Source organism: Pseudomonas sp. GW821-FHT09E12 (assembly GCF_059416085.1).
In genome coordinates this window covers 226,952-338,272 of sequence record NZ_JBWKOM010000005.1, presented here as the reverse complement: position 1 = coordinate 338,272, position 111,321 = coordinate 226,952, and the positions used below count along the sequence as shown (strand labels likewise).

The 111,321-nt window shown below is 63.5% G+C and carries 105 protein-coding genes, 1 other RNA gene and 4 pseudogenes (2 of these 110 only partly in view); 53 read left to right on the top strand and 57 right to left on the bottom strand.

Annotated elements, in window-relative coordinates; genetic code table 11:
* Positions 1–858, top strand: the 3' portion of a protein-coding gene (locus tag AC07PQ_RS16685) for a CYTH domain-containing protein (protein ID WP_493185910.1). The gene continues 510 nt to the left of window position 1, outside the view; the window shows 858 of its 1,368 coding nt (coding positions 511–1,368); its start codon lies beyond the left edge, outside the window; its stop codon occupies positions 856–858.
* Positions 859–943: 85 nt separating this feature from the next.
* Here the strand turns inward: AC07PQ_RS16685 and AC07PQ_RS16680 are convergent, their stop codons facing one another.
* Complete coding sequence (locus tag AC07PQ_RS16680; RefSeq protein ID WP_007928270.1) at positions 944–1,414, bottom strand: Lrp/AsnC family transcriptional regulator; 471 nt, start codon at positions 1,412–1,414, stop codon at positions 944–946.
* A gap of 124 nt (positions 1,415–1,538) precedes the next feature.
* Between AC07PQ_RS16680 and AC07PQ_RS16675 the strand changes: the two genes are divergently transcribed.
* The 4 genes and pseudogenes from AC07PQ_RS16675 (at position 1,539) to AC07PQ_RS16660 (ending at position 5,444) form a co-directional block, all read left to right on the top strand.
* Positions 1,539–1,859: an ACT-like domain-containing protein gene (locus AC07PQ_RS16675; RefSeq protein ID WP_009046101.1), complete on the top strand. Its 321-nt coding sequence runs from the start codon at positions 1,539–1,541 to the stop codon at positions 1,857–1,859.
* Positions 1,860–1,985: 126 nt separating this feature from the next.
* The gene (gene tfpB, locus AC07PQ_RS16670; RefSeq protein WP_085532928.1) at positions 1,986–3,764 is read left to right on the top strand and encodes a type IV pilus assembly ATPase TfpB; all 1,779 of its coding nucleotides are present in this window, start codon (positions 1,986–1,988) and stop codon (positions 3,762–3,764) included.
* A gap of 72 nt (positions 3,765–3,836) precedes the next feature.
* Positions 3,837–4,589, top strand: a pseudogene (locus AC07PQ_RS16665) (HAMP domain-containing protein); the annotation flags it as partial.
* On the top strand, positions 4,581–5,444 hold the full coding sequence (locus AC07PQ_RS16660; protein WP_493186014.1) for a methyl-accepting chemotaxis protein: 864 nt from the start codon (positions 4,581–4,583) through the stop codon (positions 5,442–5,444). The pseudogene AC07PQ_RS16665 and the gene AC07PQ_RS16660, both read left to right, overlap by 9 nt.
* A gap of 56 nt (positions 5,445–5,500) precedes the next feature.
* On the opposite strand, the gene AC07PQ_RS16655 is transcribed toward AC07PQ_RS16660, so the two are convergent.
* Complete coding sequence (locus tag AC07PQ_RS16655; RefSeq protein ID WP_493185909.1) at positions 5,501–6,481, bottom strand: hypothetical protein; 981 nt, start codon at positions 6,479–6,481, stop codon at positions 5,501–5,503.
* A 187-nt stretch (positions 6,482–6,668) separates the two neighbouring features.
* Here AC07PQ_RS16655 and AC07PQ_RS16650 point away from each other — a divergent pair, with 187 nt between their 5' ends.
* Positions 6,669–6,983, top strand: coding sequence for a DUF2388 domain-containing protein (locus AC07PQ_RS16650; RefSeq protein WP_007928261.1), 315 nt, complete (start codon positions 6,669–6,671; stop codon positions 6,981–6,983).
* Between the two features lie 77 nt (positions 6,984–7,060).
* Here the strand turns inward: AC07PQ_RS16650 and gcvP are convergent, their stop codons facing one another.
* Positions 7,061–9,934 (bottom strand): aminomethyl-transferring glycine dehydrogenase, encoded by a 2,874-nt coding sequence (gcvP, locus tag AC07PQ_RS16645; RefSeq protein ID WP_493185908.1) that lies wholly within the window; start codon positions 9,932–9,934, stop codon positions 7,061–7,063.
* A 174-nt stretch (positions 9,935–10,108) separates the two neighbouring features.
* On the opposite strand from gcvP, the gene AC07PQ_RS16640 reads away from it, so the two are divergent.
* The 3 genes from AC07PQ_RS16640 to AC07PQ_RS16630 all read left to right on the top strand — a co-directional run bounded on the left by AC07PQ_RS16640 (position 10,109) and on the right by AC07PQ_RS16630 (position 13,236).
* On the top strand, positions 10,109–11,251 hold the full coding sequence (locus tag AC07PQ_RS16640) for a DegT/DnrJ/EryC1/StrS family aminotransferase (protein WP_493185907.1): 1,143 nt from the start codon (positions 10,109–10,111) through the stop codon (positions 11,249–11,251).
* Between the two features lie 384 nt (positions 11,252–11,635).
* Positions 11,636–12,319, top strand: a complete 684-nt coding sequence (locus AC07PQ_RS16635; RefSeq protein ID WP_007928255.1) for a hypothetical protein — start codon at positions 11,636–11,638, stop codon at positions 12,317–12,319.
* Between the two features lie 209 nt (positions 12,320–12,528).
* Positions 12,529–13,236, top strand: a complete 708-nt coding sequence (locus tag AC07PQ_RS16630) for a hypothetical protein (protein ID WP_007928247.1) — start codon at positions 12,529–12,531, stop codon at positions 13,234–13,236.
* A gap of 98 nt (positions 13,237–13,334) precedes the next feature.
* On the opposite strand, the gene gcvH is transcribed toward AC07PQ_RS16630, so the two are convergent.
* The 8 genes from gcvH to AC07PQ_RS16590 form a co-directional block, all read right to left on the bottom strand.
* The gene (gene gcvH, locus AC07PQ_RS16625) at positions 13,335–13,718 is read right to left on the bottom strand and encodes a glycine cleavage system protein GcvH (RefSeq protein ID WP_009046109.1); all 384 of its coding nucleotides are present in this window, start codon (positions 13,716–13,718) and stop codon (positions 13,335–13,337) included.
* Between the two features lie 51 nt (positions 13,719–13,769).
* Entirely contained in the window at positions 13,770–14,852 is a 1,083-nt protein-coding gene (gene gcvT, locus AC07PQ_RS16620; protein WP_085532918.1) for a glycine cleavage system aminomethyltransferase GcvT, read from the bottom strand.
* Between the two features lie 156 nt (positions 14,853–15,008).
* The gene (locus AC07PQ_RS16615; RefSeq protein ID WP_007926754.1) at positions 15,009–16,625 is read right to left on the bottom strand and encodes an ABC transporter permease; all 1,617 of its coding nucleotides are present in this window, start codon (positions 16,623–16,625) and stop codon (positions 15,009–15,011) included.
* A 94-nt stretch (positions 16,626–16,719) separates the two neighbouring features.
* Positions 16,720–17,721 carry an extracellular solute-binding protein gene (locus tag AC07PQ_RS16610; RefSeq protein ID WP_493185906.1) on the bottom strand — a complete coding sequence of 334 codons (1,002 nt, stop codon included), beginning with the start codon at positions 17,719–17,721 and terminating at the stop codon, positions 16,720–16,722.
* Between the two features lie 201 nt (positions 17,722–17,922).
* Complete coding sequence (locus AC07PQ_RS16605; RefSeq protein WP_177323795.1) at positions 17,923–19,140, bottom strand: 2-octaprenyl-3-methyl-6-methoxy-1,4-benzoquinol hydroxylase; 1,218 nt, start codon at positions 19,138–19,140, stop codon at positions 17,923–17,925.
* A 121-nt stretch (positions 19,141–19,261) separates the two neighbouring features.
* The gene (gene ubiH, locus AC07PQ_RS16600; RefSeq protein ID WP_007926748.1) at positions 19,262–20,449 is read right to left on the bottom strand and encodes a 2-octaprenyl-6-methoxyphenyl hydroxylase; all 1,188 of its coding nucleotides are present in this window, start codon (positions 20,447–20,449) and stop codon (positions 19,262–19,264) included.
* A complete protein-coding gene (pepP, locus tag AC07PQ_RS16595; protein WP_007926745.1) occupies positions 20,446–21,780 on the bottom strand; it encodes a Xaa-Pro aminopeptidase in 1,335 nt (444 codons plus the stop codon). Before pepP ends, ubiH begins: the two co-directional genes overlap by 4 nt.
* A gap of 27 nt (positions 21,781–21,807) precedes the next feature.
* Positions 21,808–22,365: a YecA/YgfB family protein gene (locus tag AC07PQ_RS16590; protein WP_007926743.1), complete on the bottom strand. Its 558-nt coding sequence runs from the start codon at positions 22,363–22,365 to the stop codon at positions 21,808–21,810.
* Between the two features lie 140 nt (positions 22,366–22,505).
* On the opposite strand from AC07PQ_RS16590, the gene AC07PQ_RS16585 reads away from it, so the two are divergent.
* From AC07PQ_RS16585 to AC07PQ_RS16570, 4 genes are all read left to right on the top strand, one after another.
* Complete coding sequence (locus AC07PQ_RS16585) at positions 22,506–22,715, top strand: TIGR02449 family protein (protein ID WP_007911197.1); 210 nt, start codon at positions 22,506–22,508, stop codon at positions 22,713–22,715.
* Positions 22,712–23,035 (top strand): cell division protein ZapA, encoded by a 324-nt coding sequence (locus tag AC07PQ_RS16580; protein WP_007926742.1) that lies wholly within the window; start codon positions 22,712–22,714, stop codon positions 23,033–23,035. The genes AC07PQ_RS16585 and AC07PQ_RS16580 overlap by 4 nt, the downstream gene beginning before the upstream one ends.
* 24 nt (positions 23,036–23,059) lie before the next feature.
* Positions 23,060–23,238, top strand: a non-coding RNA gene (gene ssrS, locus AC07PQ_RS16575) — 6S RNA.
* A 150-nt stretch (positions 23,239–23,388) separates the two neighbouring features.
* A complete protein-coding gene (locus tag AC07PQ_RS16570) occupies positions 23,389–23,994 on the top strand; it encodes a 5-formyltetrahydrofolate cyclo-ligase (RefSeq protein WP_007926741.1) in 606 nt (201 codons plus the stop codon).
* A gap of 34 nt (positions 23,995–24,028) precedes the next feature.
* Here AC07PQ_RS16570 and AC07PQ_RS16565 read toward each other — a convergent pair whose 3' ends face one another.
* A complete protein-coding gene (locus tag AC07PQ_RS16565; RefSeq protein WP_007926740.1) occupies positions 24,029–24,175 on the bottom strand; it encodes a hypothetical protein in 147 nt (48 codons plus the stop codon).
* 195 nt (positions 24,176–24,370) lie between these two features.
* Here AC07PQ_RS16565 and AC07PQ_RS16560 point away from each other — a divergent pair, with 195 nt between their 5' ends.
* From AC07PQ_RS16560 to AC07PQ_RS16545, 4 genes are all read left to right on the top strand, one after another.
* On the top strand, positions 24,371–24,820 hold the full coding sequence (locus tag AC07PQ_RS16560) for an EVE domain-containing protein (RefSeq protein WP_053263055.1): 450 nt from the start codon (positions 24,371–24,373) through the stop codon (positions 24,818–24,820).
* A gap of 134 nt (positions 24,821–24,954) precedes the next feature.
* Positions 24,955–25,920 carry an HlyD family secretion protein gene (locus AC07PQ_RS16555; RefSeq protein WP_007926738.1) on the top strand — a complete coding sequence of 322 codons (966 nt, stop codon included), beginning with the start codon at positions 24,955–24,957 and terminating at the stop codon, positions 25,918–25,920.
* Positions 25,917–28,637 (top strand): ribosome-associated ATPase/putative transporter RbbA, encoded by a 2,721-nt coding sequence (gene rbbA / locus AC07PQ_RS16550; RefSeq protein ID WP_493185905.1) that lies wholly within the window; start codon positions 25,917–25,919, stop codon positions 28,635–28,637. The genes AC07PQ_RS16555 and rbbA overlap by 4 nt, the downstream gene beginning before the upstream one ends.
* The gene (locus tag AC07PQ_RS16545) at positions 28,637–29,752 is read left to right on the top strand and encodes an ABC transporter permease (RefSeq protein WP_493185904.1); all 1,116 of its coding nucleotides are present in this window, start codon (positions 28,637–28,639) and stop codon (positions 29,750–29,752) included. Before rbbA ends, AC07PQ_RS16545 begins: the two co-directional genes overlap by 1 nt.
* Positions 29,753–29,869: 117 nt before the next feature.
* Here the strand turns inward: AC07PQ_RS16545 and AC07PQ_RS16540 are convergent, their stop codons facing one another.
* Positions 29,870–30,277, bottom strand: a complete 408-nt coding sequence (locus AC07PQ_RS16540) for a flagellar basal body-associated protein FliL (protein ID WP_007926735.1) — start codon at positions 30,275–30,277, stop codon at positions 29,870–29,872.
* A 158-nt stretch (positions 30,278–30,435) separates the two neighbouring features.
* Between AC07PQ_RS16540 and AC07PQ_RS16535 the strand changes: the two genes are divergently transcribed.
* Positions 30,436–31,413, top strand: a complete 978-nt coding sequence (locus tag AC07PQ_RS16535; RefSeq protein ID WP_007926734.1) for an NADPH:quinone oxidoreductase family protein — start codon at positions 30,436–30,438, stop codon at positions 31,411–31,413.
* Between the two features lie 273 nt (positions 31,414–31,686).
* Entirely contained in the window at positions 31,687–33,036 is a 1,350-nt protein-coding gene (glpT, locus tag AC07PQ_RS16530; RefSeq protein ID WP_007926732.1) for a glycerol-3-phosphate transporter, read from the top strand.
* Here glpT and AC07PQ_RS16525 read toward each other — a convergent pair.
* The 6 genes from AC07PQ_RS16525 to AC07PQ_RS16500 all read right to left on the bottom strand — a co-directional run bounded on the left by AC07PQ_RS16525 (position 33,033) and on the right by AC07PQ_RS16500 (position 39,130).
* Positions 33,033–33,680 (bottom strand): gamma-glutamylcyclotransferase, encoded by a 648-nt coding sequence (locus AC07PQ_RS16525; RefSeq protein ID WP_007926730.1) that lies wholly within the window; start codon positions 33,678–33,680, stop codon positions 33,033–33,035. The two genes, glpT and AC07PQ_RS16525, sit on opposite strands and share 4 nt — an antisense overlap.
* Positions 33,681–33,892: 212 nt before the next feature.
* The gene (locus tag AC07PQ_RS16520; RefSeq protein ID WP_007926728.1) at positions 33,893–34,861 is read right to left on the bottom strand and encodes a CDP-6-deoxy-delta-3,4-glucoseen reductase; all 969 of its coding nucleotides are present in this window, start codon (positions 34,859–34,861) and stop codon (positions 33,893–33,895) included.
* A complete protein-coding gene (gene ubiD / locus AC07PQ_RS16515) occupies positions 34,861–36,327 on the bottom strand; it encodes a 4-hydroxy-3-polyprenylbenzoate decarboxylase (protein WP_053263060.1) in 1,467 nt (488 codons plus the stop codon). The genes AC07PQ_RS16520 and ubiD overlap by 1 nt, the downstream gene beginning before the upstream one ends.
* A 140-nt stretch (positions 36,328–36,467) precedes the next feature.
* Positions 36,468–37,727: a transcription termination factor Rho gene (gene rho, locus AC07PQ_RS16510; protein WP_007926725.1), complete on the bottom strand. Its 1,260-nt coding sequence runs from the start codon at positions 37,725–37,727 to the stop codon at positions 36,468–36,470.
* Positions 37,728–37,975: 248 nt separating this feature from the next.
* Positions 37,976–38,305: a thioredoxin TrxA gene (trxA, locus tag AC07PQ_RS16505; protein WP_003206727.1), complete on the bottom strand. Its 330-nt coding sequence runs from the start codon at positions 38,303–38,305 to the stop codon at positions 37,976–37,978.
* Positions 38,306–38,431: 126 nt separating this feature from the next.
* Entirely contained in the window at positions 38,432–39,130 is a 699-nt protein-coding gene (locus tag AC07PQ_RS16500) for a FadR/GntR family transcriptional regulator (protein ID WP_007926724.1), read from the bottom strand.
* 254 nt (positions 39,131–39,384) lie between these two features.
* On the opposite strand from AC07PQ_RS16500, the gene AC07PQ_RS16495 reads away from it, so the two are divergent.
* The 5 genes from AC07PQ_RS16495 to ppx all read left to right on the top strand — a co-directional run bounded on the left by AC07PQ_RS16495 (position 39,385) and on the right by ppx (position 43,965).
* Complete coding sequence (locus tag AC07PQ_RS16495) at positions 39,385–40,170, top strand: transporter substrate-binding domain-containing protein (protein ID WP_087092512.1); 786 nt, start codon at positions 39,385–39,387, stop codon at positions 40,168–40,170.
* 21 nt (positions 40,171–40,191) lie between these two features.
* Positions 40,192–40,860: an amino acid ABC transporter permease gene (locus AC07PQ_RS16490; protein ID WP_053263061.1), complete on the top strand. Its 669-nt coding sequence runs from the start codon at positions 40,192–40,194 to the stop codon at positions 40,858–40,860.
* Entirely contained in the window at positions 40,857–41,507 is a 651-nt protein-coding gene (locus tag AC07PQ_RS16485) for an amino acid ABC transporter permease (protein WP_007926721.1), read from the top strand. Before AC07PQ_RS16490 ends, AC07PQ_RS16485 begins: the two co-directional genes overlap by 4 nt.
* On the top strand, positions 41,494–42,228 hold the full coding sequence (locus AC07PQ_RS16480; RefSeq protein WP_097134689.1) for an amino acid ABC transporter ATP-binding protein: 735 nt from the start codon (positions 41,494–41,496) through the stop codon (positions 42,226–42,228). Before AC07PQ_RS16485 ends, AC07PQ_RS16480 begins: the two co-directional genes overlap by 14 nt.
* A 234-nt stretch (positions 42,229–42,462) precedes the next feature.
* Positions 42,463–43,965, top strand: a complete 1,503-nt coding sequence (gene ppx, locus AC07PQ_RS16475) for an exopolyphosphatase (RefSeq protein WP_007926717.1) — start codon at positions 42,463–42,465, stop codon at positions 43,963–43,965.
* A 101-nt stretch (positions 43,966–44,066) separates the two neighbouring features.
* Here the strand turns inward: ppx and ppk1 are convergent, their stop codons facing one another.
* Positions 44,067–46,286 (bottom strand): polyphosphate kinase 1, encoded by a 2,220-nt coding sequence (gene ppk1 / locus AC07PQ_RS16470; RefSeq protein ID WP_007926716.1) that lies wholly within the window; start codon positions 46,284–46,286, stop codon positions 44,067–44,069.
* Positions 46,287–46,304: 18 nt separating this feature from the next.
* Entirely contained in the window at positions 46,305–47,318 is a 1,014-nt protein-coding gene (gene hemB, locus AC07PQ_RS16465) for a porphobilinogen synthase (protein WP_007926714.1), read from the bottom strand.
* A 207-nt stretch (positions 47,319–47,525) separates the two neighbouring features.
* On the opposite strand from hemB, the gene AC07PQ_RS16460 reads away from it, so the two are divergent.
* Entirely contained in the window at positions 47,526–48,158 is a 633-nt protein-coding gene (locus AC07PQ_RS16460; protein WP_007926712.1) for a DedA family protein, read from the top strand.
* Here the strand turns inward: AC07PQ_RS16460 and AC07PQ_RS16455 are convergent.
* A pseudogene (locus tag AC07PQ_RS16455) lies at positions 48,139–48,607 on the bottom strand (sterol desaturase family protein); the annotation flags it as partial. The gene AC07PQ_RS16460 and the pseudogene AC07PQ_RS16455 sit on opposite strands and share 20 nt — an antisense overlap.
* Before the next feature lie 198 nt (positions 48,608–48,805).
* Between AC07PQ_RS16455 and elbB the strand changes: the two are divergent.
* On the top strand, positions 48,806–49,474 hold the full coding sequence (gene elbB, locus AC07PQ_RS16450) for an isoprenoid biosynthesis glyoxalase ElbB (protein WP_007926709.1): 669 nt from the start codon (positions 48,806–48,808) through the stop codon (positions 49,472–49,474).
* Positions 49,475–49,521: 47 nt separating this feature from the next.
* On the opposite strand, the gene AC07PQ_RS16445 is transcribed toward elbB, so the two are convergent.
* The 5 genes from AC07PQ_RS16445 to AC07PQ_RS16425 all read right to left on the bottom strand — a co-directional run bounded on the left by AC07PQ_RS16445 (position 49,522) and on the right by AC07PQ_RS16425 (position 55,600).
* Complete coding sequence (locus AC07PQ_RS16445; protein WP_053263065.1) at positions 49,522–49,977, bottom strand: YaiI/YqxD family protein; 456 nt, start codon at positions 49,975–49,977, stop codon at positions 49,522–49,524.
* 102 nt (positions 49,978–50,079) lie between these two features.
* Entirely contained in the window at positions 50,080–51,978 is a 1,899-nt protein-coding gene (locus AC07PQ_RS16440; protein WP_007926707.1) for an FTR1 family protein, read from the bottom strand.
* 259 nt (positions 51,979–52,237) lie between these two features.
* Complete coding sequence (locus tag AC07PQ_RS16435) at positions 52,238–52,870, bottom strand: LysE family transporter (RefSeq protein WP_007926706.1); 633 nt, start codon at positions 52,868–52,870, stop codon at positions 52,238–52,240.
* Positions 52,871–53,108: 238 nt separating this feature from the next.
* Positions 53,109–53,690: a mechanosensitive ion channel domain-containing protein gene (locus tag AC07PQ_RS16430; protein ID WP_493185903.1), complete on the bottom strand. Its 582-nt coding sequence runs from the start codon at positions 53,688–53,690 to the stop codon at positions 53,109–53,111.
* Complete coding sequence (locus AC07PQ_RS16425) at positions 53,690–55,600, bottom strand: ATP-binding cassette domain-containing protein (RefSeq protein WP_007926703.1); 1,911 nt, start codon at positions 55,598–55,600, stop codon at positions 53,690–53,692. The genes AC07PQ_RS16430 and AC07PQ_RS16425 overlap by 1 nt, the downstream gene beginning before the upstream one ends.
* A gap of 50 nt (positions 55,601–55,650) precedes the next feature.
* Here AC07PQ_RS16425 and AC07PQ_RS16420 point away from each other — a divergent pair, with 50 nt between their 5' ends.
* Positions 55,651–56,115: a TIGR02444 family protein gene (locus AC07PQ_RS16420; RefSeq protein ID WP_493185902.1), complete on the top strand. Its 465-nt coding sequence runs from the start codon at positions 55,651–55,653 to the stop codon at positions 56,113–56,115.
* Here AC07PQ_RS16420 and AC07PQ_RS16415 read toward each other — a convergent pair.
* Positions 56,112–57,293, bottom strand: a complete 1,182-nt coding sequence (locus tag AC07PQ_RS16415; protein ID WP_493185901.1) for an AlgP family protein — start codon at positions 57,291–57,293, stop codon at positions 56,112–56,114. The two genes, AC07PQ_RS16420 and AC07PQ_RS16415, sit on opposite strands and share 4 nt — an antisense overlap.
* 193 nt (positions 57,294–57,486) lie before the next feature.
* Here AC07PQ_RS16415 and AC07PQ_RS16410 point away from each other — a divergent pair, with 193 nt between their 5' ends.
* A complete protein-coding gene (locus AC07PQ_RS16410; RefSeq protein WP_493185900.1) occupies positions 57,487–58,152 on the top strand; it encodes an FKBP-type peptidyl-prolyl cis-trans isomerase in 666 nt (221 codons plus the stop codon).
* Between the two features lie 62 nt (positions 58,153–58,214).
* On the opposite strand, the gene AC07PQ_RS16405 is transcribed toward AC07PQ_RS16410, so the two are convergent.
* The 8 genes and pseudogenes from AC07PQ_RS16405 to AC07PQ_RS16370 all read right to left on the bottom strand — a co-directional run.
* Positions 58,215–58,673, bottom strand: coding sequence for an Rsd/AlgQ family anti-sigma factor (locus AC07PQ_RS16405; RefSeq protein WP_007926697.1), 459 nt, complete (start codon positions 58,671–58,673; stop codon positions 58,215–58,217).
* 208 nt (positions 58,674–58,881) lie between these two features.
* A complete protein-coding gene (locus tag AC07PQ_RS16400) occupies positions 58,882–59,403 on the bottom strand; it encodes a disulfide bond formation protein B (protein ID WP_007926696.1) in 522 nt (173 codons plus the stop codon).
* Positions 59,404–59,567: 164 nt separating this feature from the next.
* Complete coding sequence (locus AC07PQ_RS16395; RefSeq protein ID WP_493185899.1) at positions 59,568–60,806, bottom strand: heme biosynthesis protein HemY; 1,239 nt, start codon at positions 60,804–60,806, stop codon at positions 59,568–59,570.
* Positions 60,803–61,942, bottom strand: coding sequence for a uroporphyrinogen-III C-methyltransferase (locus AC07PQ_RS16390; RefSeq protein WP_007926694.1), 1,140 nt, complete (start codon positions 61,940–61,942; stop codon positions 60,803–60,805). Before AC07PQ_RS16390 ends, AC07PQ_RS16395 begins: the two co-directional genes overlap by 4 nt.
* A 17-nt stretch (positions 61,943–61,959) precedes the next feature.
* Positions 61,960–62,727, bottom strand: a complete 768-nt coding sequence (locus tag AC07PQ_RS16385) for a uroporphyrinogen-III synthase (protein ID WP_007926693.1) — start codon at positions 62,725–62,727, stop codon at positions 61,960–61,962.
* Positions 62,724–63,665 (bottom strand): hydroxymethylbilane synthase, encoded by a 942-nt coding sequence (hemC, locus tag AC07PQ_RS16380; protein WP_007926692.1) that lies wholly within the window; start codon positions 63,663–63,665, stop codon positions 62,724–62,726. The genes AC07PQ_RS16385 and hemC overlap by 4 nt, the downstream gene beginning before the upstream one ends.
* Before the next feature lie 140 nt (positions 63,666–63,805).
* Positions 63,806–64,552 (bottom strand): LytR/AlgR family response regulator transcription factor, encoded by a 747-nt coding sequence (locus AC07PQ_RS16375; RefSeq protein WP_016703190.1) that lies wholly within the window; start codon positions 64,550–64,552, stop codon positions 63,806–63,808.
* Positions 64,549–64,953 (bottom strand): annotated as a pseudogene (locus tag AC07PQ_RS16370) (sensor histidine kinase); the annotation flags it as partial. The pseudogene AC07PQ_RS16370 and the gene AC07PQ_RS16375, both read right to left, overlap by 4 nt.
* 191 nt (positions 64,954–65,144) lie before the next feature.
* On the opposite strand from AC07PQ_RS16370, the gene argH reads away from it, so the two are divergent.
* Complete coding sequence (gene argH, locus AC07PQ_RS16365; RefSeq protein ID WP_493185898.1) at positions 65,145–66,539, top strand: argininosuccinate lyase; 1,395 nt, start codon at positions 65,145–65,147, stop codon at positions 66,537–66,539.
* 70 nt (positions 66,540–66,609) lie between these two features.
* Here the strand turns inward: argH and AC07PQ_RS16360 are convergent, their stop codons facing one another.
* Complete coding sequence (locus AC07PQ_RS16360) at positions 66,610–67,266, bottom strand: glutathione S-transferase family protein (protein WP_493185897.1); 657 nt, start codon at positions 67,264–67,266, stop codon at positions 66,610–66,612.
* A gap of 125 nt (positions 67,267–67,391) precedes the next feature.
* On the opposite strand from AC07PQ_RS16360, the gene AC07PQ_RS16355 reads away from it, so the two are divergent.
* The 3 genes from AC07PQ_RS16355 to AC07PQ_RS16345 all read left to right on the top strand — a co-directional run bounded on the left by AC07PQ_RS16355 (position 67,392) and on the right by AC07PQ_RS16345 (position 71,146).
* Entirely contained in the window at positions 67,392–67,688 is a 297-nt protein-coding gene (locus AC07PQ_RS16355; RefSeq protein WP_053263077.1) for a hypothetical protein, read from the top strand.
* Between the two features lie 186 nt (positions 67,689–67,874).
* A complete protein-coding gene (locus tag AC07PQ_RS16350) occupies positions 67,875–68,120 on the top strand; it encodes a TIGR02647 family protein (protein WP_007926676.1) in 246 nt (81 codons plus the stop codon).
* A 176-nt stretch (positions 68,121–68,296) separates the two neighbouring features.
* Entirely contained in the window at positions 68,297–71,146 is a 2,850-nt protein-coding gene (locus AC07PQ_RS16345; protein WP_493185896.1) for a class I adenylate cyclase, read from the top strand.
* Positions 71,147–71,163: 17 nt separating this feature from the next.
* Here the strand turns inward: AC07PQ_RS16345 and rnk are convergent, their stop codons facing one another.
* From rnk to cyaY, 3 genes are all read right to left on the bottom strand, one after another.
* Positions 71,164–71,577 (bottom strand): nucleoside diphosphate kinase regulator, encoded by a 414-nt coding sequence (rnk, locus tag AC07PQ_RS16340; protein ID WP_007926672.1) that lies wholly within the window; start codon positions 71,575–71,577, stop codon positions 71,164–71,166.
* A gap of 147 nt (positions 71,578–71,724) precedes the next feature.
* Complete coding sequence (locus AC07PQ_RS16335; protein ID WP_053263079.1) at positions 71,725–71,958, bottom strand: DUF1289 domain-containing protein; 234 nt, start codon at positions 71,956–71,958, stop codon at positions 71,725–71,727.
* A gap of 4 nt (positions 71,959–71,962) precedes the next feature.
* Positions 71,963–72,295 (bottom strand): iron donor protein CyaY, encoded by a 333-nt coding sequence (cyaY, locus tag AC07PQ_RS16330; protein ID WP_493185895.1) that lies wholly within the window; start codon positions 72,293–72,295, stop codon positions 71,963–71,965.
* A gap of 239 nt (positions 72,296–72,534) precedes the next feature.
* Here cyaY and lptM point away from each other — a divergent pair, with 239 nt between their 5' ends.
* The 6 genes from lptM to AC07PQ_RS16300 are packed head-to-tail and all read left to right on the top strand — an operon-like array spanning position 72,535 to position 77,121.
* Positions 72,535–72,687, top strand: coding sequence for an LPS translocon maturation chaperone LptM (lptM, locus tag AC07PQ_RS16325; protein WP_007926668.1), 153 nt, complete (start codon positions 72,535–72,537; stop codon positions 72,685–72,687).
* A gap of 9 nt (positions 72,688–72,696) precedes the next feature.
* Positions 72,697–73,944, top strand: a complete 1,248-nt coding sequence (gene lysA / locus AC07PQ_RS16320; protein ID WP_007926666.1) for a diaminopimelate decarboxylase — start codon at positions 72,697–72,699, stop codon at positions 73,942–73,944.
* Positions 73,945–73,948: 4 nt separating this feature from the next.
* Complete coding sequence (gene dapF, locus AC07PQ_RS16315; protein ID WP_007926659.1) at positions 73,949–74,779, top strand: diaminopimelate epimerase; 831 nt, start codon at positions 73,949–73,951, stop codon at positions 74,777–74,779.
* Positions 74,780–74,792: 13 nt separating this feature from the next.
* A complete protein-coding gene (locus tag AC07PQ_RS16310; RefSeq protein ID WP_009051448.1) occupies positions 74,793–75,518 on the top strand; it encodes a DUF484 family protein in 726 nt (241 codons plus the stop codon).
* Positions 75,519–75,520: 2 nt separating this feature from the next.
* Positions 75,521–76,417: a tyrosine recombinase XerC gene (xerC, locus tag AC07PQ_RS16305; RefSeq protein ID WP_493185894.1), complete on the top strand. Its 897-nt coding sequence runs from the start codon at positions 75,521–75,523 to the stop codon at positions 76,415–76,417.
* Positions 76,417–77,121, top strand: coding sequence for an HAD family hydrolase (locus AC07PQ_RS16300; RefSeq protein WP_007926656.1), 705 nt, complete (start codon positions 76,417–76,419; stop codon positions 77,119–77,121). The genes xerC and AC07PQ_RS16300 overlap by 1 nt, the downstream gene beginning before the upstream one ends.
* A gap of 104 nt (positions 77,122–77,225) precedes the next feature.
* Here AC07PQ_RS16300 and sutA read toward each other — a convergent pair whose 3' ends face one another.
* The 4 genes from sutA to glnK all read right to left on the bottom strand — a co-directional run bounded on the left by sutA (position 77,226) and on the right by glnK (position 79,999).
* Positions 77,226–77,549, bottom strand: coding sequence for a dormancy-specific transcriptional regulator SutA (gene sutA / locus AC07PQ_RS16295; RefSeq protein ID WP_007926654.1), 324 nt, complete (start codon positions 77,547–77,549; stop codon positions 77,226–77,228).
* Positions 77,550–77,651: 102 nt separating this feature from the next.
* Positions 77,652–78,077 (bottom strand): secondary thiamine-phosphate synthase enzyme YjbQ, encoded by a 426-nt coding sequence (locus tag AC07PQ_RS16290; protein ID WP_007926650.1) that lies wholly within the window; start codon positions 78,075–78,077, stop codon positions 77,652–77,654.
* Positions 78,078–78,287: 210 nt separating this feature from the next.
* The gene (locus AC07PQ_RS16285; protein WP_007926649.1) at positions 78,288–79,625 is read right to left on the bottom strand and encodes an ammonium transporter; all 1,338 of its coding nucleotides are present in this window, start codon (positions 79,623–79,625) and stop codon (positions 78,288–78,290) included.
* Positions 79,626–79,660: 35 nt separating this feature from the next.
* Positions 79,661–79,999: a P-II family nitrogen regulator gene (gene glnK, locus AC07PQ_RS16280; RefSeq protein WP_002555808.1), complete on the bottom strand. Its 339-nt coding sequence runs from the start codon at positions 79,997–79,999 to the stop codon at positions 79,661–79,663.
* A 416-nt stretch (positions 80,000–80,415) separates the two neighbouring features.
* Here glnK and AC07PQ_RS16275 point away from each other — a divergent pair, with 416 nt between their 5' ends.
* From AC07PQ_RS16275 to AC07PQ_RS16235, 9 genes and pseudogenes are all read left to right on the top strand, one after another.
* On the top strand, positions 80,416–80,676 hold the full coding sequence (locus tag AC07PQ_RS16275) for an accessory factor UbiK family protein (protein ID WP_007926648.1): 261 nt from the start codon (positions 80,416–80,418) through the stop codon (positions 80,674–80,676).
* Positions 80,677–80,911: 235 nt separating this feature from the next.
* Entirely contained in the window at positions 80,912–81,973 is a 1,062-nt protein-coding gene (locus tag AC07PQ_RS16270; protein ID WP_007926647.1) for a CDP-glycerol glycerophosphotransferase family protein, read from the top strand.
* A 4-nt stretch (positions 81,974–81,977) separates the two neighbouring features.
* Positions 81,978–82,505, top strand: a complete 528-nt coding sequence (locus AC07PQ_RS16265) for an adenylyl-sulfate kinase (RefSeq protein ID WP_493185893.1) — start codon at positions 81,978–81,980, stop codon at positions 82,503–82,505.
* Complete coding sequence (locus tag AC07PQ_RS16260) at positions 82,499–83,071, top strand: hypothetical protein (RefSeq protein WP_493185892.1); 573 nt, start codon at positions 82,499–82,501, stop codon at positions 83,069–83,071. Before AC07PQ_RS16265 ends, AC07PQ_RS16260 begins: the two co-directional genes overlap by 7 nt.
* The gene (locus tag AC07PQ_RS16255) at positions 83,068–83,796 is read left to right on the top strand and encodes a formyltransferase family protein (RefSeq protein WP_007926644.1); all 729 of its coding nucleotides are present in this window, start codon (positions 83,068–83,070) and stop codon (positions 83,794–83,796) included. Before AC07PQ_RS16260 ends, AC07PQ_RS16255 begins: the two co-directional genes overlap by 4 nt.
* The gene (locus AC07PQ_RS16250; RefSeq protein WP_493185891.1) at positions 83,793–86,192 is read left to right on the top strand and encodes a PEP/pyruvate-binding domain-containing protein; all 2,400 of its coding nucleotides are present in this window, start codon (positions 83,793–83,795) and stop codon (positions 86,190–86,192) included. The genes AC07PQ_RS16255 and AC07PQ_RS16250 overlap by 4 nt, the downstream gene beginning before the upstream one ends.
* Positions 86,189–86,821, top strand: a complete 633-nt coding sequence (locus AC07PQ_RS16245) for a gamma-glutamyl-gamma-aminobutyrate hydrolase family protein (RefSeq protein ID WP_007926642.1) — start codon at positions 86,189–86,191, stop codon at positions 86,819–86,821. Before AC07PQ_RS16250 ends, AC07PQ_RS16245 begins: the two co-directional genes overlap by 4 nt.
* A 6-nt stretch (positions 86,822–86,827) precedes the next feature.
* Positions 86,828–87,577 (top strand): phosphocholine cytidylyltransferase family protein, encoded by a 750-nt coding sequence (locus tag AC07PQ_RS16240; protein ID WP_007926641.1) that lies wholly within the window; start codon positions 86,828–86,830, stop codon positions 87,575–87,577.
* A gap of 108 nt (positions 87,578–87,685) precedes the next feature.
* A pseudogene (locus tag AC07PQ_RS16235) lies at positions 87,686–89,180 on the top strand (YifB family Mg chelatase-like AAA ATPase).
* Between the two features lie 6 nt (positions 89,181–89,186).
* On the opposite strand, the gene AC07PQ_RS16230 reads toward AC07PQ_RS16235, so the two are convergent.
* Positions 89,187–90,401, bottom strand: a complete 1,215-nt coding sequence (locus AC07PQ_RS16230; protein ID WP_007926638.1) for an aldose 1-epimerase family protein — start codon at positions 90,399–90,401, stop codon at positions 89,187–89,189.
* Positions 90,402–90,503: 102 nt separating this feature from the next.
* Complete coding sequence (locus AC07PQ_RS16225) at positions 90,504–91,079, bottom strand: TetR/AcrR family transcriptional regulator (protein ID WP_007926636.1); 576 nt, start codon at positions 91,077–91,079, stop codon at positions 90,504–90,506.
* Between the two features lie 114 nt (positions 91,080–91,193).
* On the opposite strand from AC07PQ_RS16225, the gene AC07PQ_RS16220 reads away from it, so the two are divergent.
* Complete coding sequence (locus tag AC07PQ_RS16220; protein WP_007926634.1) at positions 91,194–92,120, top strand: ABC transporter six-transmembrane domain-containing protein; 927 nt, start codon at positions 91,194–91,196, stop codon at positions 92,118–92,120.
* Between the two features lie 4 nt (positions 92,121–92,124).
* On the opposite strand, the gene AC07PQ_RS16215 is transcribed toward AC07PQ_RS16220, so the two are convergent.
* The 3 genes from AC07PQ_RS16215 to AC07PQ_RS16205 form a co-directional block, all read right to left on the bottom strand.
* The gene (locus AC07PQ_RS16215) at positions 92,125–93,096 is read right to left on the bottom strand and encodes a Ca2+-dependent phosphoinositide-specific phospholipase C (protein ID WP_007926632.1); all 972 of its coding nucleotides are present in this window, start codon (positions 93,094–93,096) and stop codon (positions 92,125–92,127) included.
* A 113-nt stretch (positions 93,097–93,209) separates the two neighbouring features.
* A complete protein-coding gene (locus AC07PQ_RS16210) occupies positions 93,210–95,186 on the bottom strand; it encodes a methyl-accepting chemotaxis protein (protein WP_007926629.1) in 1,977 nt (658 codons plus the stop codon).
* A gap of 189 nt (positions 95,187–95,375) precedes the next feature.
* Positions 95,376–96,296 carry a LysR substrate-binding domain-containing protein gene (locus AC07PQ_RS16205; RefSeq protein ID WP_007926627.1) on the bottom strand — a complete coding sequence of 307 codons (921 nt, stop codon included), beginning with the start codon at positions 96,294–96,296 and terminating at the stop codon, positions 95,376–95,378.
* 156 nt (positions 96,297–96,452) lie between these two features.
* Between AC07PQ_RS16205 and AC07PQ_RS16200 the strand changes: the two genes are divergently transcribed.
* Positions 96,453–97,862 carry a NorM family multidrug efflux MATE transporter gene (locus tag AC07PQ_RS16200; protein WP_007926626.1) on the top strand — a complete coding sequence of 470 codons (1,410 nt, stop codon included), beginning with the start codon at positions 96,453–96,455 and terminating at the stop codon, positions 97,860–97,862.
* Between the two features lie 34 nt (positions 97,863–97,896).
* On the opposite strand, the gene AC07PQ_RS16195 is transcribed toward AC07PQ_RS16200, so the two are convergent.
* Entirely contained in the window at positions 97,897–99,570 is a 1,674-nt protein-coding gene (locus tag AC07PQ_RS16195) for a putative bifunctional diguanylate cyclase/phosphodiesterase (protein WP_007932415.1), read from the bottom strand.
* 266 nt (positions 99,571–99,836) lie between these two features.
* On the opposite strand from AC07PQ_RS16195, the gene rep reads away from it, so the two are divergent.
* Both rep and AC07PQ_RS16185 read left to right on the top strand, forming a co-directional pair.
* The gene (gene rep, locus AC07PQ_RS16190) at positions 99,837–101,846 is read left to right on the top strand and encodes a DNA helicase Rep (RefSeq protein WP_007932416.1); all 2,010 of its coding nucleotides are present in this window, start codon (positions 99,837–99,839) and stop codon (positions 101,844–101,846) included.
* 87 nt (positions 101,847–101,933) lie between these two features.
* Positions 101,934–102,503, top strand: a complete 570-nt coding sequence (locus tag AC07PQ_RS16185) for a xanthine phosphoribosyltransferase (protein ID WP_007932417.1) — start codon at positions 101,934–101,936, stop codon at positions 102,501–102,503.
* Between the two features lie 112 nt (positions 102,504–102,615).
* Here AC07PQ_RS16185 and AC07PQ_RS16180 read toward each other — a convergent pair whose 3' ends face one another.
* The 6 genes from AC07PQ_RS16180 to dadA form a co-directional block, all read right to left on the bottom strand.
* The gene (locus tag AC07PQ_RS16180; RefSeq protein WP_493185890.1) at positions 102,616–104,541 is read right to left on the bottom strand and encodes an acetyl-CoA hydrolase/transferase C-terminal domain-containing protein; all 1,926 of its coding nucleotides are present in this window, start codon (positions 104,539–104,541) and stop codon (positions 102,616–102,618) included.
* Between the two features lie 135 nt (positions 104,542–104,676).
* Positions 104,677–105,090 (bottom strand): c-type cytochrome, encoded by a 414-nt coding sequence (locus tag AC07PQ_RS16175; protein ID WP_009046174.1) that lies wholly within the window; start codon positions 105,088–105,090, stop codon positions 104,677–104,679.
* A gap of 183 nt (positions 105,091–105,273) precedes the next feature.
* Positions 105,274–105,822, bottom strand: a complete 549-nt coding sequence (locus AC07PQ_RS16170) for a cupin domain-containing protein (RefSeq protein WP_007932420.1) — start codon at positions 105,820–105,822, stop codon at positions 105,274–105,276.
* A gap of 128 nt (positions 105,823–105,950) precedes the next feature.
* The gene (gene alr / locus AC07PQ_RS16165) at positions 105,951–107,027 is read right to left on the bottom strand and encodes an alanine racemase (protein WP_493185889.1); all 1,077 of its coding nucleotides are present in this window, start codon (positions 107,025–107,027) and stop codon (positions 105,951–105,953) included.
* Positions 107,028–107,122: 95 nt separating this feature from the next.
* Positions 107,123–107,476, bottom strand: coding sequence for a RidA family protein (locus tag AC07PQ_RS16160; protein WP_493185888.1), 354 nt, complete (start codon positions 107,474–107,476; stop codon positions 107,123–107,125).
* Positions 107,448–108,749: a D-amino acid dehydrogenase gene (gene dadA / locus AC07PQ_RS16155; protein WP_274304999.1), complete on the bottom strand. Its 1,302-nt coding sequence runs from the start codon at positions 108,747–108,749 to the stop codon at positions 107,448–107,450. Before dadA ends, AC07PQ_RS16160 begins: the two co-directional genes overlap by 29 nt.
* A 156-nt stretch (positions 108,750–108,905) precedes the next feature.
* Here dadA and AC07PQ_RS16150 point away from each other — a divergent pair, with 156 nt between their 5' ends.
* Complete coding sequence (locus AC07PQ_RS16150) at positions 108,906–109,394, top strand: Lrp/AsnC ligand binding domain-containing protein (protein WP_007932443.1); 489 nt, start codon at positions 108,906–108,908, stop codon at positions 109,392–109,394.
* A 124-nt stretch (positions 109,395–109,518) separates the two neighbouring features.
* Here the strand turns inward: AC07PQ_RS16150 and AC07PQ_RS16145 are convergent, their stop codons facing one another.
* Positions 109,519–109,872, bottom strand: a complete 354-nt coding sequence (locus tag AC07PQ_RS16145) for a YkgJ family cysteine cluster protein (protein ID WP_007932445.1) — start codon at positions 109,870–109,872, stop codon at positions 109,519–109,521.
* A 148-nt stretch (positions 109,873–110,020) separates the two neighbouring features.
* Between AC07PQ_RS16145 and AC07PQ_RS16140 the strand changes: the two genes are divergently transcribed.
* A protein-coding gene (locus tag AC07PQ_RS16140; RefSeq protein ID WP_493185887.1) for an NAD(P)/FAD-dependent oxidoreductase crosses the window boundary here: on the top strand, positions 110,021–111,321 show its 5' portion. The gene runs 13 nt beyond the window's last position; 1,301 of the gene's 1,314 nt are visible here — the first part of the coding sequence; the start codon lies at positions 110,021–110,023; the stop codon falls past the right edge of the window.

Sequence of the window (111,321 nt, the reverse complement as noted above, 5' to 3'; positions counted from 1 at the left end):
GGCGAACCGGCCGCCCTGCTGGAGCTGGCCGCCGAACTGGCCGCCACCCTGCCACTGATGCCCTGCGATATCAGCAAGGCCGAGCGCGGCTACCGCCTGTTCGACGCCAACAGCTACTCCCTGAGCCTGCCGGCCCCGGAGCTGAGCGCGCAAACGCCGCTGGACGACGCCTTCGCCGCGCTGACCTGGCACCTACTGGGCAGCAGCCAGCGCCTGGCCGAGCAATATCGCTTCAACGGTCACTGGCGTCTGCTGCAGGACTGGGTCGAGAACCTGGCGGAACTGCGCGCTCTGGTCAGCAGCCTGGGCCAGGCCGCGCCGCGCCAGGCGACCGCCGAGTTGCGCGCGTCGCTGGACGGCCTGCTGGAAGACTGGCGTCCGCTGGTACAAGCCGGCCTGGACGACAAAGACGTGCGCAAGGCCGCGCCCGAACAGTTCATCGAAGAGCTGCAGGACGTGCGCTGGGGCCTGTTCTCGCTGAACACCTCGCGCTGGTTGCTGGCCCGCAGCTGGACCGCCGAGCGCAATACCCGTGGCAACCGTCAGGGTGCGGCGCAACTGGGCAGTTGGTTGCCGCGCCTGCTGGCCGACGAAGCCAGTGCCCTGCAACTGCCACGTTACCAGCAACAGCCGGAAGACCTGGCCGAGCAACTGCCGCGCATCGAACGCATCCAGTCCTGGTTGCATCACGCGCGCAACGTGCTGGAAATCCCCGAGCTGGATCGCCTGTACGGCGAGTTGAACAAGCTGGCGCAACTGGCCAACGAGCCGATCACCGACGAAACCCTGGATGCCCGCAAGCAACAGGCGATCACGGTGTTCCAGAACCGCGCGTGGAAGACCTTGCTGCGCATGTAACGGCCTGATTGCGAGCAAGCTCGCTCCTACAGGTTGGCGGTAACCCCTTGTAGGAGCGAGCTTGCTCGCGATAGCGCCAACTGCATCAACGCAGGACGGGCAGGCTGGTCGTGGACTTGATCTCCGACAGCGCCACGATCGAATTCACTTCCTGGATCCCCGGCACCATCGACAGTTTCTCGAAGAAGAAACGCTCATACGCCTCGATGTCCGCCGTGACGATGCGCAACAGGAAATCCACCGCCCCCATCAGCACATAACACTCCAACACCTCCGGAAAACCGCGGATCGCCTCGGTGAATTCGGTGAAGTTGGAACGGCCGTGGGCGTTGAGTTTGACCTCGGCGAAGATCTGCGTGTTGAGGCCGATCTTCTTGCGGTCGAGCAAGGTCACCTGGCCACGGATCACCCCCTCCTCCTTGAGCCGCTGGATCCGCCGCCAGCACGGTGACTGCGACAGCCCCACCTGCTCGGCGATCTGCGCGCTGGACAGCGAAGCATCCTCTTGCAGCAGCGCCAGAATGCGGCGGTCGTAAGCGTCCAGCTCGCTATGCATAGAAAACCCTCAATAATCTTTAAGGACGAATCATCCAATTCGATAATCCGGAAAATACGTTCATCTTAGATAAGAAATACCCGCAACCGAATGTAAAAATTTCTCCATTGATCTGGAGAACCCCATGCCCTCTCTCGAAGCCGTCAGTTCCCGCGCCGATGTGTGGAATGTCGCCAACACCCATTGCCGGGTGCATTACCAACTGGTCACCGACGCCGAAGCCGATGTGCTGTGCCGGGTGCTCAATCATTTCGCCTTGCAGTCCCTGCTGCCGCAGCAGGTCCAGGTGCAACAGCAGGACGGCTCGCTGCTGATGGAAGTGCTGCTCGACGGCCTGAGCTGGCACCGCGCCCAGGTCATCGCGGAAAAACTGCGCAACCTGATCAGCGTGTGTTCGGTACAGCTGCAACTGGCCGAGCGCGAGCCGCTGCAGGCCGCCGGCTGAGGGCGCCAGGCAAAACCCTGCAACGCTTGGGCGACTGGCGGTCGCCATCCCGGGACTATTCTTGGCATTGCGTGGTCAGAGGCGCATCTAACCCGCCTGCTGCCGGATTGTTCACAAGGAGCCTGCATGTCCGTTCCTCTCGTTACCCAGGACCACTGGCTGGATCTCAACGATCTGCTGCGCGACCTGGTCGCCCAGGGTTTCATCAGCCAGGACTCGGCCGAACACGCCCTGACCACCCGTCGTAATGCCGCCAACAGCCAGCTGCATCCGCTGGAGTTTCTCGCCAGCCAGCATCTGGACGACCTCAGCCGGCCCGGCAGGCGCCTGGACCTGGAAAGCCTGACCCTGTGGCTGGCGCAACAGGCCGGCCAGCCGTACCTGCGCATCGACCCGCTGAAAATCGACGTTGCCGCCGTGACGCCGCTGATGTCCTACGCCTTCGCCCAGCGCCACAAGATCCTCGCGGTGTCGATCGACGCCGAAGCCATCACGGTGGCCAGCGCCCAGCCTTACGTCAGCGCCTGGGAAGCCGACCTGACCCACGTGTTGAAACTGCCGATCAAGCGGGTGGTGGCCAACCCGGTGGAAATCCAGCGCCTGACCGTGGAGTTCTTCCGCCTGGCCAAGTCGGTCACCGGTGCCAGCGCCGACCAGAAAAGCCATGCCCCAGGCAACTTCGAACAACTGCTCAACCTCGGCGCCAGCGATCAGGAGCCCGACGCCAACGACGCGCACATCGTCAACATCGTCGACTGGCTATTCCAGTACGCGTTCCAGCAACGGGCCAGCGATATCCACATCGAGCCGCGCCGCGAACAAGGCACCGTGCGCTTTCGCATCGACGGGGTGCTGCACAACGTCTATCAGTTCCCGCCCCAGGTCACCATGGCCGTGGTCAGCCGCCTGAAAAGCCTGGGCCGGATGAACGTCGCGGAAAAACGCAAACCCCAGGATGGCCGGGTCAAGACCAAGACCCCGGAAGGCGGCGAAGTGGAATTGCGCCTGTCGACCCTGCCCACCGCCTTCGGCGAAAAGATGGTCATGCGCATCTTCGACCCCGAGGTGCTGCTCAAGGACTTCGACCAGTTGGGGTTCTCCAGCGACGACCTGCGGCGCTGGCAGGAAATGACCCGCCAGCCCAACGGCATCATCCTGGTCACCGGCCCCACCGGTTCGGGCAAGACCACCACCCTGTACACCACCCTGAAGAAACTGGCGACGCCGGAGGTCAACCTCTGCACCATCGAGGACCCGATCGAGATGGTCGAGCCGGCGTTCAACCAGATGCAGGTCCAGCACAACATCGAGCTGACCTTCGCCAGCGGCGTGCGCGCGCTGATGCGCCAGGACCCGGACATCATCATGATCGGCGAGATCCGCGACCTGGAAACCGCGGAGATGGCGATCCAGGCCGCGCTCACCGGCCACCTGGTGCTGTCGACCCTGCACACCAACGACGCGCCCGGCGCCATCAGCCGCCTGCTGGAACTGGGCGTCGCGCCTTACCTGATCAAGGCCACTCTGCTGGGAGTCATGGCCCAGCGCCTGGTGCGAACCCTGTGCCCGCACTGCAAGACCCCGCTGACCCTGGACGAAGGCGACTGGCAAAGCCTGACCCGGCCCTGGCAGGCACCGCTGCCCAGCCATGCCCACGGCGCCACCGGCTGCCTGGAATGCCGCGATACCGGCTACCGGGGCCGCGCCGGGGTATATGAAATCATGCAGTTGAGCGACAGCCTCAAAGCCCTGATCAGCGCCGACGCCGACCTGCTCGCCATACGCCGCCAGGCCTTCTTGGAAGGCATGCGCAGCCTGCGCCTGTCCGGGGCGCAGAAAGTCGCGGCCGGGCTGACCACCCTCGAGGAAATATTGCGGGTCACCCCACAAAGCGAGCAGCGATAAGGCCCCTCGCCAGCGATTTCCCGTGCCTCTGGACTACGCTTAGCCACAAGTCCAAGCGAGCAGGGAACGGGCATGAACATCCGTCAGAAAATGATCGTCTCCGGAGCAGTCAGTGTGCTGGCCATCGCACTCGTCTCCAGCATCGGCTGGTGGGGCCAGGTGCGACTGGCGCAAGCGCTGGCGGACAGCCAGCTCAATGCCAGCGCGCTGCGCAATCACCTGGAAGCCGACATGATGCACGACGCGCTGCGGGCCGATGTGCTGGCCGCCTTCGCCAGCCAGCCCGGCGCGGCCAGCGAGGGCGAGCAGATCAGAAGCGACCTGCGCGAACATGGCGAATGGTTCCGCAAGGCCCTCGCGGAAAATGCCGAGCTGCCCCTGGCGCCGGACATTCGCCAGGCCATCGGCGAGCTGCAGCCGGTGCTGGAAAACTACATTGGCGCCGCGCAACAGATTGCCGAACAGGCGCTGCGCGACCCTGTCGCCGCCCGCGCGGCAATGCCGGCGTTCGCCAAGAGCTTCAGCGAGGTGGAAAGCCGCAACGAGGCCCTGAGCAGCAAGATCGAAACCAGTACCGCGCAGGCTCGCGAAGCCAGCGAAAAAGCCGTGCGCCATGCCGGCTGGTGGCTGGTTGGCGGCAGCCTGCTGGCCGTATTGGCGCTCTGCCTGCTGACTCGCCGGTTATTGCACTCGGTACTGCGTCCCCTGGAAAAATCGGTCGCCACGGCCCGGGCCATCGCCCAGGGCAACCTCAGCCTGCCGATCAGCGTCGACAGCGACGACGAGGCCGGGCAGTTGCAAAAAGCCCTGGGCGAGATGCAGAACAACCTGCGGGACATGATCACCACCATTCGCCGCGAAAGCGAAGGCCTGCAAGGCACCTCCCACACCCTGAGCCAGACCTCCCAGGGCATTGCCAGCGGGGCCAGCGAGCAAGCCCAGGGCGCGAACAGCATGGCCGCGGCCATGGAGCAGATGATCAGCAATATCGCCCAGGTAGCCGAGCATGCGCGTAACGCTCAGGACATCTCGGCACAGTCGGAATCCCTCGCCGGCAGCGGCGGCCAGGTCATCCTTGGGGTGGTCGATGGCATGGCCCACATTGCCGAGGCGGTCAATCAGTCGTCGCAAAGCATCACCGCCCTTGGCCAATCCTCGGAGGAAATCCACTCGATCATCCAGGTGATCAACAGCATCGCCGAGCAGACCAACCTGCTGGCCCTGAACGCCGCGATCGAGGCAGCCCGCGCCGGCGAGGCCGGGCGCGGGTTCGCCGTGGTCGCCGACGAAGTGCGCAGCCTGGCCGGGCGCACGGCGCAATCGACCCGGGAAATCACCGGCATGATCGAGCGCATCCGCGAAACCACCAGCCAGGCGGTGCGCAGCATGCAAACCGGGGTCAGTCGGGTGAACGACGGGGTGAGCATGGCCCAGCAGGCCGGCACCTCGATCAACGAAATCCGCGAAGGCGCGCAACGCTCGGCGCTAATGGTCGAGGAGATTTCCCACACCATCGGCGAGCAGTCCAAGGCCAGCAGCGAAGTGGCGCAACAAGTGGAGATGATCAATCAGGTTGCGCAACGCAACAGCCAGGCCATGCATGAACTGGCGACGACGGTCGAACACATGGAGCGCTCCGTCGCCACCCTGCAGACCTCGGTGACGCGTTTTCAGTTGTAAGAAGGGCCCGGGCCACCCGTGAAAAGATACCGCCGATGACAGCCCGCAGCGGCCCGCTACCAGTCGGCGACACCCAATCCGGCATTGGGCTTGATCCACAGCACCGCTCCGTTATCACGGCGTTGCTGTATCGAACGCCCGGCGTCGAGCGTTTCCCCCGTACGCAGGTTCTGCGCGCAGTCCGACTTGCTCGGGCTGAACATCAGGGTCCCCGGCGTGTCCTGGCGAACCCTCATGCCGCGGGGGTAGTGCCAATCGCCCAGGGTCAGGTCTTGCGCCAGTTGCCCACGCCAACGTCCAGGTTGCCGCTGCTCGTCGAGGTCCAGGCTCAGGTCCGACAGCGCTATCCCCTGGATAACCACCGCCGGTGAAGCCAGACCGATGGTGTCGATGCTGAACCTGCCGTCGTACTGCCTGACCTCGCTGGAGTCCGGCCACTTCACCCCGGCCACATCGGCTCCGGTCACCAGGGTGCAGTCAGAGAAGCGCCAGCGGCTGGGCTGCAAGCGGTCCGCGTCGGCAATGTCCAGCGTTACCCAGGTGCCACCGGCGCAGGGCCAGCCCGCAACGACCTGGTCACGGCTCAGCAGCATCTTTGAGAGAGGGCCGCTGCCGTACATCTGCAACTCTGTAACCTCTACGCCGTTGATCCTGTGTGGTGCAGCGAACTCGGCGTAAACAAGGCTGCGCAGTCCATAGGGTTGCGGCCGGCCTTGCGCATCCAGAGGTTCAAGCGTTCCCAGATTCAGCTTGGCACCTGCGGGCAATTGCAGGCCATCAAGCTGTACGTCCTGCTCAAGTTGCGGGTGGTGCGCCTCATTCAGTTGATTGTCCCGGTGGATTTTCCACAGTACGCAAACCACGATAATTACGCATACCCCTGCAAGCACACCGAAGTGCAGGGGCTGACGACGCATCCGGTGTCGGCAGGCCGGAATAAGCAAGGCAATCAACAGCAAGGGAAGTCCGATAAAGGACAGCAACACCAGGTTCAGCAGGGTTCCATACATCATCGCGCCAAAAATCAAGGCAAGCATCCGTGCAGTCGAGAAAGTCGCCCATGGTGACAAATGCGACTGCTGCGTTCCAGTGCGCCGACTCAACGCCGAAGTACCGCTCAGCCCCCGTCCACACAGGCGAAAGCTTGTTGGAGCAGCAGGGAACTCAATCGGGCCAACGCCTATCAAAGGGCTCAGTTTTCCCCCCTAGTTGGAGTCACCCACCATGCGTCTCAAAACAGCTGTCGCCACCCTGGCCCTGCTTTCCCTGCCTGTAGGTTCGGCAATGGCCGACAGCTTCTGGCGTAACATCCTTTCCACCGGCGCCACCACCGCGTCCACCTACCTGACTTCCAAGGATCACAAGCTGATCGGCGCCGCCCAGGACGACGCCAGCAGCTTCGTCGCCAGCGAAGGCAACATCCGCGGTCCGTACCTGGAAGCCGCGATGCAGAAAGTCCGTGCCGACAACCCGGGCCTGCAGGCCACCGACATGGAGCTGGCCAACGCGATCCTGGCGAAAAACGCCGTCGCCCAGTGACCGCCAGCCTGTAGCCAGGCTGACGCAACGAAAAATGCCGCTCACGAGAGCGGCATTTTTTTGCCCGCCGTTCGAGCTCAGCGATAGGCATCCACCGGTACGCAGGCGCAGAACAGGTTGCGGTCGCCGTAGACATTGTCGACCCGGTTCACCGTCGGCCAGTACTTGTGCGCCCTGGCGTGGGGGCTGGGGATCACTGCCTGCTCGATGCTGTAGGGCCGCTCCCAGACCCCGGCGATGTCCGCCAGGGTATGGGGCGAGCGCTTGAGCGGGTTGTCTTCGGCCGGCCAGTTGCCTTCCTGGACCTGGGCGATTTCGGCGCGAATGCTCAGCATGGCCTCGATAAAACGGTCCAGCTCGGCCTTGGACTCGCTTTCGGTGGGTTCCACCATCAGCGTGCCCGGCACCGGGAACGACATGGTCGGCGCATGAAAACCGTAGTCCATCAGGCGCTTGGCCACGTCCTCTTCGCTGATGCCGGTCTGCGCCTTGAGCGGCCGCAGGTCGAGAATGCATTCGTGGGCGACCCGGCCGTTGCGCCCGCTGTAGAGCACCGCAAAGGCCCCGCTCAGGTGTTCCGCCAGGTAGTTCGCCGAGAGGATCGCCACCTCGCTGGCATCCGCCAGTTGCGGGCCCATCAGGGCGATGTACATCCAACTGATCGGCAGGATGCTGGCGCTGCCCCAGGGCGCCGCGCTGACCGCGCCGTTCTGCGGCAGCGGCCCGTCGATGGCCACCACCGGGTGGTTGGCCACGAACGGCGCCAGGTGCGCCCGCACGCCGATCGGCCCCATGCCCGGGCCACCGCCGCCGTGGGGAATGCAGAAGGTCTTGTGCAGGTTCATGTGGGAAACGTCGGCGCCGATATCGGCCGGCCGCGTCAGCCCGACCTGGGCATTGAGGTTGGCGCCGTCCATGTACACCTGGCCGCCGTGACTGTGGATCACCTCACAGATCTCACTGATGCCCTCTTCGTACACCCCGTGGGTCGAAGGATAAGTGGCCATCAGGCACGCCAGGTGTCCGCCCGCAATCTGCGCCTTGTCCTTGAGGTCTTGCAGGTCGACGTTGCCGGCGGCGTCGCAATCGACGATCACCACCTGCATGCCGGCCATCTGCGCCGAGGCCGGGTTGGTGCCGTGGGCCGAGGCGGGAATCAGACAGATATTGCGCTCTCCCTGCTGGCGGCTCTCGTGGTATTTGCGGATCGCCAGCAACCCGGCGTACTCGCCCTGGGCCCCGGAGTTGGGCTGCATGCAGATCGCATCGAAGCCGGTAATGGCGCATAACCAGCGCTCCAGCTCCTCGATCATCAGCGAATAGCCGAGGGCCTGTTCCGGCGGGACAAAGGGATGCAGGTTGGCGAAGCCGGGCCAGGTGATGGGGATCATCTCGCTGCTGGCATTGAGCTTCATGGTGCAGGAGCCCAGCGGGATCATCGACTGGTTCAGCGCCAGGTCCTTGTTCTCCAGCTGCTTGAGATAGCGCAGCATCTCGGTTTCGCTGTGATGGCTGTTGAACACCGGATGGCTCAGGTAAGACGTGCTGCGCAGCAGGTCCTGGGGGATGCCCGGGACCAGGGTTTCAGCATCCAGTTGCGCGACGTCCAGCCCGTGGTCGGCGCCGAGGAACACATCGAACAGCCGGGCGACGGTGCGCTCGTTGCAGGTTTCATCCAGGCTCAGGCCCAGGTGCCCGCGTCCGAGGATCCGCAGATTGATCTGCACGGCCTTGGCGCTCTCGATGATGGCCGTCTGGCTACCGCCGACCTCCAGCGTCAGGGTGTCGAAGAACTGCCGGTTCAGCCGCTCGATGCCCTTGCGCTCAAGGCCGGCGGCGAGGATGCAGGTCAGGCGATGGACGCGCTGGGCGATGCGCCGCAAGCCTTCCGGGCCGTGATAGACCGCGTAGAAACTGGCGATATTGGCCAGCAGCACCTGGGCGGTGCAGATGTTCGAGTTGGCCTTCTCGCGGCGGATATGCTGCTCGCGGGTCTGCAGGGCCATGCGCAGCGCCACGTTGCCCCGGGCATCCTTGGACACGCCGATGATCCGTCCCGGAATCGCCCGCTTGTATTCCTCGCGGCTGGCGAAGAACGCTGCGTGGGGCCCGCCGTAGCCCATGGGCACGCCAAAGCGCTGGGACGAACCGAACACCACGTCGGCCCCCAGCTCGCCCGGCGGCGTCAGCAGCAACAGGCTCAACAGATCGGCCGCCACGCAGGCCAGCGCCTGCTGCGCGTGCAGGTGATCGATCAGCGGCCGCAGGTCGCGAATCTCGCCGTGGGTGTCCGGGTATTGCAACAAGGCGCCGAACACCTGGTGCCGCTTGAGGTTGTCCAGGCTGTCGACCACCAGTTCGAAGCCGAACCCTTCGGCACGGGTCTGCACCACCGAGAGGGTCTGCGGATGGCAGTTCTGGTCGACGAAGAACAGATTGCTTTTCGACTTGGCCACGCGCTTGGCCAGGGCCATGGCTTCGGCGGCGGCCGTGGCTTCGTCCAGCAGCGAGGCGTTGGCCAGTTCCAGGCCGGTGAGGTCGATGGTCAGTTGCTGGAAATTGAGCAGGGCTTCGAGCCGGCCCTGGGCGATTTCCGGTTGGTAGGGCGTGTAGGCGGTGTACCAACCGGGATTTTCCAGCACGTTGCGCAGGATCACCGTGGGGGTCAGGGTGCCGTAATAACCCATGCCGATCAGGCTGGTCCATACCTGGTTCTGCTCGGCGTAACCACGCAGTTTGGCCAGGGCGGCCTGCTCGTCCAGCGCTGGCGGCAGGTCCAGCGGACGGTTGAAACGGATGCCCGGCGGCACGGTCTGCTCGATCAGCTCGACCCGGCTGCCCAGGCCCAGGCTGTCGAGCATCGCTTGCTGCTCGGCGGCGTCGGGCCCGAGGTGACGCCGCAGAAAGGCATTGGGATCGCGTAACTGGCTCAAGGACGGCAACTGGGACATGACGGGCTCTCTCTCAGGCGGCGCTCGGCGTCGATGGAACACGGTCAAAGCAGCATAGCAGCCGATCCCGGACGCCGACGGTGTGGCACCCCGGGCGAACCGGTAGCATGATGCTCGACTCCGGCGCGGCCCGCCGCCCTGCCTCGACCACTGTTTATCGGGTATCCCATCGTCATGAGCCAGCTGCCTTTCCTGCCGTTTTCCAAACCCACCATCGATGAAGCCACCATCGCCAGCGTCGGCGAAGTGCTGCGTTCGGGCTGGATCACCAGCGGGCCCAAGGTCCAGGCCTTCGAGGCGCAACTCTCGCAGTACTGCGGCGGGCGCCCGGTGCGCACCTTCAATTCCGGCACCTGCACCATGGAGATCGCCCTGCGTATCGCCGGCATCGGCCCTGGCGATGAAGTCATCACCACGCCGATCTCCTGGGTGGCCACGGCCAACGTGATTCTCGAAGTCGGCGCCACCCCGGTGTTCGCCGACATCGACCCGATCACCCGCAACATCGACCTGGCCCAGGTGGAAGCGGCCATCACGCCACGGACCAAAGCCATCATCCCGGTGTTTCTCGCCGGCCTGCCGGTCGATATGGCGCGCCTCTACGCCCTGGCGCGCAAGCACGGCCTGCGGGTCGTGGAAGACGCCGCCCAGGCGCTGGGCTCAAGCTGGAATGGCGAGCGCATCGGCGCTGGCGGCGACCTGGTCTCTTTCAGTTTCCAGGCCAACAAGAACGTCACCTGCAGCGAAGGCGGCGCCCTGGTGCTGAACACCGCCGAAGAGGCTCGCCTGGCGGAGAAGTACCGACTGCAGGGCGTGACCCGCCACGGCTTCGACGGCCTGGACGTGGACGTGCTGGGCGGCAAATTCAATATGACCGACGTCGCGGCCGCCATCGGCCTGGGCCAGTTCGCCCACCTCGAAACCCTCACCGCTCATCGCCGCGAACTGGCCCGGCATTACTTCGAATGCCTGGGCAGCGACTTCGAAGCTCGCTACGGCGCCCAGTTGCCCCCGGCGGACTTCAGCAACAGCAACTGGCACCTGTTCCAGCTGGTACTGCCGGAGCGGCATGACGGCAAACCAGCGCGGGCGACCTTTATGGAGCAGATGCAGGAGCGCGGGATCGGCATCGGCTATCACTACCCGCCGATTCACCTGCTGAGCCTGTACCGCGAGCGCGATTTCAAGGAGGGGATGTTCCCGGTGGCGGAACGGGTGGGACGGCTGATCGTCTCGTTGCCGATGTTCACGGCCATGAGCAAGGGCGATGTCGAACGCTCGGTAGCGGCGGTGAAGGCGGTCTTGCAAGAGGCATAAACAGATACCGGCCCCTGAACGGCCAGCCCTTGCACTATTCAAGACGCTCAATGCCCTGCATTGGGCGTTTTTATTTCAGCGATAAAGATAGTTGCCAATCGCTATATATCAGCGCCACCGGCCCGCTTCCTTGTGCCAAAAACCAGACTCCCGACAGAACTTTGTCTAACTGCGCACATAAACACATGATAAGCCAGCACGATTCAAAACATTGAATTTCCGCAATACAGACAGCACCAAAGGCAATAGCCAATAGTTCTATAGTTCAATTTTTTGCATGCTATGTTTACTGATGACTGCGCAGTTGAGACAAAAGGCCACTACGTAGTTGCAAAGACCGTTACAAAATCCATGTTTCAATCTATTCGAAATGGAGTTCAAGAAATGAGTAGCCAACAAATAATTCTATACATCGAAGAACAGCAGTTGATTGCACAAAAAAACAACAACTACAGCCTTTATCTGGCCAAGAAAGTAAACAATGACTTCACTGTCATCTGGCAATCAAAAGGACCTATTGCCACCGTCAACAACCCTAGTTACCAATATAGAAACACTTTCGATGTCACCACCCCGTCGTTCATGGTCAACTACACCAATGACCCGGTCAGCAGTGGCGATGTCACCTTCACCTCCGGCGGCAAGAACCTGCCGATCAGTACCGGCCAGATCACCACCCTCGATGCCAATGGTGTGTTCACCCCGGCCAAGAATGGCGGCGTACCCTCGGACGTGCTGATCAACAACCTGCTGCAAGGCAATCCACATCAAATCCTGCTGGACTCCAACGGCAATAACATCTGGGTGAATCGCCAGAGCGGCATGAACATCGGTACTGCGACGCTGACACCAAAAAGCCAATACCAAGTCTGGTTCGGCAACATTCAGGAAACCGGTTCGTTGATCGCCACCAACCTGTCCAACCCCTATGTGGTGACCCTGCAGGATGGCGGCAGCATCACCATTACCTACACCGACAGTGGAACCTGGGTGACCGGCGAACCGGCCAAACGCCTGAGCGCTGCTGAAATCAAGGCACTTCACGCCAGGGCCGGGATCGCGGCATAGTCCGCGGGACGGGCTCGAGCATCGGTTGCGCGAAGGACGCAGAGCACCACGCGATACCCTTGGCAGTCTTTCGCTCGCAACGCCGCTCAAACAAGAAAACCCTGTATATCGCCGATCTACAGGGTTTTTTTGTTGATGGCGTCGAACCCGGCCAGCAGGACTCGAGACTCTGCACCGAAATCATCCACGGGATGAACGTGAGATTAGCCATGAGCAAACAGACCATCATCGTCTATATCGAAGAAGATCAACTTGTTGCCCAAAAGGTAAACAACTACAGTCTCTATCTGGCGAAGAAAGTAAACAGTACTTTCACCGTCATCTGGTTTGCAAAGCCCCCCTTCGCCGCACCCAACCAGCCGTCCTATCAATATAAGAACGTCTTCAATATCACCAATGACTCTTACATGGTCAACTTTACAAACACGCCCGTGCAAGAGGGAGATGTAAATTTTACTTCAGGCGGAAAGAACCTGCCCATCAACACCGGCCAGATAACCACCCTGACTAAGTACGGTGTATTCAGCCCTGCAAAGAACGGTGGCACGCCAGGAGATGTTTCAATAAATAACGAACTTTCGGCCAACCCCAGCGAAATATTATTGGACTCTACCGGACTCAATCTCTGGGTGAACTGTTCAGGCGGCATGAATATAGGTGTCGCTACCATGACACCCAAGAACGAGTTTCAATTATGGTTCGGCCCAGGCCAGACAGCGGGCTCGTTAATCCCCAGCACTCTGTCCAATCCTTACACCATCAGCGTGAACGACGGAGAAACCAAAACCGTCACCTACAACAACCAGGGCGCCTGGGTCAGCGGCGAACCGGCACGGAGCCTGACAACAGAAGAAATAGCCGAACTTCATGTCAGGGTAAGCAAAGCCGTGCTGCTGGCCAGATCGCTCCGTCGCTAGGCCAGTGACTTGAGTTGTCGCATTGTCTTAAACGAAAAACGCCGCATATCCGATAAGGGAACACGGCGCTCTTGTAACAGCTTGGCTTGCGGCAGCGGTTATTCGCCGATAGCGGCCTTATAACCGGCTGCGTCGAGCAGCTTCTCAAGATCGGCGGCGTTGGCCGGCTTGAGCTTGAAGATCCAGGCGCCGTACGGGTCGCTGTTGAGCAGTTCCGGGCTGCCGCTCAGGTCTTCGTTGACCGCGATCACTTCGCCGGCCACTGGCGCGTAGATGTCGGAAGCGGCCTTCACCGATTCCACCACACCGGCCTGGTCGCCAGCGCCGAAGACGTTGCCGACTTCGGTCAGCTCGACGAACACCACGTCGCCCAGGGCTTCCTGAGCGTGGTCGCTGATGCCCACGGTCACGGTGCCATCGGCTTCCAGACGGGCCCATTCGTGACTTTCGGCAAAACGCAGGTCAGCAGGGATATCGCTCATGTTCTGTGTCCTCAAGAAGAAATGTCAGCGGTAGATCCCGCCGGAAATAAGTTAGATCAAGGTTTTGCCATGACGCACGAAGGTCGGTTTTACCACCCGGACCGGGTACCACTTGCCACGGATTTCCACTTCTGCCCGGTCGGCGGTAGCCATGGGCACCCGCGCCAGGGCGATCGATTTGCTAAGCGTAGGAGAGAAACTACCACTGGTGATCTCTCCTTCGCCAACATCGGCGATGCGAACCACCTGATGGGCACGCAGCACGCCGCGTTCTTCCAGCACCAGGCCGACCAGTTTGTGCTTCACCCCACCCGCGCGCTCGGCCTCCAGCGCGGTGCGCCCGATGAACTTACGCGACGCCGGCTCCCAGGCGATGCTCCAGGCCATGTTGGCCACCAGCGGTGAAACCTCCTGGTGAATATCCTGACCGTACAGGTTCATGCCGGCCTCCAGGCGCAAGGTATCGCGGGCGCCGAGTCCGATCGGCGAGATCCCCGCGCCCACCAGATCGTTGAAGAACGCCGGGGCCTGGTCGGCCGGCAGGACGATTTCCAGGCCATCCTCACCGGTGTAACCGGTGCGCGCGATGAACCAGTCGCCATCGGCCTGGCCTTCGAAGGGCTTGAGTTGCTGGATCAGCGTGCCGCGCGACTGGGTCACCAGCTCGGCGATCTTGTGGCGGGCGTGGGGCCCCTGGATCGCCAGCATCGCCAGCTCGGAGCGTTCGTGCAGTTGCACCTGGAAAGCCCCCAGTTGCGCCTGCATCCAGGCCATGTCCTGGTCACGGGTGGCGGCGTTGACCACCAGCCGGTAACCGGCTTCGGTGCGGTAGACGATCATGTCGTCGACGATACCGCCGTGCTCATTGAGCATGGCGCTGTACAAGGCCCTGCCGGGGCTTTGCAGGCGTTCGACATCGTTGGCCAGCAGGTGCTGGAGCCAGGCCTTGGCCTGGGGGCCATCGACATCGATCACGGTCATGTGGGATACATCGAAAACCCCGCAATCGCGTCGCACCTGATGGTGCTCCTCGACCTGCGAGCCGTAATGCAGAGGCATATCCCAACCGCCAAAATCGACCATCTTCGCGCCGAGGGCGAGATGAAGGTCATACAGAGGCGTGCGCTGTCCCATGGGTTTCTCCTTCCGGGCGTGGCGAAGGTGCGGGCGGTCGCTGTATGAGCTGGAAGCCTTGAAATAGATGGCTCTCAGACAATTCAAAAGACCCGATCAGAAAGATCGACCACACCGAATGCCGCGCATTGTAGCCGCAAGGTGTGACACTGGCACCTAACCGATTCGATGAGCGGAGCGTCGGATCAGTCCGATCACCGGCAGCAATCCCACCAGGACTAGGGTCAGGGCCGGCAACGCGGCACGCGCCCACTCGCCCTCGCTGGTCATCTCGAAGATCCGCACCGCCAGCGTGTCCCAGCCGAACGGGCGCATCAGCAAGGTGGCGGGCATTTCCTTGAGCACATCGACGAACACCAGCAACGCCGCGCTCAGGGTGCCGGGCAGCAACAGCGGCAGATACACTTTGAAAAACAGTCGCGGTCCGCTGACCCCCAGGCTGCGCGCTGCTTCCGGTAACGAGGGGCGGATCCGCGCCAGGCTGCTTTCCAGCGGCCCGTAGGCCACCGCGATAAACCGTACCAGATAGGCCAGCAGCAACGCCGCCAGGCTGCCCAGCAGCAACGGCTTGCCCGCCCCACCCAGCCAGCCCGACAGCGGGATCACCAGTTCGCGGTCCAGATAACTGAAGGCCAGCATGATCGACACGGCCAGCACCGAGCCCGGCAAGGCATACCCCAGGTTGGCCAGGCTGACGCCGGAGCGGATCGCCCGGGTCGGCGCCAGCCGTCGGGCGAACGCCAGCAGCAGGGCCACGCTGACCGTGATCAGGGCCGCCATGGCGCCCAGGTACAGGGTGTGCAGGATCAGCCCGGCATAACGCTCGTCGAGGTCGAAACGGCCACGCTGCCAGAACCACACCACCAGCTGCAGCACTGGGATGACAAAGGCGCAGGCAAACACCAACGCGCACCAACTGGTGGCCGCCAGAGCCTTGATGCCATGCAGGTGGTACAGCGCCTTGCCCCGCGGCCGCTCGTTGCCGGAGCGACTGGCGCCACGGGCGCGACGCTCGCCGTACAGCACCAGCATCACCGCCAGCAGCAACAGGCTGGCCAGTTGCGCGGCGCTGGACAGGCTGAAGAAGCCATACCAGGTCTTGTAGATGGCGGTGGTGAAGGTGTCGAAGTTGAACACCGCCACCGCGCCGAAATCGGCCAGGGTTTCCATCAGCGCCAGGGCCACGCCGGCACCGATGGCCGGCCGCGCCATGGGCAGGGCCACGCGCCAGAACGCCTGCCAGGGCGTCTGCCCAAGCACCCGCGCGGCTTCCATCAGGCCTTTGCCCTGGGCCAGGAACGCGGTGCGCGCCAGCAGATACACATAGGGATAGAACACCAGCACCAGGACCAGGATCACCCCGCCGGTGGAACGCACCCGCGGCAGGCGCAGGCCCGTGCCGAACCATTCGCGCAGCAGGGTCTGCACCGGGCCGGAAAAGTCCAGCAGGCCGACGAAGACAAAGGCCAGCACGTAGGCCGGAATCGCAAAGGGCAGCATCAGCGCCCAGTCCAGCCAGCGCCTTCCGGGAAACTCGCAGAGGCTGGTCAGCCAGGCCAGACTCACGCCCAGCAGCGTCACGCCGACACCGACGCCCAGCACCAGGGTCAGGGTGTTGCCCAGCAGGCGCGGCATCTGGGTCTCCCACAGGTGCGACCAGATCTGCTGGTCGATCACCTGCCACGACAGCAGCAGCACGCTCAGCGGCAGCAGCACCAGGGCGGCGACGGCAAAAACCAGCGGGTACCAGCGACGTTGGGCGGGATGGGCCACGAAAGACTCTCGAACGAGATGGATCAATAAAAGGCAATTACGAACCGGTTAAACAAAACGCCCCGCAAAGGCGGGGCGCAGTATAACCAGCGGATCAGTTCCAGCCAGCACGGTCCATCAGGCGAATGGCCTCGGCCTGGCGCTTGCCGGCGACTTCCACCGGCAGGGTGTCAGCCACGAACTTGCCCCAGGCGGCCACTTCGGCGGACGGCGGCACGCTCGGGTTGGCCGGGAACTCCTGGTTCACGTCGGCGAAGATCTTCTGCGCTTCCTCGGTGGTCATCCATTCCACCAGGGCCTTGGCGGCTTCCGGGTGCGGTGCGTGCCTGGTCAGGCCGATGCCCGACAGGTTGACGTGCACGCCGCGGTCACCCTGGTTCGGCCAGAACAGTTTGACCGGCAGATCCGGCTTCTGCTTGTGCAGGCGGCCGTAGTAGTAGGTGTTGACGATGCCCACGTCGCACTGGCCGGCGCTGATCGCCTCGAGCACCGCGACGTCGTCGGAGAACACGTCGGTGGACAGGTTGTTGACCCAGCCCTTGACGATTTCTTCGGTTTTCGCCGCGCCGTGGGTTTCGATCAGGGTCGCGGTCAGCGACTGGTTGTAGACCTTCTTCGCCGTACGCAGGCACAGGCGGCCTTCCCACTGCTTGTCAGCCAGGGCTTCATAGGTGGTCAGTTCGGACGGTTTCACCCGCGCGGTGGAGTAGGCGATGGTCCGCGCCCGCAGGCTCAGGCCGGTCCAGGCGTGCGAGGCGGCGCGGTATTGCAGGGGGATGTTGGTGTCGATCACCTTGGAGGTGAACGGCTGCAGGATGCCCATCTGCTCGGCTTGCCACAGGTTGCCGGCATCGACGGTGAGCAGCAGGTCGGCGGTGGCGTTCTCGCCCTCGGCCTTGATCCGCTGCATCAGCGGCGCTTCCTTGTCGGTGATGAACTTCACCTGGACCCCGGTTTTCTGGGTGTAGAGATCGAAGACCGGCTTGATCAGCTCGTCGATACGCGAGGAGTAGACCACCACTTCGTCGGCTGCCTGGACAGTGCCGCCAATGAGGGTGAGGGCCAGGGCGGTCAGTAGACGCTTCGGTGCCAACATGGGAGCGGTCTCTCGAAATCAAAGGGGAGTAAATGATAAGGACTACTATTTAGCTTCTCAAACTGAACCGGAGGGCGAGGCGTTACGAGATGTTGCTGATGCATCGCCAACGTCGGTTCAGAGCAGACGCGCGCCCACACATGTCCGCGCGGCCCCCTGCGGGAGCCGCCGGTTGAGCGGTTCGACTACTCGCGATAACGGTCAGGCCTTGGCCAGTTCCGGCAGATCCCCGCTGAGGCCCAACGCCTGGCGCACGAACAGCGCCTTGGCCTCGGGCATCTGATCGACCATTTTCAGCCCGGTATTGCGTAACCAGCGCAGCGGCAGCGGATCGGCCTGGAACAGCCGTTCGAAGCCTTCCATCGCCGCCATCAACGCCAGGTTGTGCGGCATGCGCCGCCGCTCGTAACGGCTGAGCACCTTGGTGTCGGCCAGGCGTTCGCCACGGCTGGCCGCCTGCAGCAGCACCTCGGCCAGCACCGCGGCATCGAGGAAGCCCAGGTTGACCCCCTGCCCGGCCAGTGGATGGATGGTATGGGCCGCGTCGCCGATCAGGGCCAGGCCTTGCGCCACGTAACGCTTGGCATGACGCTGGCGCAAAGGCACGCAGAGCCGCGGATCGGCGCTCAACACCGCGCCCAGGCGGCCTTCGAAGGCGCGCTCCAGCTCTCGGCAGAAGTCGCTGTCGTCCAGCGCCATCAGGCGTTCGGCCTCACTGGGCGTGGTCGACCAGACGATCGAACACCAATCGTGCAGCCCGTCGCGCTCCAGCGGCAGGAACGCCAGCGGGCCGTTGTCGGTGAAACGCTGCCAGGCGGTCCTCTGGTGCGGCTCGGCGCAACGCACGCTGGTGACGATGGCGTGATGCAGGTAATCCCATTCACGGGTAGCGCAGCCGGTCAGGCGCCGCACCGCCGAATTGGCGCCATCGGCGGCAATTACCAGCGGGGCGCGCAGACTGCGGCCATCGGCCAGGGTCAGCAACCAGTCGTCGCCGGAACGGCGCATCTGCTCCAGGCGGGCGTTGGCCAGCAGGCCGATGTCGCAGTTGTGCAGGCGCTCCAGCAGCGCGTCCTGGACCACGCGGTTTTCCACAATGTGGCCCAGCGCCTCGGCATGCACGCTGGCGGCCGAGAAGTGAATCTGCCCGGTGCCGCTGCCATCCCAGACCTGCATCTCGGCATACGGGCTGCTGCGCCGCCGGGTCACCCCTTCCCAGACACCCAGGCGCTCGAGAATCCGCTGGCTGGCCGCCGACAATGCGCTTACCCGCGGCTCGAACGGTGCTTCGTCGTCGAAGGGCTTGACCTTCAGCGGGCTGCCATCGAGCAGCAGCACTTCCAGGCCACTGTCCTGCAACGCCAGCGCCAGGGCGCTCCCGACCATTCCGGCCCCGACAATCAGCAGATCTGCACGCATTTCCATGCTTTAAGCCTGTCTCGCTTGCGGCTTGAGCCGCACGTAAAGGGTTTTGTCGAACCGCGCTACCTGGCTGCCGACACTGTGCTGGATTTCCATGCCCGGTCGCGGGCTCAGCCACTCACGCATCGGGACGGGTACCCAGGCCCATGGCTTGCCGCGCGAACCAGCGTTTGGCCGGTGGCAGCAGGTCCAGGCCCAGCAGCCCGATATTGCGCCCCAGAGACACCAGCGGCAGCTTGCTGCCGAACAGCCGGGTGACCTGGTCGGAGAAGCCCACGGTCAGGTCCTGGTCAAGGCGCTGCCGCTCGCGGTAGGCCTGCAAGATACTGAAATCGCCCGGCGGCGTCGGGCTGACCAGCAAGGCATCGGCCAGCGCCTGGGCGTCGCGCAACGACAGGTTGAAACCCTGCCCGGCAATCGGGTGCAGGCTATGGGCAGCGTTGCCCAGCACCACCAGGTGAGGACGCACCTGTTCCTCGGCCTCCACCAGCGCCAGCGGGTAAAGATGCCGCGCGCCGACCTGTTTCAGGGTGCCCAGGCGATAACCGAATACCCCCTGCAGTTCGCTGAGGAAGCTGCGCTCGTCCAGCGCGGCCAGGCGCTGCGCGTCCATGCCCAGGCGGGTCCAGACCAGTGCGCAGCGGTTGTCCGGCAGCGGCAGCAGGGCCATCGGGCCATCGTCGGTGAAGCGCTCGAAGGCCATGCCGTTATGGGCTTCGCTCGGGGTGATATTGGCGATCAGCGCGCTCTGGTTGTAGGGGCGCTTTTTCACCCCGATCCCCAGTTGCTCGCGCAGCCCCGAGCGACCGCCGTCGGCCAGCACCGCCAGTTCGCAATCCAGGCTGGTTTCATCGTTGAGAGTCAGGCGGTAGCCATCTTCCAGCGGCTCCATGCGCGTGACTTCGGCCGGGCAGCGCCAGCTCACCACGTCCTTGTCCAGCCCCTGCCACAGGCATTGGCCGAGCCAGGCGTTTTCCACCACATAACCCAGGGCGGGAACACCCTCCTCCATGGCCGACAGCCGCGCGGTGGAAAACCGCCCACGGTCGGAGACATGGATCTGTTTGATCGGCTCGGCGCGGCGGGAGATTTCCTGCCACACACCCAGCCGTTGATAGATCTGCCGCGCGCCGAACGACAGCGCCGAAGAACGCGCGTCGTAGCTGGGCTGATAGGTATCGCCCGGAGCGAACGGCTCGATCAGCACGATCTTCCAGCCGCGCTCCTTGGCGCCGGCCTGCAAGGCCAGGGCCAGGCTGGCACCGACCAGGCCACCACCGATGATCGCCAGATTGACCCGGTTCATGCTGCGCAGCTCCGGGCGGCGGCCATCAGGGCCTCGATTTCGGCCACGGTCTTGGGCACGCCACCGGTGAGAATTTCACAGCCTTGCTTGGTTACCACCACGTCATCCTCGATGCGCACGCCAATGCCGCGCCATTTCTTCGCCACGTTCTGATTGTCCGGCGCAATGTAGATGCCCGGCTCGACCGTCAGGGCCATGCCGACTTCCAGCACCCGCCATTCGCCGCCGACCTTGTACTCGCCGACGTCATGCACATCCATGCCCAGCCAGTGGCCGGCGCGGTGCATGTAAAACGCCTTGTAGGCTTCGCTGGCGATCAACTCGTCCACCTCGCCTTCGAGCAGACCCAGCTTGACCAGCCCGGAGGTGATCACCCTGACGGTCGCTTCATGGGCCTGGTTCCAGTGCTTGTTCGGCGCGATCTCGGCAAAAGCGGCTTCCTGGGAGGCCAGCACCAGCTCGTAGATCGCCTTCTGCTCGGCGGAAAACTTGCCATTCACCGGCCAGGTGCGAGTGATATCGCTGGCATAACAATCGATCTCGCAACCGGCGTCGATCAGCACCAGGTCGCCGTCCTTGAGCAACGCGTCGTTCTGCTGGTAATGCAGGATGCAGCTGTTGCGCCCAGCGGCGACGATCGAGCCGTAGGCCGGCATCTTCGCCCCGCCCCGGCGGAACTCGTAGTCCAGCTCGGCTTCCAGGCTGAACTCGTACAGGCCGGCGCGGCTGGCCTGCATGGCCCGGATATGGGCCTGGGCGGAAATCCGCGCGGCCTCGCGCATCACCTTCACTTCCGCCGCCGATTTATACAGGCGCATGTCGTGCAGCAGATGATCCAGGGCAACGAATTCGTTCGGCGGCTGGGCGCCCAGGTGCGCCTTGGAGCGGATCACGTTGATCCATTCCATCAGGTGGCGATCGAACTCGGGGTTGCTGCCCATGGCCGAATACACCCGGTCGCGGCCTTCGATAAGGCCCGGCAGGATGTCGTCGATGTCGGTAATGGGGAAGGCATCGTCGGCGCCGTAATCGCGGATCGCGCCCTCCTGGCCAGCCCGCAGGCCATCCCAGAGTTCGCGCTCGGCATTACGCTCACGGCAGAACAGGATGTACTCGCCATGTTCGCGACCGGGCATCAGCACGATCACCGCCTGGGGTTCTGGGAAACCGCTTAGGTACTGGAAATCGCTGTCCTGGCGGTAGACATGCTCGACGTCGCGGTTGCGGATCGCCACCGCGGCAGCCGGCAGGATCGCGATGCTGTTGGGTTCCATCTGCGCCATGAGCGCCTTGCGGCGGCGGGTGTATTCCGATTTCGGGATATGGATCATGGGCAGACGGATTTCCCTATCGAGCGATCAGTGCAGAGAAGGCTTGGCGGCCGGTTCAACCGTCTTGTTGGTCTCGGTGAACAGCAGCAGCGGGGCGACCCGCAGGTATTCCATCACTTCCATGTAGTCGCTTTCGCCGTCGTCGGACTCTTCCAGCGCGTCCTGCACCTGGGCGATCGCCGCCAGGTCCTGCAGCACTTCCGTGGCCTCGGTGCTCAGGGCACTGCTGTCGCGGGAGTTCAGGCCGAAGCCGGTGAGGAAACCCTGGCACCACTGACCCAGGGCCGCGGCGCGCTCGGCCAGCGGGGCGTCGTCGGTGGGCAGCAGCAGGACGACAGTCATGTCATCGCTGGTCAGCTCGCCCTTGACCATTTCCTGCAGGCCGATCAAGGCGTTGCGAACATTGTCCTGCGGCTCGCCTTCGAGCAGCTCGGCGGCGTCGATCAGCCAGCCGTCGACTTCGAAGCCGGCACCGGCGCAACTGCGACCCAGCAACAGGCCATGCAATTCGGCGGGCGAGACAGGGTGACCGCTGCTGCTGAGCAGGGTGGCGAAGGCGTTGTACGGGGAATTCTGAATGGGCATGGGCAGCTAGGCGCCAAGCGGCGCAATGTCTAGAATGGAGGCCTTGTATCCTAGCATCGGCAGACGCGCCAAGACCATCGAGGCCGTCAACTCGTTTGCCCAGGCAGTTGCCACTCATCAGACAAATCCAGTGGGATCCAATGGAAGACACCGATCTGCAAGCGCTGATGGCTAGACTCGAACTGCTAATTGGCCGGGTCGAGCAACTAAAGAGTCAAAACGCACTCTTATTAGCTCAGGAAAAGACTTGGCGCGAGGAACGCGCGCACCTCATTGAAAAAAACGAAATCGCCCGGCGTAAGGTCGAATCGATGATTTCGCGCCTCAAGGCCCTGGAGCAAGACTCATGAGTTCAAGCAATAGCGTTACCGTGCAGATCCTCGACAAAGAGTACTCGATCATCTGCCCCCAGGAAGAGCGTAGCAATCTGGTGAGCGCCGCCCGGTACCTGGATGGCAAAATGCGCGAGATCCGCAGCAGCGGCAAAGTCATTGGCGCCGATCGTATCGCGGTGATGGCCGCCCTCAATATCACCCACGATCTGCTGCACAAGCAGGACCGCCCTGACGTGCAAGCCAGCGGTTCGACCCGCGAACAGGTGCGCGACCTGCTCGAGCGCGTGGATCTGGTGCTCGCCACCGACACCGATACAACCAAGGCTGATTCCTGAGGGTGGTTGCGGTATAATCCCCACCACTCCCTGGGGTGCTTGCCAGTTGGCGATGTCCCTGAGCCGATTCGCACTACCCTGGAAGTTGCACGTTGGGCCGGTGTGCATGTCCGCTAGACGGAAAGCCTTAACGCCTACTGCATCTTCCGCCTTGAACTTTCGGGTTCAAGGGCTAAGTCGACAGCGGTTCATCCGGGGAGCCTGAATTCCATGCCAATGCCAGCTATGCAAATAGCTGGCATTGTTTTTTTGGGGCTCCGCTTTTTCAGTTCCATTTTTTTCGGCTCCGTTTTTTTCGATCAGGGGTTATTTGGTACGCTGTCCTGCCGTACTCCTCCCGGACCCGAGCGACCATGACCGAACCGGCGCCGCTTTCCCGCCCGCAACTTCGACGCATCCTGCGCAAAGCCCGCCGCGCCCTCACCGCCAGCGAACAACGCCAGGCCTCTCGTGGGCTGTATCGGCAACTGGCACAGCATCCGCTGTTCCGCCGCGCCAGGCACATCTCCCTTTACCTGCCCATGGACGGTGAAATCGACCCGCGCCCGCTGCTGCTGGCCGCGCAACGCCGGGGCAAGGCGACTTACCTGCCGGTGCTCAGCGCCTGGCCACGGACCAAGATGGTGTTTCAGCGGGTTCGCCCCGGCGAAAAACTGCGCCCCAACCGCTTCCGCATTCCCGAGCCACAGGTGAGCCTGGCCCGGCAACGCAAGGTCTGGGCCCTGGATCTGGTGCTGTTGCCGCTGGTCGGCTTCGATGAGGCGGGCGGACGCCTGGGAATGGGCGGTGGTTTCTATGATCGCAGCCTGGCCTATCTGGCCCGGCGCAAAAGCTGGCGCAAGCCGACGCTACTGGGGCTGGCCCACGAATGTCAGAAAGTCGCGAAACTGGATCAGGCGAGCTGGGATGTACCGCTGCAAGGAACGGTGACTGACAAGAAATGGTATTTCGCGAAATAGGCGCCACCAGGAGAGAGCGGCGCCTTGGAAGGAATCAACGCTTGTAAGGCTGCTGCTGTTGCGCGAGCTCGACCGGTGCGTCGGTCTTGTTGGCCCACAGGCTCTGCGCATAACCGGTTGTCACTACGCCCAAACCGAACAAAATAACCAAAATCCATAGTAAATCCGGTTTGCGTTGCATCGATTGCCCCCCTCAGGCAAATCCCACACGATGACAGCGACGGTTTCCATAAAAGGCCGTGCAGCAGCGTCAAGCTTAAAATCCCGGCATTCTGCGATAACGTGAACCGACACGCAAATGCTGGCGTCAACCGACTGTCGGTTTGTCATAAAATTGCCCGACAACTTGCCCACGTCCCTCTGGAGAGCACAGAAAATGGCCTATTGGCTGATGAAATCCGAACCGGAAGAACTCTCGATCGAGGGCCTGGCGCTCAAGAAACAGGCGCGCTGGGACGGCGTACGCAACTACCAGGCACGAAACTTCCTGCGCAACATGGCGGTGGGTGACCAATTCTTCTTTTATCACTCCAGCTGTCCCGAACCGGGCATCGCCGGGATCGGCCAAATCATCGAGGCCGCCTACCCCGACCCGACCGCCCTGGAACCGGAAAACCCGCATTTCGATCCCAAGGCCAGCGCCGAGAAAAATGCCTGGAGCGCCGTCGACGTCGCCCATGTCGAAACCTTCCCCAAGGTGCTGCGCCTGGATTATCTGAAGCAGCAAACCGCCCTCGCCGAACTGCCCCTGGTGCAGAAAGGCAGCCGGCTGTCCGTGATGCCAGTGACCGCCGAACAGTGGGCGGCGGTGCTCGCGCTGCGCTGAACAGGCCGCAAGCGATACTCAGGCAGGCATCCCGCGCACAACGTACTAGGCTTGCCCGTTCATTTGACGGACATCAAGTCGCCCAACGGCTTGAGCCGCCAGACTAGGACGCTACTGCCGCAGGGATGTCCCCAATGCCGACGAATCACCGTTCCTCCCGCCTTTTTGCCTTCGCCTTGCTGGCATTACTGCTGATCGCGGGCGGCTTTGGTTACTGGAAGTCCACCCTGGACCGCCTGCCCGAAGGCCTGAGCATGGGCAACGGCCGGCTTGAAGCCACAGAGGTGCAGATCGCCAGCAAGACGCCCGGACGCCTGGCCGAAGTGCTCGTCGACGAAGGCGACAGAGTGTCCAAGGACCAGCTGCTGGCCCGCATGGACACCCGCACCCTGGAAGCCCAGCGCGCCCAGGCCGAGGCCGACGTGGTGCGCACCCGGGAAAACCTCGCGGCGGCCGAAGCCAATGTGCAGCTGCGCCAGAGCGAACTGCTGCTGGCCAACCAGGAACTCAAGCGTTCCCGGGAACTGTTCAACCGTGGTTACGCCAGCCAGCAGATCATCGACCAGCAGCAGGCGCGCCTGAACACCGGCAACGCCGCCGTCCAGGCAGCCCAGGCCCAGGTCGCCGCGGTGCGCGCCGCCATTGGCTCGGCCAAGGCCATGGTCGCCCAGCTGACCAGCGAGATCGACGACAGCAGCCTGCGCGCACCCATCGACGGCATCATCCAATTGCGCCTGGCCGAACCGGGCGAGGTGCTGGGCGCCGGCGGCCGGGTGTTGCTGCTGATCGACCCGAGCGACCAGTACATGAACCTCTACCTGTCCGCCTCGGTGACCGGCCGCCTGGCTGTCGGCAGCGAGGCGCGGATCCTGCTCGACGCCCTGCCCGATCAGCCGCTGCCGGCGAAGATCAGCTTCGTCGCGGCCAAGTCCCAGTTCACCCCCAAGGAAGTGGAAACCCGCGATGAGCGCCAAAAGCTGGTGTTCCGCGTCAAGCTGCGGCTGACCCAACCCAGCGCCGTACCGCAGGCCAAGCCGGGCATGCCCGGCGCCGGTTACGTGCGCACCGCGACCGTGGACTGGCCGGCCAACCTGCAATGAACGAACTGGCGCTGCAGGCCACGGGCATCAATCACCGTTATGGCTCGCAGCAGGCCCTGGTCGACCTCGCCTTCAGCCTGCCCGGCGGCACCCGCTGCGGATTGATCGGCCCGGATGGCGCAGGCAAGTCGAGCCTGCTGGGCTTGATCGCCGGGGTGAAGAAGCTGCAGCAGGGTCAACTGCAGGTGCTCGGCGGCTCCATCGAACAACGCCGCCATCGCAACAGCCTGTACGCGCGGATCGCCTTCATGCCCCAGGGCCTGGGCGGCAACCTGTATCCCGAGCTGTCGATCGAGGAAAACATTCGCTTCTTCGCCACCCTGTTCGGCCTGTCGAAAATCGAATGCGAACAGCGCATGCACAACCTGCTGCTGGCCACCGACCTGCTGCGTTTCGCCGAACGGCCCGCGGGCAAGCTGTCCGGCGGGATGAAGCAGAAGCTCGGGCTGTGCTGCGCATTGATCCATGAGCCGGACCTGCTGATCCTCGACGAACCCACCACGGGCGTCGATCCGCTGTCCCGCCGGCGCTTCTGGGAACTGGTGGACGAGGTTCGCCGCCAGCGCCCGCAACTGACACTGCTGGTGGCCACCGCCTATATGGAGGAAGCCGAGCAGTTCGAGCACTGCCTGATGCTCGACCGCGGCCGGCTGATTGCCCAGGGCTTGAGCCGGGAACTGGCCATCGCCACGCCCAGCGGCAAGCTCGACGATGCCTTCACCCACTTTCAAGGCGACAGCGGGCACGACAACCAGCCGCTGGTGATCCCGCCAAGAACCACGGGCAACCAGCAAATTGCTATCGAAGCCCATGAGCTGACCCTGCGTTTCGGCGACTTCACGGCCGTGAACAAGGTCAGCTTCGCCATTGGCCGGGGCGAGATTTTCGGCTTTCTCGGCTCCAACGGCTGCGGCAAGACCACCACCATGAAGGTCCTGACCGGGCTGATGCCGGCCACCGAAGGCAGCGCCAGGCTGCTGGGCAATCCGGTGGACGCCAGGGACCTGGCCACCCGCAAGCGCGTGGGATTCATGTCCCAGAGCTTTTCGCTGTACGGCGAACTCAGCGTGCGCCAGAACCTGGTGCTGCACGCCCGGCTGTTCGACCTGCCCAAGGCCGAGAGCGGCCCGCGGATCGAAGAGCTGATCCGCCGCTTCACTCTCCAGGAGATCGCCGATCAACCCTCCGGCGCCCTGCCCCTGGGCTTGCGTCAACGCCTGTCCCTGGCGGTGGCGGTGCTGCACCGCCCGGAAGTGCTGATTCTCGATGAGCCGACCTCGGGCGTGGACCCGGCGGCCCGCGACGACTTCTGGCGGCTGTTGATCGAGCTGTCGCGGGAACAGGGGGTAACGATCTTCCTGTCCACCCACTTCATGAACGAAGCCCAGCGCTGCGACCGCATCTCGCTGATGCACGCCGGCAAGGTATTGGCCTGCGATACACCGGCCGCCCTGCAGCAACAGTTCGCCGGCGAAACCCTGGAGGCCGCTTTTGTCCGCTGCCTGGAGGACGCCCAGGGCGCGCCGGAACCTGCTCCCCCGGCGACCGCCCAGCCCGAAGTCAGCAGCGCCATTCACAGCGACAGTCGGCGCTTGCGCCTGTCGCGCCTGATCGCCGTGGCCACCCGCGAAGGCAAGGAGCTGTTGCGCGACCGGGTGCGCCTGGGGTTCGCCCTGCTCGGGGCGCTGTTCATGATGGTGATCTTTGGCTACGGCATTTCCCTGGACGTGGAAAACCTCGCCTTCGCCGTCTACGACCAGGACCAGACCCCGCAAAGCCGCGCTTACCTGGAAGCCTTCCGCAGCTCCCGCTACTTCAAGGAGCAGCAGCCGATCCGCGACGCCGCCGAACTGCATCGGCGCCTGCAACGCTCGGAGATCAAGCTGGCCCTGGAGATTCCCCCGGGTTTCGGTCGCGACCTGTACGCCGGGCGCCAGCCCGCGGTGGCCGCCTGGCTCGACGGCGGCATGCCGTTTCGCGCCGAGACCAGCCGCAACTATGTCGAGGCGGTGCATCAGGCCAATATCGAATCGCTCGCCGAACACAGCAGCCCGGCTCTGGGGCGAGCACCCGCGGCCCGCCTGGAAACCCGCTTTCGCTACAACCAGGACGTGGTCAGCGTGAATGCCATCGGCCCTGGCGTGATGGCGCTGATCCTGGCATTCATCCCGGCGATGCTCACGGCGCTGGGCATCGTGCGCGAGAAGGAGCTGGGCTCGATCACCAACTTCTACGCCACGCCACTCAAGCGCCTGGAGTTTCTCCTGGGCAAACAGGCGCCTTACCTGGGCCTGAGCCTGATCAACCTGGCGCTGCTGGTGGCGATGAATCGCTGGCTGTTCGGCGTGCCCTTCAAGGGCAGCGGCCTGACCCTGGCCTTCGGCGGCCTGCTGTATGTGCTCGCCACCACCAGCCTGGGCCTGCTGATTTCCGCATTCACCCGTACCCAGATCGCGGCGATCCTCGGCACCATGATCATCACCAGCCTGCCGACCATCCAGTTCTCCGGGCTGATCGTGCCGCGCTCGTCGCTGGACGGCGCCGCGGCGCTGATGGGGCAGCTGTTCCCCGCTGGTTACTTTCTCGACATTGCCGTCGGCACCTTCACCAAGGCCCTGGACCTGCGCCAGCTGTGGCCGCAGTGCCTGGCGCTGTTCGGGTTCTTCCTCGGGTTCACCGGGCTGAGCCTGGCGATGCTGAAAAAACAGGAGGCCTGATGCACCGGTTCAGCCACATCCTGCGCCTGGGCCTCAAGGAGCTCACCAGCCTGCGACACGACAGCGTGTTGCTGCTGTTTCTGCTGTACGCCTTCACCGTGGCCATCTACATGCCGGCGGCCGGTTCGGTGATCGGCGTGCACAACGCCAGCGTGGCGCTGGTGGACGAAGACCACAGCCAGCTCTCGCGCCAGTTGGCCGAGGCCTTGCAACCACCGGAATTCCAGAGCCCGGTGCAGTTGCCCTACAACCAGTTGGACCAGGTCCTGGACAGCGGCCAGTTCACCTTCGTCATCAACGTGCCGGCCAACTTCCAGAGCGATCTGCTGGCCGGGCGCCAACCCAGCGTGCAAGTGAATGTCGACGCCACGGCCATGAGCCAGGCCTTCATGGGCGCCGGTTATATCGGGCGGATTTTCCAGCGCGAACTACTCAACTACAGCCAGGCCGACCCGGCGAGCCGGATGCCTGCACTGTTGACCAGTCGCGCGCTGTTCAACACCAATCTGCAGGGCGGCTGGTTTCTCGCGGTGATCCAGATCGTCAACAACATCACCATCCTGGCCATTGTCCTGACCGGAACGGCGCTGCTGCGCGAGCGCGAGCACGGCACCCTCGACCATCTGCTGGTACTGCCGCTGACCGCCCTGGAAATCATGCTGGCGAAGATCTGGAGCAACATGCTGGTGGTGGTGCTCTGCACCTGGGTGTCGCTGGAGGTGATCGTCAAGGGTGTGCTGGACGTGCCGCTGGCCGGCTCGCTGGCGCTGTTCCTCGCGGTGACCGCGCTTTACCTGTTCGCCAGCACCGCGCTGGGGATCTTTCTCGCCACGCTGGCGCGCTCGACCCCGCAATTCGGCTTGCTGGCGATTCCGGTGATCATCCCGATGTTGCTGCTATCGGGCGGCAGTACCCCGCTGGACAGCATGCCCCAGTGGCTGCAATGGGTGATGCAGGGCTCGCCGTCGACCCACTTCGTCAGCCTCAGCGCCGCGATTCTGTTTCGCGACGCCGGCATTGAAGTGGTCTGGCCAGACCTGCTAGCCCTGACAGTGATCGGCCTGCTGTTCTTCGGCATCGCCTTGGCGCGGTTCCGCAAGAGCCTGGCGTCCTGAGGTGATCTCGATGACTTCTTGTAGGAGCGAAGCGCTCGCGATCAGCCGCCAGGCTGGAACTGGGCGGGGCTCGCCCTATTGCTATCGCGGGCAAGCCTCGCTCCTACAGATCCAGCATTACTGGATGATCAGGTTGTTGAACAGCAGGTCTTCCACCACCGGCTTGCCGGTTTCGTCGTTCATCACCTGCTGGGTCTGCTTCAGGGCTTCCTGACGCAGTTTTTCCTTGGCTTCGACGTTGTTCATGGTTTCCGTGGTCTGCTGGGCGAACAGCGCCACCAGCTGGTTGCGGATCAACGGCTCGTTGGCCTTCACCGCCTGGGCGGCGGCATCGCCGGTCACCCGCAGGGCGACGTCGGCCTTGTAGACCTTGAGCTTCGGGCCGCCATCCAGACCGTAGTTGCCCACGAACGGCGGGTTCAGGCTGATGTAACTGACTTTCGGTGCTTCGCCCTCTTTGGCTTCCTCGGCCATGGCTGCCATCGGCAGAGACAGGGCCAGCATCAACATGATCCACGCTTTCACAATTCGCTCCTTATCCGGTAGGCGGTCTAGCATAAAGGCCCCTGCGCCCGTGCCCAAGCACAAAGCTTATGGCTGGCTATCAGGCCGGGGCATGCTCGTTGACCGCGTTATTCACCCACCTACACTTATCGGCCATCACTCCCAAAGGAATAGCCCTGATGAAAGCCGTGCTGTGCAAAGCCTTCGGCCCCGCCGAAACGCTGGTGCTGGAAGACGTCGCGAGTCCTGTGCCGAAGAAGAACGAAATTCTGCTGCAGGTGCACGCGGCCGGGGTGAACTTCCCGGACACGCTGATCATCGAGGGTAAATACCAGTTCAAGCCGCCCTTCCCGTTCTCGCCCGGTGGCGAGGCCGCGGGGGTGGTCGGCGCCGTCGGTGAGAAGGTCGGCCACCTCAAGGTCGGCGACCGGGTCATGGCGCTGACCGGCTGGGGCAGCTTCGCCGAGGAAGTCGCGGTACCAGGCTACAACGTGCTGCCGATTCCAGCGTCGATGGACTTCAACACCGCCGCCGCCTTCAGCATGACCTACGGCACCTCGATGCATGCCCTCAAGCAACGCGGCAACCTGCAGCCGGGTGAAACCCTGCTGGTGCTCGGCGCTTCCGGCGGTGTCGGCCTGGCGGCGGTGGAAATCGGCAAGGCCATGGGCGCCCGGGTCATCGCCGCCGCCAGCAGCGCCGAGAAACTCGCGGTGGCCAAGGCCGCCGGCGCCGACGAATTGATCAACTACAGCGAAACCAGCCTGAAGGACGAAATCAAGCGCCTGACCGACGGCCAGGGCGCCGATGTGATCTACGACCCGGTCGGCGGCGACCTGTTCGACCAGGCCATCCGCGCCATCGCCTGGAACGGCCGGCTGCTGGTGGTGGGTTTCGCCAGCGGGCGCATTCCCGAGCTGCCGGTCAACCTGGCGCTGCTCAAGGGCGCCGCGGTGATCGGCGTGTTCTGGGGTTCGTTCGCCCAGCGCCAGCCCCAGGACAACGCGGCGAACTTCCAGCAGCTGTTCGGCTGGTTCGCCGAAGGCAAGTTGAAACCGCTGGTCTCGCAGGTCTACCCGCTGAGCAACGCCGCCAGCGCCATCAACGATCTTGGCCAGCGCAAGGCGGTGGGCAAGGTGGTGGTCCAGGTTCGCTGAACCTCCCCTTTTCTTTATGTAGGAGCGAGCTTGCTCGCGATAGCGGTGTGACAGTCGACTTCATTACTGACTGTCGGATCGCCATCGCGAGCAAGCTCGCTCCTACACAGAAGCATCAGGTACGTCCTCCACTTATCTTTAAGCGACATGTTCGTAAAAGAACATGCAAATGCTCCTGCGTTGCGTGCTCCCAGATAAGATGCAGTGCTATTTTCGGTAACGAAACTGTAACATTCGCATCCGCAGTCAAAACAAGAAATTTGGAGCTCTTGAATGTTTGCTTTCTTTCGACCTGCCGCACATCAGGCGCCCCTGCCTGACGAAAAAATAGACAGTACCTACCGCCGCCTGCGCTGGCAGATCTTCGCCGGGATCTTCATCGGCTACGCCGGCTACTACCTGCTGCGCAAGAACTTCTCCCTGGCCATGCCGTACCTGATCGAAGAGGGTTACACCCGCGGTCAACTGGGCCTGGCCATGTCGGCGATCGCCATCGCCTACGGCCTGTCCAAGTTCCTCATGGGCCTGGTGTCCGACCGCTCCAACCCGCGCTACTTCCTGCCCTTCGGCCTGCTGGTGTCGGCCGGGGTGATGTTCATTTTCGGTTTCGCACCCTGGGCCACGTCCAGCGTGACCATGATGTTCATCCTGCTGTTCATCAACGGCTGGGCCCAGGGCATGGGCTGGCCGCCAAGCGGACGGACCATGGTGCACTGGTGGTCGCAGAAGGAACGCGGCGGCGTGGTTTCGGTATGGAACGTGGCGCACAACGTTGGCGGCGGCCTGATCGGCCCGCTGTTCCTGCTCGGCATGGGCTGGTTCAACGACTGGCACGCGGCGTTCTACGTCCCGGCCGCTGTGGCCCTGATGGTGGCGCTGTTCGCCTTCGTCACCATGCGTGACACCCCGCAATCGGTCGGCCTGCCGCCGATCGAGAAGTACAAGAACGACTACCCGGAAGGCTACGACGCCAGCCACGAAGAAGAATTCAGCGCCAAGGAAATCTTCGTCAAATACGTGCTGCGCAACAAAATGCTCTGGTACATCGCCATGGCCAACGTCTTCGTCTACCTGCTGCGCTACGGTGTACTGGACTGGGCGCCGACCTACCTCAAGGAAGCCAAGCACTTCACCGTGGATAAAACCTCGTGGGCGTACTTCTTCTACGAGTGGGCGGGGATCCCGGGCACGCTGCTGTGCGGCTGGATGTCGGACAAGATCTTCCGTGGCAACCGTGGCCTGACCGGCATGGTGTTCATGGCCCTGGTGACCGTGGCGACCCTGGTGTACTGGCTGAACCCGGCCGGCAACCCGACCATCGACATGATCGCGCTGTTCTCCATCGGCTTCCTGATCTATGGCCCGGTGATGCTGATCGGCCTGCAGGCCCTGGAACTGGCGCCGAAGAAAGCCGCCGGCACCGCCGCGGGCTTCACCGGTCTGTTCGGCTATTTGGGTGGTTCGGTCGCGGCCAGCGCGGCGATGGGCTACACCGTGGACCACTTCGGCTGGGACGGCGGTTTTGTCCTGCTGGTAGGCGCCTGCCTGCTGTCGATGGCCTTCCTGGCTCCGACCTTGTGGCACAAACAGGTCGCCAGCCAGAGTCGCGAAGCCATTGCCTAATGGGTGGCTGACTTACAGCGCTTGAGCCGCGCCTCCAGATTACGGTCTGGCATGGCGTGGCTACGCAGGGCGTGCACGGTCTGCTCGACATAATCGCGAGTAGTGCCGTAGCGCCCGCAGGCGTTTTCAAATACCTGGCTCAGCACATGGTCCGGCAGGTTGCCGGCATAGCTGGGCAGGTGTCGCTCCAGAACGAACCCCAGGGCCTGAACCCGGCTACCGTCTTCAAGACGGCAGTTGAGCCAGTGCGGGCGATAGGACGGGTATGGCATCTCGCGCTGCCACAGCGCATACAGCGAGGTTTCCAGCTGCTCTTGCGGCAGGCGGTAGGCGAAGCCGCTGCAGGAACCGCCACGATCCAGGCCAAAGACCAGCCCCGGCTTCTCCGGCGTGCCACGGTGCTCGTGGGACCACAGATACAGACCGCGATGGTAACCATGCACCCGCCCGCGCATGCGCTCGACCGCCGAACATTCGGGGCGCCAGATCAGCGAACCGTAGGCAAACAGCCAGACCGGCCCGCCCTTGTGGCGCGCCATGGTGGACTGCATCGAGCTGAGAAGCTGTTCGTGGGTGAGCTGCGGCCCCAGGTCGAGCCGCGGAGGGTAAGCCAGATTCAAAAAACTGGATTCAATGGCTGTCATGGCGAATAGCGTTCGGCTCCCCGCGTATAAAGAATTACTTAATAGAACGCACGGCTGTAACTCCAAGACACATATGTTTCAAGGCAAGTTAAGTGCCATCGAAGAGTTTTAACTTTCAATAATGCGTGACATATAACCTACCGGCATTTATCTAATTAAATAAATACCGATGGGCTATATAGGAAGTTATAACGAGGGACAGCCCCGAGAACTCAGGACCGAGGAGCGTAGGCAAATACATCGGCGCGCATCTGGTGCGCATCCATGCCCGCTTCGACCAGCGCGTCGAGGGTCGCGTAGATCATCGCTGGCGAGCCGCTGGCGTAGACATGCACCGCCGACAGGTCGGCAATGTCCTCGCTCACCGCCTCGTGCAGCATGCCGCAGCGCCCTTCCCAGCCACAGAGGTCGCTGACCACCTTGTGCAGGAACAGGTTGGGCAACTTCTTCCATTCGTCCCAGTGCTCGATCTGGTAGAAGTCGTCCGGCCGGCGCACGCCCCAGTACAGGTGCACCGGGTATTTGAAGCCCTTGGCCCGGCAATGCTCGATCAGGCTGTGCATTTGCGCCATGCCGGTACCGGCGGCGATCAGCACCAGCGGCCCGTCCGGCAGCTCGGCCAGGTGGGTATCGCCAAACGGCAGCTCGACGCGCACGTTGCCGTTGCGCTGCAACTGTTCGATCAGGCTTTGTGCACTGCTTTCGCGCACCAGTACGTGCAGCTCCAGCTCGCGCCCGGCGTGCGGCGCCGAGGCCAGGGAGAATGCCGACTTCTCGCCATTCTCCCGCTCGAGCATCAGGTACTGGCCAGCGTGATAACGCGGTGGCTTGCCGGCGGGCGCCCGCAGGCGGACCCGCCAGACATCGCCGCCGACTTCCAGACACTCGGTGACCTGACACGACAGACTGCGCACCGGCAGTTCTCCCAGCGCAAGGACGCCATCCCACAGCACGATGCAGTCTTCCAGCGGCTCTGCAATGCAAGTGTAGAACTCGCCATGATCGCGCACATCGCCGGCCTGCAGGACACGGCCCTCCACCAGCAGGGCGCAGCACACATGACAGTTGCCATTGCGGCAGCTTTGCGGGCATTCATAGCCCAGGCGCCGCGCCGCATCGAGAATCCGCTCGCCGGGCAGCGTCTCAAGCACCGCTCCGGAGGGCTGCAAGGTTACACGCATCAATCTATTCCTAACTGATTCCAGATGGCATCGATCCGGCGGGTCACTGCCTCATCCTTGACGATCACCCGGCCCCACTCGCGGGTGGTTTCACCGGGCCATTTATGCGTGGCATCGAGCCCCATCTTCGAGCCCAGGCCAGAGACTGGCGAGGCGAAGTCCAGGTAGTCGATCGGCGTGTTATCGATCATCACCGTATCGCGCTTGGGGTCCATGCGCGTGGTAATGGCCCAGATCACGTCGTTCCAGTCGCGCGCGTTGATATCGTCGTCAGTGACGATAACGAACTTGGTGTACATGAACTGTCGCAAAAACGACCAGACACCGAGCATTACCCGCTTGGCGTGGCCGGGGTACTGCTTCTTCATGGTCACCACCGCCATGCGGTACGAGCAGCCTTCGGGCGGCAGGTAGAAGTCGGTGATTTCCGGGAATTGTTTCTGCAGGATAGGCACGAATACTTCGTTCAGCGCCACGCCGAGAATCGCCGGCTCATCCGGCGGACGACCGGTGTAGGTGCTGTGGTAGATCGGCTTGATCCGGTGGGTGATGCGCTCGACGGTGAACACCGGGAAGCTGTCGACTTCGTTGTAGTAGCCAGTGTGATCGCCATACGGGCCTTCGTCGGCCATCTCGCCCGGATGGATCACCCCTTCCAGGATGATTTCCGCGGTGGCTGGCACTTGCAGATCGTTGCCGCGGCATTTCACCAGTTCGGTGCGGTTGCCCCGCAGCAGGCCGGCGAAGGCGTATTCGGAGAGGCTGTCCGGCACCGGCGTCACGGCGCCGAGGATGGTCGCAGGATCGGCGCCCAGGGCCACGGACACCGGGAACGGCTGGCCCGGGTGCTTCTCGCACCATTCGCGGTAATCCAGCGCGCCGCCACGGTGGCTCAACCAGCGCATGATCACCTTGTTGCGGCCGATCACCTGCTGGCGATAGATACCGAGATTCTGCCGGTCCTTGTTCGGCCCCTTGGTGACGGTCAGGCCCCAGGTGATCAGCGGGCCGACATCGCCCGGCCAGCAGGTCTGCACCGGCAGCATCGCCAGGTCGACGTCATCGCCTTCGATGACCACTTCCTGGCAGATGGCATCCTTGACGACTTTGGGCGCCATGGAAATGATCTTGCGAAAGATCGGCAGCTTGGACCAGGCATCCTTGAGCCCCTTGGGCGGCTCGGGCTCCTTGAGGAACGCCAGCAGCTTGCCGATTTCCCGCAGTTCGCTGACCGCCTCGGCGCCCATGCCCAGCGCCACGCGCTCCGGGGTGCCGAACAGGTTGCCCAGCACCGGAATGTCGTAGCCGGTGGGGTTTTCAAACAGCAGGGCCGGACCTTTGGCACGCAAGGTGCGATCGCAGACCTCGGTCATTTCCAGCACTGGGGACACCGGAACCTGGATGCGCTTGAGTTCGCCGCGCTGTTCCAGACCGCTGATAAAGTCGCGCAAGTCGCGATACTGCATGCGTGAGCCTCGTTTTGGCCGTGGCGTTCGGGGCTGGCAGTTTAGCGCCGAACCCGACTGTTCAGAACAGTGAACTGCCGTCCATCAATAATCAGATAGCAAAAAGCCGGGTTTCCCCGGCTTTTGCGGTCCCGCTCGACTTACTTGCGTTTCATCGACAGGAAGAACTCATCGTTGGTCTTGGTCTGTTTCAGCTTGTCGACCAGGAACTCGATGGCGGCGACTTCATCCATCGGATGCAGCAGCTTGCGCAGGATCCACATGCGCTGCAGCTCGTCGTCGGCGGTCAGCAACTCTTCGCGGCGGGTGCCGGAACGGTTGATGTTGATGGCCGGGAATACGCGCTTCTCGGCGATCTTGCGGTCCAGGGGCAGCTCCATGTTGCCGGTACCCTTGAACTCTTCGTAGATCACTTCGTCCATCTTCGAGCCAGTCTCGACCAGCGCGGTGGCGATGATGGTCAGCGAGCCGCCTTCTTCGATGTTCCGCGCGGCACCGAAGAAACGCTTCGGTTTTTCCAGGGCGTGGGCATCGACACCACCGGTCAGCACCTTGCCGGAGCTCGGGATCACGGTGTTGTAGGCACGGGCCAGACGGGTGATGGAGTCGAGCAGGATCACCACGTCCTTCTTGTGTTCGACCAGGCGCTTGGCCTTCTCGATCACCATCTCGGCAACCTGCACGTGGCGGGTTGGCGGTTCGTCGAAGGTGGAGGCGACCACTTCGCCGCGCACGGTGCGCTGCATCTCGGTCACTTCTTCCGGACGTTCGTCGATCAGCAGCACGATCAGATGAACTTCAGGGTTGTTACGGGTGATGTTCGACGCGATGTTCTGCAGCATGATGGTCTTGCCCGCTTTCGGCGGAGCAACGATCAGACCGCGCTGGCCTTTACCGATCGGGGCGCACAGGTCGATGACACGACCGGTCAGGTCTTCGGTGGAACCGTTGCCGGCTTCCATCTTCATGCGCACGGTCGGGAACAGCGGCGTCAGGTTTTCGAACAGGATCTTGTTCTTCGCGTTCTCGGGACGATCGTAGTTGATCGTGTCGACCTTCAGCAGTGCGAAGTAACGCTCGCCTTCCTTTGGAGGGCGGATCTTGCCAACGATGGTGTCACCGGTGCGCAAGTTGAAACGACGGATCTGGCTCGGGGAGACGTAGATATCGTCTGGGCCGGCCAGATAGGAGGCGTCGGAGGAGCGAAGAAAGCCGAAGCCGTCCTGGAGGATCTCCAGCACGCCATCACCGGAGATTTCCTCGCCGCTTTTAGCGTGCTTTTTCAGCAGGGAGAAAATCACGTCCTGCTTGCGCGAACGGGCCATATTTTCTATGCCCATCTGTTCGGCCAATTCGAGCAGTTCGGTAATCGGCTTTTGCTTGAGTTCAGTCAGATTCATATAGGAATGACGTAATCATTTATGGAGGGGGGGAAATTAAGCTTTTGGCTTAATGATGCCGCGCCGCGGAGAAGGCGACAGGATCGCGTACTTATTCGAAAAGGAGAGCGTCGGCGACGGCTTGCAGGGGGCAGAGGAGAAACCAGTGCGGGGCCGAATGTAACACCTGAGTTTCTGAGCGTCTAGCCCTGAATAATGAAAAAGCCCCGCTATTTACGGGGCTTTTTTGATGCGATTTACAACGACGCTTAGATGTTGGCGTCGAGGAAAGCAGCCAGTTGCGACTTGGACAGCGCGCCGACCTTGGTGGCTTCGACGTTGCCGTTCTTGAACAGCATCAGCGTCGGGATACCACGCACGCCATGCTTGGCCGGGGTTTCCTGGTTTTCGTCGATGTTCAGCTTGGCAACGGTCAGCTTGCCTTTGTAGGTTTCAGCGATTTCGTCCAGGACCGGAGCGATCATTTTGCATGGGCCGCACCACTCAGCCCAGTAGTCGACCAGTACAGCGCCTTCGGCCTTGAGTACGTCAGCCTCGAAGCTAGCGTCGCTAACGTGTTTGATAAGATCGCTGCTCATGGAAGTCTCCAGGTTGTAAGCAAAAAAACGTGGCCCATCATAGCCGCCCTTCCCGCGTTCAGGAAGCCGGAGTTGATTGACTCTCGCTATGGTGCCCGATGAATTTGGGTATAGCTCAACTGGAAACTATGCAGGGGTGACGAAGGCGATTCCGGTGCGCAGGGCCGCGCCGCGCACATGCTCCTGCATGGCCTTCTGCGCCGCCCCAGAGGCATGCCGGGCCAGCCCGCGGAGGATCTTGCGATGCTCCTGCCAGGTTTCCATGGCCCGCTCGGGCCGGATGAACGGTAGTTTCTGGCTCTCCAGAAAGATCTCGGCGCTGGTACTGAGAATGCTCACCATTGCCTGATTGCCGCTGGCTTGCAGGATCTTCTGGTGAAACTCGAAATCCAGCCGCGCCGCCGCCTCGAAATCCGCCGCCCGCAGCTCGTTGCGCATGGCCTCGACATTATCCTGCAACGCATCCAGCTCATCGGCGGTCAGCGTCACGGCCGCCAGCCCCGCGGCGAAGCCTTCCAGGGCGTAGCGCAATTGGAAGATATCCGTCGGCGACGCCTGGGCCGCGAACGGCCAGCTCAGCCCCGCGCCATTGACCGGCAATTGCGCGGCCTGCACGAACACGCCTTTGCCAGGCTGCACGCTGATCACGCCCAAGGCGCTCAAGGACGACAGCGCCTCGCGCAATGAAGCCCGGCTGACCCCCAGTTGCACGGCCAGATCGCGCTGCGACGGCAGCGCATCGCCCGGGCCGAAGCCGCGCTCGTTGATCAATTGGCGGATGGCTTGCAGCGCCACCTCGGGTACGGCGCGGGAGATCGAGTTCATAGAATGCAGGCTGGCCAGTCCAGGAAAAGGCTAGTTGTAAAGCTATTCGCCGAGCCCGGCAAGTCGTGCCCCAAGGGGGTTCGGGCGTATCTCCGGGCGCTCGATAAGGGGGCAGAAACGCCATCAACTGTTCAGACCAGTAAGACCGAAGGACGCCAGCAAAACCCGGCGCTCCAGGGCTTTTTCCGGCGTTTGGCACGGGCTGTGCTGTGTCGCTGCGCAGAAATCACTTCCCGTGAATCCGGAGATTTGCCATGACCAAGCGTTTCAGCGCCCTGCTCTCTGCCCTGTTTGCCAGCCTGCTGCTGAGTCAGACGCCCGCCCACGCCAGCGGCCTGGACGATGTCGTCGCCCGTGGCACCCTCAAGGTGGCCGTGCCCCAGGATTTCCCACCCTTCGGCTCGGTCGGTCCGGACATGAAACCCCGCGGCCTGGATATCGACACCGCGAAACTGCTGGCCGACCAGCTCAAGGTCAAGCTCGAACTGACCCCGGTCAACAGCACCAACCGCATTCCGTTCCTGACCACCGGCAAGGTCGACCTGGTGATCTCCAGCCTCGGCAAGAACCCGGAGCGCGAGAAGGTCATCGACTTCTCCCAGGCCTACGCGCCCTTCTACCTGGCGGTATTCGGCCCACCCGAAGCGCCAGTCGCCACCCTCGACGACCTCAAGGGCAAGACCATCAGCGTCACCCGTGGCGCCATCGAAGACATCGAACTGACCGCCGTGGCCCCGCAAGGCGTGACCATCAAGCGCTTCGAGGACAACAACTCGACCATCGCCGCCTACCTGGCCGGCCAGGTCGACCTGATCGCCAGCGGCAACGTGGTGATGGTCGCCATCAGCGAACGCAACCCGAAACGCATCCCGGCGATGAAGGTCAAGCTCAAGGATTCCCCTGTCTATGTCGGCGTGAACAAGAACCAGCCGGAGCTGCTGGACAAGGTCAACCAGATCCTCACCACCGCCAAGGCCGACGGCAGCCTGGAAAAGAACGCCCAGCTGTGGCTCAAGCAGCCATTGCCGGCTGGCCTCTGATCGCAGTCGCGGAGGTTATCCATGGCTTATCAGTTCGACTTTCTACCGGTGCTGGAAAACACCAGCCTGCTGCTGCGCGGCGCCCTGTTCACCCTTGAGCTGACCGCCATCGGCGCATTGCTCGGGGTCGGCCTGGGCATAGTCGGCGCGGTGGTGCGGGCCTGGAAGATCCAGCCCTTCTCGGCCCTCTTCGGCGTCTACGTCGAGCTGATCCGCAACACCCCGTTCCTGGTGCAGCTGTTCTTCATCTTCTTCGGCTTGCCATCCCTGGGGCTGCAGATCTCCGAGTGGCAGGCGGCGGTGCTGGCGATGGTGATCAACCTGGGGGCCTACTCCACGGAAATCATCCGCGCCGGCATCCAGGCCATCCCCCGCGGCCAGCTGGAGGCCGCGGCGGCCCTGGCCATGACGCGCCTGGAGGCCTTCCGCCATGTGGTGTTGCTGCCGGCGCTGGGCAAGGTGTGGCCGGCCCTGAGCAGCCAGATCATCATCGTCATGCTCGGTTCGGCGGTGTGTTCGCAGATCGCCACCGAGGAGCTGAGCTTCGCCGCCAACTTCATTCAGTCGCGCAACTTCCGCGCCTTTGAAACCTACGCCCTGACCACGCTGATCTACCTGTGCATGGCCCTGCTGATCCGGCAGCTGCTGAACTGGGTCGGGCGCCGCTATATCGCGAGGAGCAGCCAATGAGTGATTTCAGCTTCTGGGACATCGTGCGTAACCTGCTGACCGGCCTGCAATGGACCCTGCTGCTGTCGCTGGTGGCCTTTGTCGGCGGCGGGCTGATCGGTTTGCTGATCATGACCCTGCGCATTTCCAAGAAGGCTTTCCCCAGCGGTTTCGCCCGCCTGTACATCGAGCTGTTCCAGGGCACGCCGCTGTTGATGCAGCTGTTCCTGGTGTTCTTCGGCATCGCCCTGCTGGGGGTGGATATCTCGCCCTGGCTGGCGGCGGCCATCGCCCTGACGCTGTTCACCAGCGCCTACCTGGCGGAGATCTGGCGCGGCTGCGTCGACTCGATCCCCAACGGCCAGTGGGAAGCCTCCTCCAGCCTGGCGCTCAACCCTTATGAACAGCTGCGCCATGTGATCCTGCCGCAGGCGCTGCGGATTGCCGTGGCGCCTACCGTGGGCTTCTCGGTGCAGGTGGTCAAAGGCACCGCGGTGACCTCGATCATCGGCTTCACCGAGCTGACCAAGACCGGCGGCATGCTCGCCAATGCCACCTTCGAGCCCTTCATGGTCTACGGCCTGGTGGCGCTCGGTTACTTCCTGCTGTGCTACCCCCTGTCCCTCAGTGCGCGCTACCTGGAAAGGAGACTGCATGCCTCTGCTTAGAATTTCCGCCCTGCATAAATATTACGGCGACCATCATGTGCTCAAGGGCATCGACCTCAGTATCGAGGAAGGCCAGGTGGTGGCGATCATCGGCCGCAGCGGCTCGGGCAAGAGCACCTTGCTGCGCACCCTCAACGGCCTGGAGTCGATCAACGACGGGGTCATCGAAGTCGACGGCGAATACCTCGACGCCGCCCGCGCCGACCTGCGCAGCCTGCGGCAGAAGGTCGGCATGGTGTTCCAGCAGTTCAACCTGTTCCCGCACCTGACCGTCGGCGAGAACGTCATGCTCGCCCCGCAGGTGGTACAGAAGGTGCCCAAGGCCAGGGCCGCCGAGCTGGCGCGCAAGATGCTGAAGCGGGTCGGCCTGGAGGAGAAGTTCGACGCCTTCCCCGACCGCCTGTCCGGCGGCCAGCAACAGCGGGTGGCGATCGCCCGGGCGCTGGCCATGTCGCCCAAGGTGCTGCTGTGCGACGAGATCACCTCGGCCCTGGACCCGGAGCTGGTCAACGAAGTCCTGAGCGTGGTGCGCCAGCTGGCCAAGGACGGCATGACCCTGATCATGGTGACCCACGAGATGCGTTTCGCCCGGGAAGTGGGCGACAAGCTGGTGTTCATGCATCAGGGCAAGGTGCATGAAGTGGGCGACCCGAAAGTGCTGTTCGCCAACCCGCAGACGCCGGAACTGGCGAATTTCATCGGGACCAATGAAAGCGCTTGATGCTACCCGTAGCCGCTGCCGCAGGCTGCGATGGTCCGGGCCACGCTGGTCGCAGGGCCTTCCTGGCCCCTCAAGAACAGTGCCTGCTGCGCAGTCGGTCGCAGCCTGCGGCAGCGGCTACAGGAGCTGTGGCGCAAGGATTCATGCGTTGAGTCAACGCATTGGACACTGCGCGTTGGCGCGAGCGATTGATCGTGGCAGGATGGCAAGGTTATCGACCGAGACCCCCAAACCATGCCGCAATCCCAAGCCAAGAATCTGTCCCTGATCGCCGCCATCGACCTGGGCTCCAACAGCTTTCACATGGTCGTGGCCAAGGCTCACCATAATGAAATCCGCATTCTCGAGCGGCTCGGTGAAAAGGTTCAGCTGGCCGCCGGGATCGACGAAGACCGTCAGCTCAACGAAGAATCCATGCAACGCGGGCTCGATTGCCTGAAGCGCTTCGCCCAACTGATCAACGGCATGCCCCTGGGCGCGGTGCGCATCGTCGGCACCAACGCCCTGCGCGAAGCCCGCAACCGCGGCGAATTCATCCGCCGCGCCGAGGAAATCCTCGGCCACCCGGTGGAAGTCATCTCCGGTCGTGAAGAGGCCCGCCTCATCTACCTGGGCGTGTCCCATACCCTCGCCGATACCCCGGGCAAGCGCCTGGTCGCCGACATCGGCGGCGGCAGTACCGAATTCATCATCGGCCAGCGCTTCGAGCCGCTGCTGCGCGAAAGCCTGCAGATGGGCTGCGTCAGCTTCACCCAGCGCTACTTCCGCGACGGCAAGATCACCCCGGCGCGCTACGCCCAGGCCTACACCGCGGCGCGCCTGGAAATCATGAGCATCGAACACGCCCTGCATCGCCTGACCTGGGATGAAGCCATCGGCTCCTCGGGCACCATCCGCGCCATTGGCCTGGCGCTCAAGGCCGGCGGCCACGGCAGTGGCGAAGTCAACGCCGAAGGCCTGGCCTGGCTCAAGCGTCGGCTGTTCAAGCTGGGCGATGCCGAGAAAATCGACTTCGAAGGCATCAAGCCGGATCGCCGGGCGATCTTCCCCGCCGGCCTGGCGATTCTCGAAGCCATCTTCGACGCCCTCGAACTGCAGCGCATGGACCATTGCGAAGGCGCCCTGCGTGAAGGCGTGCTCTACGACCTGCTGGGCCGTCATCACCACGAAGACGTGCGCGAGCGCACCCTGGGTTCGTTGATGGAGCGTTATCACGTCGACCTGGAACAGGCCGCTCGGGTCGAGCGCAAGGCGCTCCACGCCTTCGACCAGGTGGCCGAGGACTGGGACCTGGAGGACGGCGTCTGGCGCGAACTGCTGGGCTGGGCCGCCAAGGTCCATGAAGTGGGCCTGGATATCGCCCACTACCATTACCACAAGCACGGCGCCTACCTGATCGAGCACTCCGACCTCGCCGGCTTCTCCCGCGAAGACCAGCAAATGCTCGCGCTACTGGTACGCGGTCACCGCCGCAACATTCCCAAGGACAAGTTCGCCGAATTCGGCGAGGAAGGCAGCAAGCTGATCCGCCTGTGCGTGCTGCTGCGTTTCGCCATCCTGTTCCACCACATCCGCGGCACCCAGGAAATGCCCCAGGTGAAGCTGCACGCCGCCGGCGACAGCCTGGAGGTGATGTTCCCGGCAAACTGGCTCGACGAGAACCAGCTGACCCAGGCCGACTTCGCCCTGGAAGCGGAATGGCTGACCCGGGTCGGGATCACCCTCAACGTGCACTGAAACGCCCCGCACAAAAAAGCCGGCTTGCCGGCGATGGGCTCCTTCCAAAGGGCACCATCGCCGGCAAGCCGGCTTTTTCATGGGCTGAATAAGCCCCGGGCTCAGCGCACCGCCAGCACCGGGTTGCTCAGGCGCTCCAGCAGGGTGGCCTGGGCGCTGCGCGGGTTCTGGTTGCCGGTCGGGGTGTTGCGGATGTAGCGACCGTCCGACTGCAGGCTCCAGCTGTGGGTGTTATCGGTGAGATAACTTTCCAGCTCCTTCTTGACCCGCAGGATCAGCTTCTTGCCCTCGACCGGGAAGCAAGTCTCGACGCGCTTGTCGAGGTTGCGCTCCATCCAGTCGGCGCTGGACAGGAACATCTGCTCCTCGCCGCCATTGAGGAAGTAGAACACCCGGGTGTGCTCCAGGAAGCGGCCGATGATCGAGCGCACATGGATGTTGTGCGACACGCCGGCGATCCCCGGACGCAGGCAGCACATGCCCCGCACCACCAGGTCGATGCGCACGCCCGACTGGCTGGCCTTGTACAGCGCGCGGATGATCTTCGGATCGGTCAGCGAGTTGAACTTGGCGATGATATGCGCCGGCTTGCCGTCCAGGGCGAACTGGGTCTCCCGGGCAATCATGTCGAGCATGCCCTTCTTCAGGGTGAAGGGCGCGTGCAGCAGCTTCTTCATGCGCAGGGTCTTGCCCATGCCGATCAACTGGCTGAAGAGCTTACCGACGTCTTCGCACAAAGCGTCGTCGGAGGTCAGCAGGCTGTAGTCGGTGTACAGGCGGGCGTTGCCAGCGTGGTAGTTGCCGGTGCCCAGGTGGGCGTAGCGCACGATCTCGCCGGCTTCGCGCCGCAGTATCAACATCATCTTGGCGTGGGTCTTGAAGCCGACCACGCCGTAGATCACCACCGCGCCGGCCGCTTGCAGGCGGCTGGCCAGTTGCAGGTTGGACTCTTCGTCGAAGCGCGCGCGCAGCTCGATCACCGCGGTGACTTCCTTGCCGTTACGCGCCGCATCCACCAGCGCATCGACGATTTCCGAGTTGGCGCCGGAGCGGTACAGGGTCTGGCGCACCGCCAGCACGTGCGGATCCTTGGCCGCCTGACGCAGCAGGTCGACCACCGGGGTGAAGGACTCGAACGGATGCAGCAGCAGGATGTCCTGCTTGCTGATGACGCTGAAGATGTTCTCGCTGTTCTGCAACAGCTTGGGAATCTGCGGGGTGAACGGCGTGTATTGCAGCTCCGGGTGGCTGTCCAGGCCGGTGATGCTGAACAGGCGCGTCAGGTTCACCGGACCGTTGACCTGGTACAGCTCGGTCTCGCTCAGGTTGAACTGCTTGAGCAGGTAGTCGGACAGGTGTTTCGGGCAGGTGTCGGCCACTTCCAGACGCACCGCATCGCCGTAACGACGGGAGAACAGCTCGCCGCGCAGGGCGCGGGCCAGGTCTTCGACGTCCTCGGTGTCCACCGCCAGGTCGGCGTTGCGGGTCAGGCGGAACTGATAGCAGCCCTTTACCTTCATGCCCTGGAACAGGTCATCGGCGTGGGCGTGGATCATCGACGAGAGGAACACATAGTTGTCGCCAGGGCCGCCGACTTCTTCCGGCACCTTGATGATCCGCGGCAGCAGGCGCGGCGCCGGGATGATCGCCAGGCCGGAATCGCGACCGAAGGCGTCGACCCCTTCGAGTTCGACGATGAAGTTCAGACTCTTGTTCACCAGCAGCGGGAACGGGTGGGTCGGGTCGAGACCGATCGGGGTGATGATCGGCGCGATCTCGTCGCGAAAGTAACGACGGACCCAGGTCTTGAGCTTGGTGGTCCAGTAACGGCGACGGATGAAGCGGACCTGATGTTTCTCCAGCTCCGGCAACAGGATGTCGTTGAGGATCGCGTACTGGCGGTCGACATGACCGTGCACCAGGTCGCTGATGCGCGCCAGGGCCTGGTGCGGCTGCAGGCCATCGGCACCGGCCTGTTCACGGGCGAAGGTGATCTGCTTCTTCAGGCCGGCGACGCGGATCTCGAAGAACTCGTCCAGGTTACTGGAGAAGATCAGCAGGAACTTCAGGCGCTCCAGCAGCGGATAGGACTCATCCAGCGCCTGTTCCAGCACGCGGATGTTGAACTGCAGTTGCGACAGCTCGCGATGGATATACAGGCTGCTGTCATCCAGGCTCGGGATGACCAGGGTCGGCATCGCCACATGCGGTGCGTCCGCTTGCACCGGCGGGGCTTCCAGCTCCGGTGGTGTTTCAACGACCTGCTCGACCACGGGTTGAGCTTCTTTTACGGCAACTTCAGTGAGTCCTTCGGTATTCATCGCGTGTTCCTGGGAGGGCTATTTTTGCTCTCGTAACAATTGAGCAGCACGAACGGCAAAGTAAGTCAGGATGCCATCGGCACCCGCGCGTTTAAAGGCGGTCAAGGATTCGAGAATAACCCCTTCGCTCAACCAGCCATTCTGGATCGCCGCCATGTGCATGGCGTATTCGCCGCTGACCTGATAGACAAAGGTCGGCACCTTGAATTCATCCTTGACCCGCAAAAGGATGTCCAGGTACGGCATGCCCGGCTTGACCATGACCATGTCCGCGCCTTCGGCGAGGTCGGCGGCCACTTCATGCAGGGCTTCGTGGCTGTTGGCCGGGTCCATCTGGTAGGAGGCCTTGTTGGCCTTGCCCAGGTTCAGCGCCGAGCCGACCGCATCGCGGAACGGACCGTAATAGGCGCTGGCGTACTTGGCCGAATAGGCCATGATCCGCACGTTGACGTGGCCAGCCAGCTCCAGGGCTTCGCGGATCGCCTGGATGCGGCCGTCCATCATGTCCGAAGGCGCGACCACCTGGGCGCCGGCTTCGGCATGGGACAGGGCTTGCTTGACCAGTGCATCGACGGTGATGTCGTTCTGCACATAGCCTTCTTCGTCGAGGATACCGTCCTGACCGTGGGTGGTGAACGGGTCGAGCGCCACGTCGGTGATCACCCCCAGTTCAGGGAAACGCTCACGCAGCGCGCGGGTGGCGCGCTGGGCAATGCCTTCCGGGTTCCAGGCTTCGGCGGCGTCCAGCGACTTGAGATCCGCCGGGGTCACCGGGAACAACGCCAGCGCGGGAATCCCCAGCTCGACCCACTTCGCCGCTTCCTCCAGCAACAGGTCAATGGTCAGGCGTTCGACGCCCGGCATCGAGGCCACCGCTTCCCGACGATTCTCACCGTCGAGCACAAATACCGGCAGGATCAGGTCATCGGTGGTCAGGACGTTTTCACGCACCAGGCGACGAGAAAAATCATCACGGCGATTGCGACGCAGGCGAGTGGCGGGAAACAAACGGTTGGCTGGGGTAAAGCTCACGACAGACTCCTGAGCCCGCACAAGCGGGCGAGCGTGACAGTTATAAGCGCCCATTATGACGAACGGATGACAGTTGTGCTTAACCCTGTGACCGGTAGTCGCAGCTATTGTCCAGCCAGCATTTGTTCACGTCGAGACACATTTGGATACTTTCCTCCATGGGCCCGAAGGGTTAGGCTGCGCGTTCATTTCGCCAGCATCCAGACAATGCTCCAACAATTTCTTCAGGAATTCGGCTACTTCGCCCTCTTTCTCGGCACATTCTTCGAAGGCGAGACCATCCTGGTCCTGGCCGGCTTCCTCGCGTTTCGCGGATACATGGACATCAACCTGGTGGTGGTCGTGGCGTTCTTCGGCAGCTATGCCGGCGACCAGCTGTGGTACTTCCTGGGACGCAAGCACGGGCGCAAGCTGCTGGCGCGCAAACCGCGCTGGCAATTGATGGGCGATCGGGCGCTGGAGCATATCCGCAAGCATCCGGACATCTGGGTGCTGAGTTTCCGCTTCGTCTACGGCCTGCGCACCGTGATGCCGGTGGCCATCGGCCTGTCGGGATATCCGCCGGGACGTTATCTGTTGCTCAACGGCATTGGCGCGGCGATCTGGGCCGCTGCCCTGGCCGCCGCGGCCTATCACTTCGGCGCCGTGCTCGAAGGCATGCTGGGCAGCATCAAGAAGTACGAACTGTGGGTGCTCGGCGCCTTGCTGGTCCTGGGTTTTGCCCTGTGGCTGCGCCGCCGCTTCAAGAATGCGCGACTGGCCAAGGCGATCTACGAAGCCGAACAGGTCAAGCAGAACGAGCAGAGCGATTGCTGCAAGTCTAAGACGCCAGTCGAGTAAGACGACCCCGGCAGCAGTAAAGCGCAATGCCACTGAGCAGGCTGTAACTGATCAGGCCGACCAGAGGCGCCAGCCACACCAGCGGCAGGTTCGACGCCAGCCGCAGCAGCTCCCTCTTCAGCGCCCACGGGCGATTCTCCAGCGCCACCCCCAATACGAACAGACCAAAGGCCATGGCGCTCCAGCCCAGCATCAGGGTCGCGACAGGCAGGCTGTCGCCCAGGTTCATCAGGTAGCTGCCAAGAGCCGCATACACCGCGCATCATCAGCAACCGGGCATAGAACTGCAAATTGGCCCACACCGGGTTCCAGCTGGCCAGGGGCGCGGTGACGCCGAAGACCACCGGCTCGTTGTCGTCCTCCTCCTGAAAGGTGCCGAACAGCCGGTCCCAAATAATGAACACGCCGTCGTAGTTGCGATCCATGTAGAGAGCGTCCGCGACCCGATAGTTGTTCCCCCTGTCAGCGGTCGGCCAGCAGCTCGAGGACTATCAGCACGAAGAAGAACGGCACCACATACAGAATGAAATTCATCACACGGCCTGATCGCAATCCTGATCGAAGATTAGGTCGGGCGGCGGGATAACCCTATGGCAACGGGCGACAAATTAGTGGACATTTAACGCCATGAATCTGGAGAAAAAACCATGAGCAAAAAAGTTGCAGTGATCCTTTCCGGCTGTGGCGTCTATGACGGTGCCGAGATCCATGAAAGCGTCATCACCCTGCTGCGCCTGGACCAGCGTGGCGCCCAGGTGCAGTGCTTCGCCCCGAACATCGCCCAGCTGCATGTGATCAACCACCTGACCGGCGAAGAGATGCCCGAATCGCGCAATGTCCTGGTGGAATCGGCGCGCATCGCCCGCGGCCAGGTCAAAGACATCCGCGAGGCCAACGCTGAAGACTTCGACGCACTGATCGTGCCTGGCGGTTTTGGCGCGGCGAAAAACCTTTCCAACTTCGCCGTGGAAGGGGCCGGCTGCACGGTCCAGCCGGATGTCCTGGCGCTGACCGAAGCCTTCGCCGAAGCCGGCAAGCCAGTGGGCCTGATCTGCATCTCGCCAGCGTTGGCGGCGAAGATCTACGGCCCGGGCGTCACCTGCACCATCGGCAACGACGCCGACACCGCGGCCGCCGTCAGCAAGATGGGTGCGACCCATGCAGAGTGCACCGTCGGCGACATCATCGAGGACAAGGCGCGCAAGCTGGTCAGCACCCCGGCCTACATGCTCGCGCAGTCCATCAGCGAAGCCGCGGCCGGAATCAATAAGCTGGTGGATCGGGTGCTGGAACTGACCCACGAAAACGACGAGTAACCCAAAAGCCGTGGCGAGCGGCAAACGCCCTCGCCTCGCGGGAATTGTCAGGCCTGACGCGCCAGCCGCGTCAGGATCCGGTCCAGGGCATTGGCAAAGGCCTGCTTCTCACGATCCCCATAAGCGCCTTGCCCGCCACCGACCTGCCCCTGCTCGCGCAGATCGGTAAACAGGTTACGCACCGCCAGCCGTTCGCCCATGTTCTGCGCATCGAACTCCTTGCCCCGCGGGTCGAGGGCGGCGACGCCCTTCTTCACCAGCCGGTCGGCCAGGGGCACATCGCTGCAGATCACCAGTTCGCCCGGCACCGCGTGTTCCACCAGATAATCGTCAGCCGCATCCGGGCCGCTGGGCACCACGATCAGCTTGACGCAGGCAAAGGCCGGCTTGATCTGCGGCTGCCCCGCCACCAACACCAGCTCGAACTGGCGCTTGAGGGCAAACCTCACCACCTGATCCTTCGCCGCCTTGGGGCAGGCGTCGGCATCGATCCAGACACGCATTGGGTTATTCCTCTGAAAGCATCGCGGGCAAGCCGCGCGCCTACAGATCTCGATGAACTGTGGGCGCGCGGCTTGCCCGCGATAATGAGCGAAACGGATGCCTCAGGAAACCTGGGTCCGCCGTTTCTCGGCGATGCGGCTGCGACTGTAGAGCACGATGATCGCCACGATCGCCACTGCCTGGGCCGTCAGCGAGTAGGCATCGGCGTGAATGCCCAGCCAGTCGAAGTCGAAGAACGCCACCGGCCGCGTACCGAAGATTCCAGCCTCCTGCAGCGCCTTGACGCCATGCCCGGCAAACACCACCGACAAGGCGCACAGCAACGCCGCGTTGATGCCGAAGAACAGGGCCAGCGGCAGCTTGGCCGAACCGCGCAGGATCACCCAGGCCAGGCCGACCAGCAGCACCAGCGCCGTGGCGCCGCCGGCCAGCACTGCGTTATGGCCCGCCGGGCCGGCCTGCAGCCACAGGGTTTCGTAGAACAGGATCACTTCGAACAGCTCGCGATAGACCGAGAAGAACGCCAGCACCGCAAAACCAAAACGGCCGCCACCGCCCACCAGGCTGCTCTTGATGTAGTCCTGCCAGGCCGCTGCGTGCCGGCGGTCGTGCATCCACACGCCGAGCCACAGCACCATGACACTGGCGAACAAGGCCGTGGCGCCTTCCAGCAACTCGCGCTGGGAGCCGCTGACATCGATCACATACGCCGCCAGCGCCCAGGTCGCCAGGCCGGCCAGCAACGCCAGCCCCCAACCGACGTTGACGCTGCGCACCGCCGATTGCTGGCCGGTATTGCGCAGGAAGGCCAGGATCGCCGCCAGCACCAGGATCGCTTCCAGGCCTTCGCGCAGCAGGATCAGCAGGCCGGAAATGTAGCTCAGGGACCAGCTCAGGCCATCGCTGCCCAGCAGGCCCGCCGACTCTTTCAGCTTGGCCTTGGCGGCATCCAGGCGCTGCCCGGCCTGCTCTGCCGGCAAGCCGTCCTGCAGCGCCTGACGGTAGGCCATCAGGGCTTTCTCGGTGTCCTTGCGCACATTGGCATCGACGTTGTCGAGGGAGCTTTCCACCAGCTCGAAGCCTTCCAGGTACGCCGCCACCGACAGGTCGTAGGCCTGTTCGCGGTCACCGGCGCGGTAGGCGGCCAGGCTCTTGTCCAGGGTCGAGGCGGTGTAGTCGAGCAGTTGCGCCGGGCCGCGCTTGACCTGTGGCGGCTGGGCGCGCTGGGCACGGAAGGTGGCCGCGGCCTGCGGCCCTTCGGCGGCCTGCACTTCGCTTGGGGTCTGGCGGGCCAGGTCGGCGAGGTTGTAGCTCTTGTCACCCTTCGCCGCGGCCGGGTCGGCAGTGAAGCCGGCGATATAGGTCGCCAAGTCCCAGCGCTGGCGGTCATCCAGCTGATCGGCGAAAGACGGCATGTCGGTGCCTTCGACGCCCAGGCCGAGGGTGTTGTAGATCGCGTAGAGGCTCAAGTGATCCGTGCGCGCCGCATCCCGCAGGTTGGCCGGTGGCGGCGTCAGGCCGACCCCAGCCGGGCCATCGCCGGCACCGGTGTCGCCGTGACACACCGAGCAATGCTGGGCATACAAAGGCGCGCCACGGCTCGGATCCGGGGTGATGATCGGCGCCTGGCTGACCTCATAGGCCACCGCCAGCTTGGCGCCCAGCTGCCGTGCCTGACGGGCGACGAGGGCGCCGTCCGCCTTGGCCTTGACCGCGTCGTTCAGGCTGGCGATGCCCTGCTCCAGCTCGGCCTTCTCCGGCTTGGCCGGCAAATCGGCGACCAGCCCCTGCAACACGCCGAGAAACTCGACCTGTTCACGGTACTCGGAGTCGTCAATGACCTTGCCCGCCTCGACCGTCGGAGGGTAGTCCGCGCCAATGTAGTCGAGCAGGTGCAGCGCCTTGGGCGCGCCTTCTACAGTGTCCGCCAGCAGGTTGGCGCTGCACAGGGCCAATACCGGCAGCACGAGCCACGCCAGGAAACGGGAGGGGGCAGTCATGAACGAATCTCAAATGGAAATACGAAGTAACACATTGTTCACTTCCAATGAGTTTCACTCAAGCTCTGTCATACAGACACCCAGGCGCCGTGGTTCCTGATGCCGGGCCAAAGCCTTGAATCACCTGGGGTCCGGGGCTTCCTGAACAAAGATGAAATAAATCCGGGCGCGGCCGGGACGGGTTCATGCTCGCGGTTTCCCTGAGGCGCACGCACAAAAAAGGCGCCCTCGATGGGCGCCTTTTTATGTGACCAGCCTCTTAGACCGGCGCTTTGCGAATGGTCGCCAGCAACCCGGCGGCGCCGAGGAACAGGCCGGCGAAGGTGCGGTTCATGCGCCGTTGCTGGGTCGGCGTGCGCAGCAGGCGCAGGACCTTGGAGGCCAGGCCGGTGTAGCCGGCCATGACGATCAGGTCGACGGCAATCATGGTCGCGCCGAGGATCAGGTACTGCTTCACCAGCGGTGCGTGGGGATCGATGAACTGCGGCAGGACCGCCAGCATGAACACCAGAGCCTTGGGGTTGCTGATGTTGACCAGGAACCCGCGGAACACCAGCGCCAGGGGTTTGCCGATCGGCCGGATCGCGGCGTCGTCGCTCAGGTCGCTGGGCAGCGCGCGCCACTGTTTGACCGCGAGGTAAACCAGGTAAGCCACGCCGAACCATTTGATCGCGTAAAAGGCGGTCGAGGATGCCGCGAGAATCGCCCCCACGCCGGCGGCGACAATCGCAATCTGCATGGCCAGGCCCAGTTGCAGGCCCAGGGCGTTCCAGTAACCGCGCCAGAAACCGTATTGCAGACCGCAGGACATCGACGCAATCGCGCCGGCCCCCGGGGAAAGGCTGATCACCCAGCAGGCGGCAAAAAACGCCAGCCATGTCTCAAGAACCATCGCACACCTCGGCTCGAATTCGTCGTAGACGCCTAAGCTAATGCGCCGGCGGGCGGATGACCATAGATTTTTGTCGGACAGGCATCGCCGGCCAACTGTAGCCACTGCCGAAGGCTGCGATAGGCCGGGGTCGCGCTCGACACGCAGGAGCTTCCTGCGATCTCAAGAGCACGTCTGCATCGCAGCCGATCGCAGCCTTGCGATGCTCGGCAGCGGCTACAGAGACGGCGCAGCAGGACTATTTCTCGCCGGAGCTTATCGACAGCGCATCGCTACCGCGCCAGCGGCGCACCGAACGCTGGAAGAACAGACTGTTGGGCACTTGCACCATGACGCCGCCGGTGCCGGCTTCCTCGGCCTCGATCAACGAGGTGTACAGCAGGTTGATTGCCACCACCCGGCCCTTGATGCCAGGTTTGTCGAGGGTATCCACCAGTTCGACCACATCGCCGATGCGGAACGGGCCCACGGTGAAGATCAGGATGGCGCAGAGCAGGTTGGACAGCACACTCCACATGGCGAAGAAGGCCACCGCAGCCACGGCGACAAAACCGGACAGGGCAGTCCAGAGCACCGTCGCCGACACCCCGAGCCGCTCCAGGACGAAGATCAGCGCGCTGCCCATGATCAGCCAGCGCAAGCCGCCGCGCAGCGGCATCAGCAACTGCGGCGGGAACGGGTAACGTTCACCCAGGCGGGTCAGGCAGCGCGCGACAAACCGCTGGGTGACGTAGCCAGCCAGCAGGATCAGCAGGATTTGCACGGTGACCCACAGCGGCTCGACCCACGTGATAGGCACAGGCAGCTTGAACGCTTCCATCAGGACAAGGCTTCCAGTTCCGCCTGCATGCTTTCCAGCAGTTCCAGGGCTTCCATCCAGGCCTCTTCCAGTTCGCCTTCGCGCACCTTCAGCTTGGCCTGCTCGGCCAGCAGATCACGCAACTCATCCTTGCGCGCGGCTTCGTAGATACCACTGTCGCCGAGGCTGGCTTCGATTTTCGCCAGCCGCTCGTGGACCTTGCCCAGCTCGGTTTCCAGCTTGTCGGCTTCGCGCTTGTGCGGGGCCAGCTGCTGGCGCAGGGCCGCGGCAGCCTGGCGCTGGGCCTTCTTGTCGGTTTTGTCCGGGTTGACCGTGGTCGTGCTGACCGGCGCGTTGCGCTGGCGGTAGTCCACCAGCCAGCGCGCGTAGTCGTCCAGGTCGCCGTCGAACTCTTCGACCTTGCCGTCGGCCACCAGGTAGAAGTTGTCGGTGGTGCTTTTCAGCAGGTGACGGTCGTGGGAGACCACCAGCACCGCGCCGCTGAACTCTTGCAGGGCCATGGTCAGGGCCAGGCGCATCTCCAGGTCCAGGTGGTTGGTCGGTTCGTCGAGCAGCAGCAGGTTCGGGCGGTCCCAGGCAATCAGAGCCAGGGCCAGGCGCGCCTTTTCGCCACCGGAGAAATTCAGCACCGGCTCGTCGATACGCGCGCCGCGGAAGTCGAAACCACCGAGGAAGTCGCGCAGGGTCTGCTCGCGCTCGGTCGGCGCCAGGCGCTGCAAATGCAGCAACGGGCTGGCCTTGGCATCGAGCGAGTCCAGCTGGTGCTGGGCGAAATAACCGACCACGGTGTTCTCGCCGCGGGTCAGGCGACCGCCCAGCGGCGACAGCTCGCCGGAGAGGTTCTTGATCAGGGTCGACTTGCCCGCACCGTTGGGGCCGAGCAGACCGATGCGCGCACCCGGGGTCAGTTGCAGCTTGACCTTCTCCAGCACGGTCTTCTCGCCGTAACCCAGACGGGCATCGGACAGGTCGAGCAGCGGGCTGGAGATCTTTTCCGACTCGCGGAAAACGAAGTCGAACGGCGAGTCGACGTGGGCGGCGGACAACTCTTCCATCCGCTCCAGGGCCTTGATCCGGCTCTGGGCCTGGCGGGCCTTGGTGGCCTGGGCCTTGAAGCGCGCAATGTACTTTTCCATATGCGCGCGTTGCGCCTGCTGCTTCTCGTAGGCTTGCTGCTGTTGCGCCAGGCGTTCGGCACGGGCGCGCTCGAAGGCGCTGTAGCCACCGCGATAGAGGGTGATCTTGCGCTGATCGACGTGAGCCACATGGTCGACCACGGCATCGAGGAAATCGCGGTCATGGGAAATCAGCAGCAAGGTGCCGGGGTAGCCCTTGAGCCAGTCCTCCAGCCAGAGGATCGCATCGAGGTCCAAGTGGTTGGTCGGTTCGTCGAGCAACAGCAGATCCGACGGGCACATCAGCGCCTGAGCCAGGTTCAGGCGCATCCGCCAGCCACCGGAGAAGTCGCCGACCTGGCGGTCCATCTGCTCGTTGCTGAAACCCAGGCCGGCCAGCAGCTTGCGCGCCCGGGCGTCGGCGGTATAACCGTCGGCGCTGTCCAGCTCGGCATGCAGGCGCGCCAGGGCCGCACCATCATGGGCCGCTTCGGCGGCGGCCAGCTCACGCTGCACCTGGCGCAGGCGCAGGTCGCCATCGAGCACGTAGTCGACCGCCAGCCGCTCGAGGGTATCGACCTCCTGGCGCATATGGGCGATGCGCCAGTCGGCGGGCAGGAAGCAGTCGCCCGAATCCGGGTGCAACTCGCCACGCAGCAAGGCGAACAGGCTGGATTTTCCGGCGCCGTTGGCACCGATCAGGCCGGCTTTCTGGCCGGCGTGCAGGGTCAGCTCGGCGTCTTCTAGCAGACGTTGCGGACCACGCTGTAAAGTCAGGTTCTGAAGTCGAATCATAATGGCGGCGGAGTCTACCAGCTTCGTTCGCAACTGGCGCGAGTAGCACTATGTCCTCTGACCTGTGGAGCTTCACCCTCAAGACCTACGCCCGCCCGGGCGTCGAAGAAGCCTGCCTGAACCTTCAGGCGGCCGGGGCCAATGTCTGCCTTCTACTCTGCGCGGCCTGGCTCGGCGCACGCGGGGTGGCCTGCACTTCGCAGCGCCTGCAACAGCTGCGAACCCTGGGCCAGCCCTGGCACGACCAAGTCGTCAGGCCGCTACGCCAACTGCGCACGCAATGGCGCCCGGCCGCGAGCGCGGATCCGGAACTGACGGTCTTGCGCGAACAGGTCAAGGCATTGGAACTGGAGGCCGAGCGGCAACTGCTGCTGCGCCTGGAGGCGCTGGCGGGAGAATGGTCGAAGGGTGAAACGCAGGATCTGACGGACTGGCTGGAAGGACTGGCGGCCGAAGCCGCCAACCTCAACCGCGACGCGCTGCAGGCGCTGCGCGTCGCGGTGACCGGCGCTTAGGAAGCGCTGGTTGGCGTAGTGCTGGCGGGAGCGGCAGTCGGAGCTGGCGCAGCAGTCGCCGCTGGAGCTGGCGAAGAGACCGGTGCCGCCGGCTTAGTTGCCGGAGTTGCCGGGGTGGCTGGTTTGGCGGCCGCTGGAGCGGTGGCCGGTTTGGCAGCAGCAGGCTTGGCGGCGACTGGCTTCTTCGCGGCAGGTTTTGCAGCCGGCTTGGCAGCAGGTTTCACCGCAGGCTTGGCGGCTGGTTTTGCTGCAGCCGGTTTAGCGGCTGCTGGCTTGGCGGCAGTGGAAGCCGCTGGTTTGGCTGCTGCAGGTTTAGCTGCCGGTTTGGCCGCGGGTTTCGCTGCTGCCTTCACCGGAGCTTTGGCCGCAGCCGGTTTGGCGGCCGGCTTCGCAGCAGTTTTTGCCGCTACCGGTTTAGCCGCTGGCTTGGCAGCAGCAGGCTTGGCCGCTGCGGTTTTAGCCGCTGGCTTGGCGGCGGGTTTGGCCGCTTGTTTTGCTGCTGGCTTGGCAGCGGGTTTCGCTGCAGCCGGTTTGGCAGCCGCCGTTTTCGCAACGGGTTTGGCAGCAGGTTTTGCAGGTGCTTTTGCAGCAGCCGGTTTAGCCGCTGGCTTGGCAGCTGCAGGTTTGGCTGCGGCGGTTTTTGCCACTGGCTTGGCGGCAGGTTTGGCAGCCGGTTTGCTGGCAGCTTTTGCCGGTGCTTTAGCGGCAGGTTTGGCCGGGGCTTTTGCCGCCGGCTTGGCTGCGGCTTTCTGTGCTGGAGCGGCGACCGGTTTGGTGGAGCGAGTGCTCAGCACCTTGGCTGCGGCTTCTTTCACACGACCGACGCCCTGGGCCAGTTTCAGGCTTTCCTGAGCGTCGCGCTTGAGTTGCAGAATGTAGGCGCGGGTTTCGGATTGACGTGCCTTGAGTGCATCGAGCAGGTCTTCAAGTTCTTTCACTGCGTCCTTGGCTTTGGCTTGTGCCTTGGCCTTGCCGGCCGCCGCGGCGTCCTGCAATTTGGTGCGCGATTTGTGCAGTTTTTCCTGTGCCTTACCGCGTTGCTTTTCCAGTTTGGCGAGCAGTTTTTCAGCATCAGCCAAGGCTTGGGAACAAGCGTTTTCCAAATGTTCGAGCAGGCTGCTCGAAAGCTGTTGGAGCAAATGCAACGGAGTATTTACAGGCTTCTTATTGGCCGACATGGTTTACCTCCTGGCTGACGTGAGTTGCGGCTCATACTAGACCTCTGCTGCTACCGCCGCTAGGGCATGTTGACAGTATCGAATGCCATGCGTTGCAGAGGATCGAAAATGTTCTTCGCACACAAGAAAGTTACTCACCAGCCGCCACATCCACGCTGGCATAATCCCCCTCGTCTCAGGCCGGAGAACGCCCATGTCGCGTTACCTTTTTTTATCCTTGTGTGTGTTGTTGCCACTGGCTCAGGCCGCCGAAGATTCGCAGAAAAACGATGCTCACGATCTCGCCTACAGCCTGGGCGCCAGCCTCGGTGAACGCCTGCGCCAGGAGGTGCCGGACCTGCAGATCCAGGCATTGGTGGAGGGCTTGAAACAGGCCTACCAAGGCAAGCCCCTGGCACTCAAGGACGAGCGTATCGAACAGATCCTCACCCAGCATGAAGCACAGGTCGGCGAGCAAGCGGACAAGCCGCGAATCGAAGTGGCGCTGGAAAACGAACAGCGTTTTCTCTCGGCCGAAAAGGCCAAGCCGGGCGTACGCGAACTGGAGAACGGCATCCTGCTGACCGAGCTGGCACCCGGCGACGGAGTACGGCCGGGAGCCAATGGTTCGGTACAGGTTCGCTACACCGGACGCCTGCCTGATGGCACGGTGTTCGATCAGAATCAGCAGCCGCAGTGGTTTCGCCTGGACAGTGTGATTGCCGGATGGCGCAGCGCCTTACAGCAGATGCCGACGGGGGCGAAGTGGCGCCTGGTGATTCCTTCGGCCCAGGCTTACGGCGCCGATGGCGCGGGCGACCTGATCGCGCCTTACACGCCACTGGTGTTTGAAATCGAGCTGCTGGGGGCTACCGGTTAGGGGGAGCAGAAACGAAAAACGGTGCGCAATGCGCACCGTTTCGGTAAAGCTTTCGCTGCAAGTCAGGCCTGAACGGCGGCCTCTTCCTTGTGAGCGTTGTGCAGCACTTCGATCAGGCAATCTTCCAGCTCGAAGCGTTCATGCAGCAGACCACCCAGCTCCTTGAATTTCTCCGCCACGCATTTTCCTTCGTCGCACAGATCGTTGAACGCCAGCAGCTTTTCAGTGATGACATCAATCCGTGGATAAATGGTTTCGGCCAGTTCGAGCCCGCGCTGATCATTGAAGGCCTTGGCCTCGCCAGTCAACTGCTCGTAGATTTCAAAGTGGCCGGCGGAGACGTAGTCCACCAGGATTGCGCAGAACTCCTGCAGCGGCTGTCGATTTTCAGCCAGCGTCTCAGGCTCCGCGCCGAGAGCATCATAGGCCCGAACCAGTTCGTGACGCTCCTGCAACCAGCGATCGATCAGCAGATGCACTCCACCCCAGCGTTCCTGAGCATTCTGACAACTTTCGAGCATGGCGATCTCTCTTCCCTTATGGGTCATGCCGCTCTGAATCCGCCACTGGACTGAACATCAGCATTCGGCCAGGCAGAACAGCATCGAGCAACGTAATTGCGGTGACACGTGCGGGCCAGATTATGCCCGCTCGACAGCCGCTTCAAGGTACGCAGGAGATAAAGTTCATACAAGTGTTTAATCTTGCGCCCCATCGCAAATCGACGACTCAGGTCGCGGCCGCCCTGCGCCGGCCCCATGGTAGAAGCCGCGCCAGACGATAGGCGCTCAAAATCATCACAGCGATGAAAAACAGCAGGCTCCACTCCGCGGCACTCATGTCCAGCAACGTCCAGGTGACCTCCGCGCACTGCGCGGTCCCGGTGAAAACCAGCTGCAAGGCACGCCCCCAGGACAGGTTGCCGAGCATGAACGGCATGTCCGGCAAGCACGCCAGCAACTGATCCGAAGGAATGTTCTGCAATAACACATGGCGCCCTGCCGTAACGACACCCGCCAGGCTGCAGAGCAGTTCCAGCAGCCAATACAGGGCACTCGCCGGGTATTGTGGCCCCTGCAGGGCCGCGACCAGGCTGATCGAGGTCAACAGCAACGCGAAGAAACGTTGCGCCACCCACAACAGGCAAGGCTCGAGCCCAACCCCGAACTCCAGGTGAAACGAAGCCCACAGGGCCAAGGCACCGGTAAAAAACACAAGGGAGAACAGCAAGCGTGAGCCGGCCAGCGACATGGTGTATCCACAACGGAAGAAACAGGCTGCCACGGTAGAGAAAGCGCTCGGCCCTTTCAAGGCGCGCCATGACAAGATCGAGCGCGGCAAACCGGCACAGAGGCCAGATCGGGAGGGAGTCGCGGGACGGGCCGCCCCTCCGTGGACGGCCCAGCCTTGCGGGTTTATACCCTGGCGGGCACCGGCAGCGGCGATGCCAGGAGGCGCTCGTCCAACAGCCCCAGACCTTCCTGGAACAGCTGGTTGCTGCGCTCGGTATCGCCCAGCTGTGCCAGCAACCGGGCCAGCTCGGCACAGGCTTCAGGGTTGCGCTGCAGGCGCAGGCTGCTTTCCAGGTAGTCCCGCGCCTTGCCCCAGAGACTGGTTTGCAGGCACAGGCGGCCCAGGGTCAGCAGCAGGCTCGGGTCGTTCGGGTGGTCTTTGAGGCACTGCTCGGCGAACTGCAGTTGCCGCGCCGGGTCACTGCCCCGCAGCAAGCCGTAAAGCCGCGCCAGATGGCTGTCGTACTTGCGTTTGAGAGCGACGCGCAGCACTTCTTCGGCCTCGGCCCCGGCGCCCAATTGCCGCAGTTGCTCGGCGTAGGCCAGCACCAGCTGCGGTTCCTGACGCTGAGCCGCGGTCAGTTGCTGCCAAGCGCGGTTGAGCGATTGCAGGCCGACCGTACCGTCCTCTTCGCGATGTGCCGCGAGGGTCAGGTTCTCGCCCCAGGCCCGACGTTCCAGCTCGGCCAGTTTGTTGGCGGGCAGGACCTTGTCCTTGCGCAGCTCGGGCAGCAGGCGGATCACCGCCGACCAATCGCCCCGCTGCTGGTGCAGACGCTGCAACTGCCGCAGCACCTGGACACTGTGCGGATGACGCTCGTGCATGGCTTGCAGGGTACTCAGGGCGCCTTCGGTATCACCGCGATCGGTCTGCAGTTGGGCATGACTCAAGGCCACCGCCAACTCAGCCTGGGGCTGGCGCTCGAGGGCACGCTCCAGCAGGCTGTCGCACTGCTCGTAGTTTCCCAGCTCGTTCGCCGCCCGCGCCGCGCCGAGGTAGTACAAAAGAGGCTGGCGCTCGGCTTCTGCGGCACGATGCAAGTGCTTCTGGGCGCTGGCCCAGCGGCCCTCGGCAAGATCCATCTGGCCTTGTTCGATGGCAATCTGCACGCGACGGCTGCGGTTGCGCCGCGACCAGGGATTGACCACGCCGCTGGAGGCCATCACCAGTTCGATCAGTGCCTTGATACCCCAGATCACCAGCCAGATCACCGCGACCAGCGCCAGGGTCGCCCACAGGCTCGACTCATAACGGAAGCTGTCGTAGGCAATCAGGATGTACCCGGAATGCTCGGCAATCGCCAACCCCAGCAATCCCGAGGCGGCGATCACCAGGAACAGAATCACGTACAGGCGCTTCATGGGCTGGTCTCCTGCGGGGCATTCGCAGCAGGTTTGGCCAGTGGTTTCACCGACTCTTCAGCGCTCAGGTTGCGTCGCTCCAGGTAGGCCTGAACGGCGCTCAGGGTCTTGGCCAGGTCCGGCGTCTGCACGGTGACCGGCTGTTTGCTCAGTTCGGACACGCGCTCGAGCATGAGTTTGCTCTGCGGGTTGTCCTGATTGAAGTTGCCCTTCAACACGTCGCGAGCTTCCGCCAGGGCCTGGGTGTACACCGGCGCCTGGCCGTTCAGGGCCGCCCATTGCGCCTGCTCCAGGGCCAGGCTCAAGGCCAGGCGCACCTGCGTCAGGCTTTGCCCGGCGAGCAGCGGCCGCACATTCTTGTCCGCGTTGAAGTCGATACGAATGTAACGCGAGATCTGATCCCACCATTGCGCCCAGCGGCTGGCGCCGTCACCGTCGGCGGTCAGGCCCAGCAACGAATCGCCACGGTCGCGGTACTCGGGGGCCAGCTCGGTGAGTTCGGTCACCTGGTCGCGCAGTGCGCCCAGTTGCAGGAACAGCCCGGTGCGATCCGGTTGTTCGGTACTGCGCAGGGCCGCAAGACTCTTGGCCAGCTGTTCGCGCGCGGCGAAAGAACCGGGATCGTTCTGCTCGCGCAGGATCTCGTCGGCCCCCTGCACCAGGGCCTGGGCGCTGCTGATGTCCTGCAAGGCCGAAAGACGCAGGCTGGCCAGACGCAACAGATGTTCCGCCTCGGCCAGACGCCAGTCCTTGCGGCTGGCTCCCAGCACGCTCTCGAGCTTCTGATTGAGTCGCTGCTGGTCACCCTGCAACTGCGCGACCAGACGGCGGCGCTCTTCCAGCTCATCGGCCGCCGGCAACTGCTCCAGGCGAGCCGTCAGGCGCTGCTCGTTGAGCTTCAGGCTCTGCGCCTCATCACCGAGGGCCTGCAACTGCCCCAACTGCTGTTGATTGTTGGCCTGCAGGCTGCGCACCTGCCAGACACCCCAGCCGCCGGCAGCGACGCCGGCCGCCCCCAGCAGCAGGGCGAGGATCGCCAACCCGTTGCCACGGCGCTGCGGAGCAGGGGTTGCGGGTTCAGCCGGTGCATCGATTACCGGCTGGACATCATCTTTAGGCAAGGCTGTTTCGCTCACGTATCCATCCTTTGCGTTTAGAGAACGGGCACGGGTTGCTCCCGTAACGCCGTTAGCAAGGCCGCGGCGCTGGCGCCACGACAATCCACAACTTTCTTGGCCCCGGCGGCACGCGCCATCTCGGCGACCCGGGGGCTCGGTACAAACAACGGCAGCCGCGCCACCTGTGGCCAGGCCTCGCCGGCCAACTGCTGCAAGTGCTCGAAACCCTGCCCACTGCTGACCACCAGCCCATTCAAGCGTTCAGCTCGGATGCGTTGCATCAGGACCCCGTCGGCATAGCGCGGTAGGTCGCGGCGGTACAACTCTAGATAATCGACACTAGCACCTTGGCCGCGCAAACGCTCAGCCAGCAGCTCGCGGCCACCCTCCCCGCGCACGATCAGCACCCGCGGGCCGGGCCGGGCAATAGCCTCGCGCAACTGGGGAAGTTCAAGCAAGGCTTCGCTGTCATCGCCTTGCTCGGGGAAAAAAACATCCAGGCCGTGATCGGCCAGAACCTGCGCCGTGCCGGCGCCCACACTGAACCAGCGCTGGCTCGGCGGCTGCGGCCAGAACTGCTCGAGCAGTTGCACGGCCATTCGCGCGGCCGGCTTGCTGACCACGATCACCGCACAGTACAAGTGCAGATCAAGCACTTTGGCGCGCTGGGTATCGCCAACAGGCAGGGCTTGGATTTCCAGCAATGGCAGGCTGCTGCTGAACACCCCCGCTTCGCCCAGAACCTCAGCCAGCAGCGCCGACTCGTCCGTGGGCCGGGTCAGCAGCACACGCCAGTCGCTCACTCTTCGCCAGCCTCGCCATAGACCGCGCGCAGAATATCGTCGGCGCCCTGGGCCAGCAGATCCTCCGCGACCTGCACGCCGAGCGCCGCCGCCGCGCTACGTGGAGCACGGGCCTCGGCGCTGAGCAGCACACCGCCGCTCGGCTCGCCGACCAGGCCACGCAGCCACAGCTGATCGCCTTCGAGCACCGCATAGCAGGCGATCGGTACCTGGCAGCCGCCATTCAGATGCTTGTTGAGGGCCCGCTCGGCGGTGACTCGATCCGCGGTATCGACATGATGCAGTGGCGCCAGCAGCTTATGGATCTCGCTGTCGGCTGTGCGGCATTCGATGCCCACCGCACCCTGGCCGCCAGCCGGAAGGCTGTCGTCGACGCTGATCGAAGAGCTGATGCGATCTTCGAAGCCAAGACGGATCAAGCCCGCAGCGGCCAGGATGATGGCGTCGTACTCACCGGCGTCGAGCTTGGCCAGGCGAGTATTGACGTTGCCGCGCAGGAAGCGGATCTGCAGGTCCGGACGACGAGCCAGCAACTGCGCCTGGCGACGCAGGCTGGAGGTGCCCACCACGCTGCCCACGGGCAGGTCGTCAAGACTGGAATAGGTATTGGAGACAAAGGCATCGCGCGGGTCTTCACGCTCGCAGATGCAGAACAGGCCCAGGCCTTCAGGGAAGTCCATGGGCACGTCTTTCATCGAATGCACGGCGATATCCGCTTCGTTTTCCAGCAGCGCGGTTTCCAGCTCCTTGACGAACAGTCCCTTGCCGCCGATTTTCGACAACGGCGAGTCGAGCAGCTTGTCGCCGCGACTGACCATGGGCACCAGCGTCACGATCAACCCCGGGTGAGCGGCTTCCAGACGAGCTTTGACGTATTCGGCTTGCCACAAGGCCAAGGCACTTTTGCGGGTAGCGATGCGGATTTCGCGAGAGGACATGGATCAATCCGTACTGATGAAAATACGGCAGATGATAACAGCTCAGCCAAATCAGCTTTGACTTGTATCAGGAACTACAGCCCCTCCCTGGCTGCAGGAACATTGCGGGCGGGGCGCATGACCCGCCCGGCCGCCCGGATCTAGAGCTGCTGCATCATCTTGCGCACGCCGGCCACATGCCGTCGGCTGACGATCAACGCATCACCATTGAGACCTTTGAGGAACAGCTGGAAATGCCCCAGCGGCGTACGCTGCAGGCGTTCGATGCGTTCACGGGCCACCAGGGCGTTGCGATGGATGCGCACGAAGCGCTCGCCAAACTCGTCTTCCAGCGCCTTCAGGGGTTCGTCCAGCAGGACTTCGCCGCTTTCATGGCGCAAGGTCACATATTTGTGGTCGGCAATGAAATAGACGACCTGATCCAGCGGGATCAGCTCGATGCCTTTGCGGGTCCGCGCACTGATATGGCTGCGAGGGCCGCTGCCGCTTTCCGCGGCAGGCCGGGTCAGGGCCGCCAGCTGGACCCGGTTGGGGCGGTCGGCCTTTTTCAGCGCCTCGAGCAGATGCTCGGAACGCACCGGTTTGAGCAGGTGACCTACCTCGCTGACATCAAAAGCCTCGAGGGCGAATTCATCAGGGGCGGCACAAAACACCACGGCTGGCGGCGCTTCGCGCTCACACAAACGGGCGGCAACCTGCAGGCCATCGAGACCCGGCATGCGGATGTCGAGAAGCACGATATCCGGCTTCAGGCTGTCGATCAGGGCCAATGCCTCTTCGCCATTGGTGGCGCTGGGCTCCAGGACACTGTATCCCTCAAGCTCACTGACCATGCGGCTCAGTCGCTCGCGGGCTAGGGGTTCGTCATCAACGATCAGGACATTCATATTGCGCTGGATTCCTGCGTGAGTCTCGCACAAGGATAGCGTAGACAGGTGAAGTGACGTCCGTCACGGCGATCCACGCTAAGACTAGTGCGAGGGCCAAAAAGTGCCCCACGACGGGCACCATTATTTACCCGGGCCTGCTCGATACCGTTCAAGGCCCGCCACTGCACGACATGGTCATGGGGACTGCTGATACAGGACACAAACACCCCCTCTCTTATAGTCGGCTTCCACCCCGACCGCCTCCCTCGCGAATCGCGAGGTGGCGGCGGGACCGGAGCGCATGCGACAACGGTTGCGTGATCAGCGACCAGACTCGATGAAACATCCGGGATTGCGCTGTTCCTTCAGTCCAACTGTAGACGGTTGCCAAGACGATATTGCTCTATCGATAAATATCGTTACATCACTCCTCGCACCCCGCCGTCGCTCGCCTAGTCTCTGCGCGCCCGAGGTCGGCGACAAGCGCCCGCGGCCCCCATGGCAGAAATAAAAACCTGCCGACCGGTGCCAGCTACGGGATTGGCAACCCTGTTATTATCCGCGGCAACTTTTCACCTCATTTCCCTTCCAGCCGATCACGAGCGAATTCATGAGCACTGACAAGACCAATCAGTCCTGGGGCGGCCGCTTCAGTGAGCCCGTCGACGCCTTCGTCGCCCGCTTCACCGCCTCCGTCACTTTCGACCAGCGCCTCTATCGTCACGACATCATGGGCTCGATCGCCCACGCCACCATGCTGGCCAAGGTCGGCGTACTGACCGATGCCGAACGCGACAGCATCATCGACGGCCTGAAAACCATCCAGGGCGAAATCGAGGCCGGCACCTTCGACTGGCGCGTCGATCTGGAAGACGTGCACATGAACATCGAAGCACGCCTGACCGACCGCATCGGCGTCACCGGCAAGAAGCTGCACACCGGCCGCAGCCGCAACGACCAGGTGGCCACCGATATCCGTCTGTGGCTGCGCGACGAAATCGATCTGATCCTGGCGGAAATCACCCGCTTGCAAAAAGGCCTGCTGGAACAGGCCGAGCGCGAAGCCGGCACCATCATGCCGGGCTTCACTCACCTGCAAACCGCGCAGCCTGTGACCTTCGGTCATCACATGCTGGCCTGGTTCGAGATGCTCAGCCGTGACTACGAGCGCCTGGTCGATTGCCGCAAGCGCACCAACCGCATGCCGCTGGGCAGCGCCGCGCTGGCTGGCACCACCTACCCGATCGACCGCGAGATGACCTGCCAGTTGCTGGGATTCGACGCCGTCGGCGGCAACTCGCTGGACAATGTGTCTGATCGCGATTTCGCCATTGAGTTCTGCGCCGCCGCCAGCGTGGCCATGATGCACCTGTCGCGCTTCTCCGAAGAGCTGGTGCTGTGGACCAGCGCGCAGTTCCAGTTCATCGATCTGCCCGACCGTTTCTGCACCGGCAGCTCGATCATGCCGCAAAAGAAAAACCCGGACGTTCCGGAGCTGGTTCGTGGCAAGAGCGGCCGCGTGTTCGGCGCCCTGATGGGCCTGTTGACCCTGATGAAGGGCCAGCCCCTGGCCTACAACAAGGACAACCAGGAAGACAAGGAACCGCTGTTCGACGCCGCCGACACCCTGCGCGACTCGCTGCGGGCCTTCGCCGACATGATCCCGGCAATCAAGCCCAAGCACGCGATGATGCGCGAAGCGGCACTGCGCGGTTTCTCCACCGCCACCGACCTGGCGGACTACCTGGTGCGCCGTGGCCTGCCATTCCGCGATTGCCACGAGATCGTCGGCCACGCCGTGAAGTATGGCGTGGAGACCGGAAAGGACCTGGCGGAAATGAGCCTGGAGGAACTGCGCAAGTTCAGCGACCAGATCGACCAGGACGTATTTGCCGTGCTGACCCTGGAAGGCTCGGTCAACGCCCGTGACCACATCGGCGGCACGGCCCCGGCTCAAGTCAAGGCGGCGGTGGTTCGCGGCCAGGCGTTGCTGAGCAGCCGCTAAAAGCTAGCGCGGGCAAGCCACGCTCCTGCTAAGAGCGTGGCTTGCCCGCAGTCAGCGACCTGAAACCTTCCTACTTCTTGCTGGCGATCATCGCCAGGAACTGCGGCATCGCCGCGTCCTTGTCCGCCGCGACCCGCTGCACATTGGGCATCTGCTCCAGGCGTGCCATCAAGGCCTTGGCTGCCGGTATCTCGGCCAGATAATCCACACCGAACAGCTTCTGCCCTACCACGCAGGCCAGGCTCACGCTGTACAGGAAATACAGGTCCGCCACGCTCAGGCTGCTGCCCGCCACATAAGGGGCGAACTTGCCGTGCCTGGCCAGCGAGGCGAACCCCTGCACCAGCTCGTTGCGGGACTTCTCCTTGATAGCCTCGGGGACCGTCATCCCGAAGAACGCCTCGCCATAACAGGCCCGCGCCGGCAACTCGATGTAAAGCTCGATCTCCTTGGCCAGCGCCAGCACCTGGGCACGCGCGAACGGGTCACTGGGCAGCAGCGCCGGCCCAGGCTGGCTTTCAAGGTATTCGAGGATCACGCTGGTTTCATTGATAAAGCCCTGCTCCACCCCCAGCACCGGCACCTTGCCGCGCGGGCTGATGGCCAACGCCTCAGGGCTTTGCCCGGCGTAGAACGGCACTTCTTCGAAAGGCAGATCTTTTTCCAGCAATGCCAGTTTCACCATGTTGTAGTAATTGCTGACGGCGAATCCATAAAGCTTGAGCATCACATAGCCTCCAGGCCGGGTACGGGGTTGGCAGCCACTCTTATAGATCCTCGACAGCCGACTGGCCAGCAGCATCAGGCTCCTGAATACGGGTAAACTGGCGACCTTTCCTTGAGGAGCCTGCCATGAGCGAGCCAACCCCCGGTATCAGCAACGACGACAGCGACGAAGAAGCGTTCGCCGAAAACACCCTGATCGAAGCGATCGAAAACCAGATCGAAAGCGACAACCCGCCCGCGGCCAAGGCCACCTTCAATAAGCTGACCCTGGTCGGCTATGAGCGTGACGAAATCCTCAACCTCATGGCTCACGTCCTGGCAGTGGAAATCGACGCGATCCTCGAAGAAGACCGCGCGTTCGACACCCAATGGTACGAAGCCGCGCTGCGCGCCCTGCCCGAGCTGCCGCCCGAGAAGAAATAAGCCCGCCACGCCTCGCGTCCGCCCCTGGCCGGCGCGATGGCGAGCCTTGACTACACTGGTACGCGCCCTGCGGCCAAATACCGCCGCCCAGGGGCGTAAAAGTCCGCAGCGGACACTGGACAGGCTGCCCAACTGCGGTCACCTTAAGGACGCTGTCGTCTAATTCCTAGAAAGTCTGGAGTCCTTATGTCGTATACCCCTGAGTTGGTTGCCGAACTGGAAATCCTTGCACTCTTCAACCTGGACAGTTCCCAGGAAGGCCTGAAAATCCATCAGACCGCTGCCCCCCAAGCTATCGCCGCCGCACGACGCCTGTTCGAAAAAGAGCTCATTACCCAGCCCGATGGTGGTTACCTGACCAGCCTGGGCCGCGATGCCGCCGAGCATGCCCAAGGCCTGCTGACCATTCTGACGGTCAAAGAAGCCGCCTGAACGCTTTCCCCTACGGCCCTCGGAATCCCCGCCTGTCGGATTCCGCGGGCAAGCTCCAGTTGCCCGCTGGAAATCTGACGTCAAAAATAAAATTCAGCTTAAAGCTCGCCCTCGACTGGCTGTAAACTCCTCCACCTATAAGACCTCCCACGTTCAAGCTTCGCGAGCCTGTTTGAATGACCCGCACCCATGAAATCCGCCCAGATCTGGACGAGGGAATCGATCGCAAGGTTCTCAGCCAGCTGCGTGCGCGCTTTCTGAAGCTCAACGAAGGGCGTCTGGATCGGGCCATGGAGGGGTTATCGCCGCGCCAGCAACTGGTGCTCAACCTGTTGCCGCTGTTCTTTCACGTCAACCACCCGTTATTGCCGGGTTATGTGTCGGGCGGCACACCCGCCGGGCTGTCGAACTACGAACCCGACACCTCAACGCTCAACGAAGCCCAGCGCCTGACCCGCTCGTTTTCCTACAAGGTCCGGCCCGGCAATGCACCGCGACCTATCCATGGCCTGTTCCTGATGGGCAGCCTGGGCACCCTGGCCCAGGCTGACCAGAGCGATATGGATGTGTGGGTCTGCCATGCGCCCGATCTCGGCGAGAACGAACTCGCCGAACTGCGCAAGAAATGCCTGCTACTGGAAACCTGGGCCGCCGGCCAGGGTGCCGAGGCGCACTTCTTCCTGATCGACCCGAGCCGCTTTGTCCGTGGCGATCGCAACACCCAGCTGAGCTCGGACGATTGCGGCACCACTCAGCACTATCTGCTGCTGGACGAGTTCTATCGCACGGCCATCTGGCTGGCCGGGCGTACGCCGCTATGGTGGCTGGTGCCGGTGTACGAAGAAGCCCGCTACCAGCAGTACACCCATACGCTGCTGTCCAAGCGTTTCATCCCTGCCGACGAAAACCTCGACCTTGGCCATCTGGCCCATATTCCGCCGGGCGAATTCATCGGCGCCGGGCTCTGGCAGTTGTTCAAGGGCATCGAGTCGCCGTACAAGTCGGTGCTCAAGCTGCTGCTGACCGAGGTCTACGCCAGCGAACACCCGCGGGTGGAATGCCTGAGCCTGCGCTTCAAGCAGGCGGTGTTCGCCAATCGCCTGGACCTCGACGAGCTGGATCCGTACATCGTGGTCTACCGGCGCATCGAGGAATACCTCAAGGCCCGCGGCGAACCGGAGCGCCTGGAGCTGGTACGGCGCAGCCTGTACCTGAAGGTCAACCGCAAGCTCACCGGCAACAACGGCGCGCGCAACCCAAGCTGGCAGCGCTCGCTGCTCGAACGGCTGGCCCACGAATGGGGCTGGGATCAACGCCAGCTGGCAATGCTCGACAGCCGCAGCCAGTGGAAAGTCCGCCAGGTCAGCGCCGAACGCCGGGCCCTGGTCAATGAGTTGAACTACAGCTACCGCTTCCTGACCCAGTTCGCCCGTACCGAGCAGACCCTCGGCCTGGTCAACAAGCGCGACCTGAATATCCTCGGCCGCCGCCTGTACGCGGCCTTTGAACGCAAGGCCGGCAAGATCGAATTCATCAACCCCGGCATCGCCCCGGACCTGGCCGAAGACACCCTGACCCTGGTGCAGTCGCCCAACAAGAAAGAACCGGGGCAAACTCACTGGGGCCTGTACAACGGCAGCCTGAATGCCCTGGAGTGGGAACACTTCGCGCCGATCAAGCGCAGCCGCGAACTGCTGGAGCTACTGACCTGGTGCCATCGCAACGGCGTGATCGACAGCAGCACGCGCCTGGCGCTGCACCCGGGCAGCAGCGACTTGAGCGAGTTCGAGCTGTTCAATCTGCTGGGCAGCCTGCAACAGACCATCGCCCTGCCCCTGGGCACCGTCAGCGAAGAACGCCTGCTGCACAGCAGCATGCCCAGCGAAGTGCTGATCCTGGTAAATGTCGGCCGCGACCCGCTCAAGCATCACCGCGACCTGAACATCCTGATGACCACCGAGCGCACCGACTCTTTGAGCTACGCCGGGGTGCGGGAGAACCTGGTGCTGACCCTCGATCAGGTGACGCTCAACAGCTGGAACGAGGTATTAGTCGGCCGTTACGACGGCGCCCATGCCCTGCTCGACTGCCTGCGCGACTACCTCAACAACCTGCCGCGCGGCCCTGAGCAACCGAAGCTGCGAGTGCGCTGCTTCTGCCACAACCGCGCGCAGTTCATCGCCCAACGGGTCGAAGAGCTGTTCGACACGGCGCAGAACCTGTTGCTCAGCCAGCTCAACCACCGCTACCTGATCCAGGTCCAGCAGCATTACCACGTGCTGGAGTTGGTGCCGGGCCAGGTCAATCATGTGGCGCTGGCAAGCCTGCCGGCGCTGATCGACTACCTCGGCGAAGAACAGTCGAGCTACAGCCCGCTGCACCTGGACCCGATGGCCCTGGAAGAACACGACCTGGCGCTGATCCTGCCGATGGGCCAGCCCGACAGCATCCAGGTGTTCTACCGTGTCGTCGAGGCTCAGGCCGAGCTGTACGTGCTGGATGAATTCGATGCGCTCTGGCAGCAACGCCTGCCCTACCACGACGAACAGAGTCTGCTGGTCCCCCTGCAACGCTTCCTGCAGTCGATCCTCTACCGGCGCGATGCCCAACTGCCGATGGAAGCCTCCCAGGCTCTGGTGCCGCTGGATATTTTGTATTACCAGATATTGCCCTCAGGCAGCACAAGAGCCCGTCGAATCGAGCCACGCCCGGCACCCCAGACACCAGCGAACAAAGCCTTTTATGACGTGCAGGGCATCATCGGCAAAGCCGCACCGGGGCAGGTGCAGGTCACTCTGTATTGCAATCAACGGGAGTTTTCCGAGCTGGAGCATGGCGACCAGCTGTTCGCCGCGGTCGCCCAGGAGATTGTCGGCCAGCGTCGCGAAACCGAGCGCTATCGCTGCTATATCACCGACCTGGACCTGTCCGGCCTGCTCGGTGACCACCACGGCTCAAGCAATCTCTACCTACGCTACAAAGCCGACCTGGAGCGCGCCTTGAACGACGCGCTCGAGCAGGTCTAGCCGGTCAGCGGTGCCCTTCAGAGGTGAAAGTCGCCAGCCGCTTCGGGTTGGTATTCCACTTCCAGCAGGGTCAGCTTCAGGGTCTTGCCGCCGGGCGCCGGCCAGTCGATGTACTGCCCGACCTGCAAACCGAGCAAGGCGCTGCCCACTGGCGCCAGGATAGAGATCCGGCCCTCGTCGGCGTTGGCGTCCTGCGGATACACCAGGGTCAGGTGATAGTCCTTGCCGCTGCCCTCTTCGCGGCAATGCACACGCGAATTCATGGTCACGACACCAGGCGGGACTTCATCGTGGCCCACCAGGGTTTCGGCGCGATCCAGCTCGGTCTGCAACGCAATGACGCCAGGCAGCGTGTCGTCCAGGCTGTCGATCAGGCGCTCCAGACGCTGCACGTCGAGGCGGGTGAGAATGATGGAAGGTGCGGTGCTCATGATCCAGGCAGACTCCTTTTTTCGGCACAAAAAAGCAAAACCCCGTCCAGATAAGACGGGGTTTTCACTGGCCTCGATGTGGCGAGGCGTAACCGGACACTACCACAGCAGCACAAATAAACAAGCCGCCGGGCTTTTGTGCCCGGGCTAGCCCATACCGGGCGCCGCAGCCCGCTTGCGCTCCAGCGCCTGGCGACAGATGACTCGCCGTCGCTCATCGTCCGCCGAGCGCCATTCGCGAATGTCTTCCACATGCCGGAAACAGCCCTTGCAGACTTTTTCCTCATCCAGCCGGCACAGGCTGATGCAGGGCGAGGCCACGGCCGGGCTGACATTGCTGTACAGCGGCTTGGGCGGGCGCGCCGGGGCGGTTGGCGTCACGGTCTCAGAGCCCTTCGAACTCGAGCTTGATGTCGGCCTGCTCGAGGACGATGCGCTCGAGCATTTCGCCCAGCTGCTCTTCGCTCTTGTCGCACATCCAGCGCTCGCTTTCTTCGTCGTAGTCGAAGTGGAAACCACCGGAGCTCGCGGCCAGCCACAGCTGGCGCAGCGGTTCCTGGCGGCTGAAGATCACCCGGCTGCCGTTTTCGAACGTGACGGTGAGCACACCGGCGGAGTTCTCCAGATCGATATCCAGGTCACTCTCATCGAAAATGTCCTCCAGCGTCTGCTGGGTGGCATCGACCAGGTCGTGGAAACGGGCTTCAGTCAAACTCATTGCGGGAACCTCGAAAAGTGTCTACTCACGCTCAAGCGCCGCAAGATACGGGCGCATCCGGGCGAATGCAAAGGATACCGATCAAGGGCGCGGGCGGCAGAGAAAATATCCCCGCAACCGCCGCGCCCAACGCCCGTGCCCGGGGCAAAGGCCCGCCGGACGGGTGTTCCAGCGCATAGGCAAGCCGTCGGGTGGCCGGTATACTCGGGCGCAATTAACGCTTTCTCAAGGATTTCGCCATGAAGCGCCTGATCTCTTCCCTTGCTGCGCTCGTCGCGGTTGCCTGCCTTGTCACTGCCTGCGGTCAAAAAGGCCCGCTGTATCTTCCCGATGACAGCAAATCCCCTGAAGACCAAGGTCACTCGCAGTCGCACAAGCACGACACCAACTAAGGGAACCCCATGGACGCTTTTAACTACCGCGACGGGCAGCTGTTCGCGGAAGGTGTAGCGTTGTCCGCCATTGCCGAGCGCTTTGGCACGCCGACCTACGTCTATTCCCGAGCGCATATCGAAGCGCAGTACCGCGCGTACGCCGATGCCCTCGCCGGCATGCCGCACCTGGTCTGCTTCGCGGTAAAGGCCAACTCCAACCTGGGTGTACTGAATGTCCTGGCACGTCTGGGCGCCGGTTTCGACATCGTCTCCCGAGGCGAGCTGGAACGCGTCCTGGCCGCTGGCGGCGCGGCCGACAAGATTGTCTTCTCCGGTGTCGGCAAGACCCGTGACGACATGCGTCGCGCCCTGGAAGTCGGTGTGCACTGCTTCAACGTCGAGTCCAGCGACGAGCTGGAACGCCTGCAACAGGTCGCCGCCGAACTCAAGGTTCGCGCGCCGGTTTCGCTGCGGGTCAACCCGGATGTCGATGCTGGCACCCACCCGTACATTTCCACCGGCCTGAAGGAAAACAAGTTCGGTATCGCCATCGCCGATGCCGAAGACGTGTACATCCGCGCGGCACAGCTGCCGAACCTGGAAGTGGTCGGCGTCGATTGCCATATCGGCTCGCAACTGACCACCCTGGCCCCCTTCATCGATGCCCTCGACCGTCTGCTGGACCTGGTCGACCGCCTGGGCGAGTGCGGCATCTACCTGCGCCACATCGACCTCGGTGGCGGCCTGGGCGTGCGTTATCGCGATGAAGAGCCACCGCTGGCCGCCGACTACGTCAAGGCCGTGCGCGAACGCCTCGACGGCCGCGACCTGGAACTGGTCTTCGAACCCGGCCGTTTCATCGTCGCCAACGCCGGGGTACTGCTGACCCGGGTCGAGTACCTCAAGCACACCGAACACAAGGACTTCGCCATCGTCGACGCGGCAATGAACGACCTGATCCGCCCGGCCCTGTACCAGGCCTGGATGGACGTCAGCGCCGTACGCCCGCGCGATGGCCAGGCACGTACCTACGACATCGTCGGCCCGATCTGCGAAACCGGCGACTTCCTGGCCAAGGAACGTCAGCTGGCGCTGGAAGAGGGCGACCTGCTCGCCGTGCATTCGGCCGGTGCCTACGGTTTCGTCATGAGCTCCAACTACAACACCCGCGGTCGCGCTGCTGAAGTGCTGGTCGATGGTGAACAGGCTGTTGAAGTGCGTCGCCGCGAGACGGTAGCCGAGTTGTTTGCTGGCGAAAGCCTGCTGCCGGAGTAAAACCATGCTGCTGCGTTTTACCAAGATGCACGGCCTGGGCAATGACTTCATGGTCCTCGACCTGGTCAGCCAGCACGCGCACATCCTGCCCAAACATGCCAAGCAATGGGGCGATCGCAACACCGGAGTCGGTTTCGACCAGTTGCTGATCGTCGAGGCGCCGAGTAATCCGGATGTGGATTTCCGCTACCGGATCTTCAATTCCGACGGCTCCGAAGTGGAGCAATGCGGCAACGGTGCGCGCTGTTTCGCCCGTTTCGTGCTGGACAAGCGCCTGACCACCAAGCGCCAGATCCGTGTCGAGACCAAAAGCGGCATCATCGAACTGGATGTGCGCAACGACGGTCAGATCAGCGTCGACATGGGCGCGCCGCGCCTGGTGCCCGAGCAGATTCCGTTCGTGGCACCGGCCCAGGCCCTGAGTTACCAGGTCGAAGTCGATGGCCAGACCGTCGAATTGGCCGCGGTGTCCATGGGCAACCCCCATGCGGTGCTGCGGGTCAACGACATCAACAGCGCGCCGGTGCATGAGCTGGGGCCGAAGATCGAACATCACCCGCGCTTCCCGGCCCGGGTCAATGTCGGCTTCATCCAGGTCATCGACCGTCAGCGCGCGCAGCTGCGGGTCTGGGAACGTGGCGCCGGGGAAACCCAGGCCTGCGGTACCGGCGCCTGCGCCGCCGCAGTGGCCGCGATCAGCCAGGGGTGGATGGATTCGCCGCTATTGATCGACCTGCCGGGCGGGCGCCTGTCCATCGAATGGGCAGGCCCTGGCCAACCGGTGAAGATGACCGGCCCGGCAGTGCGCGTATACGAAGGACAGGTGCGTCTTTGAATGAGCGAAAACCATGACTGATCAGCCTCAGGTTCCAGCCGAACAGCCCGACGAATCTCCTGCCGAAAACCTCGAGGCGGCGGCGATCGCCGCGTACCTGGAAGCTCATCCGGACTTCTTCGTCGAGCATGAAGAACTGCTCCCGGCGTTGCGCATTCCCCATCAGCGCGGTGACACCATCTCGCTGGTGGAGCGGCAGATGAAGATCCTGCGCGAGCGCAACATCGAGATGCGCCACCGGCTTTCACAGTTGATGGACGTGGCCCGGGACAACGACCGGCTCTTCGAGAAGACCCGGCGCCTGATTCTCGCGCTGATGGATGCCAACAGCCTGGAAGACGTGGTGATGAGCGTCGAAGACAGCCTGCGCCAGGACTTCCAGGTGCCTTTCGTGAGCCTGATCCTGTTCAGTGACAGTGCCATGCCCGTGGGCCGCTGGGTCACCGCGGCCGATGCCCAGACCGCCATCGGCGGCTTGCTGACCGAAGGCAAGAGCGTCAGCGGCAGCCTGCGCGAGCATGAGCTGGACTTCCTGTTCGGCGAAGAGCAGCGCCAGCAGATCGGCTCGAGCGCCGTGGTCGCCATCGCCCATCAGGGCATTCACGGCGTGCTGGCCATCGCCAGCCGCGACCCGCAGCACTACAAAAGCTCGGTGGGGACGCTGTTCCTCAGCTATATCGCCGAAGTCATGGGCCGCGTGCTGCCGCGCTTCACTCACTCGCTACGCTCGGTTCGCTGACCATGGAACGACAACTGGACGCCTACTGCGAGCACCTGCGCAGTGAGCGCCAAGTGTCGCCCCATACGCTGCAAGCCTACCGCCGCGACCTGGAAAAAGTGCTGGCCTTCTGCGCCAAGCAGCAGGTTTGCGGCTGGTCCGACCTGGACATCCAGGGCCTGCGCAGCATGATTGCGCGCCTGCACCAGCAGGGCCAATCCTCTCGCAGCCTGGCGCGCCTGCTCTCCGCCGTACGCGGCCTGTACCACTACCTGAACCGCGAAGGCCTGTGCAATCACGACCCGGCCAACGGCCTGGCGCCACCCAAGGGCGAGCGCCGCCTGCCCAAGACCCTGGACACCGATCGCGCGCTGCAATTGCTCGATGGCGCGGTGGAGGATGATTTCCTCGCGCACCGCGACCAGGCGATTCTCGAGCTGTTCTATTCCTCCGGCCTGCGCCTGTCGGAGCTGACCAGCCTCGACCTCGAACAATTGGACCTGGCCGATGGCCTGGTGCAGGTCCACGGCAAAGGCAGCAAGACCCGGGTCCTGCCGATTGGCAAGAAGGCCCGCGAGGCACTGCAGCTGTGGCTACCGCTGCGGGCGCTGAGCAATCCGCCGGACGACGCGGTGTTCGTCAGCCAGCAGGGCCGGCGCCTGGGCCCCCGGGCGATCCAGCTGCGGGTCAAGGCCGCTGGCGAGCGCGAGCTGGGACAGAACCTGCATCCGCATATGCTGCGACACTCCTTCGCCAGCCACATGCTGGAATCCTCCCAGGACCTGCGCGCGGTACAGGAACTGCTGGGGCACTCGGATATCAAGACCACCCAGATCTATACCCATCTGGACTTCCAGCACCTGGCAGCGGTCTACGACAGCGCCCACCCACGGGCCAAACGCAACAAAGGCGGTGAGTAATGACGATCAAGCTGATCACCTTCGACCTCGACGACACGCTGTGGGATACCGCGCCCGTGATCGTCAGCGCCGAAGCCGTGCTGCGCCAGTGGCTGACCGACCACGCTCCGCAACTGGGCGGCGTACCGGTGGAGCATCTCTGGACCATCCGTGAGCGGGTGCTGAACCACGAGCCCGGGCTCAAGTACCGCATCAGCGCGCTGCGCCGACGGGTGCTGTTTCATGCACTGGAGGAAGCCGGCTACGACCAGGGCCAGGCCAATGCCCTGGCCGACCAGAGTTTTGAAGTGTTCCTGCATGCGCGGCACCAGCTGGATATCTTTCCCGAGGTGCAGCCGACCCTGGAAGCGCTGGCCAACCACTTCGCGCTGGGCGTGGTCACCAATGGCAACGCCGACGTGCGCCGCCTGGGGCTGGCGGATTACTTCAAGTTCGCCCTGTGCGCCGAAGACATCGGCATCGCCAAGCCCGATTCACGGTTGTTTCACGAAGCCCTGCAACGGGGCGAGGCGACACCGGACACCGCCGTGCACATCGGCGACCACCCGGGCGACGACATCGCCGGGGCCCAGCAAGCCGGCTTGCGGGCCATCTGGTTCAACCCGGCCGGCAAGGCCTGGGAGGCGGATCGGTTGCCGGATGCGGAAATCCGCAGCCTGACCGAGCTGCCGAAACTGCTGGCGCGCTGGCACAATGGCGCCTGATCGGACGCTGTCGCAATCACTGCAACACCGCACTCTCGCCAACAAGCGCCCATGAAAAAGCCCGCAGCGACGGCGGGCTTTTTCAGCAAGCAAGTGGCAGGCGCTCAGATAGGCCGGCTACCGTACTTGTTATCAGGCTTCTTGGGCGGATCGGCAACCACATTGGCCTCGACTTCCTGCACTTTACCGCCACGGGCCAGGAACTCCTCCATGGCGCGCGCCAGTGCATCACGCTCTTTGTTCTTGGCTTCGACACTCGGCAGCTCGTCTACCGAGACGGCAGCCTTGGCCTTGCCTTTGGCGGTCGGGGCAGGAACATCACTGCCATCGTCTTCCGCCACATCGTCGGCGGCCGCTTCAAGACCTTCTTCGGTTTCGTCTTCGTCGCCTACTTCGAGGTCGTCGTTTTCCAGATCATCGTCGCTCATGTTCTACCTCATGACTTGCGAAAAGCAGATTAGTTATAGCCCAGCTGAGCCGACTGTCGAAGGCCGCTGGAAAAAAATCAACATCCACTGATAACCAGCGGCTTATGCCTTATCACCGTGCAAGGTGGCAAGGACTTTGCGGGCACCGCCATGATCGCGATGCTCGCCCAGATAAACGCCTTGCCAGCTGCCTAACGCCAAGCGACCCGCCGATACCGGCAAGCTCAATTGACAGCCTAGCAAACTGGCCTTGAAGTGCGCCGGCAGATCATCGGGCCCTTCGTCGTCATGTTCATACCCGGCCATGCCTTGAGGCACCAGGGAGTTGAAGAAACGCTCGAAGTCACGACGAACCGCAGGGTCGGCATTCTCGTTGATGGTCAACGAGGCCGAGGTATGCTGCAGCCACAAATGCAACAGACCGACCCGACATGCCTTCAGTTCAGGCAGGCCGGCGAGCAACTCGTCCGTTACCAGATGAAAGCCCCGGGGCCTTGCCCGCAGGGTAATCAGAGTCTGTTGCCACATACAGTTCTCCGCACATTCGGCGCGCATTCTAGCGCGCTCTGGGAAAAAACAAAGTGCCGAATATTCCTCCAATGCTGTAAGTCATTGACCCGAAAAAAAAGCAGTCATCAAACTGGCTGACAAGCTCTGGAAAAAACCTTTCAGCCATCTCTCAATGACAAAACGCAGACAAAAAAATGCCCGGCAAGCCGGGCATTTTTTCTGGCGGGATTACAGGTTGTAACCGCGCTCGTTGTGTTGCGCCAGGTCGAGGCCGACCGACTCTTCTTCCTCGGTGACACGCAGCCCGATGACCACATCCAGCACCTTGAGGATGATGAAGGTCACGATCGCGGTGTAGATCACCGTGAAGCCCACGCCTTTGCACTGGATCCACACTTGCGCGGCGATGTCGGTCACGGTGCCGAAGCCGCCCAGCGATGGCGCGGCGAACACGCCGGTGAGGATCGCGCCGAGGATACCGCCGATACCGTGCACGCCGAAGGCGTCCAGGGAGTCGTCGTAGCCCAGCTTGCGTTTCAGGGTGGTGGCGCAGAAGAAGCACACCACGCCCGCTGCCAGGCCGATCACCAGGGCGCCCATCGGGCCTACGGTGCCAGCGGCAGGCGTGATCGCCACCAGGCCGGCAACCACACCCGAGGCGATGCCCAGGGCGCTTGGCTTACCGTGGGTCAGCCATTCGGCGAACATCCAGCCCAGCGCCGCAGCGGCGGTGGCAATCTGGGTTACCAGCATCGCCATGCCGGCGGTGCCGTTGGCGGCGGCGGCGGAACCGGCGTTGAAGCCGAACCAGCCGATCCACAGCATGGCCGCGCCCATCAGGGTGTAACCCAGGTTGTGCGGCGCCATCGGGGTGGTCGGGAAGCCTTTACGCTTGCCCAGCACCAGGCAGGCCACCAGGCCGGCGATACCGGCGTTGATATGCACCACGGTGCCGCCGGCGAAGTCCAGCACGCCCCAGTCCCACATCAGGCCGCCGTTGCCGGACCAGACCATGTGTGCGATCGGCGCGTAGACCAGGGTGAACCAGATGGCCATGAAGATCAGCATGGCGGAGAACTTCATCCGCTCGGCGAAAGCACCGACGATCAGCGCCGGGGTGATGATGGCGAAGGTCATCTGGAAGGTGATGAACACCGCCTCGGGGAACAGCGCCGCCGGGCCGGTCAGGCTCGCCGGGGTGACGCCGGCCAGGAAGGCCTTGCCCAGGCCGCCGACGAAGGAGTTGAAGTTGACGACGCCCTGCTCCATGCCGGTGGTGTCGAACGCAATGCTGTAGCCATAAATGACCCACAGGATGCTGATCAGACCGGTAATGGCGAAGCACTGCATCATCACGGAAAGAATGTTTTTCGAACGCACCATGCCGCCGTAGAACAGCGCCAGGCCGGGAATGGTCATGAACAGCACCAGGGCGGTCGAGGTCAGCATCCAGGCGGTGTCGCCGGAGTTGAGGACTGGGGCTGCCACTTCGTCCGCCGCCATGGCCAGGCCAGGCATTACGAGGGACAACAGGGCTCCTAGCCCTGCGATTTTACGCAGAGTCATATTGTTTTCTCCTGGGGCGTTGGGTTTGGGGCGGCTTAGATGGCGTCGGTATCGGTTTCGCCGGTACGGATGCGAATAGCCTGTTCCAGATTGACCACGAAGATCTTGCCGTCACCGATCTTGCCGGTGTTGGCGGCCTTGGTTATCGCCTCGATGACCCGATCAAGATCCTTGTCATCGATGGCGACGTCGATCTTCACCTTGGGCAGGAAGTCGACTACGTACTCCGCGCCGCGATACAGCTCGGTGTGCCCCTTCTGCCGGCCGAAGCCTTTGACCTCAGTAACGGTAATGCCCTGCACGCCGATCTCGGACAGCGACTCGCGCACGTCGTCCAACTTGAACGGCTTGATGATGGCAGTGACTAGCTTCATGAAACTTTCTCCCGAATTGGTGGACTTGCCCCAGGAAAACAAACCCGACTCAAGTCTAAGCGCAGTGCCTGGCTTTGTAACGCATCGTCGGCCTTCCTCGACCAGACCGACGCCAGCTAACCGCTCCTGACGAAACACTTCCCCGCTCCGCCTGCCGCACTGCATTCGTCACAGCGACTGCATCAGTGCATGGGTCATCGGGGACTAAGCAGAAACCTTGCCATCTCGCGAAAACCCACTGATTTCAGTCCCTTGGCCGCCACGACAGAAACCACTTCGCCATCATCGCCACGGATACGCACAACAACAGTGCGCCACTGCCCGGCGCGATGCGCGAAAAGCGTGCATCCCCGCCTGCCGATTGACTATAGACAGTGCGTGATACACTGCCCGCCATTGTTTTCAGGACACTTCCCATGCTCGCGCCCAAAGACCTCCTCGATGCCCTGAGCGGCCATGCCGCCCGCCTGTTCAGCGGCGATACCCCACTGCCCCGCGCCGAAATCGAAAGCCAGTTCAAGGCCCTGCTGCAAAGCGGCTTCAGCAAACTGGACCTGGTCAGCCGGGAAGAATTCGACAGCCAGATGGTCGTCCTGGCCCGCACCCGGGCCCGCCTGGAAAGCCTGGAGGCGAAGGTCGCCGAGCTGGAAGCCAAGCTCAACCCGAGCGAGCAATAACCACCTCGACCGCGCCCCTGCGCATAGGCTCGACCATGCAGTGCCTGCCGCCGGTCGAGCCGGACCCCGCCAGCAAAGATTTTCCGCCCTGCCCGTTCATTTCCCGCCTGCTTCGCCGATAACATGTCCAGCGTTTGCGATCCTGGCCACCCTCGGGGCGAGCCATGCCCCACGACACCGCCAAGCAACGCCAACGCTTGCCTCGACTTATTTTTGTTGTGCACCAGGTAGCCCTATGACCGCGCCAAAACCCTTCAGCCGCTTGGCCTTCTTCGTTCATACCGCCGAGATGCTCAATCACTATCAGGCGGTCTGGAGCCTGTTGGGGGCCGATGCTTTCGATGTGGTCCTGCACGGCACCCATGAAGAGCGCGCGCAAAGCCGCGAACTGATTGGCGGCCTGGGCTACAGCTGTCACGGCAGCCTGGATGTGATCAAAGCCAATCACCGCTATGACGTGGTGGTCTCCAACCACAGCATGTACGACCACGGCTCGCAGCCGATGATCAAGGCGCTGGGCCATCGGCAGGTGCGCTTCATGTACGCCCTGGGCAAGTACAAACACAACTTCTCCAGCTGGAACCGGCATTACGACCTGATCCTGTGCTTCGGCCCCTGGCAGGCCGAGCGCCTGCGCGAATGCTGCGACGCCGTGACCTTCCAGATGGGCTACCCGCGCTACGACGCCTACTTTCGCGAAACCTCGCTGCAAGGCCAGCATCCGGCGGACCTGGGCCTGGACCCGACGAAAAAGACCGTGCTGTGGCTGCCGACCTGGATGGAGCTGTCGTCGATCAGCCGCTTCGCCGACGCCATGGCCGGGTTGTGCGATCGCTACAACGTCATCGTGAAGACCCACCCGCTGTCGGTCGAGGCCGATCCCGAAGCGCTGAAACTGCTCGAGCAATACCCGTTTACCGCGGTGATTACCCGCGTCTACGACAACCTCAGCCTGTTCCGTTGCGCCGACTATGTGGTTTCGGACTACGGCGGAACCGCGTTCGGCGCCCTGTACCTGGACAAGAACCTGCTGCTGTTGAATGTACCGGACGCCGAGCAGGACGCACTGACCGGCGAGGAATCGCCCGATGTGCTGCTGCGCAACGACATCGTCAACCTCGACCCCGAGGCGCGCTGGCAACTGCCCGACCTGCTGGGGGACGAGAACCTCTGGCAACGGCAGGCAGCGGTCCGTCAGCGCCTGCGTCGCCATTACTTCGCCCCCAGCTATGGTTTCTCGGCGGAGCTGGCGGTACTGGCGCTGCGCAACATCGAAAACATACTCAAGCAGGGGTGAAAGCATGGTGATCTGGCTGGTCGGCATGTCGGGCGCGGGCAAAACCACGATTGGCCGGGCCCTGTATGCCAGCCTGAAAACGCAACGGCCGCAGACCGTGTTCGTCGACGGCGACGAGATTCGCGCGCTGTTCCGCCATGACCAGCAGGCGGACGCCTATAGCGTCGCCGGACGCCGGGTCAACGCCGAGCGGATCCAGGCCCTGTGCGGCTGGCTCGATAGCCAGGGCATCGATGTGGTCTGCTGCATCCTGTCGATGTTCCAGGACATCAGCGACGACAACCGCCAGCGTTTCTCCAGCTACCGTGAAGTGTTCGTCGATGTGCCGCTGAGCACCCTGATCAGCCGTGACAACAAGGGGCTTTACCAGTCCGCCCTGAGGGGCGAACAGAGCAACGTGGTGGGCGTGGATATCGAGTATCCGCCGCCGCAACGCCCGGACCTGGTGCTGCATAACCGTCACGAGCCCGACGACATCCCGGGCTATGTGGAACGCATTCGCCAGCTTTGTGGGTATCCACCATCATGCTGAACTACGCCTACAGCGACGGGGACCTGCTGGAAACCCCGCAGACCTACCGCTACAGCAGCTTCCAGGGTGAAGCCTTCGTCGACGCCTGGCGCACCTCGCGCCTGAGCGCATGCGCCCACCTGCCGGCACCGGCCTTGCCTGCGCTGCATCCGCAAGGCCTGGCGCACGCCGGGGACAGCACGGCGCTGCTGAGCCACCTGTGCCTGGAAATGCGCGCGGGCGCTGGCGTCTCCGGCCCGCTGGCGAGCTACTGGCTGCCGCGCCTGTTGAAGAAATTCGAAGTGAGCAAACGCCTGTATGCCGGCTATGAAGCCGTGGCTCCGCACCGTCCGCTGCCCCATGGCAGCTATGGGTCCACACAGCCTTACCTGTTGCTGGCCGAGTGCATGCTGCACGGCTGGCAGGCGAGCGGCGCGGCCTACTACCTCAGCGGCCTGCTCAAGCTGACGGATACCCTGGTGTCGCAGCAGGGCCGCCTCGCCCCGGACCAGGGCGCCTACCTGGCCTGGCTGCTGACCCAGGAACAACAGCTGCTGGCCACAGTCGCCCGGGAGGCCGGCCTATGAGTCGCGCCCGCCTGCTGATCCTCTGCGCCCGCACCGCGCGCTCGGTCGCCTACTTGCAAGGCTTGGCGGCGGCCGGGATCGAACCTGAAGCGGTAATTGTCTACGGCCAGGGCGGCGGCCCGTTGCAAACCACCCGCGAGTTACAGGTGCAGTCACTGGCGGGGCTGTTCTGCCCGGACCTGAGCCAGGACCTCGACACCTGCCTGGCGGCCCTGAACTGGCCCCACGAGGTGTCCCCGGCCCAGGCTCTCGACGATCCGCAACTGCTCACGCTCATCACCCGCCAGGCGCCGGACCTGGTCGTCTACTCCGGCTACGGCGGGCAACTGGTGCCGGCGGCCCTGCTGAGTCGCTACCCGGTGCTGCATATCCACTCCGGCTGGCTGCCGGACTATCGCGGCAGTACCACCCTGTACTACCAGATCATCGAGCAGCGTGAATGCGCCGCCAGCGCCCTGCTGCTCGACGAGCAGATCGACACCGGCCCGGTGCTGGCGCGCAAGGCCTATCCCCTACCCCCGCCAGGCATGGATGTCGACTACCTGTATGACAATGCGATCCGCGCCGACCTGCTGGTGGAAGTCCTCGGCCACTGGCGACGCGAAGGCGAGCGAGCCCTGCGGCCCCTGCCGGCCGAAGCCGAAAAGCCGCCTTACTTCATCATTCACCCGTTGCTCAAACACCTGGCCCTGCTGGCGGCGGACAAACACGAGGACGCGCCATGAACCGGGCCGCCGAAAACATCGTTCGTTTCGGGACCAAGTCCGAAACCCTGGAGCGCCTGCAGCCGCGGGTCACCCGCTCGCGGATCCTACCGCTGTATTTCTTCACCGCGCGGCAGTGGCTTGATGCCCCCGCGGACGTGCTGCTGAACATCGCCAGGATGGAGCATGGCGGTTGCGTGATCGTGCGCAGCAGCGCGCAGAACGAAGACAGCGTCAACAGCTCGATGGCCGGCCTGTTCACCAGTTGCCTGAACGTCAGCGCCACGGATCCACGGGCCCTAAACGCGGCCATCGAACAGGTGATCGCGTCCTTTGCCGAACACCGTTGCGAGGACAACCAGATCCTGATCCAGCCGATGCTGACCTCGATCCAGATGAGCGGCGTGGTGATGACCCACGACCTGGAGCATGGCGCCCCTTATTACGTGGTGAACTACGACGACGAGAGCGGCCTGACCGATACCATCACCGGCGGCCAGGGTATCCAGAAAACCGTGCTGGTCTACCGCGACACCGAGAGCGCCCAGCTGCGCTCCCCACGCCTGCAGGCGGTGATCGATGCCTGCCGGGAGCTGGAAACGCTCTGCGGTAACGTGCCGCTGGACATCGAGTTCGCCGTCGACCGCCACCAGCAGGTGTATGTGTTGCAGGTGCGGCGCATCACCCTGTGTAACACTTGGCACCCGGTCACTGAGCGACGGGTGGCGCGCCAGCTGGAGCACATCCAGCGCTTCCTGGGCAAACGCCTGGCGCCCCAGGCCGGTCTGTATGGCGACAGCACCCTGCTGGGGGTGATGCCCGACTGGAACCCCGCGGAAATCATCGGCACCACCCCGCGCCCGCTGGCGGCCTCACTGTATCGGCGCCTGGTGACGGATTCGACCTGGCGCGAAGCCCGCGCCCTGATGGGTTACCACCACCCGCGACACCAGGCCCTGATGGTGATGCTCGGCCATCACCCGTATATCGACGTGCGCTGCAGCTTCAACTCATTCCTACCGGCGGGCCTGGAACCGGGGTTGTGCACTCGCCTGGTCAACGCCTGGCTGCAGCGCCTGCAGTCCCACCCGCAATGGCACGACAAGGTCGAGTTCGAAGTCGTCCAGACTTGCCTGGACTTCACCTTCGACGCCGACTTCGCCGAGCGTTATGGCGACAGCCTCAGCGCCGTCGAACAACGGGCCTATCGCACGGCCCTCGACCAACTGACGCTGCGGGCACTGAGCGGTGAGGGAGCCGGCGCGCTGCCGCCCTTGCTCGATCGGGTACGCGCCCACGAGCGCCAGCAGCAAAGCCGGCGCCTCGACGTCCTGCCAGCCGACCTCGACAGCATCCACCGCCTGCTGCTGGACTGTCGCGAGAAAGGCACGCTGCCGTTCGCCATGCTCGCCCGGCACGCGTTCATCGCCGAAGCCCTGTTGCGCTCGGCCTGCCGCCGGGGCGCCCTGAGCAACGAGCGCCTGCTGGCCTGGAAGCAGTCGATCCACACCGTCACCACCGAATTGACGCGCGAATACGCCCAGGTCTGCGCCAACGCCCGTACCCTGCCGGCGTTCGTCGCCAAGTTCGGCCATCTGCGCCCCGGCACCTACGACATCACCTCACTGCGCTACGACGAGCGCCACGACCTGTTCGCTGCCGCGACCGTCGAACTGGGTCACGGCGAGAGCCCGCAGACGGCATTCCAGCTGCAACCCGAAGAACGCCAGGCCCTGCAACGGCTGATCGACGAGCAGGGCTGGCCGCTGTCGACCGAACACCTGCTGGACTACGCCAGCCAGGCCATCCAGGCCCGGGAATACGCCAAGCTGGTGTTCACCCGGGACCTGTCCGATGCCCTGCAATTGCTGGTGAGCTGGGGCGCCGACGTCGGCCTGGCCAGGGAAGACCTGTCCTTTCTCGATATCCACCCGCTGCTCGACAGTCTCACTGCGCCACTGATGGACGACACCGACCGGGTCCTGCTGGAGTCGGCCAGCCAGGCGCGGCGCAGCTATGAACAGGGCATCTCGCTGAAGCTCGGGCACCTGATCAGCGCGGTCGACGATGTGTTCGTCGCGCCGCTGCATCGCAGCCTGCCCAACTTCATCACCCGGCAGAATGTCGAAGCCATCGGCATGGAACTGCGCCAGGACACCCCGGCCTCGGCGCCGCTCAAGGGCAAGATCGTCTGCATCGAAAATGCCGACCCCGGCTACGACTGGGTCTTCACCCGTGGTATCGCCGGGCTGGTCACCCAGTACGGCGGGGCCAACTCGCACATGGCCATCCGCTGCGCCGAGTTCGGTATTCCGGCGGCCATCGGCTGCGGCGAACAGCTGTTCAAGCGGATCCTGCGCAGCCCGCGCATCGCCCTCAATTGTCGCGACAAGACCCTGAACCCGGTGCAGCCATGAAACGTCTCGGCATCACCCTGAGAACCTGCAACCCGCAGGCCTACCACGAACCGCGCGATGGCCTGGCCAGGGACTGGTACCGCTTTTTCGCCGAGCTCGGCTGCGGCCACCAATGGCTGCTGCTGCCCAACCTGGGCGAAGACACCGTGGCCTATGCCCGGGCCCAGGGCGTGCAAGGCGTGATCTTCAGCGGCGGCGACGATCTCGGCAGCGACCCGTTGCGCGATCAGAGCGAACAGGCGCTGCTGGCCCACTGCGTGGCCGAGCGACTGCCGGTGCTGGGGGTCTGCCGCGGGTTGCAACTGATCCACAGCTTTTTCGGCGGCCGGCTGGCCGATGCCGATCACGACGTGCACGTCGCGCAACGCCACCTCATCAACGTGCTGGCCGCCGCCGAGCTGCCCTGGCTACAGGGCCAGGCCGCTTCGCGCTCGGTCAATTCCTTCCACGGCAAACAGTTGCTCGACCCATTGCCCGCCGCCCTGCGCCCCTGGGCCGTGGACGCTGCCGGGACTTGCGAGGCCCTGGTGCATACCCACCTCAAGGTGGCCGGCATCATGTGGCATCCCGAGCGCGAAGCAGCGCTGGACGACGCTGATCGACAACTGTGCCAATGGCTCTTTGAGTGACCTGACATGAAAGCCGTAATTCTCGCCGCCGGCCGCGGCTCCCGCCTGAAACACCTGACCGCCGCGCAACCCAAGCCCCTGGCCCGCCTGGCTGGCAAGCCGCTGCTCGAATGGCAGCTGCAAGCCCTGGAAAACGCAGGGATCGACGAGGTGCATCTGGTCAGCGGCTATTGCAGCGAAGCCCTTGAAGGCTACGGCCAGAGCCAGCTGTACAACCCGCATTGGGCCAGCAGCAACATGGTGCGCAGCCTGATACGCGCCGACGCCCTGCTATCCAGCGAACCGACCCTGGTGTGCTACGGCGACATCGTCTATCGCCCGGACATCGTCCGTGACCTGATGGCCTCCCAGGCGCCCCTGAGCATCACCTACGACCTCGACTGGTGGGACTTGTGGTCGACGCGCTTCGACGACCCCCTCAGCGATGCCGAAAGCTTCCGCCAACAGGCCGGCCAACTGCTGGATATCGGTGAAAGGGTCACCAGCCACGAGGAAATCGAAGGCCAGTACATGGGCCTGCTGAAATTCACCCCCGCGGGCTGGAGCCAGGTCCAGGCGCTGCTGGCCGGCATGAGCGAACAGCAGATCGACAAACTGGACATGACCAGCCTGCTGCGCGCCCTGCTCCAGGCCGGCACCGCCATCGCCACCGTGGCCATTCGCGGCGGTTGGGTGGAAGTCGACAATCAGTCGGACATCGCCCTGTACGAACAGCGCATCGCCCAACCGGGCTGGTCCCACGACTGGCGCGGCTGAGCCGCCCTCCGCAACATCCTGAGCCGATTTTCCGGCGCGATGATGCTCCGGCCGGGGCTAGGCTTGCACAACCGCAGGAAGCGGTTTCCCAGCCTCAAGGAACGAGTCATGTCTCTGGCCATTGTCCACAGTCGTGCCCAGACCGGCGTGCAAGCGCCGGCTGTGTCGGTCGAAGTCCATCTGGCCAACGGCCTGCCGGCCCTGACCCTGGTGGGCCTGCCCGAAGCGGCGGTCAAGGAAAGCAAGGACCGGGTGCGCAGCGCCATTCTCAATGCCGGCTTCGATTTTCCGGCCCGGCGCATCACCCTCAACCTCGCCCCGGCCGACCTGCCCAAGGACGGCGGGCGCTTCGATTTGGCCATTGCCCTGGGCATTCTCGCCGCCAGCGTGCAGGTGCCGACCCTGGCCCTGGAGGAAGTCGAATGCCTGGGCGAGCTGGCGCTTTCCGGCGCGGTTCGACCGGTGCGCGGCGTGCTGCCGGCAGCCCTGGCCGCGCGCCAGGCTGGACGTACGCTGATGGTGCCGCGCGCGAATGCCGAGGAAGCCTGCCTGGCGTCGGGACTGAAGGTGATCGCGGTCGAGCACTTGCTGCAAGCCGTTGCGCATTTCAACGGCCATACACCGATCGAACCCTATGTTTCGGATGGCCTGCTCTACCAGAACCGGCCCTACCCCGACCTGAATGAAGTACAGGGCCAGCTGGCCGCCAAACGCGCGCTGCTGGTAGCCGCCGCCGGCGCGCACAACCTGCTGTTCAGTGGTCCGCCGGGCACCGGCAAGACCTTGCTGGCCAGCCGCCTGCCCGGCCTGTTGCCGCCGCTGGAGGAGCAGGAAGCCCTGGAAGTGGCCGCCATCCAGTCGGTCACCAGCCACACTCCGCTGAGCCATTGGCCGCAGCGGCCGTTTCGCCAGCCGCACCACTCTGCGTCAGGGCCAGCCCTGGTGGGCGGAGGCCCGAAACCACAACCCGGGGAAATTACCCTGGCCCACCACGGTGTGCTGTTTCTCGATGAGTTACCGGAATTCGATCGCAAGGTATTGGAGGTGCTGCGCGAGCCGCTGGAGTCTGGGCAGATCGTCATCGCCCGGGCTCGCGACCGGGTCGCATTTTCCGGCGCGTTTCCAGCTGGTGGCGGCGATGAACCCTTGCCCCTGTGGATATCTTGGCGAGCCCAGTGGCCGCTGCCGCTGCACCCCGGAGCAGATCCAGCGTTATCGCAACAAACTCTCGGGGCCGCTGCTCGACCGCATCGACCTGCACCTGACCGTGGCCCGGGAAAGCACCGCCCTCAACCCCAAGCCCCAGGCTGGGGATAACACCGCGCAAGCCGCGGCCCTGGTGGCCCGCGCCAGGGAGCGGCAACAACGGCGCCAGGGTTGCGCCAATGCTTTTCTCGACCTGCCGGGCCTGCGCCGGCATTGCCAGTTATCCACAACCGACGAGCGCTGGCTGGAAACCGCCTGCGAACGCCTGACCCTGTCCCTGCGCGCCGCCCACCGCCTGCTCAAGGTCGCCCGTACCCTGGCTGACCTCGAGCAGGCCGAACAGATCAGCCGCGAGCACCTGGCCGAAGCGCTGCAATACCGGCCGGCCGCGAGTTGAGAAGAATCACTCCTTGCTCAGGTCCACCAGTGGCGTCGGCCGTACTTCGGTCTGCCGACCGTTCTGGATCTGGCTGATCTCGGCCAGGGACTTATCCACAGCCGCCTTGTCGGCCAGCAGGCTGTAGCGGATCTGGAATTGCTTGCTCTGCCCGGCCTCGATGGTCGGCACCAGGCCCAGCGGGCGCTGGTAGCGACGGTTGTAGGAGAAACTGGTGCCCGGCTCCAGGCCGGTCACGTAGCCCTGGCCCTGGGTATCGGTGTTTTTCCACAGGGAGAACACCGGCAACTGCCGGGTATTGAAGCCCACCGCCACACCGAGGCTGCCGGCCTTGTTGTGCAGCACCGTCAGGGTGTCGCCCTGGGCATCGGCGTACGGCACCACGTTGTAGACGGTCTCGTCGTAATCCCGGGTCGGGCCGCGGTAGGTCTGCCAATCGGCAAGGTCGGCCTTGGCCTTGTCATTGAACGGCGACACCTGCTTCACCGCAGCGGCGAACTTCGCCCCCTCTTCGAGGAACGGCGTGCTGAAGTTGCTGTGATACAGCGCCTGGTATTCCTTCGGATAGTCGCCGTTGTTGGTCAGGGTGTCGTTGAGGGCGAAACTGACGCTGCCCGGCTCGGTCACCAGCTCGGTGGCCACCGAGAAATCGACCTTCTTGAACGCCTGTTCCTTGAGCTCGCCGCGCAGGCTGATGGCGTACGGCGGCTTCTCGTCGATATGCAGGGTGACCTTGTTCGCCGGGATGTTCGCCGCGCGACCGTGGAGGGTCAGCAGCTCGCCGTTATCCATCCCCGGATGCCCGACCCACTCATAGCCGCAGCGGGTCACCAGTTCGTTGAAACCTTCCAGCCAGCCCAGGCCGCCGCGACCGTTGAGCTCGATGAACGCCGGGTTGACCACTTCCTTGACCGGCGAGTCCCAGCCCATGCGCACCTTGCCGACGGAGGCCTGCAGCACATTCATTCCGCGGGTCGGCACTACCGAGAGCTTCATCGCACCGTTGTCGATATCGACGATGCTCACCCCCTCCTGCCGCCCGCCATGCAGGGTGCGCAGGGTCACGGAAAAAGGCTTGGCGGTTTTTACTCCCAGCTGCGCGCTGGTGATATGGAAATCCTGGGCGGCCTTGTCGGTATCGAGCAGGACATAGTCCCAGGCCATGGCGTGGGAAGCAGCGGTGAACGCGGAAAGAGCGAGCAGCAGTCGGAGCGGAGTCATGGGCGTGTGCCTTTATTGGAGTTGTGGGATTTTTATAGCGCTGATGAATCGTTTCAGCAACTTAATTTCCGTACCAACGCCGGGACAACGCCACTCAGGGACTCAGCGAATCTTCAGCAATAGCCCCGCCACTTCCAGCACCTCATCCAGTGCCGCTGCGGCGGCCTCGGCCGAAGGTTGCAGCAGCAGGTCGTCGCCATACCCCATGGTCTGGGCGAAGATCTGCCGGGCCGCGCGAGCGGACGACGCGCAATGGAACACCTGCGCCTGCACCCCGGCCTCGATGATGCCGCCGAGCAAGGCCTGCCACTGCATGTTCACCGCCAGGTAGGTCTCGGCCATGGCACTGTCATGCATGGCTTCATCCCAGGCATCCAGCCATAGCGCCCAGCCGTCGTCGGCAGAGTCCGGCAGGCAATAACGCAGGAACTCCTGCAGGGCCTGTAGCGGCGGCGCATCACCCAGGGAGCCGCGCACTTCGTCAAGCTGCTCGTTGGCAAAGCTCAGGAAGGCTTCGCGGCGCAGCTCCTTCCAGTCGCTGAAGTAGTGATAGATGTGGCTGCGGGACAAGCCGGCGTGGTCCGCCAGGTCGCGGGTGGAAACATCGGCGAAACCCTTGCTGTGGAACAGCTCCAGGGCAGCGGCGATGATCTGGTCTTTGCGGTCGGTACGGGACATGCGGGCATTACCTCTGGGCGCCGGTAGATGGACGGCGCTTGCGTTTTGAGCGATCGCTCAAATACTATTGAGCAGTCGCTCAATAATAGCGCTTATCTTCCCTCCGGTGCACTCATGCCAGCCGTTACCCCACAAATCCTGATCGATGAAAGCAAGAAAATCGGCCAGCAATCCGCCAGCCAGACCCTGAAAGCCATCGCCCGCGCCTACCCCGGCAAGCTGTTCTGCACCTTGTCGCTGGTGGCGCTGGAGAACGCGTTGCTGCTGGCCTACCCATTGTTTGCCGGGTTCGCCGTGGACTCGATCATTCGCGGCGACGCCGGCAGCGCGTTGGTCTATGCCCTGGTGGTGCTGGCGTTCTGGGTGGTCGGGGCCGCGCGGCGGGCGGTGGATACCCGCACCTTCACGCGGATCTACGCCGACCTCGCGGTGCCGGTGATCCTCAACCAGCGCCTGCAGAACCAGAGCACCTCCACCGCCGCGGCGCGGGTGGTGCTGGCCCGGGAGTTCGTCGACTTCTTCGAGAAACACGTTCCGACCATCGCCACCGCGCTGGTCTCCATTGTCGGCGCGGCGGTGATGCTGCTGGTGATCGAACCCTGGGTCGGCCTGGCCTGCCTGGTGGCCTTGCTGCTGTGCGTCACCCTGCTGCCGCGCTTCGCCCGGCGCAATCAGGAGCTGCATGAGCGCCTGAACGACCGGCTGGAAAAGGAAATCGGCCTGGTGGCCAAGGTCGGCGCCACGTCCCTGCAACGGCACTACCGGGTACTGTCGCGGCTGCGGATCTGGCTGTCGGACCGCGAGGCGGCGGCCTATCTGCTGCTTGGCTCGGCGGCCGCGCTGCTGTTCGTGATCGCCATCAGCCAGCTGGCCCTGACCGAGGGGGTCAAGGCCGGGCATGTGTACGCGGTGATGACCTACCTGTGGACCTTTGTCAGCAGCCTGGATGAAGCGCCGACCATGGTCGACCAACTGGCGCGCCTGCGGGATATCGGCAAGCGGGTGGACCCGGGGCTCGCCGAACCGGCCGAGCCCCGCTGAAACCTCAGAACGGTCGGATGCGATAGCCGTTGCCATCCTTGGCCTCGGCGAATTTGTAATACGCCGACAGATTGACCTTCTCGGCGATGTGCTGGGTGAATGACACGCCGTCATCACCCCACACCCGACCGATGTGGCTGTAGACAAAGGCTTGCGCGGCCCACTGCTTGTCGCCCTTGCCCATGTTGTTCATGGCCACGTAGCCGGACGACGTCCTCGACATGCCGCTGACCTCGCCACTGACATCGTTCTGGCCGTTGGTGACCGGGGAAATGAACACCTTGGCGCTCGTGGTGCGGGCCTCGGCGTATTGCGAGAGCTTCTGGTTCTCCGAGTGGTTGAGCACCAGCAGCACCTTGCCCTGCAGTTGGCTGGCGGTCGGCCAGGACTTGCCCTTGAGCGAGCCCTGCAAGGCACTGCTGCTGACACCCAGATGCTGGGCCAGGTCGCCCGGGGTGTAGAGCTTGCCCTGGAAAATCCGGCTGACCAGGTCATCGAAGTCTTTCGGCGTACGCCCGGAGCTTTCCTTCGACCAGCCCTGCTTCTTGTCGAGGATCAGGGTAATCGGGAAGTGCCCGGGATGGCTGTCGCTCCAGAGCTTGATGTCGTTGAGGCAGGCTTCGAGATCGTTGGTGCCGTTGCCGTCGCCGGTGCAATTGTTGTCATTGCCGGACTGGAACAGGCTGCCGGGGTTGTGCCGCACGAACCAGTGGCGGGGCGAACCTCCGGTGACCGCATCGCGTTGGTCCCAGAAGTCCAGCTCCAGGGTGCGCACGCTATCGAGCACGCTGGTGAAGGTGCCGGCGTACTGTTTTTCGTAGCAGTTATGGCATGCCACCTGGGCGATAGCGTTGAAGGCGGTGTACCAGGACGCCGGGGAAATGAATCCCACGGCCTCCTGGCTGGACGCCATCTGGCTGGCCAGTGCCAGGGGCAGCACGGCGGTACGGAGGGCAAAACCAGTGAGACGGGACATGTCAGCTCCTGCCGGGAAGGCATCCTGTAGGGAAATCGCCCCTATGGTTTAGCCCAGCCCCGCGCATTTGCAATCTGCCTCCCCAGCCGTGGCCAACGGCCACGCAACCGCTATCAACGGAAGCGGTCGACCTCCTGGCGCAAGTCCGCCGCCAGCTTCTCCAGCTCCTTGGCGGTGATCGCCAGGTTCGACACCACTTCGCGCTGTTCGCTGTTGGCCAGGGCAATGCTCTGCAGGTTGCTGCTGAGCAGGGTCGCCGTGCTGCTCTGCTCCTGGGTCGCGGTGGTGATCGCGGCGAACTGCTGGCCGGCCGAGCGGCTCTGTTCGTCGATGCGCGCCAGGGCTGAGGCGACATTGGCGTTGCGTGACAGGCCTTCCTGCATCAGCACATTGCCCTGCTCCATGGTGGCGATGGCGTTGCCGGTTTCCTGCTGGATGCTGTTGATCATCCCCGAGATTTCGTCGGTGGCTTCGCGGGTGCGCGAGGCCAGGTTGCGTACCTCGTCGGCGACCACGGCAAAGCCGCGGCCTTGCTCGCCGGCGCGCGCGGCCTCAATGGCGGCGTTCAGCGCCAGCAGGTTGGTCTGGTCGGCAATCGCGGTGATCACCCCAACGATGCCGCCGATTTCCTCGGAGCGCTGGCCCAGGGTATTGATCACCGTGGCCGTGCTGTTCAAGGCGCCGGCGATCTGCTCCAGCGACGCCGAGGCTTCCTCCATCGAGGTGCGGCCGATCCGGGTCTGCTGGGCATTTTCCTGGGCCAGGCGCTCGGTGTTGCCCATGTTGTCGGCGATATTCAGCGAGGTTGCGCTGAACTCCTCCACCGCCCCGGCCATGCTGCTGATCTCGCCCGACTGCTGTTCCATGCCCTCGTACGCCCCGCCCGACAACCCGGACAACGCCTGGGCCCGGCCATTGACCTCCGCGGCGGCCTTGCGGATGTGCTCGACCATGGTCGACAGGGCCTGGCCCATCTGGTTGAAGCTGCCTGCCAACTGGCCGATCTCATCCTGACTGGAGATATTCAGGCGCGCACTCAGGTCGCCTTTACCCAAGGCATCGGCCTGGCGCACCAGGTCACCCAGGGGCGCAAGCTTGCTGCGCAGCAGCCAGACCGTGGCGCCCACCGCCAGCAGCATTGCCAACAGGCTGCCGATGACCAGCCGCAGACCGACGCTCCAGGTCACCGCACGGATTTCGGCCTTCGGCATGCTCGCCACCACCGACCAGGGCCCGCCTTCGAAAGGGACGGCGACACTGTAGAAGTCCTCGTTCTTGTCGCTCCAGAAGTGGCCCTTGCCCGGCTGCCTGGCCAGTTCAGCGATGGTCGCCCCCGCCGGTTCCAGGGCCTGCACGCCGGCCGGCGGCACCAGCCACTTTTGCTGTTCGTCGAGCAACGCCAGGGAACCGGTCTGGCCGATGCGGAAGCGCTTGAGGTTGTCGAACTGGGCGTTCTGCGCGTCGGTGTAGTCGAAGCCGACGAACAGCACCGCAATCACCTGGCCGGCGCTGTCCCTCACCGGCGTGTATTGGGTCATGTACAGGCGCTCGAAAAGCAGCGCGCGGCCGACATAGCTCTGCCCCGCCATGAGTTTCTGGTAAGCCGGGTGCCCATGGTCCAGCAGGGTGCCGATGGCGCGGCTGCCGTCCTGCTTGCTCAGCGAGGTGCTGACGCGGATAAAGTCGTCGCCGCTACGCACGAACACCGTCGCCACGCCGGCGGTCATCTGCTTGAACTCGTCGACCTCCTCGAAATTGTTGTTCAGCACAACATCACCCAGGTGCAGGCCCGGGGTCTGGGTACCGGCCACGGTCACCGGCTGGTCCGGGTGCAGGCTCAGGCCGCCGCTGAAACGCTTTTCGAACAGCCCGCTCAGGCGCTGGGTACTTTCGCGCAGGGTGCCGTGGAAAGTATTGAGCTGGTCGGCCAGCAGCCGTGCCTCACTGGCCAGGTGTTCTTCCCGGGTGGCGAGGTTGGCGGCGTCCAGCGAGCGCAGGGCGAAGACAGTACTGCCGCTGATCACGATCGCCAGTACCACGGCGAGTGCGAGACCAAGCTGCGAGGCGATCCGGGCACGAGGTTGAGGCATGACAGCTCCTGGCCGAGAGACCGGATCGTCCTGATCGCGTCACACGCTCGGCAATGGTTCTAATAAGAATGAGGTGTCGGAACCTTTCAGAGCGAAGGCTCCACTTCCAAGGATTCGGCGGCGCCGATCAATACTTGAGCGCGCTGGACGGGTATCGCGCAGGCCCCTGGTCACGGGGCCTTCATCGTTTCAGCCGAGACGCTCTACGTCGGGCAATTGCATGGCGCGGACCTCGTTCTGGAGAAAGTCGCTGAGGCGGCGCAAACGTTCACCTCCAGGCCGGGTCTTGGGCCAGACCAGGTAGTAATTCTCGCCACTGGCCACCGCCGTCGGCCAGGGCAGGCTCAGGCGTCCCTGGGCCACATCCTCGGCCACCATCAGCAGGTCGCCCATGGAAACCCCGTAACCGCGGGCCGCGGCGATCATACCCAACTCCAGGGTGTCGAACACCTGTCCACCCTTGAGTGAGACCTGCTCGGACAGGCCCATGCGCTCCAGCCAGTTGCGCCAATCGCGGCGATCCGGGGTCGGGTGCAGCAGCTCGGTGGCCGCCAGCCGCGCTACATCCCACGGCTGGTCGTTAAGCAGGTTCGGCGCGCCCACCGGGATCAGCAGTTCCGGAAACAGGTAGCTGGCCTCCCAGTCCGGCGGAAAGTGGCCGTTGCTCAGCAGCACCGCGCAGTCGAAGGGCTCCTGGTTGAAGTCCACCGAATCGACGTCCATCCAGGCACTGGTCAGTTGCACTTCGTTGCCCGGTTGCAGATGGCGGAACCGGCTCAGGCGCGCCAGCAGCCAGCGCATGGTCAGGGTCGAGGGTGCCTTCATGCGCAGGATGCCGTCTTCGGCGCGCAAGGTATCGCAGGCGCGCTCGAGGGCGGTGAAGCCCTCGCGAATGCCTGGCAGCAGCAGGCGCGCGGCTTCGGTCAGTTGCAGGTTGCGCCCGCTGCGCTGGAACAGCCGGCAGGCGAAGTGGTCTTCCAGGGTGCGGATATGCCGGCTGACCGCACTCTGGGTGATCGACAGCTCTTCGGCCGCGCGGGTGAACGAGCTGTATCGCGCCGCGGCTTCAAAGGCGCGCAAGGCATACAGGGGCGGAAGACGACGGGGCATGGCAGCACTCCACAGGCGCAATGGCGCCAACTTACCAGAATCCGCAAGCATGAGTTTTAATCATGCCACCAATCGTTTTTATCCCTTTGTGAAAGTCGCCCAGAGCGCCGAGAATCAACCCTCTTGACTCCCTCCCCTCTATCGAGACCGATGACCATGCAGCATCCAGCACGCACCGAACTCTGGGCCATCCTGCGGCTGGCCGGGCCGCTGATCGCCTCACAGTTGGCGCATATGCTGATGGTGCTGACCGACACCCTGATGATGGCCCGCCTCAGCCCGGAAGCCCTGGCCGGCGGTGGCCTGGGCGCGGCCACCTATTCGTTCGTGTCGATCTTCTGCATCGGCGTGATCGCAGCGGTCGGGACCCTGGTCGCGATTCGCCAGGGCGCCGGCGACATCGAAGGCGCCGCGCGCCTGACCCAGGCCGGGCTCTGGCTGGCGTGGCTGATGGCGCTGGTCGCCGGCCTGCTGCTGTGGAACCTCAAGCCGGTGTTGCTGCTGTTCGGCCAGACCGAAACCAACGTGCAGTCCGCCGGCCAGTTCCTGCTGATCCTGCCGTTCGCCCTGCCGGGCTACCTGAGCTTCATGGCCCTGCGCGGCTTCACCAGCGCCATCGGCCGCGCCACGCCGGTGATGGTCATCAGCCTGGCCGGCACCGTGGCCAACTTCCTGCTCAACTACGCCTTGATCACCGGCATGTTCGGCCTGCCGAAGCTGGGCCTGGTGGGGATCGGCCTGGTCACCGCGATCGTCGCCAACTGCATGGCCCTGGCGCTGGCTTGGCACATCAAGCGCCACCCGGCCTATGCCGCCTACCCGCTGCGCCAGGGCCTGGCGCGGCCCAATCGCCACTACCTGCGGGAACTCTGGCGCCTGGGCCTGCCCATCGGCGGCACCTACGCGGTGGAAGTCGGGCTGTTCGCCTTCGCCGCGCTGTGCATGGGCACCATGGGCAGCACCCAGCTGGCGGCGCACCAGATCGCCCTGCAGATCGTTTCCGTGGCCTTCATGGTGCCGGCCGGGATCTCCTACGCGATCACCATGCGCATCGGCCAGCACTACGGTGCCGGGCAGCTGTTGCACGCGCGTATGGCCGGCCGGGTCGGGATCGCCTTTGGCGGCGCGGCCATGCTGGGTTTCGCCATGGTCTTCTGGCTGCTGCCGAACCAGTTGATCGGGCTGTTCCTCGACCATAACGACCCAGCCTTTCGCGACGTGATCAACCTCGCGGTCAGCCTGCTGGCGGTCGCGGCCTGGTTCGAGCTGTTCGATGGCACGCAGACCATCGCCATGGGCGCGATTCGCGGGCTCAAGGACGCCAAGACCACCTTCCTCGTGGGCCTGGGCTGCTATTGGCTGATCGGTGCGCCGGCGGCCTGGCTGATGGCATTCACCCTGGGCTGGGGCGCGACTGGTGTGTGGTGGGGCCTGGCATCGGGGCTGGCGTGCGCCGCCATCAGCCTGACCCTGGCTTTCGAATGGAAGATGCGCCGGATGATTCGCCGGGAAAGCGCGGAGCCTGCCGCGCGGGATAACTTCCAAACCGCCCGGGATTCCCTGTAGCGGCAGGTTCTCCTGCCACTACGGCAGAGTGCCGTCAGATGACCTCGCCGACCAGGACCTGCTGACTCCTGCCGAAGGTCAGGTACTCCACCAGTTCCGTCAGCGGCAGCGGCTTGCTGATCAGGTAGCCCTGCGCCTGGTCGCAGCCGAAGCTGCGCAGCAAGGCCAGTTGCTCGGGGGTTTCCACGCCTTCGGCCACCACCTCGAGATGGAGGTTGTGGGCCAGGTTGATCATGGCGTGCACCAGCTTGCGGTTCTCTTCGCGCTGCTCCATGCCGCCGACGAAGCTCTTGTCGATCTTCAACAAGGCAATCGGCAGGCTGTTGAGGTGCACGAAGGACGAGAACCCGGTGCCGAAATCGTCCAGGGAAAACCGCACCCCCAGCCGCCCCAGCGCGTCCATGGTCTGCTTGACCAGGTCGCTGCGGCGCATCACCGCGGTTTCGGTCAGCTCGAATTCCAGCCATTGCGCCTCGACACCACGCTCGGCAATCAGCCGGCTGAGGGTCGACAGCAGCTGGCTGTCCTGGAACTGGCGGAACGACAGGTTGACCGCCATGTGCAGCGGCGCCAGGCCGCGTTCGCGCAGGGCCTGCATGTCGCGCAGCGCCCGGGAAATCACCCAGTAGCCCAGCGGTACGATCAGGCCGCTCTGCTCGGCCAGGGGCACGAACTCGCTCGGCGGTAACAGCCCGCGCTCGCCGTGGCGCCAGCGCACCAGGGCCTCCAGACCGACGATCTGCCCGTCATGCAGGTTCAGGCGCGGCTGGTAGTGCAACTCCAGCTCGTCACGGCGCAAGGCCCGGCGCAGTTCGCTTTCCAGGTCGGCGAGGCTGCGGGCATTGCGATTGATGCGTTCATTGAAGATGTGAAAGGTACAGCCCTGGGTACTTTTGGCCTGCTGCATGGCGATGTGCGCGTGCCACATCAGCGGGTCGGCGCCGGCATTCGCCCTCGCGTGGGCGATGCCCAGGCTGCAACCGATCAGCAGGCTTTCGCCATCGATCCAGTACGGCTCGGCCATGACTTCGGCGATGCGTTCGGCCATCCACTCGGCGCGTTGCGGCGCCCGGCGGGTATCGATCAGCAGGGCGAATTCGTCGCTGCCCAGGCGCGCCAGCTGGTCGCCGGCCTCAAGCTGGCTCTTGAGCCGCGAGACCACTTGCAGGATCAACCGGTCGCCGGCCTGGTGGCCCAGCGCATCGTTGGCATGGCGGAAGTTGTCCAGGTCCAGGTGCCCCAGCGCCAGCCCGCGTCCTTCGTTTTCCGCCAGGCGCGCCGCCAGCAGGGTCTGGAAGCCTTGGCGGTTGGCGATGCCGGTCAGCGGGTCCTGCTCGGCCAGGCGCAACAGGGTGTTTTCCAGCACCCCGCGCTCGCGCACATGGCGCAGGCAACGGCGCACCGTATCGGCAGTGAGGTTTTTATTCACCAGCCAGTCGCTGGCGCCGGCGGGCGTGTTCAGCGGCTCCTGCTCCAGCAGCAATACCGTGGGCAGGCTGCAACGACCGGGAGCCGGTTGCAGTTGGGGAACGGTTAACAGAATCGCGGAGCGGTCTTCATCGAACAGACGGCTGACAGATTCCCAGGTCGGCGCACTGATCAGCACCACCGAGTCTCCCAACGGAGCGAGACACTCGCGCAACAACGCTGCCCACGCCGGCTCTTCGGCCAGCAGCAGCAAGCGCAAGGGTTCGACAGGCTTGGACAAGCTAGCTCCCTAGACTCTGTAATAGAAGTTGGCGGCGGGCATTATGACGCGTAGATAAACAATGACAAATGATATTGATTATCAAACGCAATTTCTTGTACCGCTCTAACTCGAACATTAGACGCATATTCAGCGCGCATCCTGAGGGAAAGTATCAAAACCGGCAAATTTAGATAGCGTGCTGCGTCACAAGTCGGAGAGAGCAGCAGAATCCGTCCATCCTGTTAAAATGCCCGCCCATTTCGCTACAGACCCCTTTTTTCGTCATGTCCCGACTCAATCCCCGGCAGCAAGAAGCCGTGAACTACGTCGGCGGCCCTCTTTTGGTGCTCGCCGGTGCTGGCTCCGGCAAGACCAGTGTAATCACGCGCAAGATCGCCCACCTGATCCAGAACTGCGGCATTCGCGCGCAGTACATCGTCGCCATGACCTTCACCAACAAGGCCGCGCGGGAGATGAAGGAACGGGTCGGCACCCTGCTGCGCAGTGGCGAGGGCCGCGGCCTGACCGTGTCGACCTTCCACAACCTGGGGCTGAACATCATCCGCAAGGAGCATGTGCGGCTGGGCTACAAGCCGGGCTTCTCGATCTTCGACGAGACCGACGTCAAGGCCCTGATGACCGACATCATGCAAAAGGAATACTCGGGCGACGACGGCGTCGACGAGATCAAGAACATGATCGGCGCCTGGAAGAACGACCTGATCCTGCCGGCCCAGGCCCTGGAAAACGCGCGCAACCCCAAGGAACAGACCGCGGCCATCGTCTACACCCACTACCAGCGCACGCTCAAGGCGTTCAACGCGGTGGACTTCGATGACCTGATCCTGCTGCCGGTGAAGCTGTTCGAGGAACACGCCGACATCCTGGAGAAGTGGCAGAACAAGGTGCGCTACCTGCTGGTGGACGAATACCAGGACACCAACGCCAGCCAGTACCTGCTGGTGAAAATGCTCATCGGCAAGCGCAACCAGTTCACCGTGGTGGGCGACGACGACCAGTCGATCTACGCCTGGCGCGGCGCCCGCCCGGAAAACCTGATGCTGCTCAAGGAAGACTACCCGTCCTTGAAGGTGGTGATGCTCGAGCAGAACTACCGCTCCACCAGCCGCATCCTGCGCTGCGCCAACGTGCTGATCTCCAACAACCCCCACGAGTTCGAGAAACAGCTGTGGAGCGAGATGGGCCATGGCGACGAGATCCGCGTGATCCGCTGCCGCAACGAGGACGCCGAGGCCGAGCGGGTGGCCATGGAAATCCTCAGCCTGCACCTGCGCACCGACCGGCCCTACAGCGATTTCGCGATCCTCTATCGCGGCAACTACCAGGCCAAGCTGATCGAGCTGAAGCTGCAGCATCACCAGATCCCCTATCGCCTGTCGGGCGGCAACAGCTTTTTCGGGCGCCAGGAAGTGAAGGATCTGATGGCCTACTTCCGCCTGATCGTGAACCCGGACGACGACAACGCCTTCCTGCGGGTGATCAACGTGCCGCGCCGGGAAATCGGCTCCACCACCCTGGAAAAACTCGGCAACTACGCCACCGAACGCAAGATCTCGATGTACGCCGCCACCGACGAAATCGGCCTGGGCGAGCACCTGGACAGCCGCTTCACCGACCGCCTGGCGCGCTTCAAGCGCTTCATGGACAAGGTGCGCGAGCAGTGCGCCGGCGAAGACCCGATTTCCGCCCTGCGCAGCATGGTCATGGACATCGACTACGAGAACTGGCTGCGCACCAACAGCTCCAGCGACAAGGCCGCCGACTACCGCATGGGTAACGTGTGGTTCCTGATCGAGGCGCTGAAGAACACCCTGGAAAAAGACGAAGACGGCGAAATGACCGTCGAAGACGCCATCGGCAAACTGGTGTTGCGCGACATGCTGGAGCGTCAGCAGGAAGAGGAAGACGGCGCCGAAGGCGTGCAGATGATGACCCTGCATGCCTCCAAGGGCCTGGAATTCCCCTATGTGTTCATCATGGGCATGGAGGAGGAAATCCTCCCCCACCGTTCCAGTATCGAAGCCGACACCATCGAGGAAGAACGCCGCCTGGCCTACGTGGGCATCACCCGCGCGCGCCAGACCCTGGCCTTCACCTTCGCCGCCAAGCGCAAGCAGTACGGTGAAGTCATCGACTGCGCGCCCAGCCGCTTCCTCGACGAACTGCCGCCGGACGACCTGGCGTGGGAAGGCAACGACGACACCCCGACCGAAGTCAAAGCCGTGCGCGGCAACAACGCACTGGCGGATATACGGGCGATGTTAAAGCGCTAGAATTGGCCATTTTTTAACCGCAGCATTTTTAACCGAACACCTTTTATCAGAGCTCAGGCGCACAAGGCGTCAACAGAGGAAAGCTTCATGGAAGCACTGCACAAGAAAATCCGCGAAGAAGGCATCGTGCTTTCCGACCAGGTCCTGAAAGTCGACGCCTTTCTGAACCACCAGATCGATCCGGCCTTGATGAAGCTGATCGGCGACGAATTCGCTACGCTGTTCAAGGACTCGGGCATCACCAAGATCGTCACCATCGAAGCCTCGGGCATCGCGCCGGCGATCATGACCGGCCTGAACCTGGGCGTACCGGTGATCTTCGCGCGCAAGCACCAGTCCCTGACCCTGACCGAGAACCTGCTGTCGGCGACCGTGTACTCGTTCACCAAGCAGACCGAAAGCACCGTGGCGATTTCCCCGCGCCACCTGACCAGCAGCGACCGCGTGCTGATCATCGATGACTTCCTGGCCAACGGTAAGGCGTCCCAGGCGCTGATCTCGATCATCAAGCAGGCGGGCGCCACCGTGGCCGGCCTGGGCATCGTGATCGAGAAGTCGTTCCAGGGCGGCCGCGCCGAACTGGACGCGCAAGGCTACCGCGTGGAATCCCTGGCCCGGGTCAAGTCCCTGGCCGATGGCGTGGTGACCTTTATCTAAGAGGCCTCGCCCTTGATCGCGGGCAAGCCTTGCTCCTACAGAGACCACCCGCTTCTGTAGGAGCAGCCGGTCGACGCTCGATTGCCCGCGACGCCGCCGCCAGGCGTCTACCTCATGCCTGCACCGTCTCCCGCAGCGCCGCCAGCAGCAAACGCTGATAGATCTCCTCGCGCCAGCCATCGGGCTTCACCAGCTGCATCCGCTGCAGATGCGCCGGAAACGCCTCGGGCGGTGGGGCATCCAGCGCCGCCTTGCCCAATTCGAGAATCTCGCTGAGCTTGAACTTGCTCTTCAGCCAGTTCAGCGCCCGCAGCAAATCCCGCTCCTCTGCGCTGAAGTCGCTGCCCAACGGATATTCCGGGAACAGGTGCCGGTGCCGCGCCTGGATCGCCAGCAGGCGTTGCGGGTGGTTGTCGGTAAAACGCGGATCGAGGCGGAAATCCCTGGGCAGCTTGCCGGCCTTCTGCGCCTGTTCGATCAGGCCCGGCTGGAAACGCGAGTCGCTGATATTGAGCAGCGCTTCGATGACCTTCGCATCGGTCTTGCCGCGCAGATCGGCGATACCGTACTCGGTGACCACAATGTCCCGCAGGTGCCGCGGGATGGTGCAGTGGCCGTATTCCCAGACGATGTTGGAGCTGACCAGACCCGCGGATTCGCGCCAGCTGCGCAAGATCAGGATCGAGCGCGCGCCTCGCAGCGCATGGCCCTGGGCGACGAAGTTGTATTGCCCGCCGACGCCACTGAGTACCCGGCCGTCTTCCAGCTGATCCGCCACCCCGGCGCCCAGCAGGGTGACCATGATCGAGCTGTTGATAAAGCGCGCGTCCAGGCGCTGCAGGCGCTTGAGTTCTTCGTGGCCGTACAGCTCGTTGATGTAGCTGATGGCGGTCATGTTGAACTCGCCGAGCTTGCTCTTGGGCAGATCCCTGAGGCGCTGGTAGAAGCTGCGCGGCCCGAGGAAAAAGCCGCCATGCACCGATACCCCGCCCAGCGCCTGGTCTTCATCCAGCGTCCCGGCGTTGGCCTGTCGCTGCAGGGCCACCGAAGGGTAGACCTTGCGCCGTACGATGCCGGCATCGGCCAGGGCCAGCAGGCCGTTGACGAACATCTCGCTGCAGCCATACAGGCCCTTGGCGAAAGGCTCCACCCCGCCTTCGCGCTCGATCAGCGGCTTCCAGCCCTGGATCTCCAGGTCCGCCAGCAGCGCCCGATAACCGTCGTTGTCCGCCTGGCGCGCCAGCAACGCCGCCGTCAATGCGTCGCCCATGGAGCCGATGCCAATCTGCAGGGTGCCGCCGTCGCGCACCAGGGTGCTGGCGTGCAGGCCGATAAAGTGATCCTGGAACCCCACCGGCATGTTCGGCGTGGAAAACAGCGTGCTGCCCTCCTCTTCGTCGATCAGCAGGTCGAAGGTCGCGGCGTCGATTTCGGCGTCGCCCGGCATGTAAGGCAGGTCGCGATGCACCTGGCCCAGCAGCAGGATGGTTTCGCCGGCGGCACGTCGCTCGGCGATCATCGGTAACAGGTCGAGGGTGATGTCCGGGTTGCAACTCAGGCTCAGGCGGTCGGCTTGCTGCGGGTCCCGGGCCACCAGTTGCGCGACCAGGTTCAGGCCGGCGGCATTGATGTCGCGCGCGGCGTGGCTGTAGTTGCTGCAGACATAATCCTGCTGCGCCGCCGGGCTGTTGAGCAGGCTGCCGGGCTGCATGAAGAACTGTTCGATATGGATATTGGCCGGCACCTGGTTGCGGTGCAGGTCGGCGAGGAAGTCCAGCTCGGGGTAGTCGCCGAAGACCTGCTCGATGAAAGGCTCGAGGAAGCGCCGTTGCAGGCCATCGCCCAGCGGCGGGCGGCCCAGGCTCAGGGCGGTGTAAATGGTCAGTTGGCGCTCGGGCAGTTGCGCGATGCGACGATACAGGGCATTGGCGAAGCGGTTGGGTTTGCCCAGCCCCAGGGGCATGCCCAGGTGAATATGCGCCGGCAAGCGTGCCAGGACCTCATCGACCGCCAGCTCGATAGAACATGACTGCACCATCCGATCCTCCAGAACCTTCCATGAATTTGAGGTTGGACCGAGCTTGCCGGGTCTTTGCTGCAATGAACAGTAGCGGCCGAATCGCAGGCATGAAAAAAGCCGCTCGTGAGCGGCTTTTTTGCGCAAGATCCGTGCTTATTTCAAACCGGACATCTTCTGGATGGCGCCTTTGAGCTCTTCATCGGAGCAGTCGGCGCAGGTGCCTTTAGGCGGCATCGCGTTGATACCGGTAATGGCCTTGGCCAGGATGCCGTCGAGGCCACCCTGGTGATCCGCGCGCTCTTTCCAGGCAGCGGCGTCGCCGATTTTCGGTGCGCCCAACAGGCCGGAGCCGTGGCAAGCATTGCAATGCTTGGCAATCACTTCGTCTGGAGTCTTCGCACCACCGCCACCGGCGGCAACAGCGACTTCCATACCCTTGCATTCCTGACCCTGGACGCAGACCTGGCCAACCGGCTCGAGGCGCTTGGCAATGTCGTCGTTGGTCGCAGCTTGAGCGCTGACAGCCCAGAGGGCCAATACGGTTGCTGGTGCAGCCAGCATTTTCATAATTAGGTTCACGCGTACACCCTCAATGGTGGCTAGTCACGCCCACGGCCACGGTTTCGCGGGCGGGCGCAAGTATAGCGGTTAGCCCGCCACTCCGAAACAACCCTAGATTCAAAGGGGGATTAGAGAGAGGCGAAATGCTGCTTCGGGCACCGCTGCAATCCTTGCAGGACGCCTCTTCTATTAGAAGTTCGCGGGCGTGGCTGCGCTGATTAGTCGCGCGGGTGCATCGAAAGGATTACGGAAACGGTGCGGCTTGGTGCTTTCGAAATAGTAGCTGTCACCGGCTTCGAGCACGAATGTCTCAAGACCCACCACCAGCTCCAGGCGTCCTTCCACGAGAATCCCGGTTTCCTCGCCTTCATGGGTGAGCATCTCTTCGCCGGTATCGGCGCCCGGCGGATAGATCTCGTTGAGAAAAGCGATCGCCCGGCTAGGATGCGCCCGGCCCACCAGCTTCATGGTCACCGCGCCATCGGAAATATCGATCAACTCGTTGGCTTTGTAGACGATCTGGGTGGGTTTTTCCTGGAGGATTTCTTCCGAGAAAAACTCGACCATCGACATGGGAATGCCGCCAAGAACCTTTCTCAGCGAACTGATCGAGGGGCTGACGCTGTTCTTCTCGATCATCGAAATGGTGCTGTTGGTGACGCCCGCGCGCTTGGCGAGTTCACGCTGGGAAAGGCCTTTGAGTTTACGGATGGATTGCAGTCGTTCACCGACGTCCAATGCGGCAGCCTCCTAGGGATCAGGCGTTGTTGTAGTTGAGCGTTATCATGGCGATAGCGTTCAGTATTTACAACACTTGGGCCCCAATCCCAGGGGGCAAGGCGACTTTCGGCAATGCACTGTGCCGCTCAGCCCTCGGAATAGACGCGTGGCACCCGGCGCAGGTTGCAGAACAGCTGATAAGGGATAGTGCCGGCCGCTGCCGCCAGTTCGCTGGCGAGGATGTTCTTGCCCCACAGCTCGACGGTAGAACCCAGCCCGGCCTCTGGCACATCGGTCAGGTCGATGCACAGCATGTCCATGGAAACCCGGCCGAGCAGCTGGGTACGCTGCCCCGCCACCAGCACCGGCGCACCGGTCGGCGCATGCCGCGGATAACCGTCGGCGTACCCCATGGCCACCACGCCGATACGCATCGGCCGTGGTGTGACGAATTTGGCGCCGTACCCCACCGGTTCGCCGGCCGGCAGTTCGCGCACGCAGATCACCTTCGACTCCAGGGTCATCACCGGTTGCAGGCGCGCGGCCAGTGGATGCGGTTCTTCGAACGGGGTCGAGCCATACAGCATGATGCCGGGGCGCACCCAGTCGCTGGGAATGTGCGGCCAGCCGAGCACGGCTGGCGAGTTACGCAGGCTGATCTCGGCGGACAAGCCCTGGCGCGCCGCCTCGAACACCGCGACCTGCTCGTCGCTGCTGCTGCAGCTGAGCTCGTCGGCCCGGGCGAAGTGGCTCATCAATACGATCTTCGCCACCTTGCCGCTGGCCAGCAGCCGCTGATAGGCCGACTGGTAATCCTTGGGATGCAGGCCGACGCGGTGCATGCCCGAATCCAGCTTGAGCCATACCGTCAGCGGCTTGGCGACGGTGGTCTGCTCGATGGCCTCCAGCTGCCACAGCGAATGCACCACGCACCAGAAATCATGTTCGACGATCAGGTCCAGCTCATCGGCCTCGAAAAAACCTTCAAGCAGCAATATCGGCGCGCGAATCCCCGCCGCACGCAGCTCCAGGGCTTCTTCGATACAGGCCACGGCAAAGCCGTCGGCCTCGGCTTCCAGCGCCTGGGCACAGCGCACCGCGCCATGGCCATAGGCATCGGCCTTGATCACCGCGAGCGCACGGGCGCCCGGCGAGGCTTCGCGGGCCAGTTGGTAGTTGTGACGCAGGGCGTGAAGATCGATCAGGGCACGGGCAGGACGCATGGCGGCAGACTTCTAGGCGGTCATGTGGGAAGAAAAAACCGGCGCTGGCGGATGGCGTGAGCCATCCATTAACAGCACCGGGAGAGGGATCTTGCTTAAGGCAGAGCGGCCACGACGGACAACTCGACCAGGATTTCCGGTTCGCAGAGCTTGGCTTCGACGGTTGCGCGGGCCGGGGCGACGCCTTTCGGCAGCCACTGGTCCCATACGCTGTTCATCCCGGCGAAGTGCGCATCGATGTCCTTCAGGTAGATGGTCACCGACAGCAGGCGCGACTTGTCGGTGCCGGCCAGGTCCAGCAAACGCTCGATGTTGGCGAGGGTTTCATGGGTCTGCTGCTCAATCCCCGCGTTCAGGTCGTCGCCGACTTGCCCGGCCAGATACACGGTACCGCTGTGGACGACGATCTGGCTCATGCGCTCATTGGTGAGCTGGCGCTGGATTGGCATGTTTTGCAGGCTCCTGAGGATTACCGTAACGAGAAATATCGAGACCTTCGGCGCTGATCTGCGGCTTTTTCTTCGCCATCAGATCGGCCAGCAGACGACCGGAACCACAGGCCATGGTCCAGCCAAGCGTGCCATGACCGGTGTTCAAGAACAGGTTGCGCATCGGCGTGGCGCCAACGATCGGCGTGCCGTCCGGGGTGGTGGGACGCAGGCCGGTCCAGAAACTGGCCTGAGACAGATCACCGCCCTGAGGATAAAGATCGTTGACGATCATCTCCAGCGTTTCGCGCCGACGCGGGTTCAGCGAGAGGTCAAAACCGGCGATTTCAGCCATGCCGCCAACGCGAATACGGTTGTCGAAACGGGTGATCGCCACCTTGTAGGTTTCGTCGAGAATGGTCGAAGTCGGGGCCATGGCCGGGTTGGTGATCGGCACGGTCAGCGAGTACCCCTTGAGCGGATACACCGGGGCCTTGATGCCCAGTGGCTTGAGCAGTTGTGGCGAGTAGCTGCCGAGGGCCAGCACGTAGCGGTCGGCGGTTTCCAGCTTGCCGTCGATCCAGACGCCGTTGATGCGGTCACCGGCGAAGTCCAGGCGCTGGATGTCCTGGTCGAAGCGGAATTCCACACCCAGCTTGGTGCACATTTGCGCCAGGCGCGTGGTGAACATCTGGCAGTCGCCAGTCTGGTCGTTCGGCAGGCGCAGGGCGCCGGCCAGGATGTCGGTCACGCTGGCCAGGGCCGGCTCGACGCGGGCGATGCCCTCGCGGTCCAGCAGCTCGAAAGGCACGCCGGATTCCTTGAGCACGGCGATATCCTTGGCCGCGCCATCCAGTTGCGCCTGGGTGCGGAACAGCTGGGTGGTCCCCAGGCTGCGGCCTTCATAGGCAATGCCGGTTTCCGCGCGCAGTTCGTCGAGGCAGTCGCGGCTGTACTCGGACAGGCGGACCATGCGCTCCTTGTTCACCGCATAGCGGGCAGCAGTGCAGTTGCGCAGCATCTGCGCCATCCACAGGTATTGATCGATGTCGGCGGTGGCCTTGATCGCCAGCGGCGCGTGGCGCTGCAGCAACCACTTGATGGCCTTGAGCGGCACGCCCGGCGCGGCCCAGGGCGAGGCGTAACCCGGCGAAACCTGGCCGGCGTTGGCGAAGCTGGTTTCCATGGCAACGGCCGGCTGACGGTCGACGACGGTCACTTCGAAACCGGCACGGGCCAGATAGTAGGCACTGGTGGTACCGATCACGCCGCTACCCAAGACCAGAACGCGCATTTTCATATCCCTCATCGCGGATAACCGCTGACGTTTGTTATTCAGAGCGAAGATGCGCGCAGTATAAAAAGCAACAGCCAGTGCTTTTCACTATATAAACGCCTATATTTGGCGAGAATTCTCGGCAAAAACCCTTTTCACGGAGGCGCATCCCCTATGCGTACCAACCACCAGACAAAGCGTGAGCTGGACAAGATAGATCGCAATATCCTGCGCATCCTGCAGGCCGATGGGCGCATTTCCTTTACCGAGCTGGGGGAAAAGGTCGGGCTGTCGACCACGCCGTGCACCGAGCGGGTCCGCCGCCTGGAGCGCGAAGGCATCATCATGGGCTACAACGCCCGGCTCAACCCGCAGCACCTCAAGGGTAGCCTGCTGGTGTTCGTCGAAATCAGCCTGGACTACAAGTCCGGCGACACGTTCGAGGAGTTCCGCCGCGCCGTGCTGAAACTGCCGCACGTACTGGAATGCCACCTGGTGTCGGGGGACTTCGACTACCTGGTGAAGGCGCGGATTTCCGAAATGGCCTCGTACCGCAAACTGCTGGGCGACATCCTGCTCAAGCTGCCCCACGTGCGCGAATCCAAGAGCTATATCGTGATGGAAGAGGTGAAAGAGAGCCTGAGCCTGCCGATTCCGGATTGATTGCAACGAGCCGAGACCAGTGTTGTCAGGGTAATCGCTATCGCGGGCAATCGAGCGTGGACCGGCCGCTCCTACGGGACCGGTGCAACCTGTAGGAGCGAGGCTTGCCCGCGATGGCTTTGGATCAGACCAGCACCTGCCGGGTGCTCGCCATATATTCATGGATCTGCTTCTCCACCCGCGGGTGGATCAGCTCCACCGGGCGCCGGCCATTGGGGCATGGCAGGCTCGGCGTGGTGCCGAACAGGCGACAGATCAGCGGCCGCTCGTCATACACCGTGCAGCCATTGGGCCCCAGGTGCACACAGTTCAGCTCTTCCATCGCCGCGTCCTGCTCGGCCCGGGTCTTGCGCGGCAGGCGCGACATCTCTTCGGTCGAAGTGGTGACCGGACCACAGCAGTCGTGACAGCCGGGCACGCACTCGAACGAGGGGATCTGCTGTCGGAGCGTGCGGATTTTCTGGCTGTTGCAGCTCATCGAAGCGTTTACCGGGAGTCTGGAGAGGCCGCGATTTTGCCCTAAAAGCCTTGTGGCAGACAGCACTGGCCGACCAATGTTGCCGCGCCGGAAAGGTCCGGCTTATGCTCCGTCAAATTTTCCAAACACACGAATCAGGATGATCCACATGAACACCCGTGTTCAGCCGTCGGGGCCAGGCCATTCGCACCCCGCCTCCTACTACGCCGCCAGCAGCCTGCCCCAGCCCGATTATCCGGCGCTGGCCGGCGAGCATCAGGCGGACGTATGCGTGGTCGGCGGCGGCTTCTCCGGGCTCAACACCGCGATCGAGCTGGCCGAGCGCGGGCTCAGCGTCATTCTGCTGGAAGCGCGCAAGATCGGCTGGGGCGCCAGCGGGCGCAACGGTGGGCAACTGATTCGCGGAGTGGGTCACGGCCTCGAGCAGTTCGCCTCAATAATCGGCGAAGACGGCGTACGCCAGATGAAACTGATGGGCCTGGAAGCAGTGGAAATCGTCCGCCAGCGTATCGAACGCTTCCAGATCCCTTGCGACCTGACCTGGGGTTATTGCGACCTGGCCAATAAACCGCGCGACCTCGAAGGTTTCGCCGAAGATGCCCAGGAGTTGCGCGACCTGGGCTATCGCCATGCAACCCGCCTGCTGCAAGCCCATGAGATGCACAGCGTGGTGGGTTCCGACCGTTACGTCGGCGGCCTGATCGACATGGGCTCGGGGCACCTGCACCCGCTGAACCTGGCCCTGGGCGAAGCCGCGGTCGCGCAGCAACTGGGCGTGCGCCTGTTCGAACACTCGGCCGTGACCCGCATCGATTACGGGCCGCAGGTCAAAGTCCATACCGCCCAGGGCTCAGTGCGCGCCAGCACTCTGGTGCTGGGCTGCAACGCCTACCTCAACGATCTCAACCCGCAACTGGGTGGCAAGGTGCTGCCCGCCGGCAGTTACATCATCGCCACCGAACCCTTGAGCGAAGAGCAGGCCCACACCCTGTTGCCGCAGAACATGGCGGTCTGCGACCAGCGGGTGGCCCTGGACTATTACCGCCTTTCGGCCGACCGGCGCTTGCTGTTCGGCGGCGCCTGCCACTATTCCGGCCGCGACCCGCGGGACATTGCCGCTTATATGCGGCCGAAGATGCTGCAGGTGTTCCCGCAACTGGCAGCGGTGAAGATCGACTATCAATGGGGCGGCATGATCGGCATCGGCGCCAACCGCCTGCCGCAGATCGGCCGCCTAAAAGACCAGCCCAATGTGTATTACGCCCAGGCCTACTCGGGCCACGGCGTGAATGCCACGCACCTGGCCGGCAAGTTGCTGGCCGAAGCCATCAGCGGCCAGCAGGGCGGTGGTTTCGATCTGTTCGCCCAGGTCCCGCACATCACCTTCCCGGGCGGCAAGCACCTGCGTTCGCCGCTGCTGGCGCTGGGGATGCTCTGGCATCGGTTGAA

Bases quoted from the DNA above. Each gene is read 5' to 3' on its own strand.
- AC07PQ_RS16680 (WP_007928270.1), bottom strand. From the start codon at position 1,414: ATGCATAGCGAGCTGGACGCTTACGACCGCCGCATTCTGGCGCTGCTG.
- AC07PQ_RS16675 (WP_009046101.1), top strand. From the start codon at position 1,539: ATGCCCTCTCTCGAAGCCGTCAGTTCCCGCGCCGATGTGTGGAATGTC.
- tfpB (WP_085532928.1), top strand. From the start codon at position 1,986: ATGTCCGTTCCTCTCGTTACCCAGGACCACTGGCTGGATCTCAACGAT.
- AC07PQ_RS16660 (WP_493186014.1), top strand. From the start codon at position 4,581: ATGCAGAACAACCTGCGGGACATGATCACCACCATTCGCCGCGAAAGC.
- AC07PQ_RS16655 (WP_493185909.1), bottom strand. From the start codon at position 6,481: ATGCTTGCCTTGATTTTTGGCGCGATGATGTATGGAACCCTGCTGAAC.
- AC07PQ_RS16650 (WP_007928261.1), top strand. From the start codon at position 6,669: ATGCGTCTCAAAACAGCTGTCGCCACCCTGGCCCTGCTTTCCCTGCCT.
- gcvP (WP_493185908.1), bottom strand. From the start codon at position 9,934: ATGTCCCAGTTGCCGTCCTTGAGCCAGTTACGCGATCCCAATGCCTTT.
- AC07PQ_RS16640 (WP_493185907.1), top strand. From the start codon at position 10,109: ATGAGCCAGCTGCCTTTCCTGCCGTTTTCCAAACCCACCATCGATGAA.
- AC07PQ_RS16635 (WP_007928255.1), top strand. From the start codon at position 11,636: ATGAGTAGCCAACAAATAATTCTATACATCGAAGAACAGCAGTTGATT.
- AC07PQ_RS16630 (WP_007928247.1), top strand. From the start codon at position 12,529: ATGAGCAAACAGACCATCATCGTCTATATCGAAGAAGATCAACTTGTT.
- gcvH (WP_009046109.1), bottom strand. From the start codon at position 13,718: ATGAGCGATATCCCTGCTGACCTGCGTTTTGCCGAAAGTCACGAATGG.
- gcvT (WP_085532918.1), bottom strand. From the start codon at position 14,852: ATGGGACAGCGCACGCCTCTGTATGACCTTCATCTCGCCCTCGGCGCG.
- AC07PQ_RS16610 (WP_493185906.1), bottom strand. From the start codon at position 17,721: ATGTTGGCACCGAAGCGTCTACTGACCGCCCTGGCCCTCACCCTCATT.
- AC07PQ_RS16605 (WP_177323795.1), bottom strand. From the start codon at position 19,140: ATGCGTGCAGATCTGCTGATTGTCGGGGCCGGAATGGTCGGGAGCGCC.
- ubiH (WP_007926748.1), bottom strand. From the start codon at position 20,449: ATGAACCGGGTCAATCTGGCGATCATCGGTGGTGGCCTGGTCGGTGCC.
- pepP (WP_007926745.1), bottom strand. From the start codon at position 21,780: ATGATCCATATCCCGAAATCGGAATACACCCGCCGCCGCAAGGCGCTC.
- AC07PQ_RS16590 (WP_007926743.1), bottom strand. From the start codon at position 22,365: ATGCCCATTCAGAATTCCCCGTACAACGCCTTCGCCACCCTGCTCAGC.
- AC07PQ_RS16585 (WP_007911197.1), top strand. From the start codon at position 22,506: ATGGAAGACACCGATCTGCAAGCGCTGATGGCTAGACTCGAACTGCTA.
- AC07PQ_RS16580 (WP_007926742.1), top strand. From the start codon at position 22,712: ATGAGTTCAAGCAATAGCGTTACCGTGCAGATCCTCGACAAAGAGTAC.
- AC07PQ_RS16570 (WP_007926741.1), top strand. From the start codon at position 23,389: ATGACCGAACCGGCGCCGCTTTCCCGCCCGCAACTTCGACGCATCCTG.
- AC07PQ_RS16565 (WP_007926740.1), bottom strand. From the start codon at position 24,175: ATGCAACGCAAACCGGATTTACTATGGATTTTGGTTATTTTGTTCGGT.
- AC07PQ_RS16560 (WP_053263055.1), top strand. From the start codon at position 24,371: ATGGCCTATTGGCTGATGAAATCCGAACCGGAAGAACTCTCGATCGAG.
- AC07PQ_RS16555 (WP_007926738.1), top strand. From the start codon at position 24,955: ATGCCGACGAATCACCGTTCCTCCCGCCTTTTTGCCTTCGCCTTGCTG.
- rbbA (WP_493185905.1), top strand. From the start codon at position 25,917: ATGAACGAACTGGCGCTGCAGGCCACGGGCATCAATCACCGTTATGGC.
- AC07PQ_RS16545 (WP_493185904.1), top strand. From the start codon at position 28,637: ATGCACCGGTTCAGCCACATCCTGCGCCTGGGCCTCAAGGAGCTCACC.
- AC07PQ_RS16535 (WP_007926734.1), top strand. From the start codon at position 30,436: ATGAAAGCCGTGCTGTGCAAAGCCTTCGGCCCCGCCGAAACGCTGGTG.
- glpT (WP_007926732.1), top strand. From the start codon at position 31,687: ATGTTTGCTTTCTTTCGACCTGCCGCACATCAGGCGCCCCTGCCTGAC.
- AC07PQ_RS16525 (WP_007926730.1), bottom strand. From the start codon at position 33,680: ATGACAGCCATTGAATCCAGTTTTTTGAATCTGGCTTACCCTCCGCGG.
- AC07PQ_RS16520 (WP_007926728.1), bottom strand. From the start codon at position 34,861: ATGCGTGTAACCTTGCAGCCCTCCGGAGCGGTGCTTGAGACGCTGCCC.
- ubiD (WP_053263060.1), bottom strand. From the start codon at position 36,327: ATGCAGTATCGCGACTTGCGCGACTTTATCAGCGGTCTGGAACAGCGC.
- rho (WP_007926725.1), bottom strand. From the start codon at position 37,727: ATGAATCTGACTGAACTCAAGCAAAAGCCGATTACCGAACTGCTCGAA.
- trxA (WP_003206727.1), bottom strand. From the start codon at position 38,305: ATGAGCAGCGATCTTATCAAACACGTTAGCGACGCTAGCTTCGAGGCT.
- AC07PQ_RS16500 (WP_007926724.1), bottom strand. From the start codon at position 39,130: ATGAACTCGATCTCCCGCGCCGTACCCGAGGTGGCGCTGCAAGCCATC.
- AC07PQ_RS16495 (WP_087092512.1), top strand. From the start codon at position 39,385: ATGACCAAGCGTTTCAGCGCCCTGCTCTCTGCCCTGTTTGCCAGCCTG.
- AC07PQ_RS16490 (WP_053263061.1), top strand. From the start codon at position 40,192: ATGGCTTATCAGTTCGACTTTCTACCGGTGCTGGAAAACACCAGCCTG.
- AC07PQ_RS16485 (WP_007926721.1), top strand. From the start codon at position 40,857: ATGAGTGATTTCAGCTTCTGGGACATCGTGCGTAACCTGCTGACCGGC.
- AC07PQ_RS16480 (WP_097134689.1), top strand. From the start codon at position 41,494: ATGCCTCTGCTTAGAATTTCCGCCCTGCATAAATATTACGGCGACCAT.
- ppx (WP_007926717.1), top strand. From the start codon at position 42,463: ATGCCGCAATCCCAAGCCAAGAATCTGTCCCTGATCGCCGCCATCGAC.
- ppk1 (WP_007926716.1), bottom strand. From the start codon at position 46,286: ATGAATACCGAAGGACTCACTGAAGTTGCCGTAAAAGAAGCTCAACCC.
- AC07PQ_RS16460 (WP_007926712.1), top strand. From the start codon at position 47,526: ATGCTCCAACAATTTCTTCAGGAATTCGGCTACTTCGCCCTCTTTCTC.
- elbB (WP_007926709.1), top strand. From the start codon at position 48,806: ATGAGCAAAAAAGTTGCAGTGATCCTTTCCGGCTGTGGCGTCTATGAC.
- AC07PQ_RS16445 (WP_053263065.1), bottom strand. From the start codon at position 49,977: ATGCGTGTCTGGATCGATGCCGACGCCTGCCCCAAGGCGGCGAAGGAT.
- AC07PQ_RS16440 (WP_007926707.1), bottom strand. From the start codon at position 51,978: ATGACTGCCCCCTCCCGTTTCCTGGCGTGGCTCGTGCTGCCGGTATTG.
- AC07PQ_RS16435 (WP_007926706.1), bottom strand. From the start codon at position 52,870: ATGGTTCTTGAGACATGGCTGGCGTTTTTTGCCGCCTGCTGGGTGATC.
- AC07PQ_RS16430 (WP_493185903.1), bottom strand. From the start codon at position 53,690: ATGGAAGCGTTCAAGCTGCCTGTGCCTATCACGTGGGTCGAGCCGCTG.
- AC07PQ_RS16425 (WP_007926703.1), bottom strand. From the start codon at position 55,600: ATGATTCGACTTCAGAACCTGACTTTACAGCGTGGTCCGCAACGTCTG.
- AC07PQ_RS16420 (WP_493185902.1), top strand. From the start codon at position 55,651: ATGTCCTCTGACCTGTGGAGCTTCACCCTCAAGACCTACGCCCGCCCG.
- AC07PQ_RS16415 (WP_493185901.1), bottom strand. From the start codon at position 57,293: ATGTCGGCCAATAAGAAGCCTGTAAATACTCCGTTGCATTTGCTCCAA.
- AC07PQ_RS16410 (WP_493185900.1), top strand. From the start codon at position 57,487: ATGTCGCGTTACCTTTTTTTATCCTTGTGTGTGTTGTTGCCACTGGCT.
- AC07PQ_RS16405 (WP_007926697.1), bottom strand. From the start codon at position 58,673: ATGCTCGAAAGTTGTCAGAATGCTCAGGAACGCTGGGGTGGAGTGCAT.
- AC07PQ_RS16400 (WP_007926696.1), bottom strand. From the start codon at position 59,403: ATGTCGCTGGCCGGCTCACGCTTGCTGTTCTCCCTTGTGTTTTTTACC.
- AC07PQ_RS16395 (WP_493185899.1), bottom strand. From the start codon at position 60,806: ATGAAGCGCCTGTACGTGATTCTGTTCCTGGTGATCGCCGCCTCGGGA.
- hemC (WP_007926692.1), bottom strand. From the start codon at position 63,665: ATGTCCTCTCGCGAAATCCGCATCGCTACCCGCAAAAGTGCCTTGGCC.
- AC07PQ_RS16375 (WP_016703190.1), bottom strand. From the start codon at position 64,552: ATGAATGTCCTGATCGTTGATGACGAACCCCTAGCCCGCGAGCGACTG.
- argH (WP_493185898.1), top strand. From the start codon at position 65,145: ATGAGCACTGACAAGACCAATCAGTCCTGGGGCGGCCGCTTCAGTGAG.
- AC07PQ_RS16360 (WP_493185897.1), bottom strand. From the start codon at position 67,266: ATGCTCAAGCTTTATGGATTCGCCGTCAGCAATTACTACAACATGGTG.
- AC07PQ_RS16355 (WP_053263077.1), top strand. From the start codon at position 67,392: ATGAGCGAGCCAACCCCCGGTATCAGCAACGACGACAGCGACGAAGAA.
- AC07PQ_RS16350 (WP_007926676.1), top strand. From the start codon at position 67,875: ATGTCGTATACCCCTGAGTTGGTTGCCGAACTGGAAATCCTTGCACTC.
- AC07PQ_RS16345 (WP_493185896.1), top strand. From the start codon at position 68,297: ATGACCCGCACCCATGAAATCCGCCCAGATCTGGACGAGGGAATCGAT.
- rnk (WP_007926672.1), bottom strand. From the start codon at position 71,577: ATGAGCACCGCACCTTCCATCATTCTCACCCGCCTCGACGTGCAGCGT.
- cyaY (WP_493185895.1), bottom strand. From the start codon at position 72,295: ATGAGTTTGACTGAAGCCCGTTTCCACGACCTGGTCGATGCCACCCAG.
- lptM (WP_007926668.1), top strand. From the start codon at position 72,535: ATGAAGCGCCTGATCTCTTCCCTTGCTGCGCTCGTCGCGGTTGCCTGC.
- lysA (WP_007926666.1), top strand. From the start codon at position 72,697: ATGGACGCTTTTAACTACCGCGACGGGCAGCTGTTCGCGGAAGGTGTA.
- dapF (WP_007926659.1), top strand. From the start codon at position 73,949: ATGCTGCTGCGTTTTACCAAGATGCACGGCCTGGGCAATGACTTCATG.
- AC07PQ_RS16310 (WP_009051448.1), top strand. From the start codon at position 74,793: ATGACTGATCAGCCTCAGGTTCCAGCCGAACAGCCCGACGAATCTCCT.
- xerC (WP_493185894.1), top strand. From the start codon at position 75,521: ATGGAACGACAACTGGACGCCTACTGCGAGCACCTGCGCAGTGAGCGC.
- AC07PQ_RS16300 (WP_007926656.1), top strand. From the start codon at position 76,417: ATGACGATCAAGCTGATCACCTTCGACCTCGACGACACGCTGTGGGAT.
- sutA (WP_007926654.1), bottom strand. From the start codon at position 77,549: ATGAGCGACGATGATCTGGAAAACGACGACCTCGAAGTAGGCGACGAA.
- AC07PQ_RS16290 (WP_007926650.1), bottom strand. From the start codon at position 78,077: ATGTGGCAACAGACTCTGATTACCCTGCGGGCAAGGCCCCGGGGCTTT.
- AC07PQ_RS16285 (WP_007926649.1), bottom strand. From the start codon at position 79,625: ATGACTCTGCGTAAAATCGCAGGGCTAGGAGCCCTGTTGTCCCTCGTA.
- glnK (WP_002555808.1), bottom strand. From the start codon at position 79,999: ATGAAGCTAGTCACTGCCATCATCAAGCCGTTCAAGTTGGACGACGTG.
- AC07PQ_RS16275 (WP_007926648.1), top strand. From the start codon at position 80,416: ATGCTCGCGCCCAAAGACCTCCTCGATGCCCTGAGCGGCCATGCCGCC.
- AC07PQ_RS16270 (WP_007926647.1), top strand. From the start codon at position 80,912: ATGACCGCGCCAAAACCCTTCAGCCGCTTGGCCTTCTTCGTTCATACC.
- AC07PQ_RS16265 (WP_493185893.1), top strand. From the start codon at position 81,978: ATGGTGATCTGGCTGGTCGGCATGTCGGGCGCGGGCAAAACCACGATT.
- AC07PQ_RS16260 (WP_493185892.1), top strand. From the start codon at position 82,499: ATGCTGAACTACGCCTACAGCGACGGGGACCTGCTGGAAACCCCGCAG.
- AC07PQ_RS16255 (WP_007926644.1), top strand. From the start codon at position 83,068: ATGAGTCGCGCCCGCCTGCTGATCCTCTGCGCCCGCACCGCGCGCTCG.
- AC07PQ_RS16250 (WP_493185891.1), top strand. From the start codon at position 83,793: ATGAACCGGGCCGCCGAAAACATCGTTCGTTTCGGGACCAAGTCCGAA.
- AC07PQ_RS16245 (WP_007926642.1), top strand. From the start codon at position 86,189: ATGAAACGTCTCGGCATCACCCTGAGAACCTGCAACCCGCAGGCCTAC.
- AC07PQ_RS16240 (WP_007926641.1), top strand. From the start codon at position 86,828: ATGAAAGCCGTAATTCTCGCCGCCGGCCGCGGCTCCCGCCTGAAACAC.
- AC07PQ_RS16230 (WP_007926638.1), bottom strand. From the start codon at position 90,401: ATGACTCCGCTCCGACTGCTGCTCGCTCTTTCCGCGTTCACCGCTGCT.
- AC07PQ_RS16225 (WP_007926636.1), bottom strand. From the start codon at position 91,079: ATGTCCCGTACCGACCGCAAAGACCAGATCATCGCCGCTGCCCTGGAG.
- AC07PQ_RS16220 (WP_007926634.1), top strand. From the start codon at position 91,194: ATGCCAGCCGTTACCCCACAAATCCTGATCGATGAAAGCAAGAAAATC.
- AC07PQ_RS16215 (WP_007926632.1), bottom strand. From the start codon at position 93,096: ATGTCCCGTCTCACTGGTTTTGCCCTCCGTACCGCCGTGCTGCCCCTG.
- AC07PQ_RS16210 (WP_007926629.1), bottom strand. From the start codon at position 95,186: ATGCCTCAACCTCGTGCCCGGATCGCCTCGCAGCTTGGTCTCGCACTC.
- AC07PQ_RS16205 (WP_007926627.1), bottom strand. From the start codon at position 96,296: ATGCCCCGTCGTCTTCCGCCCCTGTATGCCTTGCGCGCCTTTGAAGCC.
- AC07PQ_RS16200 (WP_007926626.1), top strand. From the start codon at position 96,453: ATGCAGCATCCAGCACGCACCGAACTCTGGGCCATCCTGCGGCTGGCC.
- rep (WP_007932416.1), top strand. From the start codon at position 99,837: ATGTCCCGACTCAATCCCCGGCAGCAAGAAGCCGTGAACTACGTCGGC.
- AC07PQ_RS16185 (WP_007932417.1), top strand. From the start codon at position 101,934: ATGGAAGCACTGCACAAGAAAATCCGCGAAGAAGGCATCGTGCTTTCC.
- AC07PQ_RS16180 (WP_493185890.1), bottom strand. From the start codon at position 104,541: ATGGTGCAGTCATGTTCTATCGAGCTGGCGGTCGATGAGGTCCTGGCA.
- AC07PQ_RS16175 (WP_009046174.1), bottom strand. From the start codon at position 105,090: ATGAAAATGCTGGCTGCACCAGCAACCGTATTGGCCCTCTGGGCTGTC.
- alr (WP_493185889.1), bottom strand. From the start codon at position 107,027: ATGCGTCCTGCCCGTGCCCTGATCGATCTTCACGCCCTGCGTCACAAC.
- AC07PQ_RS16160 (WP_493185888.1), bottom strand. From the start codon at position 107,476: ATGCCAATCCAGCGCCAGCTCACCAATGAGCGCATGAGCCAGATCGTC.
- dadA (WP_274304999.1), bottom strand. From the start codon at position 108,749: ATGCGCGTTCTGGTCTTGGGTAGCGGCGTGATCGGTACCACCAGTGCC.
- AC07PQ_RS16150 (WP_007932443.1), top strand. From the start codon at position 108,906: ATGCGTACCAACCACCAGACAAAGCGTGAGCTGGACAAGATAGATCGC.
- AC07PQ_RS16145 (WP_007932445.1), bottom strand. From the start codon at position 109,872: ATGAGCTGCAACAGCCAGAAAATCCGCACGCTCCGACAGCAGATCCCC.